Source organism: Amycolatopsis sp. DSM 110486 (assembly GCF_019468465.1).
In the GTDB taxonomy this organism is placed as follows: domain Bacteria; phylum Actinomycetota; class Actinomycetes; order Mycobacteriales; family Pseudonocardiaceae; genus Amycolatopsis.
Map to the genome: position 1 here is coordinate 112459 of NZ_CP080519.1, position 112688 is coordinate 225146.

A 112688-nucleotide genomic window follows, 5' to 3' on the forward strand; every position below is an offset into this window, starting at 1 on the left:
GTCCGGCGTCTGGTGGATGAGGTAATCGTCCAACGGGGACAGGGGGAACTGCTCGGCGAAGTGCTCGTCGCCGACGGTCAGGTCGCTCATCGCCACCTCCTCAGCTCGGGTCGGCTTCGATCCGACGGACCAGGTACTCGGTGATCTCCCGCCGGGCGGCGGTTCCGTCCGCGGTGTCGGGCAGGTTCGTGATCACGCGGGACAGCAGCGCTCGCAGCTCGGCGTTGCGCTGGGCGGCTTGAGCGACGTCGTAGCCGGCGGGTTCAGCCGCCGCGGGGATCCCGATGTCCTGCGCGTGGCGGGTCAGCAGCTGCGCCATGGTGGCGTTGTCGTTGACGTAGAAGGGAAGCAGCTCGGACCACGAACGGCCGATCTGCTTCAGCAGCCGCCGCACGTTGGCCAGGTTCTCGCGGGAGTCCCGGCTCAGCTCGGCGTCGCCTGCGACGTCGTCCAGCAGGCGCTGCGCACCGTGCAGCTGGTCCTCGATGGTCGGGCGCACGTCAGCTCCTTTCGGCGATCGCGGTCAGCAGGGTCCGCAGCACGCGTCGGGTCGGGCGGTACGGTTCGTCGCTGCGCTCGTCGAGGAAGGCCCGGAGCCCGCTGACCTGCATGACCACGGTTTTGAAGGTCGAGAAAACCACCCACCACTCCAGCGCCGTCTCGTCGACGTCGAGGCCGGTGGTCTCGCGATAGTGGCGGACGAGATCGTCGCGTTCCCACACGCCCTCGATGAGGTGCTCGCGGCGACGCAGGGGCTGCACGACCCAGCCGAGGTCTTCCAGCGGGTCGCCGAGGTGCGCGAGCTCCCAGTCGAGCAGCGCGGAAATGTGGTTGCCTTGCAGCAGGATGTTGCCGGGCTTGAAATCCGCGTGCACGAGCACGGTGCGCGGCGACGCGGGAGCGTGCTCGCGCAGCCACGCAACAGCAAGGTCCACTTCGGGCAGTGCTTCGAGCTGGTCCTGGCGCAACACGGTCTCCCAGCGGTTCAGCTCGGCCAGCGCCGCCTGTTCCCCCGGATCTTCGAGCACGGCGCCGAGGCCGGTCGAGCGCCAGTCGACGGAGTGGACTTGGGCCAGCAGTTCGCAGAACCGCCGGGCCAGGTCGGCGCGTTCGGCCGGCGGGCGGTCGCCGTTGACCACGCGGTAGTCGCAGTCGCCGGGTTCGCGGCGCATGATCAGCGACGGTTTGCCGAGCCACCGGCCGTCCGAGTCGAGCCAGCGGGCCTGCGGCGCCGGGAGCCCGCTCGGTTCCAGGGCGCGCAGGACGGCGAACTCCGTGCCGCGGTCGGTGTCGACCAGGCCGCCTTCGGGGTCGCGGCGCAGGATCAGCGGCTCGCGTTCGTCCGTGGCGGGATCGACGAGGTCGAACACCCAGTTCTCCCGCGAGCGGCCGACGCCGACGCGGGTCAGGTCGACGATCTTCGGGACCGAGCCGAGCTGCGCCGAGAGGAACTCGTGCAGCTGCTCGTCGAGCGTGCTGGTCATGGCGTCTCCCGCAGTGAGGAACGGTGGCCGGGGGCCGCGATGGCGATGAGGGCGTCGGCACGCTCGGTGAGGCTTTTGCCGCGCAGGTCGGCGATCCCGTGTTCGGTGACGACGACGTCCACATGGGACCGTGGTGTGGTGACGGCACCGGCGTGCAAGCCGCGCACGATGCGGGACCGGGTGCCCTCGCCCGTCGTGGCGGGGAGCATCACGACCGAACAGCCGTCCCGCGACTGCTGGGCCGCGCGCAGGTAGTCGGGCTGGCCGCCGATCCCGCCGACGTAGCCGGAGCCGAGCTCCTCCGCGTTGACCTGACCGGTGAGATCCACCTGCAGCGCGGAGTTCATCGCCACGAAGTGGTCGACGTCGGCGAACGCGCCCGGCCGCGACAGGTCCGAGACGGGCCGCACGAGCACCCCGGATTCGACCACCCAGTCGTAGAGCTCCGGGGAGCCGGCGGCCTCGCAGATCGTCACGGCGCCCGGCTCGTCGCTCAGCGCGCCGGAGCGGGCGAGGTCGAGCAGCCAGGAGCCGGCGAGCGTCGAGTGCACGCGCAGGTCGCGTCGGGACTCCAACGCCCGGCCGATCGCCGACGGCAGCGTGCCGACGCCGAGCTGGATCGTCGCACCGTCGGGCACCAGGCCGGCGACGTGCCGCGCGATCGTTTCGTGCACCGGCCCGGTCGTGCCGGCCGTGATCGTCGGCATCGGCCGGGAGCTGAGCACGGTCGCCGTCAGCTGCGAGGAGTGCACGCGGGGCGCGCTCGTGTGCGGCAGGCGGTCGTTGACCTCGGCGACGACGGCGCGGGCACGGCCGAGCAGGTCGTAGGTGTAGTCGACGGACAGACCGAGGCTGTGGTGACCGGTCTCGTCGGCGCTCGACACCTGCAGCGCCACCACGATCTGCTCGGGGTTGCGGCTCGCGAGCGCGCGCGGGACGTCGCGGAAGTGACACGGGATCACGGAGACGGTGCCGTTCGCGGCGAGCCGGCCGAGCGGGCCCAGCGCGCCGAACGACACCAGCGGCAGCTCACGGGCGGCCGGGCCGGTGAGCGCGGTGCTGTGGCTGAGCCCGACGAACACCTCGACGTCGGGCGGGGCCGCCCGCACCAGCTGTTCGAGCAGGGGCGTCGGCTCGCCGGTGCCCTGCGCGACCACGACGAGGTCGCCGGGTTTCAGGACGCCGGTGAGCCAGCCCTCGTCCGCGGTCACAGGACGACCACCGGCGTGACCGGAGTGGCCGTCGAGCCGACGAGCGGGATCGGGGCGAAGACGAACAGGAACGTCGACCGCGATTCGGCCGCCAGCGCGTCACCGAGCCCGGCCAGCTCGAGGTTCTCCAGCAGCGGCACGCCGTGCTGGTGCAGGAGCAGCAGGTGCGCGGGGAACCCGCTGGTCGCCGACTGCTGCTCCACGGCGTAGTTGTCGGCGCCGACGAGCGCGACGTCGCGGTCGGCCAGCCAGCGCGCGGCTTCCTCCGTGATCCCGGGCTCGTCCGCGAAGTAGTCACCGCCGCGGCCTTGCGTTTCCAGCCAGCCGGTGCGGATCAGCACGGCGTCGCCGATTTCGGGCGTGACACCGGTTTCCGCGATGCCGCGGCGCAGCTCGTCGACCCCGACGGGGGCGCTCGGCTCCAGCGGGCCGCCGGTCGCGGCCACCAGGTCCACGAGCACCCCGCGCGTCACGACCGGGAGCAGCTTTTCGGCACCGCAGCGCTGGGCGCCGCGCGTGGTGCGCGTCGAGGCCTGCGAGTGTCCATTGTAGATCTCCTCGCCCGTCCACGCGTGGGACAGCGAGTCGACGTGGGTGCCGCTGTGCGTCGGGAACTGCACGGTGTCCTCGGCGAACCGGAAGCCGCCCGGCGAACGCGCACCCAGGGCGTAGTCGCCGGCGTCGCGGTTCATGAACCGCATCGGCCCCGGCCGGTGGCGCGGCGACGCGGTGGCCGGGCCGAGCGGCTGGGCGAGGCTGAGCGTCCGGCCCGACCGCACGAGCCCGGCCGCGCGGCGCGTGACGTCGGGGGTGACGAGGTTGAGGGCGCCGGCCTCGTCGCCGGTGCCCCAGCGGCCCCAGTTGCCCGTCATGGCGTGCCTGCTTTCAGCTTGTCCTGCACGAGTTTCTCCGCCTCGTCGCGCAACGTCCGGCGGACGAGCTTGCCGGTGCCGGTCTTCGGCAGCTGTTCGACGATCGCCACCGCCCACGGCACCTTGTACCCCGCGATGCGCTCCTTGCAGTGGGCGATCACGTCCTGCGCGGTGAGCTTTCCGCCGCGCGCCACGACGAACGCCACCACGACCTCGTCGCGGCTCGGGTGCGGCGCGCCGAGCACCACAGCCTCGGCCACCTCCGGATGGCCCGACAGGAAGCTCTCGACCTCGGCCGGGGAGACGTTGATGCCGGAGGTCTTGATCATGTCGGTGATCCGGCCGACGAACGAGACGGTGCCGTCGGCGTTGACCATTCCACGGTCGCCGGTGCGGAACCAGCCGTCGCCGGTGAAGGCGTCCGCGTTGGCTTCGTCGTCGTTGAGGTAGCCCGGCGTCAGGCGGCCGCGCACCTGCAGCTCCCCCGGCTCGCCCGCGGGCAGCAGCGCGCCGGTTTCCTGGTCGGCCACCCGGATCTCGACGCCGGTCAGCGGCTCGCCCTGCGTGCTCAGGCGCGTTCCGAGCGGCATGCGATGGTCGGTCACGCAGCAGTTGCCGTAGGTCTCGGTCGAGCCGTAGACGTTGCACATCTCGCTGATGCCCAGCTGCGTGATCGCGCGCTCGACTTCTTCGGGGCGGCCGATGGTCAGCCCGGTGCGCAACGAGTCCACCGCCCGCACGCGCTCCGCCGGTCCGTTGACGAGCGCGTCGACCATGGCGGGCAACAGGTACGCGGCCGTCACGCGCTCCGCCGCCATCAGCTCGGCCGCGATTCGGGGTTCGAACTGCTCCTGCAGCACGAAGCACGCCTGGTGCGTCATCGTGGTCATGAGCGCGTTGGCGCAGCCGAAACTCCAGAACAGCGGGGAGCCGAACCACACGCGGTCGTCGGCGGACAGGCCCATGCGCTCGCCGATGTGGAAGCCGTTGAGGATCAGGTCGCGATGGCACAGCGGGACGGCCTTGGGGTTCTTCGTGGAGCCCGAGGTGTAGAGCACGAAGGCGGGTTCGCCGGGATCGGCTTTCGCCGGGGTGGCCGGCGGCTTCGGCAGATCGGCCCACGCCAGCGCCCCGTCCGGCACGGCGTCGCCGAGCACGACGACGTGCCTCAGCTCCGGGAACACCTCCCCCGGTTTCCCCAGGTCCGGCACCAGCTTCCGCAGCTCGCCGACGAGGTCGTTGCCCCGTACCCGGTCCACCATCACCAGCACCGACGCTTTCGAGCTGGTCAGCAGGTACTCGATGTCGTAGGCCTTGACCCACGTGTTGAACGCGTCGACCCGCGCCCCGGCCGCCATCGCCCCGAACGCCACCGGCACCCACGCGGCATCGTTCGGCGCCAGCAGCGCGACGACGTCCCCTTCACCGACGCCGATCCCCTGCAACGCCCTGCGCGCGTCGTCCATCCGCTCGTTCAGCTGCGCGTACGTCAGCCGCACGCCGCCGACCACGAAGGCCTCCCGTTCCGGATCGGCCGCGGCACCCGCGCGCAGCAGGTCGGGCAGGGTCTCGGCAGCAGGCGTCGTGGTCATCGCGACATCATCGTCACTTTCGTAATCTCGAATCGAAATTCGTATATCCGTAAGCTACCGGCCGCGCGCCGAGGGAGTCAAGACGATCGGCAGCTGCGGCGAGAGCCGGCCGCGGGCACGACAACGCCGGCCCCGGAACCACCGCTGGTACCAACGGGTTCCGCAGGGCCACGACGAAGTCCGGCGACAGCCGGTATCTCACGCCCGGGGCGGGCCTGCGATTCCGCGGGCGATGACGTCGTCGGCGTCCACACCGGACTCCGCGAGCAGGGCGCGCGTGTGCTGGCCCAGCGCGGGGACGTCGCCCATGCGGGCTTCGACGTCGGCGAAGGTCGCGGGCGGCAGCAGGGCGTCGATCTCGGCGAACTCGGTGCCGACCTTGCGCCAGCGGTCACGGGCGCGCAGCTGGGGGTGGTCGACGACCTGGCCGACTTCCTTGAGCTGAGCGGCGGGAACGCCGGCCGCGGCGAGGCGCTCGTCGAGCTCGGCGTTGGTCCAGCGGACGGTGTGGCCGGCGACCGCGGCGTCGCAGGCGGCGCGGTGGGCGACGCGGTCGACGTTGGTGGTGAACCGCGGGTCGTCGGCGAGTTCGGGGGCCTCGAGCACGGCGGTGACCAGGGTGCGCCAGCCGCTGTCGTTCTGGACGCCGATCAGCATCTGGCCATCGCGGGCCGGGAAGGCGTCGTACGGGGCGATCGAGCTGTGGCTCAGCCCCATGCGGGCGGGCTGGGTGCCGGCGTACATCTGCGTGTAGAGCGCGTAGCCCATCCACTCGACGGTGGCCTCCAGCATCGAGACCTCGATGGTGGCGCCCTCGCCGGTGCGCCAGCGGCGCAGCAGCGCGGCCAGCACGGCCTGCGAGCAGTACATGCCCGACGCGATGTCGGCGGTCGGGATGCCGGTCTTCGCCGGCGTCTCGGGCGTGCCAGTGATGGCGATGAGCCCGGCCTCGGCCTGGATGAGCATGTCGTAGGCCTTGCGCTGCTCCATCGGCCCGCCGGCGCCGAAGCCGGACACGTTCACCACGACCAGTTCCGGGTGCTCGGCGCGCAGATCACCGAACCCGAGGCGGTCGGCGGCACCGGGGGCGAGGTTCTGCACGAACACGTCCGCGCCGGCGACGAGCCGGCGCGCGATGTCGCGGCCCTCCGGCACTTTCAGGTCGAGCGCGATCGACTCCTTGCCCCGGTTGAGCCACACGAAATGCGCCCCGGTGCCGTGGACGACGTGGTCGTAGCCGCGCGCGAAGTCGCCACCGTCGATGCGCTCGATCTTGATCACGCGGGCACCGAGGTCGGCGAGGTTGCGGGTGGCCAGAGGAGCGGCGACGGCCTGCTCGACCGCGACGACGGTGACCCCTTCGAGCGGGCGCGTCACGACTGCTTCCGCTTCTCGGCGCGCACGAGCCCGCCGCCGACGATGAGCCGCTGGATTTCGCTGGTCCCTTCGTAGAGCCGCATGAGCCGCACGTCGCGGTAGATACGCTCGACCGGGACCTCGCGCAGGTAGCCGCTGCCGCCGTGGATCTGCACCGCCAGGTCGGCGGTCTTGCCGGCCATCTCGGTGCAGAACAGCTTCGCCGCCGACGGCGCGATCCGGCGGTCCTCCCCCGTCACGTACAGCCGCGCGGCCTCGCGGGCCAGCGCCCGGCCGGCGAGCACGCCCGTCTGCTGGTCGGCGATCATCGCCTGCACCAGCTGGAAGTCCCCGATCACCGTGCCGCCCTGGGTCGCGGTCGCGGCGTAGGAGACCGACTCGTCGAGCGCCCGTTGCGCGGCACCGACGGCCAGCCCGGCCATGTGGACGCGGCCGCGGGCCAGCGACGTCATCGCGGCCCTGTACCCGACCTCACCGTCTCCGCCGACCAGGGCCTCGGGGCCGACGCGGACCCCGGTGAAGGTGACTTCCGCGGTGCGCGAGCCCTCCTGCCCCATCTTGGCGTCCTTCGGGCCGACCGTGATTCCCGGCGCGTCGGCCGGCACGAGGAACACCGCGATGCCCGTGCCGGAATCCGACGCCGGCCGCGTGCGGGCGAACACGACGAACAGGCCGGCCTCGGTGGCGTTGGTGATGAACTGCTTGCCGCCGTCGATGACCCAGCCGTCGCCGTCCGGTTTGGCGGTGGTGCGCAGGCCTGCCGGGTTCGACCCGGCGCCGGGTTCGGTGAGCGCGAACGAGGCGACGATCTCGCCCGAGGCGATGCCCGGCAACCACCGCGCGCGCTGCTCCTCGGTGCCGAACCCGACCAGGACCTGGCCCGCGATGCCGTTGTTCGTGCCGAACATCGAGCGCAGGGACAGCGACGTGTACCCCAGCGCCATGGCGACCTCGACGTCCTGCACGAGATCGAGGCCGAGACCGCCCCACTCCTGCGGGATCGCGTAGCCGAACAACCCCATCTCGGCGGCTTGGGCCCGAAGATCGGCGGGAATGGCGTCCGTGGTCATGATCTCGACCTCGCGAGGCATCACGCGGGTGCGCACGAAGTCGTTGATCTGACCGAGGACGGCCGCGAACACGTCGTCGGGGACGTCGGGGTTGCCCAGGTACATGGCGATCAGTATCCGCCGAGCGGCCGCACCTCGCCCAGCCCCGCTCAGCCGCACGATTCCGTTTCGCCGCTGGTCCAGATGCCGAGAACGGCGTCCCGATCACTGAGAAGCTGAGCTAGGCTCACGATGTGACGTCCTACACCCATGGTCACCAGGAATCCGTGCTCCGCTCACATCGCTGGCGGACCGCCGAAAACTCGTGCGCGTACCTCCTGCCCCGGCTCGCGCCCGGGCAGGCGCTGCTCGACATCGGCAGCGGGCCCGGGACGATCACCGCCGACCTCGCCGCGCTGGTGGCTCCGGGCCGGGTCACCGGCGTCGAGATCACCGACGCGGCCCGCCGGCTCGGCGAAGCAGAGGCCGCCCGGCGCGGCTTGGGCAACGTCGAGTTCGTTGTCGGCGACGTCCACGCGCTCGACTTCCCCGACGACACCTTCGACGTCGTCCACGCCCACCAAGTGCTGCAGCACGTCGCCGACCCGGTGCTGGCCCTGCGCGAAATGCGACGCGTGTGCCGCCCCGGCGGTCTCGTCGCCGCGCGCGACGCCGACTACCAGGCCTTCACCTGGCACCCCGCGGACCCGGCGCTCGACCGCTGGCTCGAGCTCTACCGCCAGGCCTTCCGCGCCAACGGCAGCGAGCCCGACGCCGGCCGGCGGCTGCTCACCTGGGCCCACGCCGCGGGCTTCACCGACGTCGTCCCGTCGTCCGCCACGTGGTGCTTCGCCACACCCGAAGACCGCGCCTACTGGGGCAGCATGTGGGCCGAGCGCGTCCTGAACTCCGACACCACCACCCAGATCCTCCGCGACGGCCTCGCGCAGCCGGCCGAGCTCGAGGAGATCTCCACCGCGTGGCGCCGCTGGGTCGACGACCCCGACGGCTGGTTTTCCGTCCTGCACGGCGAAATCGTGGCCGTCGCGTAAAGCCAGCGCGAGAAATCAGATTTCGTCGACCTGATACGCGACCACACTCGCGGGCACGAGCAGCGCACCGTTGCATTCCGCGGTCGCCGGGCCGAATCCGTACGGGACGAAATCACCCGCCGCGAACCAGAACGCGTTTCCGCTCGCACAGTGGGCGATCACGCGGTAGCCGTGACCTTCGCCGGGCAGGCACGAAACACTGATGCCCTGTCCGAAAAAGATGCTGTAGCGCTCCCCGAAACAGCCCGCCGCGGCGAACTGGTCACCACTCGCCGCGGCGGGAACAGCGGACAGACCCAGCAAAGAAAACAACACCGCGGCAAGAACAAGCAGATTCCGACGCACAATTCCTCCCAGGCACGAGGATCTCGACCTTTTCCAGCGTAGAAGCGCGGGAGAATTACCGGCAATTCATCGGGCGAGTGAGTGAAAGCCAGCGGAACGTCACAGCGCTGCTCCATTGGAGCCGGCCCGGGCACCCACCGGACACGTCCGCGCGACGGCCCGGCACACCCCGCAGAACTCGGGACCGTTTCACTGCCGGCGCCCGGGGAGGCTCAGGACATGGCCTTGCTCCCGGCGTTCGCTGCCTTGACGTTGACGACCGCGTCGAGGTAATCGGCGATCGCGTCCCGGTTGCGGGTCAGGAACTCGATGCGTTCGGTCAGCCGGTCTTGCTCGCGGTGCAGGGTGGTGATCATCTCGAGGGTCACGTCGGGCACGTAGATGGTCTGCGGCTTGTCCAGGCACGGCAGGAGCTGCTCGATGATGCGGGTCGGCAGCCCCGCGTCGAGCAGTCCCTTGATCTGCCGGACGACGTCCACGTGCGACTCGGTGTACTCCCGGTACCCGTTGCCGCCGCGGCTCGGCGCGAGCAGGCCCTGTTCCTCGTAGTAGCGCAGCAGCCGGGTGGAGACGCCCGTGCGCTCCGCGAGCTCACCGATTCTCATGTGTCCGAGACTACGTTGACCTTCACACCAATGTGAATGTTCAGACTCGGTCCGGTCAGGACAATCACGACTCGCTCGGAGAACTGTCATGAAGCTCGGACTCCGCCTGCCCCAACGACTGGGTGTGGACCTGCGGCACGACGTGGTCGAAGCGGCCCGCACGGCGGAAGCGGCCGGTTACGCCGGCTTGTGGACCTACGAACGGCTGCTCTTCCCGGAGAAGCCCCTCGAACCGTACGGGGTGCCGAACGCGCCGTGGCCCGCCGCGCAGCGGCAGGCCGCCGATCCCCTGGCCGTGCTCACCGCCGCCGCGGTGGTGACCAGCACCGTGCGCCTCGGCACGTCCGTCCTGGTCGCCCCGCTCCACCTGCCCATCCAGCTGGCGAAGGAGCTGGCCACGGTCGACCAGCTCAGCGGCGGCCGTGTGATCGCGGGCCTGAGCACCGGCTGGTCGACCGACGAGCTCCAGGCCGCCGGCACCACGCGCGCCGACCGCGGCCGCATCCTCGACGAGACCCTCGACGTGTTCGACGCCGCGTGGGGCCCGGACCCGGTGACCTTCCGCGGCACCCGCACGGTCATCGACAACGCGGCGGTCCTGCCCAAGCCCGTGTCGAAGATCCCCGTCATGCTGGGCGGCGGTGGCGACTCCCGCGCCCTGCGGCGCATCGCCGAGCGCGCCGACGGCTGGCTGCCGCTGCTCACCACCCCCGGCCCGGCCGGCACCGCCGAACTGCGCACCGGCTGGGACCGCATCCGGGAGCTGGCCACCGACTACGGCCGCGACGCGAGCCGGATGGAGATGGTCGTAGTCGGCAACGTCACCTTCACCGACCGCCCGGCCGGCCCCGATCGCACCGCGTTCGTCGGCACCCTCGACCAGATCCTGGAAGACGTCCACACGGCCGCCGAGGCGGGCGCGGACGAGCTCATCGTGGACCTGAACCTGCAAGACTGGTTCACCAGCACCCGGCAGATGCTCGAGACCGCCGTGGAAATCCGCGACCGGGCCGACGTCTGACCGGCGACGCCACCGGCGACGCAACCGGTTCCGGGGCCACCGCCTGACCAGCGCCGGAGCGCTCAGCTCCCGTTGTACAGCCGCGCGAGCGTCGCCATGTCCTCCTGTCCGAGACCGGCCGACTGGGCCCGGTGCACGACGTCGACGGCGGTCCGCACCGTCGGGCTCTGCCGCGCCGGGTCGGGAACCGCGTCGAGGAACAGTTCGAGGTCCTTGCGCACCAGGTCCACCGCGAAGGCCACCGGAGGGTTGGTCTCGGACAGGAAGGCGTCGCGCTTGTAGCGCACGAACGGGGCGGCGATGGCGGACTCGCCGATCGTGTCGTAGGCCGTGCGCAGGTCGATGCCCGCGCGCGTCGCGGTGCCGAGGACCTCGCCGAGGGTGGCGTTGAAGGTGTGCAGCAGGGCATTGACGCACAGCTTCAGCGTCGAGGCCGTGCCGACCGGTCCGATGTGGATGGTCCGCCCGCCCAGGAACCGCAGCACCGGGTCCGCCGCGGACAGGTCCTCGGCCGCACCGCCGAACATGATCGTCAACGACCCGGAGCGGGCCGCGCCGACCGACCCGGACACCGGGGCCTCGGCGAACCGGATCCCGTGCCCGGCCAGGGTTTCCGCCACTTCGCGCGCGACCGTCGGCCCGGAGGTGCCCATGTCGAGCACCAGCGTGGTCCCGGCGAGCGCGTCGACGACCCCGGTCAGCACGGCCCGCAAGGCCGGCCCGTCGGCGAGCATGGCGATCACCACGTCGGCCCCGGTCACGGCGTCGGCCGCCGAGGCCGCGACCCGGTCCGGCGGAATTCCGGCTCGGCGCGCCCGTTCGGGATCGCGGTTCCAGCCGACGACGTCGACGCCGCTGTCGACCAGCCGCAGGAGCAGCTGCGAGCCCATCGCGCCCAGGCCCAGCACCGCGACCTTCACGAGCGCCTCCCCGGGTCGATGAGGACCTTGCCGTCCACTCCCCCGGCAGCCAGCCGCGCGAGGCCGCGGTCGGTGAGCTCGTCGAGCCCGATCACCGAGTCGAGCAGCTCGGCACCGAGCACACCGGCGGAAAGGATCTCCAACGCCGGCACCAGATCCGCCCCGCACACGTGCGCCACCGTCGACTCGACGGTGATCTCGCGCAGCACCAGGCCGAACAGGTCCACCGCGGGCGCCTGCTTGGGCAGGCCGACGGCGAGGATCCGTCCGCCGTCGGTGACCATCCGCAGCGCGTTCTCGAACTGCCCCGGCGCACCGCTGGCCTCGATGACCACGTCGGCGCCACGCCCACCGGTCAGCTCCCGCACCGCCTCGACGACGTCGCCCGCCGCGTCCACGGTCCGGGTGGCGCCGAGCCGGGCGGCCCGGTCCAGCTTGTCGCCGGCGAAGTCGACCACGGTGACGTCGGCGTCGTCCAGGTGCCGCAGCCCGGCCAGGACGAAGGAGCCGATGGCACCGGCGCCGATGACCACCACGGTGTCACCAGGCCGGACGCCCGCCCGCCGCGCGGCGTGCAGGCCGACGGCCAGCGGCTGCGCCAGCCCGGCGTGGTCGAGGGGAACCCCCGCCGGGATCGGGCGGAGCATGCCGGCGGGTGCGGCGACGTATTCCGCGAGCCCGCCGGGGGCGTTGAGCCCGAGCGTGTAGTACCGGCGGCACAGGTTGGTGCGGCCCTCACCGCAGCGATCGCACTGTCCACAGGAGACACCGGCGCCGGCGGCGACCAGATCGCCCGCGGCGAACCCCTCGCCGGCGTCCACGACCTCGCCGACGAACTCGTGGCCGATGATCATCGGGCCAAGGTGCCCGCTGCCGGGGTGGCGCCGGGTGAGCGGCACCATCTTCGGGCCGGCCGCCCACTCCGTGGCGTCAGAGCCGCAGATCCCGCTGCGCCGCACGGCGACGAGCACCTCGCCGTCGCGAAGCCGGGGCACCGGCACCTCTTCGATCCGGACGTCCTGGCGGCCGTGGTAGACGGCCGCCCTCATGGTCGGGGTCACCGCGCGGCCTCGAACTCGAGGTGCACCTTGATGTTCTTCGCCGTGTCGCGCGAGGCGGTGATCGCCTCCGCGGCCCGCTCCACGGGGAACCGGCCGGTCACCAGGTCGGACAGGTCGAGTCCGGCGCGGGCGAGGAACCGCAGCGTCTCCGGCCACACCCCCGGTGAACCGATGATGCCGCGGATGCTCAGCTCCTTCGACTGGATGAGACCCAGCGCGGCAGGCGCGCTGCCGCCCACGTCGATGCCGACGTACACGACCCGCGCGCCGTGCGCGGCGACCTCCAGCACGTCGGCCATCACCGACGGCCGCCCCGTCGCCTCGATCACCACGGTGCCACCGACGCCGCCGGTCGCCTCGGCCACCTGCTCCGCGATCGGCCCGGCCGTCGGGTCGAGCACCACCTCGGCGCCGAGCTTGCGCGCCGCTTCCGCGCGCCCGGCCGCCGGCTCGACGGTGATGGTGCGCGCGCCCAGCGCCGCGGCACCGGCGGTGACACCGAGACCGATCGGACCGGCGCCGAACACCACCACCGTGTCGCTGGCGTTGACGTTGCCCGCCTTCATCAGCGCGTGGTATCCGCAGCTGAACGGCTCGACGAGCGCGCCGTCGGTGAACGACAGCGAATCGGGCAGCCGGTGCAGCCACGCGGGTTTGGCGACGAAGAACTCCGCCGCCGCACCGCTGACCGAGAAGCCGAAGTGGTCGTCGCCGATCACGCACTCGCCCACCACGCGGTCGCCGGGCGCGAACTCCGTGACGTCGGCACCGGTCTCGACGATCTGGCCCGCCCACTCGTGCCCCGGGATGATCGGATAGGAGAACGGGATGATGTAACGGCCTTCGAGCAGGTCGATGTCGGAGTGGCAGATGCCGACCGAGCGGGCCGCGACGAGCACCTCGTCGGCGGCGATCCGCGGCACCTCCAGCTCGTCGACGGACACCGTGTCCGCCGCGGTGAACCTCAGGGCTTTCATCGTCTTGCTCCTTCTCAGGCGGTGGCTTCGCCGCGGCCGGCCGGCGTGTTGAGGTGCGACTGGGACTCACGCGCGGTGGAGAGCGCGCCGCTCACGGCGATGTAGCGGGGACCGGCGACCAGCAGGTCCTCGGCCGGGAACTTGGTGATCACCTCGCAGCCCTCGGGGGTCACCACGAGCTCCTCCTCGATCCGGGCCGCGCCGATGCCGTCGGCCGAGGGCCAGTACGTCTCGAGCGCGAACACGTTCCCGACCTCCAGCACCTCGGGGTGCTCCAGCGAGACCAGGCGCGAGAAGATCGGCTTCTCCCAGATGGACAGCCCGACGCCGTGCCCGTACTGCAGGGCGAACGCGGCTTCCTCGTCGGCGAACCCGAACTCCTGCGCGGTGGGCCACACCGACACGATGTCCGCCGTCGTGGCGCCCGGGCGCACCAGCGCGATGGCGTGGTCCATGTACTCACGGGCCCGCACGTAGGCGTCACGCTGCGCGCGGCTGGCCGAACCGACCGCGAACGTGCGGTAGTAGCAGGTGCGGTAGCCCTGGTGGCTGTGCAGGATGTCGAAGAACGCGGGGTCACCGGGCCGGATCAGCCGGTCGGAGAACACGTGCGGGTGCGGCGAGCAGCGCTCGCCGGAGATCGCGTTGACGCCCTCCACGTACTCCGAACCGAGGTCGTAGAGCGACTTCGAGACCAGCCCCACGCACTCGTTCTCCCGCACGCCCGGGCGCAGGAACCGGTAGAGGTCGTCGTAGGCCGCGTCGACCATCGAGGCCGCCTGGGTCAGCAGCGAGATCTCGTCGGCGGTCTTCACGCGCCGGGCCTCCATGAAGACCTGCTGCCCATCGGTGACCGTGATGCCCGCGCGCTGCAGGGCGGCGAGGATCGGCAGCTCGATCACGTCGACGCCGAGCGGTTCGCCGAGCAGCCCGAACTTCTCCAGCTCGCGCTTGATCTTCGCGGCGACCTCGTCGGCGATGCCCGCGTCCGGGTGGAACGCGCCGCGCAGCGTGGAGATCCCGGCGCGGGCCCCGGACTCGGCGCGCGGCCGGACCGCGCCGTGGTGCGGCGCGTGCGGGTCGGCGTCGGCCTCGGCGGTCGTGGTGGCGAGCCACGGGTTGTAGAGCTCGTGGTGCTTGGCCGCGGACCCGAAGTCCCACACGATCGGGTCGGTGGCGCGGGTCAGCAGGGAGAACCGGATGAGCTTGTCCATGGCCCACGTGCCGATGTGGGTGGCGGACATGTAGCGGATGTTGGCGAAGTCGAACGCGAGGACGGCGCCGAGGCTCGACTTGTCCAGCTGCTCGCGCAGTCGCTGCAGGCGTTGCGTGCGCAGGCGTTCGTGGTCGATCCTGGTCTCCCAGTCGACGGCGTTGGGCCCGAACGTGGCGATCGGCATGAGTTTTCCTTTCCCCCGCGGCGGTGGACCGCCGGGAACGTGTGACGAGCGGGACGGCCTCAGACGAGGACCATCCCGCCCTCGATCGGGATCACCTGCCCGGTGATGTAGTCGGAGTCGGGGCCGGCGAGGAACACGGCCGTGGGCACGAGGTCCTCGGGTTCGGCCGGGCGGCCGAGGATGATGTCGCCGGCCATCGCGGCGAACCCGGCGTCGCCCTCCCCCATGCGCTCGAGGTCGCGGTCGAGCTTGTCCCACAACGGGGTCCGCACCACGCCGGGCGCGAAGGCGTTGACGGTGATGCCGTGGCCGGCAAGCGCGCGGGCGCCGGACTGCGTCAGCGAGATCACCGCGGCCTTGCTCGCGCAGTAGGGCGCGAAGTTCGGGAAGCCCTGGCGGCCGGCGATCGAGGCCGTGTTCACGATCTTGCCGCCACCGCCCTGCCGGATGAACTGGCGGGCGGCCTCCTGGCTGCCGAGCACGACCCCGAACGCGTTGACGCGGAAGATCCGCTCCCACACGGCTTCGGTGATGTCGAGAAACTTCTCCGGCTCGTTGAACCCCGCGTTGTTGAAGTACGCGTCGACCCGGCCGAACTCGCTCACGGCGAGGTCGATCGCCGCGCGGACGTCTTCGCGGTCGACGACGTCGACACGCCGGTGCACCGCCCGCCCGCCACTGTCGCGAATGGACTGCGCCACCGCGGCGGCTTCGGGTTCGTCGCGGTCGGTGACGACCAGCGCCGCGCCCTCGGCCGCCATCCCGCGGGCGAGAGCGGCTCCGATCCCCCGGCCCGCGCCGGTCACCACCACGGTCCTGTCGGTCAGCCGAGCCGGCATGGCCACGCTCCTCTCGTCGAGACGCTCGGCGTTCGCTCCCGCTGAACGAAACGCCGCCGATCCGGGATGTTGCGCAGGTCGCACCCGCGCGTGTGTACAGCCACAACGCACGAACGTATGATCGAGTGAACAGTCGGCGATGGCGCCGCGAACGGAACGGGAGCGGCACCGTGGACGACCGGATCGGCCCTGCCCTGCGCGAAGCGCGGATCAGGCAGAAGCGCACCCTGCGCGGCGTGGCGCTGGCCACGGGGCTCTCGGCGAGCCTGCTGTCGCAGGTCGAGACCGGCAAGTCGCAACCGTCCGTGAGCACGCTCTACACGCTGGTCAGCCACCTGGGCCTGTCGCTGGACGAAGTGCTCGGCCTCGAGGTCACCGGCCGCCGCACGAAGGCCGAGCCCGGTAGCCGCCCGGTCGTCCTCGAGCCCGACGAGGCTGCCACCACCATCCAGCGCGCGGCCGACAACCCGGTGCTGGACATGGACAACGGCGTGCGCTGGGAACGCCTCGCGATCGACGGCTCGCGGTCGGTGGAACCGCTGCTGGTGGCCTACGAGCCCGGCGCGAGCAGCTCCGTCGACGGCGGGCTGATGCGCCACCCGGGCAGGGAGCACGCCTACCTCCTCGACGGCGAGCTCACGCTGCGATTCGAGTCCGACGAGCACGTGCTGCGCGCCGGCGACTCGTTCTCCTTCCACTCCGAGCGCCCGCACCTCTACGTCAACCACACCGACGCGCCCGCGCGGGGGCTGTGGTTCGTCGTCGGCCGCACCGGCTCCGGCCGGCCGCGCGACTGGCTCGCCGAGCCGCCGGCCGAACTGATCGAGCTGCTCGGCCACCCGCTCCCCGCGACGAGCGACGAGCGCTGACCGAGCGCCCGAAGCGCGTGTCCTGCGCATTGCGTCCACTGTGGTCATTCCGCTGTGCTTGCTTCGGTCGTGGCGGGCGGGATGATCCGCTCCGCGCGCAAGGTCTCGAAGAGCCGGGCGAAGGAGTCCAGCGTGCTGGTGTAGCCCGTGAACCCGGCCTTGCGGCTCTTGCTCATGTCGGTGAGGCACTCGATGGGCCGGCCGAGGTCGCTGTCGGTGTGCCACCACGAGGCGACGCGGGTGAGGTCCGCTTCGCGCAGCCCGTGGCGCTCGGCGATCCGGCGCCAGACTCCGGCGGCGTCGGCCATCTGCTCCTCCAGCGGCGCGGGTTTGCCGTCGAACCCGGCCGGGGTGACGCCGAGCAGCTTCGCGAGGCGCGGCCACATCCAGCGCCAGCGGAACACGTCGCCGTTGGCGATGTTGAACGCCTCGTCGCGCCCGTTCTCGTCGGTGGCCGCCCACACCATCTGGTCGGCCAGCAGCCCGGCGTCGGTCATGTCGGTGACGCCGTTCCACTGGACCTCCGAGCCGGGGAAGCGGAACGCCCGCCCGGTCTCGCGGCAGACGGCCGCGTAGACCGCCAGCGTCATCCCCATGTTCATGGCGTTGCCGACGGCGTGGCCGATGACGGTGTGCGCCCGGTGCACGCTCCAGGTGAAGCCGTGGCGCTCGGCGGCCGCGAAGAGCTCGTCCTCTTGCGCGTAGTAGAAGTTCGGCACGTCGAGCCGCGCCTCGTCCTCGTGGAACGGCGTGTCGGGAGTGACCCCGGCGGCGTAGGCCTCGAACGGCCCGAGGTAGTGCTTCAGCCCGGTCATCAGGGCGACGTGGCGCACGGCGCCGCCCGCGGTGGCCGCCGCGAGCACGTTGCGCACGATGCCGGCGTTGACGTCGATGTTCTCCGCTTCGGTCGGCTGGCGCGACCACGCGGTGAGGAAGACGTGCGTCGGTTTCGTGTCCGCGAGCGCGGCGCTCAGCGCGGCCGCGTCCTCCAGGTCGGCGCGGACAGAGCGGACTCCGGCGATGCCGCATTCGCTGCGGCGGGACACCCCGGTCACCGCCCAGCCGCGTTCGACCAGCCGGGTGGCCACCGCGGCCCCGGCGATGCCGGTGACCCCGACGACGAGTGCTGTTTCGGTCACTGTCTCCTCTTTCTGCTGGGATCTGGGCCCGGGTTCGGCAAAGCTCAGACCAGGGCCGGGGTCCGGCGGCGCACCCGGGTGTAGATCGCCGCCGCGACGAGGATCAGGATCCCCTGGAAGAAGTACTGCCAGCTCTGGCTCAGGTTCAGGAAGGTCGTCGCGTTGAGCACTTCCTGGATCAGCGCGGCGCCCAGCAGGGTCCCGATGAACGACCCGCGCCCGCCGGCGAGGCTCGCGCCGCCCAGCACGACCGCGGTGATGCTGGAGAGCGTGTAGCTCACGCCCTGGGTCGGGTCGCCGACGCCGATCTGGGCCATCAGCAGCAGCGCGCCGAAGAAGGTCAGGACGGCGCAGCCGAGGTAGGCCAGCACGTGGACCCGGTTCACCTTCACGCCCAGGCGCCGCGCGGACCCCTCGTTCGACCCGGCCGCACGCAGGCCGCGGCCCCACGCGGTGAACCGCAGTGCGAACTCCAGCCCGACGGCGACCACCACCGCCACGAGGAACGCGATCGGCACGAACCCGACCGTCGCGGTGATCGCGTCGGTGACCGACGTGCTGATGAACCCGCCCTGGAACGGCCGCAGCAGCAGAGAGACGCCCTGCAGTCCGATGTAGAGGGTAAGGGTCGCGGCCACCGCCGTGAACCCGCCGAAGCGGATCAGCACCCCGTTGAGCACCCCGGACCCGACGGCCACCACGAGCATGATTACGAACGCGAGCGCCACGAGCAGCGGCGAGCGGCCGTCGGTGACGAAGAATGACGCGATCACCACCAGGAGTCCCGCGAGTGGACCGACCGACAGGTCGATCCCGCCGGTCATGATCACGATCGTCTGGCCAAGGCTGATGAACGCGAGCGCCGTGAGCAGCGTCAGCAGGGAGGTGAGGTTGAACGGCGCGAGGAACCGCACATTGTGGGCGAAGGTGTAGCCGCCGAGCGCGAGGATGACCAGCGCGAGCACCAGGCTCGGCGCGTAGTCGCCCTTGGCCAGGTCGCGCAGGCGCTCGGCCAGCGGGGGGCGCCCGGTCGAGGGAACCGGCTTGGCCGGCACGGCCTTCTTCGCCGACGGCGCGTCGCCGCGCAGCGTGGTGGCGTTGACGACCGAGCCGGTGATCTTCTCCTCGGTGACGTCCTCGCCGGTGAGCTCGGCGACGACGTGGCCACGCGAGAACACCACGACCCGGTCGCAGAGTCCTTCCAGCTCCTTGGCGTCGGACGACACCACGACCACCGGCACCCCGGACGCGGCCACGTCGCGCATGATCGTGTAGATCTCCGACCGGGCGCCGACGTCGACGCCCTGGGTCGGCTCGTCGGCCAGCAGCAGCCGCGGCGCGGCGAGCAGGGCGCGCGCCATCACCACCTTCTGCTGGTTGCCGCCGGAGAGCGCCATCACGTTCGTCTCGCGCGAAGCGGTCTTGACCGAGAGCTTGGCCAGCTCGGCGTCCACAGTGGATCGTTCACGTTCGCCGGAGACCACTCCCCCGCCTGCGAACGAGGGCAACGCGCTGACCGCGGCGTTCTCCCGCACCGACATCGCCGGCAGCAGGCTTTCCCGGTGGCGGTCGGCCGGCATGTACGCGGTCGAACGGACGAGGGCCCGGCCCCGCAGCGGCACACCGTCGAGCACGATCCGTCCGGTCGACGGACGAAGTCCCGCCAGTGCGCGCAGGAACTCGCTCTGGCCGTTGCCGACAATGCCGGCCAGCCCGACGATCTCCCCGTGGTGCGCGACGAGCCGCGCGTCGTGGAAGCCCTCGCCGGACAGGCCTTCGACCTCCAGCGCGACCTTCGCGCCGGCCGGGTCCGAGTACTTCTCCGGGAACGCCGACGCGAGCTCACGCCCGACGATCAACCGCAGCATCTCGTCGTCGGTGAGGTCGGCGACGGCCGAGTGCCCGCGCGCCCGGCCGTCGCGCAGCACCGTGACCTCGTCGGCGATCTCGCGCACCTCGGCGAGGCGATGCGTGATGTAGACGACCGCCGTGCCGCGGGCCGTGGCCTGGCGCACCTGGTCGAACAGGATCTCGGTCTGCTGGGCACCCAGCGGCGCGGTCGGCTCGTCGAGGATCAGCACCTTCGGCTCCAGCGCGATGGCCTTCGCCAGCTCCAGCAGCTGCTTCTGCGCGACGCCGAGGTCGGCCACCCGGTCCTGCAGCCGCAGGTCCGAACCGACCCGGCGCAGCAGTTCCACCATCCACACGCGCGGGGTGCCGGCCGGCATCCGCTCGGCGGGCACGGCGAGGCGGATGTTCTCCGCGACCGTCATGTCCGCCAGCACGGCGGGATGCTGGTGCACGATCGCGATGCCGAGCCGGCTCGCCCGGTCGGTGGTCAGGGCCGCGATCGGCTCGCCGGCCACCGTGATCGTGCCCTCGTCGGGCCGGGTGGAGCCCGACGCGACGCCCATCAGCGTGGACTTGCCCGCGCCGTTCTCACCCAGCAGCGCGTGCACCCGGCCGCCGAAGACATCGAGCGATACCTCCGACAGCGCCCGCACGGGCCCGTAGCTCTTCGACACCCCGGAGAGGCTCAGAGCCGCAACTTCGGTCATGGTCGGTCTCCTACTTCAGGGCAGCGGTCTGGTCCGCTTTGGACAGCGAGCTGGACACGAACGCGTCGCTCGGCAGCTCCTTGTCGCACGTGACGGGGTGCGGCTGCCCGGAGATCGAGTCCTCGAACGCGGTCTGCGGGTACACCTGGTCCTTCGGCACCACACCGCCGGTCGCCTTGGCCACCGCGACGTCGATCGCCAGGCGGGACATCGCGTTCTGCGAGGAGACGGTGAACAGCTGGAACGGGCTGCCGGCGTCCTTCTGCTGCTGCCAGTTGCAGGCGAGCTGGTTGGCGTCCTCGGTCGCGATCGCCGGGATCTTGCGCCCGGCCGAGGTGAACGCGGAGAACGAACTCGCCAGCGCGGCACCGAAGTCCGTGGTGATCGCGTCGATCTCCGGGTTCTTGGCCAGCGCCGCGGTGATCACGCGCTGGGTCTGCGCGGCGTCCCAGTTGGTCACCTCGTACGGCGTGGTACCGACGAACTGGATCCCCGGGTGGTCCTTGAGCACGCTCTGCATGCCCTTGTACTCGTCGAGGCTCTGCGAGTTCGCGGCCGGACCGCCGAGGTTGAGCACCTTGCCCTTGCCGTTGAGCGCCTTCACGAGCCACTGGCCCCACAGCACCCCGGCCTGCTCGAAGTTCGTGCTCACGAACGCGTCGTAGTCCTGGCCGGGCGTTCCGCCCGGGTTGACCCGGTACGGCACGGTGACCACGCCCGCCTTGAACGCGCTGCGCAGGGCGGGCAGCACCGCTTGGCCCGCGTCCGGGAAGACCACGATCGCCTGCGTGCCCTTGGCGACGAGGCCCTGGATGTCCGAAATGGCCTTCTGGGTGTTGCCTTGCCCGTCGGTGTAGGTGAACGACGTGACGCTGGGGCACTTCGCTACCTCGGCCTTGGCTTCGGCCGTGGTGACCTTGCGCCAGTTGTTGTCGCCAAAGCCGTCGGCCAGGCCGAGGGTGACCTGCTTCGAACCGCACCAGGCCGGCGCGTTCGCGTTGGCGGGTTTGCCGCCCTCGGCGCTGGTCGAGCCGCCGTCGTCCACCGTGCAGGCGGTGGTGACGAGGGCGAGGGAAGCCAAGCCGGCGAGCAACGACCGGCGAAGGGGCTGGACAGACATGGGAAACCCTTCCTACTGCTGGGTCCGGGGAGCGGGGACACGGCGGAACCAGCCGCGCACGGCGGCCCAGTTCACGGTGTAGACGGCGACACCCGCGGCGAGCGCGAGCGCCTGGACGATGTTGTTCGTCGCCGCGCTGACGCCGAGCGTCAGCACGAACTGGTCGAGCTGGGACAGGAACAAGGCGGCTATGGCGCTGGCGACCGGGCTGCCCTTGCCGCCGAGCAGGGACGTGCCGCCCAGCACGACAGCCGCGACCGACGGCAGCAGCAGCGTGTCGCCCTGGAACGCGCCCGGCGTGGTGACGATGCCGGCCAGGAGGATGCCCGCGGTGCCGTAGAGCAGGGACGCCCAGACGTAGGCGGCGAGCTGGTGGCGTCGCACGCGCAGGCCGGCCAGCCCCGCTGCCTCCGGGTTGTCGCCCACGGCCTCGAACCGGCGGCCCGGCACGGTGCGCTTCATCGCGAAGCCGGTCACCGCGACGAGGACGACGGCGATGTAGACCGCGTAGGGCAGGCCGAGGAAGCGGCCGGTGACGAGCGAGTGCAGCGTGTCCGTGGTCGTCACCGGCGAGCCGCCCGAGACCCCGAGCACCACCGCGTACAGCAACGCGTTGGTGCCCAGGGACGTGACGATCGCCGACATCCCCAGCCGGCTCACGACGAGGCCGTTGAGCAGCCCCGCCGCCAGCGCCGCGACGTAGGCGAGCAGCACCGCGGGGAGCAGCTTCCCGTTGTCACCGGCGGGGTAGTGCGTCACGATGATCACGCTCAGGGACACGGTGCCGGGCACCGACAGGTCGATTCCCGCCTGCTGCACGACCAGCGTCTGCCCGAGCGCGACCACGGCGAGCACCGCGGCGAAGGGCAGCATCCCCTGCAGCGAGCTGCGACCCAGGCTCTCGGGCTGCAGCAGCAGGCTCACGAGGAACAGCAGCGCGGTCGCGACGAGGATCGTCACGAGTCCGCGCGAGGCACGCTGCGCCGTCGTCTGCCGCCAGAGGCTCGGGCGGCCGCGCGGGCGGTCGGTCCCCGAAGCCGGGGCGGGCGACGGGGCCGACTGTGTGACGACCACGGAACCCCTTCTCGTGTCGCTCATCGGATCGCTCCTCGGGTGCAGCGCACCGGGTCGCAGGGCAGGACGAATTATGTCCACAAAGGTCTTGCGGACAGCGGGAAATGGTTGTGGTGTAAAGGCGGTTCGGGTCAGCCGACCTGGACGAGCAGCTTCTGCGCGTCGCCTTCGGGGTCGAGCAGCCGGTCGAACCCGCCGGTGACGACGTCGTCGACCGCGATCACCTCGGTGAGCACGCGCTCCACCGGGAAGCGGCCGGTCGCGACGAGCGAGATGATGCGCGGGAAGTCGAACACGGGGTAGCACCACGTGCCGACCAGGCTCAGATCGCGCTGCGACAGGGCCATCGGGTCGATCGTGGCGGGCCGGACGTGCAGGCCCACCTGCGTCGCGGTGCCGTGGGAGCGCAGGCTGCCCAGCGCCGTGGCGAGGCCGGCCTCCGAGCCGGAGCACTCCGCGGCGACGTCGGCCCCGATCCCGCCGGTGAGCGCGCGGACCGCCTCCGGCACGTCCTCGGCCACCGGGTCGAGCACGGTCGCGACCCCGAGCGCTTCGAGCAGGGCCCGGCGGCGCGCGTTCGGCTCGCTCACGAAGATCTGTGCCGCGCCGGACGCGTGGGCGTACAGCGCGGCGAGCGCGCCGATCGGCCCGGCGCCGGTGATCAGGACGCTGTCGCCGGAAGTGAAGCCGGTGCGGTCGACGCCGTACGCGGCGACCGCGGCCGGCTCGACGAGCGCGCCCTGCACGTCCGACACCGATTCCGGCAGCACCGAGATCTGGTGCTCCGGAACCACCACCTGTTCGCTGATCCCGCCGCCGTCCCAGCTCAGTCCCGTACAGGCCATCCGCTGGCACAGGTGGTTGAGCCCGCGGCGGCAGTAGTAGCAGTGTCCACAGTAGATCAACGGCATCACCGAAACCCGGTCGCCGACGCGGACACCGGTGACGTCGGCACCGATTTCCAGCACTTGCCCGGAGAACTCGTGCCCGAGCACCTGCGGCGCCGCCGCGTGCGAGAGGGGGTGCGGGCTGGTCGGGATGACGATCGGCCCGGACGCGTACTCGTGCAGGTCGGTGCCGCAGATTCCGCACAGGTACGGACGGACGCGCACTTGCCGCGCACCGACCGCGGCCGGCTCCGGGATGTTCTCGACCCGGATGTCGTGCTTGTCGTGGAAGACCGCGGCGCGCATGCTCAACTCCTCGTAGTCTCTCCGGAAACCCGCGCAGCCGGGATCCGGGCGTGGACACGGCGTCGGTACTCGCCGGGTTCACTCCCGTTCGACGACGCTGTACAGCGGTAGTGAACAATGAACCAGCCAGTGAGTCAAGAGTCAGCGAACAAATTTGACAGATACGCAGGTCAAACGCAGCAATCCTTGACAGCACTGGGTTTCGGACTGTTCACTTCGAGCAAACGTCTGCTGCAGCGCGTCACCGCAGCACTTCCGGCAGCCCCTCTGCCACCTTCCCCGGAGGAACCTCATGGACCTCGGCACGCGTCTGGGCCACCTGTCCTACTCGACCCTCGTGCACCCGGGTGACACCTGGGACGAGATGAACGCCAGCCTCGAGACCTACGTCCCCGAAGTGAAGCGCCGCGTCTCCCCCGACGCGCCGTTCGGGGTGTCGCTGCGGCTCTCGGGCGCGTCCGCCGACCGGCTCGCCGGCGACGCCCCCGAGCGGGACCGGCTGAAGAAGTACCTGGCGGACAACGATCTCTACGTCTATACCGTCAACGCGTTCCCGCACGGACCGTTCAAGGGCCGTTCGGTGATGGAGAACGTGTACGAACCGGACTGGAGCACCGAAGAGCGCGTCGCGTACACCACGCGCGTGGCCGACGTGCTCGCCGACATCGCCGCGGACGGGGTCGAGCCGACCATCCAGACCGTGCCGCTCGCCTACCGGCCCAAGGTCACCGGCGAGGCGTACGTGGACCTGTTCACCCACAACGTGCTGCGGGCCGTCGCCCACCTCGTCGCCCTCGAACGCCGCACCGGCCGGCGGGTGAAGCTCGCGATCGAGCCGGAACCGTTCTGCTACCTGGAAACCATCGAGGAGACCGTCCGCTACTTCACCTCACGGCTGTACTCCCGGGCCGCGGCCGAAACTCTTTCCGGCCTCGCCGACCTGCCGCTCGCGGAAGCCTTCGGCGCCCTGCGCCGTCACGTCGGGATCGTGTTCGACATCGGGCACCAAGCCGTGGAGTTCGACGACATCCCCGCCTCGCTCGACCTGCTCGCCGGCGCCGGCGTGCCCGTGTTCAAGCTGCAGCAGGCGGCCGCGCTGTGGGTGCCCGAGGTGACCGACGAGGTGGTGCGCGAGCTGGAGCGGTTCACCCGCACCATCTACCTGAGCCAGACCTCCGAGCTGCGCGAGGGCACCGTCACCCGCCACCTCAACCTCTCCGACGCGATCGCCGCCTGGCGGCACGATCCCGGCGGCGCGCGCGAATGGCGCACGCACTTCCACGTGCCGGTCTTCCTCGACGACCTCGGCCCGTTCCGCACCACGCGGTTCGCCTTGGAACAGGCCCTGGACCGCCATCGCGCGCAGCCTCAGTCGTCGCACCTGGAGATCGAGACCTACACCTGGGACGTGCTGCCCGAGCACCTCAAGAGCGGCGACATCACCGACTACGTCGTGCGGGAGCTGGAGTTCGTGCGCGACCGGCTCACCGCTTGAGCCGCCCTCGAGGCGAGGGCGTCAAGCTATAGTGAACACTGACCGAACGACAGCGCGAGGAGCGAGACGTGGCAGCGAAGCACGAGCCGGCGGCGGAGCACTCCGAGGCCGCGAACCTCGGCGAGCAGCTGCGGGCGCGCCGGCAGGCGTCCGGGCTGTCGCTGCGCCAGTTCGCGCGCGATCTCGGGTACTCGGCCGCGTTCGTGTCGCAGATCGAGAACAACAAGTCCCAGCCCTCGGTCGCGACCTTGTACGCGATCTGCAGCGCCCTCAACGTCTCCATCGACGAGTTGTTCAGCAGCGCCGCCGGTGCGGGCGCGGAGGAACCGCCCGCGCCCGCACCGGCGGCGGGCGTCGAGAAGCACAGCTTCCACGGCGCGCTGGCGAAGCTCAACGAAAGTCCGGAGGAGCAGCAGAGCCCCCTGCTCCGCCCCGGCGAACGGCGCCAGCTCGTCCTCGACTCCGGCGTCACGTGGGAGCAGCTGTCGTCCATCCACGACAGCACGGTGGACTTCCTGCACGTCCGCTACGAAGTCGCCGGCAGCTCCGTCCCCGACGACAAGCTCACCCGCCACTCGGGCATCGAATACGGCTACATCATCAGCGGCACCCTGGAAGTCGCCTTGGCCTTCGACACCTACCAGCTCCACGCCGGCGACTCCATCGCCTTCGACTCGACGACCCCCCACCGCCTCACCAACCGCGGCGACGGCCCGGCCGAGGCGATCTGGTTCGTCCACGGCCGGAATCCGGCTCGCTGAACCCCATAGGCCATCGCGCCGGACCCGGCAGCGTCACGAAGCTCCGCCGCGGTCGTCGCTGCGGACGACACCCGGGGTCGCCGAGCCGTCGAGCCAGCCCCGGCCCTCGGCGTAGAGCACCTCGACCACCGGTCCGCGCAGCCCGGGGAGGTCACGCATGACCTGGTGGCCGTTGTCCTCCTGCAGGTAGCCGAGATGGCGGTAGCCGACCGGGAAACTCGCCAGCACGGCCGCGTCGAGTTCGAGGGTCGTGGCCGGGTCGACGACGTCCATCCGGTCGGATTCGTAGATCGGCTGGCGGCGGACGATTCCCCACCGCCCGTCACGGCGTTCGAGGAAGTCGAAGAACCGCCCGGTGCACGTCACATCGACGAGCGTCTCGTGGACGCGCGCCCGCTGCTCGATCTTCATCTTCGTCTGGGCGATCGCCCGATCACCGGCGACCTCGCACGTGAATCCGCCGAGGAAGTGCAGGATCTGCCCGCCCCGGTCGAAGGCCGCTCGGCTCACCTTGATGAACTCGGTGAACGGGCCCTGGAACCACGTCGCGGTCATCCAGCCGTCGGCGTGCCAAACCGTCGCGAACTTCTCCCACTGCGCGGAATCGCGGTACAGGGCCCAGTCCTCGACGACCTTCCGGATCTGCTCGTTCGCCGAACCGTCGGTGTCGTGCTCGTTGTGCAGAGGCATGCGCCCCACCATTTCCTGCCCTGCGCGGAATGTCGACGGCCGGCTTCCACCGACCGGAAACCGTGACGAAATCATCCCGCGGTGGGCACGGAATCGAGAACGACGCCGAAGTGCTCGCGATAGGCCGCGAGCACTTCGGCGTCGTGTTCGAGCACGCGCTCGGTGCGCGTCTCCCTCTCGGTCTCGATCAGCCGGGCGCCCGCGATCGTCACCCGGCCACCGGGCCTCACGAGCGAACACGTCGGCCCGTGCGCGAAGGGCGAAGCCGGCGAGTTCGCGTGCCACCAGGCCATCGCCTGGAAGTCTTCGAGCTCCCGCGGCCTCGCTTCGAGGCGGTAGACCACGTTTCCGTCGCACAGCACGTCGACATCTCCGTGCGGCGCGGGCAGCACGGTGAACCCGCCCGCCGGATCCGGCTGCTCCTCGGTGGTCGCGAGCCGCAGCGGCCGGATGCTGAACCGGCCGAACCCGACGTCGACCAGCCACGGCTCGTCCAGGTCCACCCGCAGCGCCAGGTGGTCGAGCGGCGGGCCGAACCCACCGTCCCGCCGCATCACGCGGCCGGCCAGTAGCCGCACATCGAACCCGACACCGCGCAGCAGCAGGCCGAACGCCCCGTTGAGCTCGTAGCAAAGCCCGCCACGACGCCGCCGCACCACCTTGTCGAGCAACGCCTTCTCGTCGAGGTCGACCTGCTCGCCCAGGTAGCGGCCGAGGTTCTCGAACGGCACCCGCTCCAAGTGCCGCCGTTGCAGCTCGCACAGTGCTTCGAGGCCGGGTACTCCGGGATGAACCGCTTCGAGTCTGCGGAGGTAGTCCTCGACGTCCACGATCACGTTCCTCCAGTGGCGACTGGTTACGTTACAGATATAGTGTGTAACTTCGAGGTTAACAGAGGATCCGTACCGTGGATCGACTTTCCCGGCGAGGTGGAACCGTGGCGCGAGCACGCCGAGCGACGGCGGTCGTACCCGCCGGCACCGAAGACGGTCCGCGTCCGGTCGGCCGGCCCCGTGATGCCGCGCTCGATGAGGCGATCATCCTCGCCACCCGGCGACGCCTCGTCCTGGACGGCTACTCCCGCATGACGATCCGCGACATCGCCGCCGACGCCGAGGTCGGCCGTCCGACGTTGTACCGGCGCTGGGGAACCAAGTTCGAGCTCGTCGTCGACGCCCTCGACTACGGCTTCCGCAAGCAGCACTCCATGTTCGAGATGGACCTCGACGAACTCGCCCCGAGGGAAGCGCTCGTGGAGGTCGTCCGGCGCCTCGACCCCACGTACTTCAACCCGGACGCGATGGTCCTGATGGGCACGTTCGCCGGGGAGGCGGTCCACACCCCCGAACTGCTCGGAATCCTCCGTGAGCACGCGGTCGAACCCCGCGTGCGCCTGGTCGAAAGCGTGCTGACCCGGCTGCAGGACCGCGGGGCCGCGCGCGACGACATCGACAAGCACACGATCGCGACGATGTGCTTCGGCAGTTATCTGGCCGCCTTCTTCCGCGGCGAGTCCGACCTGGACATCGCCGAGGCGGTCGTCTCCGTGCTGTGGCCCGCCATCGGGAAAAAGCCCGCCCGACGGCGCACCACAGTGGACCGTCAGCGCTGAACGGCGATCCCCGGCCACAGGACGGCGACGACCTGCTCGGCGAGCCCCTTGCGGTCGGGTTCCGCACGAAGGAATGCGGCGAAGTAGCTGCCGAAGCACAAGGTGGCGATCGTGTGCCGATCGATGTCCGGCCGCACCTCGCCGCGCTCCTGCAGTTCGGCCAGCACGCCTTCGAGCTGCCGCAACCGGGGCTCGACGGCGTGCTCCAGGACGATCGCGAGCAGCTCCGGCGTCCGCATCGTCTCGCTCATGAAGTTGCCCATGAGCACCATCGCGTCCGGGTTGAAGTAACACGGATCCAGCCGCCGGACGGCCTCGGTCAGCGCCTCGAGCGCGGGGAGTTCCTCCAGGCTCAGATCGGGATAGGTGTCTCGTTGCGCCCGGAGCCCGTAGTCGATCGCCTCGATGGTGAGCTCGAGCTTGCCCGGCCAGCGCCGGTAGATCGTCGGCCGGGACACACCGGCGTCGGAGGCGATGTCCCCGATAGTCATCTTCGAATAGCCGTCGAGAACCAGCCTGCGGCGCGCGGCCGTGATGATCGCTTCGTCGCGCCCGGGATCCAGTGGCCGGCCACCGCGTGACACGGCCACCGCTTCGCCCGCAACCGAATCCGCCTTGCGTGAGTCCGTCATGGCCTGATTATCGGGCACGCCGCGGGCGGTCTTCACCGACCTCGAACGTTACAGCTATTGACTGTAACGTTCGGAGTGTCTTACCTTCGTCGTGCGCGGGGCACCCCGCTCCGGCAACGACGCCAGGAGAAGACAGCGCATGAGCGCGACACCCGAAGATCTGATCGAGCGCAGCATCCCGTTCATCAACGAGATCAAGAACCGCACAGCCGGAGTCGAGCTGGAAACCTGGCTCAACGAGAGCCGGGGACCGGGCTCCGAACTGTGGGACGACCTCGCCCGGATGATCAAGGAAGGCGTGGCCGAGGGCTGGGCCGCCAACATCGAGGTGGACGGCCCCAACTACCGCCGCAGCAGGATCATCGAGCCGTCCGAGCGGCTGAGCTGGTTCAGCATCACCGCGGTCTACCTCAACAGCGTCCCGCTGTTCTGCGGTGAATACCACCAGCACCCCTACGGCGAGATCAACATGGTCATCCCCCTGGATCCCGGCGCCCTGCTGCGTGGGCCGCGCGGCTGGCAGGGACCGGGATGGACCTCGCCCGAGCCGGGCAGCCACCACTACCCCGAGGTCGTGGGCGGCGGCCTGATCGCCTTGTTCTACCTGCCCGCGGGGCGCATCTCCTACGACATCACGGTGCCCGACGACTACGAGGTCACCGTGCCCGAGGGCTATGAGATCGCCGCGTCCGACGGGCGCTGACCCGAGGCCGACCAGCTGATGAACGACACCACCACCACGAAATTCGCCGCGTCGACCGGCCCGGCGAAGGGCGCGGCGACCGTCGTCGAGGCGCTGCTGACCCGGCGCAGCGTGCGCGCGTTTCTGCCCACCCCCGTCCCGAGAGCCGAGGTGGAGCGCCTGCTGGCGCTCGCCTCCCGCTCGGCCAGCAATTCCAACGGTCAGCCGTGGCACGTCCACGTCCTGACCGGCGAGCCGAAGAGACGCCTGACCGAGGCGCTCTGGCAGGCGCTGGACGGCGACGGTCGCGTCACCGAACAGGAGTACCCGTACCAGCCGGCCGCGCAGGATTGGGAAGAACCGTTCCGGAGCCGGCGACAGAGGTTCGGCGAAGGTCTCTACCGGGACACCCTCGGCATCGAGGCGCACGACGCCGAGGGACGACTGGCCCATCACCGTCGCAACTACGACTTCTTCGGCGCCCCGGTCGGCCTGGTCCTCACGGTCAGCCGGAGTCCGCTCGCCGGCGCGCTCATCGACGCCGGACTGTTCCTGCAAGCGTTGATGCTGCTGGCCCGGCAAGCGGGGCTCGACACCTGCCCGCAAGCCTCGTTCATCGACTTCTACCCGGTTCTGAGGCAGCAGCTGAAGATTCCGGACGACCAGATCATCGTGTGCGGGCTCGCGCTCGGCCACGCCGATCCCGACCACCGCCTCAGCGGGCACCGGACAGCGCGAGAACCGGTCGGCACCTTCACGACCTTCCACAACGGCGAAACCGTCTGATCTCCGACGGCGAATTCGCTGCCGCTCGATGACTTTCCCCGATCCCCGGGCTTTCTCCCTCCCCTTGTCTCGACACCGAATCTTCGGTGGATCGTGCCCCCACCCGAAAGGCGATATCGCCGTGCCTTCTCGAATATCGGAACCAGGCCGCACCGTGCGCCTGGACGACCTGATCGACGGCCGACCAGTAGGCAGATTCCACGTCCTGGTCCTGGCTTTGACCGGCCTGGTCATGTTCCTCGACGGTCTCGACACGCAAGCGATCAGCTTCGTCGCCCCGGCGGTCGCCCGGGAATGGTCCCTGCCCGTCGCCGCGCTCGGCCCGATCTTCTCGGCTTCGATCGTCGGGCTGATGATCGGTTACCTGGCGCTCTCGCCGTTGGCCCACCGGATCGGGCACCGCAAGCTCGTCATCGCCGCCACGGCGTTGTTCGGGGTGTTCACCGTGCTGTGCGCGGTGGCCGGGAACGAGACGCAGCTGATCGCGCTGCGGCTGTTGACCGGGGCGGGCCTCGGCGCGGCCATCCCAAGCGCCGTCGCGCTGGCCAGCGAGTTCGCGCCGGCCCGGCGCCGCTCGACGTTCGTCATGTTGATCTACTGCTGGCTGGCCCTCGGCTTCGTCGCGGCGAGCTTGATCTCCGGCGCGGTCATCCCGGCCTGGGGATGGCGACCCCTGTTCGTGCTCGGCGGCATCCTGCCGTTGCTCCTCGCGCTGGTTCTGCTGAGGTTGCTGCCCGATTCCCCGAGCTACCTCCTGCCCCGCGACGCCGCTCGAGCTCGCGCGACCCTGCGGCGTCTCGACCCTGACCTGGATCCGACGACGCGCGTGTTGCCCGCCGAGCGCGCCCCCGGAGCCGCCGGGGCATCGGCGCGAACCCGTTCTCCGCTGATCGAGCTGTTCCGGCGGCACTGGCTGGTCAGCACCGCGTTGCTGTGGATCGCGTTCATGCTCAACCTCGGTGTGTTCTACGCCGTTCAAAGCTGGCTGCCCACGATCCTGGGCCGGCTCGGACACGCGCCCTCGACGGCGGTCCTCGCGACGGCGCTCACGACGATCGGCGGGATCGTCGCGGCGCTCGTGATCGGACCCTCGATGGACCGGCGCGGGCCGTTCGGCACGCTCGGTGTGGTCTACCTCCTCGGCGCGGTGTTCGTGTCGATGCTCGCGTTCGCGGTCACCGGGGAGAGCTGGCTGGTGCTCGGCGCGGCGTTCCTCGCCGGCACCTGCGTGACCGGTGGGCAGATGAGCGTCGTCGCGCTGGCCACGGTGCTCTACCCGCCTCGGATCCGGCCGACCGGCGTCGGCTGGGCCCTGGGCATCGGCCGGATCGGCGGCATCCTGGGGCCGCTGCTCGTCGGGTTCGCCCTGGGCGGCGGGACGGCTCCCCGAACCGTGTTCGTGGTGATGGGCGTGGTCCTCCTGGTGGCCAGCGGCGCGGTCATGGCCCTGGCCAGGGTTTCGCGCACCGTCCGGACCGACGCCCGGCGGGCTGACTCCGCCGGCTCGTCCGCGGCCGGCTCGGATGCGGCACGAACAGTGGCCGTCACCGGCGACTGACGACCCGACGACCGACCGGGAACCGAGCGGGCCGCACCACGGCCCGTTCGGTTCCCTGCGGCCGGCTTCAGGGCACGTCCGTCGCATGTGGACGGTTGCCGGCCGGTCAGGAGGGCCGGCCCACTGGCGCATCAGGCTCGACGCGGCGGGAGATCTCCCTCGCCACGTCACGGATCGCCGCCGCGTAGCGCGACACGTCGACGTGGGAATGCGCGACGATGCCCACGGCCGCCCGCACGTCTCCCCTGCCGTCGGTCACCGCCGCCGCGACCGAGGACGTACCGAGCGTCATCTCCTGGTGCACGGTACCGATTCCGGTGTCGCGCGTCGCGGAGATCGCGGCGGCGAGCCGACCGGGTTCAGTCAGCGTGTAGCGGGTGCAGCGTGCGAGACCGCGCTGCTGCACCTGGGAAACGACGTGAGCGGGAGCCGACGCCAGCAGCACCTTTCCGACGCCGGTCGCGTGCAACGGCAGCCGCCCGCCGACCTCCGTGACGGTGCGGACGGCCCGCGGTCCGGTGAGCCGCTCGATAACGAGCGCGTCGTGGCCGGCGCGGAGGGCGAGCTGCACGTTCTCGTGCGTGGACTCGTAGAGGTTCTGCATGAGCGGCAGGGCCGTCTCGCGCAGTCCCGACGGGATCGTCGCGCGGGTCCCGAGCTCCCAGAGCCGCAAGCCCACGCGATACCGGCCGCTGGGTGCGCGTTCGATCCCGCCCCACCGCTCGAGTGCGCCCAGCATGCGATGGGTCGTGGACAGCGGCAGGCCGGATCGCCCGGCGATCTCGACGAGGGTCAGCTCGGCCCCGTCGAAGACGTCGAGCAGGGTCAGCAGCCGATCGATCGTGGACCGACCGGGCTCACGCGCGTTACCGGACACGACACGTACTCCTTCCCGCCGCGGCCGCGGCAGCGCTCGACGGCACCCGCCGGAAACCGATCAGCCGCAGGTTTTGACGCCGGTGGCGATCCGGGCGACACGCTCTCCCTGGTGCCGGGCCGCCGCCCGGGCGGTCTCGTCGACGGGCGCCTCGCCTCGCCGCCCGACATGGCTGCTGCCGTAGGGGTTTCCGTCGGCGAACTTGACGGGATCGGTGTACCCCGGCGCGACGACGATGCCGCCGAAGTGGTGGAACGTGGTGTACAGAGCGAGCAACGTCGATTCCTGGCCGCCGTGGTCGGTGTCGGTCGTCGTGAACCCGGAGTACACCTTGTCCGCGAGCTGCCCCTGCGCCCACTGGGGACCCAGCGTGTCGAGGAACTGCTTGAGCTGGCTGGCGATGTTGCCGAAGCGAGTGGGTGACCCCATCACGATGCCGTCCGCCCACAGCAGGTCGTCGGGAGTGGCGACCGGCAGGTCGCGGGTCGCGGCGACGTGCTCGGCCCACGCCGGCCGCGACGCGATCGCCGCCTCGGGCGCGAGCTCGGCGACCTTGCGCAGGCGAACCTCGGCGCCGGCCTTCTCGGCCCCGATCACGATCTCCCGGGCGAGTTCGTGCGTGGTGCCGGTGGACGAGTAGTAGACGACGGTCACCCTGGTCGGCTCGGGCATGGAGATCCTCTCGGTTCGAACGTTACAGTGAGGATCTGTAACTTATCAGGCCCAGGCCTGCTCGCGGTCCCGATGTGGCGGACGAGACGCACTGCTCCCCGGGCGGCCCGGACGCCGGCTCCCGGCGAGGGCAGGCTCGGGACAGGCGGCACAGGGCGCTCATCCCCAGGACAGTTTCGGGAATTCACCGGAGCCGCGATGTGAATACCCGATGAGAACACGGCAGTAATAGCCGTGATCGGGTCACTTCTTATCGAGATCGGCTCATCCCGCCCGAGCGGCCAGGTTGCGCGGAAACGCCGCACCCGCATTCGGCTAGGGTGACCCGCGTTCAAGCTGTGGGGTTTCGAGAAAGGCTGACCCGAGAGTGACCGAACCACTTGTGCCACTGGATGAATCGTGGTCGACGGCGCTGGCGTTCGCCGCGCACCCGGACGACCTCGAATACGGCACGGCCTCGGCCGTCGCCCGCTGGACCTCGCAGGGCAAGCGAGTCGTCTACTGCCTGGCGACGAGCGGTGAAGCCGGCATCGACGCCATCGACCCCGCGGTCGCCGGACCCCTGCGAGAAGCCGAAGAACGCGCCGGCGCGGCCGCCGTCGGCGTCGACCTGGTGGAGTTCCTCGGTCACCCGGACGGCGTCCTCGAATACGGGCTCCCGCTGCGCCGGGACATCGCCCGGGCCATCCGCCGGCACCGCCCCGACGTCGTCGTGACGGGCAACTACCACGACCGCTGGGGCCCGGGTGCCCCCAACCAGGCCGACCACATCGCACTGGGTCGCGCCGTCCTGGACGGCGCCCGGGACGCGGGCAACCGCTGGGTCTTCCGGGAGCTGCTCGACGAAGGCCTCGACCCGTGGCAGGTGCGGCGGATCGTCGTCACCCACAGCCCCGAATCCACCCACGGCGTCGACACGACGGACTTCCTCGATCAGGGCGTCGCCTCCCTCGAAGCCCACGCCGAATACCTGCGCGGGATCGGCCCCGGCGACATGGCCTCGCCCCGGGAGTTCCTGGAATCCTCCGGGGCCGAGACGGGTCTGCGGCTGGGCGTGCGGTTCGCCGTCCCCGCCGAGGTCATCGTGCTCTGACCCGGCCGCGCGCGAACAATTCCCGATGGCCGAAAGGCCGCCGGGCGGTGCCCCTTTAGTCATTGATATTGACCAGCCGTCGGTCGAAAAGCGCCGAGTGCGAAACGATCGGACCGATCGGCGACCTTTTCCTGATCGGCCAGGAAATTGCACCACGCGATGGCGCAGCCGCACACCAGCGGCTCGGAATTGTCCTGATCGGACGGTCGGTCGGTCAGAGGGCCGGTACGTCGGGTTCGGCCCGCTGTGTCGTCACGTCGGCGGCCGGCCGTCGCGACGTCATCCGGGTCGGGTGGCCGTACCCGATCCGCAGCAGCGCGTGCACCTGGCCCAGCCCGCGGAACAGCTCCAGGAACGGTCCCCGGGTGCCGTGGACCTCCAGTGGCTGAGAGAGGAACGAGGTGGCCAGGCCCTCCGCCGTGGCGGTCAGGAGGACGCGCTGCATCGCCATGCCGGCCCGGACGTCGGCGGCCGCGCCGTGATCGCGCGTCAGCACGACCGCCAGCAGCGGATCCTGCTCGAACGCCCGCGAGGGAACGGCCGGGTTCGTGTGCGAGGCGCGGTGGCACACGACACCGGGGATCTCGTGCGGCGGCCCGAAAGCGGCCGTCGGCACCCCGTCCGGGCTCTCCGCCGCCCGCCCGGTCCAGAACTCCGACTCCGCCCGGAACGCCGGATCCTCGGACTGCAGCGACTCCGCTCGCCGGACGAGCGCGGCGACCTTCGGGTAGCGCCCCGAGGCGTCCAGGAACTCGAGCTGCCCGCCTTCGCTCAGCGCCGCCGACTTCAGCCGGGCGCGGGCGACCGTCGGCACGGCGCGGTCGGCGAACGGGCGGCGGTTCGTGTGCCTGCGGTGCACCGCCTCGGCGAGCCTGCGGTCCTGTTCCGTCGAACGCCGGGTGCCGTCGAGACCGATCACGGCGAGCAGGTCCGGCGACGCGGGGTCCGGCAGGATCCGCACCCGCGCGCCGAGCCCGTTGAGCCGCAGGGTGATCACGAGGTTCAACACGGCGGCGCCACAGGACAACCTCGCCTCGCGCGCCGCGGGATCCGCGACCGTGAGGACCCGCTCGCGGTCGAGCCACACCTCGACCGCGGCCCCGTCCACCACGAACCGCCACGGCTGGGTGTTGTGCGGAGACGGCGCTCGCACCGCCGCCGCGAGGGCCTGGTCGAACGCGGTGGGGAGCTGGTCGTTCATCGTGGTCTCCGGGGGACGACACCTTGGGTCACCGTCGAGCCTGGTCCGCGCGGCCGGCCCGGTGTACGGGCGGCGGTCACGAGGTCGAGGGACCTAAGACCCCCGGTGCCACCGGCTCAAGGCAGGGGCACCGTCCACTCGACCCGCGTGCCGCCGCCCGGGCGCGACTCGATGGTGAAGGTCCCGCCCGCCGATTCGGCCCGGTCGCGCAGGTTGCCCAGCCCGCTCGGCGAGACCTCGGCGGGCAGCCCCGCGCCGTCGTCCGCGACCGACACCCGGAGCACTTCGTCCTTGACCGACACCGCAATGGTCACCGACGTGGCGTCGGCGTGCCGGACGGCGTTGCTGACGGCCTCGCGGACCACGGCCTCCACGTGTTCGCCCAGCTGCGCGGGCACCGCGTCGACGGTTCCGGATATGCTCACCGTGGGATGCACGGGCGCGTCGTCGGTGAGCTCGGCAATCGCGTCGTAGAGCCGGTGCCGCAGAGTCAGCCCGGTCGCCCCCGCCGCGCCACCGTGCAGGTCGAAGATCGCGGTGCGGATCTCGTGGACGATCTCGTGCATCTGGTCGACGCTGTCCTGAAGCCGCCGTTTCAGCTCCGGTTCCTTCAGCCGGCGGCGCGTGCCCTGCATCGCCAGCCCGACCGCGAAGAGCCGCTGGATCACGTGGTCGTGCAGGTCGCGGGCGATCCGGTCGCGGTCGGACAGCACGTCCAGCTCGCGGGCGGCGCGTTGCTGGGCCGCCAGCTGCAGGGCGAGCGCGGCCTGGTCGGCGAACGACGCGAGGACCGGCAGCTGCGTCGCCTCGAACGCGGCGGCGCCCGGCTCGCGGACCGCGATCAGGACCCCTGACGTGCGGTCTCCCGTGCGCAGGGGCACCACGAGCGTCGGGCCGAACCGCCTGCCCCCGCCGAGATTCAGGGCCGGGATGCTGCGCGGGGTCCGGTCCCGATAGACCGCTCCCGGAACGGTCGAGGCGGTGTCGATCCGCAGGCCGGTGAGCTCGACCGCGCTCACGCTCGCGCATACGGTGATCGTCAGGTCGGTGGCCTCGTCGTCCCAGTCCTCGTCGACGTCCAGCCGACCGGAGTTGGGCAGCGCGAGCATCGTCACGTCCGAGCCGGTCAGCTCCAGGGCCCGTTCGGCGATCAGGTTCAGCGCGTCGGCCGGGTCAGTGCCGCCGAGCAGCTCGGTCGTGACCTCACTCGTCGCACCGAGCCACCGCTGCCGTAGCTGCGCCTGCTCGTACAGGTGCGAGTTCTCGATCGCGATCCCCGCCGCGGCGGCGAGCGCTTGCACCATCACCTCGTCGTCGTCGGTGAAAGCGCCACCACCCTGCTTCTCGGTGAGGTAGAGGTTGCCGAAGACTTCTTCGCGCACCCGGACGGGAACGCCGAGGAAGGAGTGCATGGGCGGGTGGTGGTTCGGAAACCCGACGGACGCGGGATGCTCCGAGATCTTTTCCAGCCGCAGTGGCTTCGCCTCGTCGATGACCAGGCCCAGCAGCCCGTGGCCCTCGGGCAGGTGACCGATGCGCTCCCGCGTCGCCGAATCGATGCCGAGGTACACGAACTCCGCGAGCGAACCGTCGGCGGCGAGCACCCCGAGCGCCCCGTACCGCGCCTCGCCGAGGTCGATCGCGGCTTGGACGATGCGGCGCAGCGTCGTGTCCAGCTCCAGTCCCGACGCCACCGCGAGCACCGCGTCGAGCAGGCCGTCCATCTTGTCGCGCGTGCCGATCAGCTGCTCGACGCGCTCTTGGAGCTCTCGCAGCGTCTCCCGCAGGCGCAGCTGTCCCAGGGTGCCCGAAAGCCTGCGGGCGCTCTCCCCAGACCCGGTTGCCGGCATCGGTCCGCTCGCCTCCCTCATCCCACGGCGTCGCCCGTGATGACTTTCTCCTCTGTCCGCGGCCGCGGCGGTCGACCAACCTGGCAGGGCAAGGCTCGACTCCGACCAGCACTCGCTTTCCACGGCCAGGAGACCGATGACCCTACAAGTGGCTGCGACCGGGCGGCTCACCTCCGAACAGGTGAGATCGGCTCTGCGCGCCGCGACGCTCGCGCCGTCGACGCACAACACCCAGCCCTGGCTGTTCGCCAGCGGACCGGGCGGAATCGAGGTCCGCGCGGACCCCGACCGGATCCTGCCCGTCGCAGACCCGGACCGGCGCGAGCTCCTGCTGTCCTGCGGCGCGGCGCTGTTCAACCTCCGCGCCGCGATCCACGCCAGCGGCGTGCACCCGGTCGTGTCCCTGTTCCCGCGCCGCCCGGAGCCGGACCTGCTGGCCGTGGTGCGGCCGGTAGGCGCCGCCTCGATCGACGACCGCCTCGCCCGGCTCGCGCGGGAGATCCCCCGCCGCCACACGAACCGATCGCCGTTCAGCGCCCAGGTCGTGCCCCCGTCGGTCGTCGGCCTGCTGCGCCACGCCGCGGAGCTCGAACAGGCCTGGCTGCCCCGCCTCGATCACGGCCAGGTGGCGGAGCTGAAGAAGCTGGTGCGGTCGAGCCACCGGACCCAGATGACCGATCCCGCGTTCCTCGCCGAGTGGCAGCGCTGGACCGCGTGCGAGGGGTCCAGCCGCGACGGCGTGCCGATGTCCGCCGGGGGGATCCTGCCGGCCGACGATGCCTGGGTCCTCCGTGATTTCGGAACCAGGGCCGCCGGCGCGCTCCGCCTGGGTACGGCGCCCGAACCCCTGGTCGTGGTGATCGGCTCGTTCGGCGACGACCCGGTCGACCGGCTGAGGACCGGCCAGGCCATGCAACGCGTGCTGCTGACCGCGACGGCGCTGGGGCTCGACGCGTCCTTCATCTCGCAACCGGTCGAAGTCGCGCACGTCCGCGAACGGCTCCGCGTGCTGCTCGGCGGTGGGGTCTGGCCCCAGATCATCCTGCGCCTGGGCCACGGTTCGCCGGCCTCGCCCACGCCGAGACGGGAGCTGGAGGACGTCGTGGTGGCTCCGACCCTGCTCACCGCCTGACGACCGCGCCGGCTCCCGTCCCTAGCCCGTCGGCACCGTCCAGTGCACGGAGCCGGCCTCGGCACCGTGGCCGACCCCGCAGGTCCCTCCGCGCAGCCGCGCGGCTTCCGCCAGCTCCGCGAGGTCCGCGGCGGCCGATTCTTCGAGGTCGCCCGTGCCGTCGTGCCGGATCACCGCGGTGAGCCGGCCCGGCTCGGACCGGATCTCCACCTGGACCCAGGCCGCGGCCGCGTGGTGCGCGACCAGCCGCAGGCCCCGCTCGAGGAAGGGCACCAGATCGGCGGCCACCAGCGTGTCCAGCTTGCCGGAGAACTGGGTCGAGACGGCGAACCCGAGCACGGGGGTGGCCTCGGAGAGCACCCGCAGGATCTCGTCGCGCTCAGGTGACGGGCCGGCGTCGGCCGGGTCGTCGACCGAGAACACGGTGGCCTGGATCTGGTCGATGACGTCGTCGAGGTCGGCGATCGTCTCGCGGACCCGGCGCGCGACGATCGCCGACCGGGCGAGACCGGCCGTCGTCTGCAACGCCAGGCCGGCGGAGTACAGCCGCCGGACCACCTGGCTGTGGAGATCGGCGGCGATCCGCTCACGTTCGTCGTACAGGGCGTTGCGCTGCTGTTCGGCCCGCGCCTCGGCCAGCTCGATCGCCACGGACGCCTGGTTGGCGAACCCCGCCGCCATCTCCAGATCGTCCACGGTGAACGGCGGGCGGCCCGAGGCGCGCGCCGCGGTGAGCACGCCGTTGACCTGCCCGCTGCCGATGAGGGGCACGACGAGAACGGCGTCCACGTCCATCTCGATCGCCGGCCGGACCGGCAGCCGCTCCCGCTGTTCGAGCCACGAGCCCATCATCGGCTCGCCGGTGAGGAAGACCGAACCGGAGACCGACGAGCCGACGGGCAGCATGAGGCCCTCCAGCTTTTCCGCGCCGGCCCCGACCGCCAGGTCCACGCGCAGGGTGCCCTCGGTGCCGGCCGGCCTGACGACCGTCACCAGTTCGGCGTCGGCGAGCTCCCGGGTGTGACGTGCGATGAGCGCGAGCGGGTTCTCCGACTCCGACGAGAGGAGCTCGCGGGTGATCGCGGCGGACGCCCGCAGCCACTCCTGCTGGACCCTCGCCGTCTGGTACAGGCGCGCGTTGTCGATCGCGCTGCCCGCGGCGGCGGCGAGGGCGAGCGCGAGCTCTTCGTCCTCGGCGCTGAACCGGCCGGTGACGCTGTCGGTGAGGTAGAGGTTGCCGAACACCGCGTCACGCACCCGGATCGGGACGCCCAGGAAGTTCGCCATCGGCGGATGGCCCGCCGGGAAACCGGTGGACCGCGGGTCGTCTTGCAGGCGGGCGAGCCGGATGGGCCGGGGATCCTCGACCAGGGCGCCCAGCAGCCCCTTGCCCTCAGGCAGGTGGCCGAGTTTCGCCACCGTCTCGGCGGCCATGCCCACGTGCACGAACTCGGCGAGCTGTCCGTCCGGGCCGATCACGCCCAGCGCCGCGTAGTGCGCCCCCACCAGCTCGCGAGCCGCCTCGACGATGCGCGTGAGCAGCGCGGGCAAGGCGAGGTCACTCGTGATCATCGTGGTCGCGCGCAGCAGGCCGCGCAGCCGGCCTTGGGTTCCCATGACCTCCTGGGCGCGTTCGACCAGCTGCGCGAGCAACTGGTCGAGCTCCAGCCTCGGCAGGTCGGGGAAGGTCAGCCTGCCTGGGTCGGGCTGGTCGTCCTGGGCTCCGCTCACAGCCGTTCCTGTCTTCGCCGCGGTCCTCGCACACCGCGCAGGTCGCCGCTCCGGACACCCAGTCTCCCATCCTCGTGAGCACCGTCAAGCCGGTGAAAACCCGACCGGCAGTCCGGGGCTGCACGGTGTTCACCCACGTTTCCACTGTGGACAAAAGGTCAACCGGCCCAGCGCAAGATCAGGACACCGGCGGAAGAGTTGTCGAGGCGGTACCGCAGCAACCGGGCGACCAGCTCACCCCGCTCACCACCGACCTCGGGCGGGACCGGTGCCGGGACCGCGTCGGCGGACCGGACGCCGGCCACGAAGCGGCGCACGGCAACCGGATCGGGCACGACCTCGTCGCCGAAGTAGGCGAGCACCAGCAAATCCTCACCGGAATGCGTTTCCATGGCGAACGACCAGCCGTACCGCTCATCCCACACCAGGGCTGTGTCCCGCCCCGGTCGCCGGCGCAAGCGCACGTCCAGCGCCACGTACGCCGAGACGGGGTCGTCGAGGTCCACGGTGCACGATTCCACCCCCACGCCCACCGCGGCACTCACCGCGGACAGGTAGCCGGTCAGGCCGCACCGCAGGCCGTGGTCGTCGTCGATGGCGGTCTGCAGTGGAATCACCCTCCAACGTGGTCGGCACCCACCGGCCGCTCGCGGCCGTGGCCTCTCCCGCCGCGACGTTACGACGGCGCGGCGGCGGCCCGATGGCGGCGTTCGGCCCCTGCCGCAAGGACTTTCGTCCCCGGCTCACGCCGGGTGGCCGCCGCGCGACCCGCAGCTCGGCGACGACGAGGAACCACAGTCCATTGAGGACGATCGCTCGAAGTGCTGCGACCCCGGAAACCCTTCCGGCATCACTACGACGCAGCGGCGCGCGGCCACGCGCCGGTTCAGTGTTCCTGGTTGCGCAGCTCCGTGGCCAGGACAGCGGCTTGAGTCCGGCGCGCCAGGCCCAGCTTGGCCAGCAGCCGCGAGACGTAGTTCTTGACGGTCTTCTCGGCCAGGAACATCCGTTCCGCGATCTGCCGGTTGGTCAGGCCTTCGCCGATCAGCTCCAGCAGCTTGCGTTCCTGGTCCGACAGTTCGGACAACGGGCCTTTCTTGGCCTGGCTCTCGCGCAGCCTGGCCATCAAGGCCGCCGCCGCGTGCGCGTCGAGCAGGGACTTGCCCGCACCGACCTCCCGGACGGCCGAAACCAGGTCCATGCCCTTGATGTCCTTGATCACGAACCCGGCGGCGCCGGCCATCACCGCGTCGAGCATCGCCTGCTCGTCGGTGTAGGAGGTGAGCATCAGGCACTTGAGCTCAGGCAGCTTCGACCGTAGCTCGCGTGCCAGCTCGATGCCGTTGCCGTCGGGCATCCGCACGTCCAGCACGGCGACATCGGGCCGGAGCGCGGGGATCCGGGCCAGCGCCTGCGACACGTTGCCGGCCTGCCCGACGACGGTGATCTCCTCGTCCTCGTCCAGCAGGTCGGCCACGCCACGGCGCACGACCTCGTGGTCGTCCACGAGAAAAACGCGGAGCATCGGCGGCCTCCCCGGCCCAGAAGGGATGACGCGGATCAGCCTACGACCGCCCGGCCCCGGGACCGCGATGACCAAAGTCCCGGGTCTCGAGCCGGAGGTCACGTCCGGCCGAGCCGGCGAGACCGAAAACCCGGCCGATCACGGTCAGACGTTCGTCGTCGGCCACCGGGAGCGCGGTGAACCCGGTTCTCCTCCTTGTCTTCCGCGGCCTCAACCCCGCATCGGCTCCAGTCCCCGCCGCAGGGTCTCCCACGCCGCGGGCAAGGCGGCGAGGCACTGCTGCGCGGCGAGCGCCTCGGTCGTGATCAGCAGTTCGTAGGTCGCCGCCGGATCGCCGGCCTCCGTCGCCGCCGACGCGAGTGCGCGCAGCTGCCCGCAGGCGACCGTCGCGTCCCGGTACTCCCCCAGCAAGTCCTGCACCGCACGGCAGTCCGCCAGCACGCGGTCCGCGACGAAGGGCAGGGAGTCCGCCGCCGCTTCGAGCGCGTACCGGAGCCGCTTCGCGCTTTTGCGCACCGCGTGGACGGCGCTCGGAGCCGAATCGGCGAACGCCGCTTCCAGCCGCGCGTCGGTCTCGGTCACGACCGTCCACACGAGACCCGGCAGGACGGCGCCTGCCGGTTTGAGTGCCGCCTTGCGCTGGTCGGACCGAGCCTGCTCCCGCAGCACGACCCCGAGCACTTCGAACGCGTTGAGCAGCTGGAGGTAGCGGTGCGAATCGAGCGCCTCGGCGCATTCGGCGGCGGATTCCTCGGCCGCCACGCCGAAGTGCCGCTGGACGTCGGCCCGGACCGGCCCCAGGATCGCCTCGTCCGACAGCTCGTCGAGGCGGCGCAGGAACCTGCGCCGCTGCACGTCGGTGTCCCACGCGGGCCCGACGCTCGCGGCGAGCCGGAGCAGCGCTGCGCACAGGCCGCGCACCATCCGCCGGCCACCGAGGACGGGGGCGAACGTCCACAACGCAGCCCTCAGGCGACGCGCCGCCGCTCTCAGGTCGTGCACCCCCTCGGGTTCGCCCAGCCGCACGGCCAGATCGGCGCGGGCGAGCGCCTCGATCTGCGTCTCCAGGTAGCCGAGCACCGCGGCCCGGGCGGTGCCCCCCGGTAACGCGTCCCGGGTCAGGCGTCCGCAGCACGGGCCGGTCACCGGGGTGAGCTCGAGGTCTCGGCTGTAAGCGCGGACGAGCCGGCGCAGCTCGTGCGGCACCTGGTCCGACTCGGGCGCCTCCACCCGGCACCCTCTGCCGTCGCCGCGGTCCAGCTGCCAGCTCGTGCCGACCCGGCTGAGCGTCAGGCCGTGCCGCCGCAGCCGCAGGCCGGCGGTGTCGTAGTAGTGGATGCCGTAGTGCAGGAGCGTGTACTCGGGTGCGGGACGCGGGCTCGTCGCCGGTGTCGTCACGGTCATGGCCGGCTCCCCGGGCGGACCACCGCGACGGGGCACGGGGAGTGGACCAGCAGCGCGTGGCTCGTGGAGCCGAGCAGCATGCCGGTGAACCCGCCCCGGCCGCGGGTGCCGACCACCACGAGCTGGGCGCCGGCACCGAGTTCCAGCAGGGTCCGGGCCGGCCGGCCGTGGGCGACGACCACCTCGACCGGCAGGTCGGGGAACTTCTCCCGCCAGGGCGCGAGCTGCTCGTCCACCAGCCGCCGTTCCCCGACGGCCATGTCCTCGGGACGGCAGTCCGCTTTCCGCGGCGAGCTCCCCGACGTGATCTCGTTCCAGGTGCGCACCGCCACGAGCCCGGTACTGCGAGCAGTGGCTTCTTCACACGCGTAGCCGAGCGCGTCGTTGCTGTCCGGCGATCCGTCGAGCCCGACGAGGACCGGTCCGGTGGTGGGCGGCGCGTCGTCCGGCTTTCGCCCGCGCACGACCACGACCGGGCAGGGCGCGCGGCCGGCGAGCGCGGCCGCGGTCGAACCGAGCAGGAGCCCGGTGAACCCCCCGAGCCCGCGGGAGCCCAGCGCCACCACCTCGGCACCGGCGCTCTCCCGCAGGAGCACGCCCACGACACTGCCCTCGACGGCGCTGCGCTCGACCGGCAGCGACGGCCACCGCGCGAGCACCGTCCCCTCGGCGTCGGCGAGCCCCGTCTCGGCCACGGCCCGGAACCCCTCCCGGACGGCGGCGACCGCCATGCCGGACACGCCTGGCCCAGGAACCGTGTACGCCTGCACCAGCTTCAGCACCGCGCCCCGGCGTGCCGCCACCGCCGCGGCCCAGACCGCGGCGTGGCCGGCGGAAGGCGACCCGTCGACTCCCGCGAGCACCACGCGGTTGTCACCTTCTGCCACTGCGCACACCCCCTCCGTTCCACCGAAGGGGATGCGTCCGTCGCCGCGTCGCGCGACCCTGCTCGTCGCGGACGGTGATCTCCGTTTCGGTGCCGACGACGGCATCCGGCCCGGGAAACACCGCGGCCCCGCGGTCGGCGGGGGGCCGGCGGCCTCCGGGTTGTGCGTGCATCGGTTCTCCTCGTTGTCGACGTCGCCGGTACGTCCCACCGTCGCGCAGCCGCGCCCAGGCGGGTCAGGGGACGAAGTCCCTTTTCCCGGGGACGAAAGCGCAGGTTGGATTCCCGGGCAGGACATTTCGGGACTCAGGTCCGCTGCTCCCCGCCGACCACCATCACGGGGCAGTCCGCGCGGTGGAGCAAGGCGTGGGTCGTGGAACCGAGGACCATGCCCGTGAACCCGCCGCGGCCCCGGCTGCCCACGACCACGAGCGCCGCCTCGGTGCTGCGTTCGAGCAGGCTGTCGCGGGGAAGATCGCGCTCGACAACCGGTTCGACGTCGACGTCCGGGTATCGCTCGCGCCGGCCGGCCAGGCGCTCCGCGAGCAGCCGCCGCTCGACGTCGCCGATGTCGATCAGCGGGCTTCCGCGGATGTGCGCGAACGGCCCGCCGCCCTCGCTGTCGTGCCACGCGTGCACCGCGACCAGCCTCGTGCCCCGGCGCGACGCCTCCTCGAACGCCCACGCCACGGCGGCCTCGCTCATCGGGCTGCCGTCGACGCCGACGACGACCGGACCACCCGCGCGCGTCGCACCGGTCCCGCGCACGATCACCACCGGGCAGCCCGCTCTCGCGATGAGGTCGGCATCCGGGGATCCGGCCAGCAGCCCGGAAAGTGTCCCGGTCGGCGGGCCGAGCACGAGCACGAGCGCGCCGGCCGAGGCCTGCCGCAAGGCGGCTTCGGCGCCGGCCGCACTGGTCTTGGTCATCACCGGCACACCCGGCTCGGCTGCCGCGAGTTCGTCACGCGTCGCCCGCGCCACCTCCTGCGCGAGCACGGCCTTGGTTTCGAGCCACGCCGACGCCATGGCGCTCGAAGCCGGGTCCTCCACCGCGCTCGCCGTGAGCACGGTCAGCGAGGTGTGCCACCGCGCCGCTTCGCGCACCGCCCACCGTGCGGCCGACGCCGCCTGCGCGCTCCCGTCCACACCCACGACGACCGGCCCGGCCATCCCTTTCACGACTCGCTCCAGAATGCCCCGACCAGGACTTCGCCCACCCCGCGACGCAGGCTCGCGGGCGCGTTCCCGGCCGGCCGGCCGAGCCGCATCAACGCTTGCGGAAACCCCGCGAGACCCCGGTCCTCGCACAGTGCCGAGCGCACTTCCGGCACGTGCAGTGGCTGCGTCAGCACCGCGGCCGACAGCCCCAGCGTGACCGCTTCGAGCCAGCCGCGTTCGAGCGCGTAGCCCGCGCGGACGTGGTCGGCGCGGCTGTCGTCGGCGGTCAGGAACAGCAGGAACGTCTCGGCCGCCAGCCGCGACCGCAGCACCCGCGGCTCGGGCACCTCGGTGGCGCGCCGGACCAGCCCGGCCCACGGCAGCTGACCCGGCGGCGCCACGGTGCGCCCCAGCCCCACGCCGTGGCGGTGCCCGACCTCGTCGCGGATCGTCCAGAGGGCGAGCTCGCGCTGGTAGGCACCGTCGTCCCCGATCGCGCGGGCGGCGTGGCCGAACAGCTCCGCGAGCTCGCCGGCATCGGTCAACGGCACAGCTTCGGCTCCGGTCGTCACCGCGGCCCGCGCCACCCGCTCGACCTGCCGCCGGGCGACCGGTAGCCCGCCGAAGCGGCCGCGATGGCTGCGCCGCGCCGCGATCGCCGCGAACCGCGCCAGGTCCTCCGCCGACGGCCCGCACCGCGTTGCCGCATCGACGCGCGCCACCACGTCCGGGCGGGCCGGATCGGGCAGGATCTCCACGTCGGCCCGCCGACCGAGCACCCGCACCGCCAGCTCGAGGTTCGCCAGTGCCGTCCCGCACGACATGGCGAGATCACGCCGCCCGGGATCGTGCTGCGGCAAGGCCACATCGGTCCGCTCCCGCAGCAGCACCGCACCGTCCTTCGGCTCCACGGCCCACGGCTGGGTGTTGTGCACCGACGGGGCCCTCAGCACCGCGCGTGCCAGAACCTCCACCTCGGCGCTCGTCCACGCACCGGCCCCAGGTGCCGGGGCGGGAACAGCTTCGTGGGACACGGCATCTCCTGGTGGCCTCGTCGGATCGGACCGGCTCAGCCAACCCCGAACGGCCGAGACCACGCGCCGGCCACAAGACACCGCCGCGAAGGACCAACGTCACCGGGTCCGGGTCGGTGTCCACAACGGACCCGGACCTGCCACTGCTTGCCTTTCCCGCCGTGGCAACGGATCTCGGCCCGCAGGCCCGGCACACAGTGCCGTGGCGACCTGGCTTCCCGCAGCCGCCGCGAGGAGGGCGGTCGCACCTGTCTCATTTCAGGTGCCGGGCGAAGAACCGGTTCCCGTCGTCCCCTTCGAACTGCGGGACGCCGGTGTGCCCGCCCATGTTGGCGTGCAGCGTCTTCTCCTTCGAGCCGAAGGCGTCGAACAGGTCCAAGGCCAGCTGCCGGTCGTTTCCCTCGTCGTCCCACTGCAGCAGGACGTGCAGCGGGATGGTGACCTGTCGGGCCTCCTCGAACATGCCGCGGGGCACGAAACTCCCGGCGAACAGCAGGGCGGCCGCAATGCGCGGTTCGACCACCGCCAGCCGGACGCCGAGGGCGATCACCCCTCCCGCGAGCCCGACCGGCCCGCCTATCTCGGGCAGCGCAAGAAGGGCGTCCAGGGCGGCCTGCCATTCCGGGACCGCCTTCTCGACCAGCGGCGGGATGAGCCGCTCGACGATCTCCTCGACCGGCTCGCCGGACTGCAACGCCCGGCGCAGGTCGGCGCGGGCCTGCTCGGCGGCGGCGGAGCGAGGCCGGTCACCGCTTCCGGGGAGCTCGATCGTGACCGCGGCGTAGCCTTCCGCCGCGGAGTGCCGGGCCCGGGCCGCCAGCCGGGGGTACATCTTGCGCAGTCCGCCGGGGTGACCGAGCAGGATCAGCGGGGCCGGCTCGGATGCCGGTCCGGGGGTCCACAGGATGCCGGGGATCTCGCCGAGGGTGAACTCGCGCTCGAGGACGCCGTCGTCGAGGCGCTGTTCGGCGGTGAATCGCATGGTCTTGCCTTTCGGGAGTGCTCGTGAACGGCGCTCCCGGGCGACCTACCGCCCGACCGTGACCCCTGAGGAGAGCACCCATGTCGTTGCGTTCACGGGTACCACCTCCTCGGTCTCTCGCACGGCCTCCGGCAAACTAGCAGCGGTCGCCTCGGTCCGCCACCGCGTTTTCGCGGGCCTCGCTCAGAGTTTTCCCTCCGCGGGCCTGGTGGCCCGTTCGACGAGCTCCAGGACGTGTTCGTAGCGTTGCCCGGTCGCCCTGGTCATGCCGAGTTCGCACGTGCGGTTGCAGGAGACGTGGGCGTCGAAGGGACCGGCGGCGGAGAGCTCCCGGGCCTGGCGCGCGGTGGCCGACGCCGTCAGCTCGGGGTGCAGCAGACCGCGGTCGCCGGCGAAGCCGCAGCACCCCCACTCGTCGGGCACGGTCACGCTGCCGGCCACGGCTGCGGTGACCTCGCGCAGCGCGCCTGAGAGCCCCATCCGCGTGGCCGAGCACGTCGGATGCAGGGCCACGGCAGCTACCGGGGCGCTGATCGTGAGGCGGCCGAGCACCTCGTCGCGCACGAACTCGACGGCGTCGAGAACCCGGATCTCCCGGAACCGCTCCGGCCCGTGCTCGATCATGTGCCGCAGGCCCTCGGTGCACGAGGACGCGTCGCCGATCACCGGGATCCGGCCGCTCCCCGTGGCGGCCCACAACGCGGGGAGCACGCGCCGCGACATCTCGTCGTATCCCCGGTCCATGCCCTTGGACTTCCACGGGGTGCCGCAGCACAACGAAGCCGGCCCGTCCGGGGTCGTGAGGCGGATCCCGGCGCGCTCGCACAGGGTCCGCAGCGCCTCCGCGGCTCCGGGCTCCGCGCCGCCGAACATGGTGCCCGTGCACGAGGCGAACAGCACCGCGTCGGCGTTCCCGGTCACGGACTCGGTGCGGCGCCGGCCGCCACTCGGGAGCTCGGGCGACCACAGCGGGACCGAGTCGGTGCCCCCGGCCTTGCGGGCCAGCTCGTTCGCGCCGAGAACCAGGCGCTCCGGCAGCCTGGCGGCGGTGGTGAGCGCGGTCGCGGCCGCCCGCGTCGCGCCGTCCCAATGCCGCGCGGCGCCGGCCCAGATCGCCGACGTGGCCCGTCCGGCCTCTTCGGCCCGGAGCCGTTTCATCAGGTCCCCGGTGTTGATCGTCACCGGGCAGGCGGTCTGGCACATCCCGTCGGCGGCGCAGGTCTGCACGGCGTCGTACTCGTACTCGGCCCGCAGCTGCGCGAGCGCGGCCGTGTCCCCGGCTTCGCGGGCGCGCTCGATTTCCCGGCGCAGCACGATGCGCTGGCGCGGCGTGGTGGTCAGGTCGCGGCTCGGGCAGACGGGTTCGCAGAAGCCGCATTCCACGCAGCGGTCGACTTCTTCCTCGACCTGCGGCGAAGCCTTGAGGTTACGCAGGTGCCCGGCCGGGTCCTCGGCGATGAGCACACCCGGGTTGAGCAGGCCCCGGGGGTCGCACAGGCGCTTGATCTCGCGCATGACCTCGTAGAGCTCGTCGCCGTACTGGCGGCGCACGAACGGGGCCATCATCCGGCCGGTGCCGTGCTCGGCCTTGAGCGAGCCGCCGTGGCCCAGCACGAGGTCGACCATGTCGTCGGTGAAGGCCGCGAACCGATCGAGCGGCCGGCCGTCGCCGAGCCGCTCGGTGAGCATGAAGTGGATGTTGCCGTCCTTGGCGTGGCCGAAGATCACGCTGTCGCGGTAGCCGTGGCGGTCGAACAGGCCCGTGAGCGACTCGCACGTCGGCAGCAGTTCGGGCACCGGCACGACGATGTCCTCCAGCAGCGCCGTGGTGCCGGCCGGCCGGGCCCCGGCGATCATGGCGTACAGGCCCTTGCGGACGTGCCAGTGGCCGGCCCTGGTCGCCGGGTCCGCGGACAGCACCACCGGCGCGGTGGTCGGCAGCGCCGACAGGACCGCACCGGCTTCGGCGGCCAGCTCGTCCACCTCGTCGGCGGTGCCGGCCTGGTACTCGACGAGCAACGCCGCATGCCGGTCGACCGCGAGGTCGCGCAGCACCGCGGTCGCCTGGGCGTCGCGCTGGCCCACGCGGATCGAGGTCGCGTCGAGGAGCTCGATCGTCGCCGGCCCGGTGGCGACCAGCGCCGGCAACGCTCCGGTGGCCCCGGCGAGGTCGTCGAAGACGAGCAGGCCGGTGCGCGCGTGCCCGTGCAACGGCACCGTGCGCAGCACCACCGAGGCGATGAACGCCAGCGTCCCCTCGCTGCCGACCGCCAAGTGGGCCAGGATGTCCGCCGGCTCGGTGTGGTCGAGCAGCGAATTGAGGCCGTAACCCATGGTGTTCTTCATCGAGAACTGCTGCTCGACCCGCTTGCGCAGCGTCGCGTCACCTCGCACCCGGTCCCGCAGCCGGCACAGGCCGGCGTGCAGCTCGGGCTCGGCGGCGCGCAGGCGGCGGTCCGCATCGGCTTCGCCGGTGTCGACGACCGTGCCGGACGGCAGGACGAGCACGATCGACTCGAGCGTCGCGTAGCTGTTGGCCCAGGTGCCGCACGCCATGCCGCTGGAGTTGTTCGCGACCACGCCCCCGACGGTGCACGCGACCTCGCTCGCCGGGTCGGGCCCGAGCTTGCGGCCCGACCGCGCGAGGCGCGCGTTCACCTGCCGGATCGTGGCCCCGGGCCCGACTCGCACGCGAGCCCCGTCGTCGAGCACCTCGATGTCGCGAAAGTGGCGCCGGGTGTCGACGAGCACGCCGTCCGTGCCGCCCTGCCCGGACAGGCTCGTCCCCCCGGACCGGAACCCCAGCGGCACCCCGGCCGACCCCGCGGCGGCGAACAATCTCCCGACCTCGGCCGCGCTGCTCGCACTCACCACCGCCCGCGGCGTCAACATGAAGTGCGACGCGTCGTGCGCGTGGGCCAGCCGGTCGGTCAGCCGCTGCCCCACCCTCCCCGGGTCCCCGGTCGCGGCGGCCAGCAGGTCGAGCAGGTCGGCTTCGCCGCCGGTGGTGGCGGCGTGCTCGGTGACGGTCATCGGCTGATCCTCGTCGATCGTGGGGCGTTGTCGCGCGTTCAGCGTGCCCGAGATCGCTCGGCCCGCTGCTCCAGGTTCACGGCCGGCGCCGGCCGGGGCAAGGGTCAGCGGCGGAGATGTCCAGCACCACCTGGGCTTCCGTGCCGACGCAACGTGCCGATCCGGGACCCGTAAGTACCCAGGACAAGCGATGAGCACCGAGTCGAGGTGCCGGCCCATTGATCGTTCTCGTCTCAGGGCACCGCCGCGCTGCTGACGACCTGCACGCACGTCGTCGCCGGTCGGTTGGTGCCGAGTGATGAGCAGCGGTTGCTCGGCGCACTGCTCACGGACGAATGGGCCGGTATACGGAACCGGCCCAGCCGGGCACCGACGCGATGGGTTCGGTGCCCGGCCCGGCAAACGCGGTCCGCGCACTCAGGTCGACTCAGCGGCGGAGAGAATTTCCCGCGCGACCGCGTCCGGTGCCGTTTCCGGGACCCAGTGCGTGATCCCCTCGAGTTCGACGAACCGGTAGGGCCCGGCGACGTGCCGGCGGCAGCGTTCGGCGCCGGCGCGGCCCAGGGCCGTGTCGGCGGTGCTCCACAGGTACGTGGTCGGGACCGTCGACGGGCCCAGCGCCCGGAAGCTGCCCATCGCCCGGTACCAGTTGAGGGCGGGGGTGGCGGCGCCGCCGGACATGAGTGCCTGGTGCGGGGCGAACTGTTCGTCGGACAGCGGTGGCACCATGAGCGCGCGCAGCCTGCCGCCGGCCGCGATCACCTGGTCGATCTCGCCCTCACGCCTGAATTCGGCGAGGTAGCGCGAGCTGTGCTGCTGATCGGGATCGTTTTCCCGGGCCCACTCCCATGCGGCCGGGTGCGGCATCGACACGGCCACGAGTGATCGGGTGCGCTCGGGGTGCTGCACGGCGAGGTGCCAAGCCAGGACCCCGCCCCAGTCGTGTCCTGCGATGTGCGCTTGCGCCACACCGAGGGAATCGAGGATACCGAGCGCGTCGGCCACCAAGGCCGGGACCCCGTAGTCGGACACCGACAGCGGACGCGCGCCCGCCGAGTAACCACGCTGGTTCGGTGCGATCGTGCGGTATCCCTGCGAGTTGAGCCGCTGGGCGACCCCGTCCCAGCAGCGGTAGCTCTGGGGGAAGCCGTGCAGCAGCAAAACGGCCGGGGCTTCTTCGGGTCCGGTGTCGGAGACGTCGAACGAGAGCGCGCCGAGGGTGACTTTTCTGAGTGCCATAGCCGAATTCCGTCCTTCCGCAGGCGTTCAGCGCGCCAAGTCAGCGGGCGAGAACCGCGGTGAGCGCCTCGTCGAGCTCGTGTTCCGGATCGCCGGCGGCCGTCTTGCTGCGCCACGCGATGACCCCGTCGGGCCGGACGAGCACCGCGCCGCCGGGGTTGATCCCGTACCGCGAGTGCCACGCGTCCTCGGTGTCGACCAGCTCGGCGCCGATCGTGTGCGAGGCGATGTCGAGGCCGAGGCTCTCCGACACCTTGTCCGCGGCGCCGAGCCAGCTGGTGCCCTCCGGATCCGTGAGCAGCGCGAACCCCGGTCCGAACAGTTCCTGCGTGGACAGCTCGGTCCGGTCCCGCCGCAGCCGGACGTGGGGCGCGCGGGTACCCGGGAACCCGGACGGGTTCATGGGATCTTCCTGCAGGCTGAGATCGTCCTCCCGTTCCGTGCGGACGGTGCTCGAGTGGTACCGGAAGCCGAGCATCTCCTTCGCCGTGGGAATCGGTTGCGACGGGTCGCTCGTCGCGAGCACCCGACCCTCGGCGATCTTCAGCAGCTCGACCTCGCGTTCGAGAGTGATGTTGACGATCGGCCGGCGTTCGACCTCCCAGGCGTCCAGCAGCCCAGGCCCGGCCTGGCCGCCGGTCACCAGGGCCAGCCGCCACGCGAGCTCGTACCCGTCCTGCAGCGCGAGACTCCCGCCCTGGCCTCCGACCGGCGGACACGAGTGCGCGGCATCGCCCGCGAGGATGACCCGGCCGACCTTGAACTGCCGGGCGAGGTGGTGGTTGAGCGCGAAGGAACGCCGGTTGACGATCCGGCAGTCCAGATCGGGAACGCCCACCGCCCGGCGCACCCGCTCGACGCACCGGTCTTCCGTGAAGTCGGCGTCGCTCTCACCCTTTTCCGGGAAGTAGTCGACCCACAGCGTCAGAACGTTGCCGTCGAAGATGATGCTCATGCCCTGACCGCGCACCGTCACGACGAACGGCTGCTTGTCCTTTGTGTACTGCGGCAGATCGGCTTCGAAGGTGACCACGTAGATGTGGCCGACTTGCCCGCCCCCGTCGAGGGGGACACCGAGCTGCTCGCGGATCGGGCTGGCGTGACCGTCCGCGGCGACGAGATATTCGGCGTGCACAGTGCCTTCCTGCGCTGAAGCCACGTCGCGAAGGGTGGCGGTGACGCCGTCCTCGTCCTGCGTCCACGAGACCAACTCGGTTCCGTACCGCAGATCGGCACCGAGCCGCTCCGCCTGCTCTCGCAGCGTTTTTTCGATGGTGGACTGCGGAAGCACTTGGGGCGACGTCGACGTCACGCGGCGCCGCAGGGCGAGGATCTGCTCGGTGTCCGACTCCACCACCTCCGACGCGACGAGGCTCGCCCCGGCCCTGTGCTGGACCAGCTTGCCGGTGATCTCCGCGGCAGTGAGCGAAGCGTCGACCCCCGGGACGTTCCTCAGCAGCTCCGTCGTCCGCATGTTGAGACCCCACGCTTTCGGCAGCGTGGCGGTCGTGGGCCGGCGCTCGACCAGCAGCGATCGCACGCCGCGCCACGCCAGTCCCAGCGCGGTGCTGAGTCCGGTGTACGCGCCGCCGACGATGAGAACCGGGACCTTGTCGCCCGACACAGTGTTCATTTCGGTCATCTCCAACCCCTCAGGCCGTTGCGTTGACCCGCCTTGTGGCAGTCAGTGCCACATGGCTCATTGTGCCGTTCGGCCACCACTGCCAAAAGGAGAACGGGGTGTGACTTGAACCTCACCGTGCGTCGAGCCAGTCGGCACTGACTGCCAAGTGGCAGGATGACGTCCGACGGTCTGCCGAGGAGGAGCCATGTCGCTGCGCGACATCAAGATGGAGCGAACCCGCGAGTCGATCGCCGACGTCGCCTTCACCCTGTTCGAGGCAAAAGGCTTCACCGCAACGACAGTGGGTGAAATCGCCGCCGAGGCCGAGGTGGGCAGCCGCACCGTGTACCGCTACTTCCCCACGAAAGAGGAACTGGTCCTCAGCGGTTTCAAGAAGGTCTTCGACACCGCCTTGGCCGACCTCCGCGAGTGCCCGGCGGAAACGCCGATCCCGGACGTCCTGAGCGTCGTCCTCGAAAGCGTCGTGCAGTCCAACCTCGAACTGCCGAAGCAGCTCCGAGGCGCATACGAGATCATCACCACCACGCCGTCCGTCCGGGCGCATTTCGCCCAGTCCATCCGGGCCTGGGAAGCGGATCTCCGTCGCGAGGTCGCCGATCGCCTCGGCGGCCAGTCGGCCGACGTCATCGCCGGACTCGCCGTCGCGCAGACCGCCGCCGTGTTCATCCTGGCGTTCGAGGACTGGTACGCGAGCGGCGGCCGGGCCGATCTGCGCAAGCTCACCCGCACGGCGCTGGAGCTCTTGCGCGCGGAGAAGGTGCCCGTCCCCGCGCGCATGGAGTGAACGTCAGGAATCGCGCGGCGCGTCTGTGAACGTCTTTTCGCCCACCGAAGGCCGACGTTGCCGTGGAGTGGTTACGTCACATTCGGTTCGCGCAGGCGATGCAGATCCGCGTCGCCGGCAGGGCGGCGAGCCGGCCTTCGGAGATCGGGCCGCCGCAGCGTTCACAGACCTCGTAGACGCCGGCGAGCACCCGCTCGGCGGCTTGTCCGAGCTCCGCGAGCTCGTCTTGGGCTTGCCGCAGCAGTGCCTGGACCTGCGCCCGCTCGAAGGCGATGGTGGCGCCTTCCGGGTCGTGTTCGTCATCGCCACTGGTGAACTCCGAAGCCGCCACGATCTCGTCCCACCGCCGCGCCAGCGCCGAGGCCCGTCGCGAGGTCTCGGCGTGCGCCCTCTCGATCAGCTTCATCGCGGCGCGCTCATCCATGACGCAGGACCATCCTCCCCGTCACCAGCCGCCGCCTCACCACATCGATGGGTCACCGGCGAACCTCGGGAACGATCCGTACAGGTACGTCCGGGACGATACCGCCCCTCGCCCGGCTACGCGCGGCCCGTGAAGCTCGACGCCCGCGGGTGACAACACTGCCACCTGTGCCCGCTGTACCACGACGTCCTGCAGCGACCGACGTTCGAACGAGAGTGGCGGCGCCGGACGCGCGGTCGACCCGCCCGAAGGACAATCGGGTTCTAGCCTCGGTGTGGGGATTGAGCATCGGGCACGGACTCCAGCGGCGCAACGGACTCCAGCGACGCACCGGTGGTCTCGGGTCCGAACACCGCGACGATTGCGCCGGCGCCGACCCAGCACACTGCGACCGCGACAAACACTGCGGTGTAGCCCCAGGCGGTGTAGATGGCGGGGATGAGCATCGGCCCGACCACGTTGGCGAGCCGGCCGGCGCCGTAGGACACCCCGCAGCCGAAGGCGCGCGCGTGCATCGGGAACACCTCGGGGGTGTAGGTGTAGATCAACGCCACGAAGGTCTGGCTGAGCAAGGACACCAGCAGGCCGAACACGACGATCCCGGCCGGGCCCGAGCTGAATCCGTACGCGATTCCGAACGCCGCGATCACGGTCGAGGTGGCCGCCATCGTCCATTTGCGAGAGAACCGGTCGGACACCGCTCGGGCCAGCAGGGCGCCGGGGACCGCGCCGATGGTGGTGATCGCCGAGAACGTCAACGAGGTGGTCAGCGACAAGCCGTGCTCGGCCAGCAGTGCCGGAACCCACGCTGCGAAGGCATAAAACCCCAGCATCGCCAAGATCCAGGTCGCGAGCATCACCGCTGTGCGGCGACGCAGCCCCCGCCCCGCCAGCGCGGCGAGCGCCTCGAGACTCGTGTCGCGACGCCTTGCGGTGTCCTCGGCCAGGGTGAGGTGCGGATCGCCCAGCTTCGTCATGACCTCACGTGCTTCGGCGTTGCGACCGGTGTACAGCAGCCAGCGCGGCGATTCGGGCAGCCGTGCCAGCGCCGGCACCGCCAGCAGACCCAAACCGCCGACGACGAACACGATGCGCCAGCCGTCGGCACCGAGCGGAACCACGCCACGGGCCAGGAAAGCGATGGCCGGAATGCCGGCCAGGCCGACGGCCAGCGTCGTGGACTGGGCCCGGCCCCGATGGGCCGCGGGCATCGTCTCGCTGAGGAAGTTGATCGCGCACACCGTCATCGCCGACAGCCCCACCCCCGTGCAGAAGCGCAGTCCGGCCATGACCCACACGCCCGTCGCCGCGGCGGTCAGGAGGGAGAACACCGAGAACAGCGCGGTGGCCCAGGTGAGCGTGCGGCGGCGGCCGATCCGGTCACTCACCCGGCCGGCGAGGACCGCACCGCAGAACATTCCGAGAAACCCCGCCGAGGTCACCATGGCGACATCGTCCAGGCTGTACCCGGCGAATCTCTTCAACGCGGGAGCAGCGTAAGAGAACGTATTCAGGTCCGCGAACTCGAAGAACAAGACGGCGGCGACCGTCCAGACAATTCTTTTGTGCACGCGGGTCATGGCGGGACGGGCGGCCACCGGCGATTCCGTTGGCGACTGCGGCAAAGGATCACGCATGAATTTCTCCGACGTCGTTGTCTTCGATGGGGAGGGTGGTTCGAGTCACACTGCCGGAATGGAGCATCGGAAACAAGTCCTGCACGGAAATCCACAAAGGAATACGCCGATGCAATTCCGTATCTCGCCGAGCGGCCGCTCCCCGCGGATGTGTTCTGCTCGTCGGAAAGCGTACGGCTGAACCGTGCCAGGCTACCGGGGAAGGAATTGCCCGGTAGCGGGACGCAGCAGCGCCGCCAGTTCGCCGTCGATCGACACTCCCGGCGCGAGTTCTCGCACGGCGAAGTGATCGCCCCGGACGTCGAGAACGCCGATGTCCGCGATGACCGTCGTGACGCAGCCGCGTGCGGTCAGCGGGAGGCCGCAGCGGCGGACGAGTTTCAAGTTGCCGTCGCGGGTGCGGTGGGTCATCACCGCGAGCACCTTCTCGGCTCCACTGGCGAGATCCATCGCGCCGCCGATGCCCTTGACGACCGAGCCGCCGTCGGTCCAGTTCGCCAGGTCGCCCGCCACCGAGACTTGCATGGCCCCGAGCACCGCGACGTCGATGTGCCCGCCGCGGATCATGGCGAAGGAAGTGGCCGAGTCGAAGAACGAGGCACCGTTCACCGTGGTCACGGTCTCCTTCCCGGCGTTGATCAGATCCGGGTCTTCTCGCCCCGGGGCCGGGTGGCCGCCCAGGCCCAGGATTCCGTTCTCGGAGTGCAGCACGATGGGCCGGTCCCGGACGTGGTCGGCGATCAGCGTCGGGATGCCGATGCCGAGGTTGACGTGCTGGCCGTCGCGCAGCTCGGCAGCGGCGCGGGCGGCGATCTGCTCACGGGACCACGTCATGACGCACGTTTCCCTTCCTCGGCGACTCGCGGATGCGCGACCCGCAGCCGTTCGATCGGTTTGTGCATCCGCGCGCCGACGGGCAGCACCCGCGAAACGAACACGCCGGGCAGATGAACGTCGTCGGCGCCGATAGTGCCCGCGTCCACCACCCGCACCACCTCGACGACTGCGACCCGGGCCGCCATCGCGCACAGCGGATTGAAGTTGCGCGCCGAAGCGCGGAAGCGAAGATTGCCCTGAGTGTCCGCGACCTCGGCCCGGATCAGGGCGAGATCGGCGGTGAGACTGTGCTCGAGCAGGCATTCCCGGCCACCGACCCGCTCGACCCGGCGGGCCGTGGAGTATTCGGCCACCACTCCGGCAGTGCCGTAGCGCAGCGGAATGCCGCCTTCGGCCACGGCCGTGCCGACTCCGGTCGGCGTGTAGAACGCCGGGATCCCCGCACCGCCGGCGCGCAGCTTCTCGGCCAGCGTTCCTTGCGGGACGAGGTCCACGCTGAGCGATCCCCGCAGGTATTGGCTCAGGAACACCGTGTTGTCGCCGATGTAGGAGGCCGTGATGTGGGAAACCCGCCTCGCCCGGAGCAGCTCGGTGACCGCTGAAGTGTCCGGGCCGCAGTTGTTCGTGATGAGGTGCAGGTCGGTGGCTCCCGAGTCCAGCAGCGCCTCGAGCAGAGCCGCGGGCGTTCCGCACAGCCCGAACCCGCCGAGGGCGATCGTCTGCCCGTCGGCGACCGCGGCGAGTGCGTCCGCGGTGGTGTCAACGACTTTGTTCATCGTGTTCTCCCCGGGTGGTGAGGTCCTGCCAGGCACTGGTGCCGGTCGATTCGTCGAGCGCGGTGGAGAACTCGTCGACGGCGAAACTCCGGAACCGCTGCGCCGGTTCGGTCAGCTCGACATCGACCCGCCACGCCAGCCCGACCTCGCGGTAGGCGCCGGCGTCGGTGAGCGGGACCTCGACCAGGCCCGGGACCGGTGCCGGGGCAGCCGGCACGATGGCCACCCCCAGTCCGGCTGCGACCAGACCCCGCAGGGTGCTGATGCCGGCCGCCTCGAACGCGATCCGCGGTTCGAACCCGGCCGCCCGGCACAGGTCTGCCGCCATCTGCCGCATGTAGTTGCCCACGCCCAGGGTCACGAAATCATCGCTGGCCGCAGCGGCCAACGGCACTTCGGACTCCCCGGCGAGCACATGCGTTGCCGGTACCGCCAGGACCAGCCGCTGCTGACCCAGCCGGGCGACCTCGATGTCAGGCAGGGCCGGCAGCGGGGAGGTCAAGCACAATTCGACCTGGTCTTCGCGCAAGAGTCTCAGCAGCTGATCGGCGCTGTCCTGCACGAGGGAGAACTTGATCTGCGGTGCCCCTTCGGCGAACCGGCGCAGCAACAGCGGCACCGCCTGCTCGCCCAGCGTGTGCAAGAACCCCAGCCGAAGTCGCTCGTGGGCCGTGCGGACCTGCAGATCGTCGATGGCGGTGGTCAGCACCGCGAGGGCCTGCTGCACAGGCTTCACGAACTGCTCCCCGTCGGCCGTCAGCGTCATGCCACCCTGAGCACGGGTGTACAGCCGGACCCCGAGGACATTCTCGAGCCGCGCCAAGTGGCGGGTGACCGTGGGCTGCGGCACGCCCAGCGCCGCGGCGGCCTTGGTGACCTGTCCCTCTCGCGCCACCGCGGCAAATTGCACGAACATCGGGCACAGGGTATTCAACACTGCATCCGGATTCGAATCAGGCAGCTCATTCATTTGTGAATTCCAGTTATGCAAAAATGACTTCCGGATGGTTCTGGAATCATCGTTGACCCTCGTTTCTGGCTGCTGTTAGCATCCCACTCTAGGATAACGGGACGCCGTAAGGCAATAGCCGATAACTGGCATCGAATCCGCACAGGGGCCTCCTTCCCTTGCCTGGTCCCGATTTCGAGCCGATCAAATCATTGCGACCGGGCGCGGTCTGCCGCCCGAGAAAGGAAGACAATGACGACGGAAATGCTGGGCCGGGAAGCCGACCCGATGGATCTGTTCGAGATGCACGTCGCCGCCGGTTGGACCGACGGCCTGCCGGTCATCCCGCCGACCGCCCGCCGGGTGGCCGAGTTCGTCGAGCGCAGCGGGCGCGGGGCCGACGAGGTGATCGCCGAGATCGCCCCGCTGGGCGGGGCCGCGACGACCGAAAAGATCGCCGCCAACGCCGTGATGGCCGGCTGCGCGCCGGCGCACATGCCGGTGCTGATCGCGGCGATCGAGGCCGCGACCGCACCGTCGATGAACATCGGCGGCGTCCAGTGCTCGACGCACATGGCCTCGCCGCTGCTGGTGGTGCACGGGCCGATCCGGAACGAGCTGGGCATCAACTCGGGCGCCAACGTGTTCGGCCAGGGGGTGCGGGCGAACGCGACCCTGGGCCGCGCCCTGAAACTCGCGCTGGTGAACATCGGCGGCTCGCGTCCTGGTGAGGCGGACAAGGCCACGCTGGGGCAGCCCGGGAAGTTCACGTTCTGCATCGGGGAGAACGAAGAGGAGTCCCCGTGGGCCGGCCTGCACGTCGACCGCGGGTTGCGCGCCACGGACAGCGCGGTCACGCTCTACGGCGCGGAAGGCCCGCAGAACATCAACAACCAGGCCGCGGACAATCCGTTCGACATCCTGACCACGGTCGCGAGCATGATGACCAACCTCGGGTCGAACCACATCTTCATCCAGGGCGAGAGCTTCGTGGTGCTCTGCCCCGAACACGCCCGCATCATCGCCTCGGCCGGCTGGACCAAGGCCGACGTCCAGCATTTCCTGTTCCAGAACGCCACTCGCAGTCATCGCGAGATCAAGGCCGGCGGAATCCACGGCCGCAAAACGCAGAACTACACGACCTGGCCGCGCTGGGTCGATCGCGACGACCCCGATGCCCGCATTCCGGTCACCCGCCGCGTGAATGACATCACCGTCCTCGTCGCCGGTGGTCCGGGAAGGCATTCGGCGTATCTGCCCGGCTGGGGAACCCGGTCGGTCACTCGCAAGATCGAAGGATGAAAGGTCACCACATGTCTGCTGTCATCGCCGACATCGGAAACGACGAGAAGGCCGGCGCGGCCCGGTACCTGGTCGGAACGCTCGGCCTGGTCGATCCGACCGCTACCCCCCGCACCGTCGAGACCGCCGGTGCCGCCGCGCAGCGCCTGGCTTCGCTCGCCGGCGCCCACGGTGTGCTGCTGGACAACACGAAGGGCAACGCCGGACCGCTGCTGCGCCACGTCGGCAACCTGCTCGAGAAGAAGTACGGGGTGCAGCCGATGGACATGGCTCGCAAGCTCGTCTACTCGCGCCCGGCCGATCCATCGCTGCTCGACGAGCTCTCCCAGGACTACGACTTCGTGGTCACCGGGGTCGGTGCGTGCGGGTCGTGCACGTCCGGTTGCGTGCGGGACACAGTCGAACTCGAAGCCCGCGGGATTCCCACCGCCACCATCCACACCCAGGTCTTCATGAACTCCGCGGTCGCGCACAGCGCCGCGTTCGGGCGTCCGGACCTGCGGTTCGTGGAGGTCGAGCACCCGATCGCCGCCGTCAGCGACGACGAGTTGCAGCGCCGCGCCCTCGCCCTGGTGGACTCGGTCGCCGCGGTCCTGATCGGAGACGCGGCATGAGCATCCGCGAAGACGTCGAAAAGGCCCTGGACGGGCTGCGGCAAGGGTTTCAGGCCGACGGTGCGGATCTGACCGTGGAGAACGCGACGCCGGATCAGGTCACGCTCCGGCTGGTGGGCGGGGAAGAGACGTGCTGGGAATGCATCGTTCCCCCGCAGCAGCTGCGTGACGTGGTCGGCTCCGTGTTGCGCGACAGCATCGCCGCGCAGCCGGCGGTCGAGGTGATCGACCCACGCAGCGAGTGAGGCACGGCGGCCAGGGCACCTGCGTCACGCGATCCGCGTGCGCAGGCCCCGGCCGCCGCCCGTACGTCCACCCAACCCAGCCCAGCCCCGACCGGAGAAACGATTCCTGTGACCACACTCTCGGGCTCCCGTGCCGATACCCGGCAGCGGGCGCAGCCGGACCCCCACGACTTCCTCGATCTCGACGCGTCGTTGTCCGACGACGAACGCCTCATCCGGGACACCGTCCGGCAACTCGTGCGCCGTGACCTGCTCGACCGGATCCCCGCCGCTTACTCGGCCGGCCACCTGCCCGAGGGCTTTCCCGCCGCGGCCGGTGAGCTGGGTCTGCTCGGAATGCACCTGTCCGGGTACGGCTGCGCCGAAACCACCGCGGTGGCCTACGGCTTGGCCTGCCTCGAACTGGAAGCCGGTGATTCGGGGCTGCGCAGCTTCGTCTCGGTGCAGGGATCGCTGGCCATGTTCGCGATCCGGACCTACGGCAGCGAAGCACAGAAGCAGCGCTGGCTGCCCGAGATGGCGCGCGGAACCGCGATCGGCTGTTTCGGGCTGACCGAGCCGGACTCCGGCAGCGACCCGAGCTCGATGATCACCACCGCACGGTTCGAGCACGGCGAGTGGATCCTGAACGGCGCCAAGATGTGGATCACCAACGGCAGCATCGCCGACGTCGCCGTGGTGTGGGCGAAGACGCCGACCGGCGTCCGCGGGTTCGTGGTGCCCCGTGGCACCCCCGGCTTCTCAGCCCGAGACGTCGCGAACAAGATGTCGCTGCGGGCCTCGACCACTTCCGAGTTGCTCTTCCAGGACTGCCACCTGCCGGCCGAAGCCGTGCTGCCCGAGTCCGCCGGGCTACGCGCGCCGCTGTCTTGCCTGAACGAGGCGCGGTTCGGCATCGTCTGGGGCGCGGCCGGCGCCGCGCGGGCGTGTTTAGAGGCGGCCCTGGACTACGCGGGCGTGCGCACCCAGTTCGGCCGGCCGATCGCCGGGTTCCAGCTCACCCAGCAGAAGCTCGTCGTGATGGCCACCCAGGTCAACAATTCGCTGCTGCTCGCGCTGCACCTTGGCCGGCTCAAGGACGCCGGCCGGCTGCACCCGCACCAGGTCAGCTTCGGCAAGCGGCACAACGTCGCCGCCGCGCTGGAGGTCGCCCGCGAGGCCCGCACGATCCTGGGCGCCAACGGCATCACCGGCGAGTACCCCGTGATGCGGCACATGGCCAACCTCGAATCGGTCCTCACCTACGAAGGGACCGGGGAAATCCACACCCTCGTCGTCGGCCAGGCACTCACCGGCCTGAGCGCCTTCCACTGAACCCGGAGAACGATCATGGACTCGGTCCGCAACGTCATCATCGTCGGCGGCGGCCCCGCCGGCTACACCGCGGCGATCTACACCGCTCGGGCGAACCTCGCGCCGGTGGTGTTCGAAGGCAGTCAGTACGGCGGCGCGCTCATGCAGACCACCGAGGTCGAGAATTTCCCCGGTTTCGCCGACGGGATCCAGGGCCCCGAACTCATGGACACCATGCGCAAGCAAGCGGGCCGGTACGGCGCCGAACTCTTGGCCCAGGACGTGTCCGAGGTCGATCTGACGGGTGAGATCAAGACGGTCACCGCCGGCGGGCGGCAGTGGCGGGCCCGCACGGTCATCCTCGCGATGGGGTCGGCCTACCGCCGGCTGGGCCTGCCCGGCGAAGACCGGCTCGCCGGGCACGGCGTTTCCTGGTGCGCGACCTGCGACGGGTTCTTCTTCCGGGACCAGGACATCGCGGTCGTCGGCGGTGGTGACTCGGCGCTGGAGGAGGCGATGTTCCTGACCCGGTTCGCCGAGACCGTGACCGTCGTGCACCGCCGAGACACACTCAAGGCGTCCAAGATCATGCAACAGCGTGCTTTCGCCGAGAGCAAGATCCGGTTCCTCTGGAACGCCGTGGTCGAGGACGTCGCCGGCACCGAACAGGTCACTGGTCTCGCGGTGCGCGACACGGTCACCGGGTCCGCCTCGACCCTGCGCGTGAGCGGCGTGTTCGTCGCGATCGGACACGAGCCCCGCAGCGACCTGGTCCGCGGCCAGGTTTCCCTCGACGAGGCCGGGTACGTGGTGACGCAGGGCCGATCGACGCGGACCGACCTGCCCGGCGTCTTCGCCTGCGGCGACCTCGTCGATCACACCTACCGGCAAGCGATCACCGCGGCCGGCAGCGGCTGCAGCGCCGCCCTCGACGTCGAACGCCACCTCGCCGGCATCGAATGACCGTGCAGTCAACCGACTCTCATCAGGAAGCGAAGATGACCGAGAACACCACCGTAGTCACCGTCACCGACGACTCGTTCGCCGAGCTCGTCCTGAACCGCCCCGGGCCCGTCCTGGTGGATTTCTGGGCACCCTGGTGCGGGCCGTGCAAGAAGCTCGGCCCGGTGCTCGACGAAATCGCCGGGGACCACGGCGACAGGATCACCGTGGCCAAGCTCGACGTCGACGCGAATCCGCGGTCCGCCAAGGACTTCCACGTCCTGTCGTTGCCGACCATGCTCGTGTTCCGCGACGGTGACATCGTGCACCGCATCGTGGGCGCCAAGGCGAAAACCGAGCTGCTGGATGAGCTCGACGCCGTCCTGATCTCGGGTGATGAATGAGGCCGGCAGCGGGGGAAATGGTCGGTGTGGTCGGGTGCGGCCTGATGGGCGCCGGGATCGCGGAGGTCTGCGCGCGAGCCGGGCTGGACGTGGTGGTCGCCGAATCCGGTTCCGCCGCGGTGGATGCCGGACGGCGGCGGTTGGAGGCGTCGCTCGACCGGGCCGAGCGCAAGCGGAAGATTCCCAGCGCCGCCGACGTGCTGGAGCGGATCCGGGTGGTCGACGGCCTGGACGAGCTCGCCGACCGCACGCTCGTGATCGAAGCGATCCTGGAGAACGAAGCGGCCAAGGCGCAGGTGTTCCGGCAGCTGGACAAGATCGTCGAGGCACCGGACGCGGTCCTCGCCTCCAACACGTCGTCGATCCCGATCATGAAGCTGGGCACCGCGACAACCCGGCCCGCCCACGTCATCGGGATCCACTTCTTCAACCCCGTGCCGGTGCTGCCCTTGGTGGAGCTCGTGCCGAGCCTGCTGACCGGCGAGGAGACCACGCGAGCCGCACGGGCGTTCGTCGAGGACATGCTCGGAAAGCATTCGATCCTGGCCCAGGACAGGGCCGGGTTCGTGGTCAACGCCTTGCTGATCCCCTTCATTCTCGCGGCCATCCGGATGCTCGAGTCCGGGTTCGCCACGCGGGAGGACATCGACGAAGGGCTGGTCCGCGGTGCCGCGCACCCGCAGGGCCCGCTCGCCCTGGCGGACCTGATCGGGCTCGACACCACCCAAGCCGTGGCCGAATCGCTGTACGAGGAGTTCAAGGAACCGCTGTACGCCCCGCCGCCGCTGCTCGCCCGCATGGTGGATGCCGGCCTGCTCGGCCGCAAGAGCGGCCGCGGTTTCTACGCCTACGCCTGAACGGCCTCGCACGCCCGTGATCGAGAACAGGCTCACGTGGCGACTCGGTCAGGGTGCCACGACGTCGTAGGTGTTCAAGACGTGGTCGCGAAACGCGCCCACAGCCGGGATGACGCTGTCCCCCACTCGCCACATCAACGCGATCTCCCGATCGACACTGGGGATCAACGGTATCTCTGTCGCTCCGTCGGGCACAGTGTCCTCGTCGGCAGGCAGCAGCGTCACGCCCAGCCCCACGGCGACGAGCCTGCGTACGGTGTCGACCTCTTCGCCCGCGAACGCCTGCTGGGGAGTGAAGCCGGCGGCGCGGCAGAGCTCATCGGTGAACTTCCGGAAGCCGAAGCCCTCTTTGAGCCCCACGAACTGTTCGTCGGCGAGGTCGCCGACCCGGATACCCGCGCGCCGCGCCAGTGGATGGCTCGCGGGTACCGTGGCGACGACCGGCTGCTTGCCGAGGACGACCTGTGCGAGATGCGTCTCGTCGTGCCGGCGGGTCATCAATGCCAGGTCGCACTGCCCGCTCTCCAGCTGCGCGAGCACCTCGTCCCCCGATCCTTGGGACAGGACGAACCGCACGTGCGGGTGCTGGAGGCGGAACGCGCGCAACAGGTCAGGAATCCGCCGTTGTCCCATCGTGGTCAGAAAGGCGAAGTTCACCTGGCCGCGCTCGGGATCGCCTTCATTTATGACCTGGCGGCATCCACTGCGCAGGTCTGCGACGGCGGACACGGCGCTGCGCACGAGATGTTCTCCCGCACGGGTGAGTCGTACCCCGCGGCCGTGCTTCACGACGACGGGCGCACCCAGGTCGACGCCCATCTGTGCAAGCCACCTGCTGGCAGTCGGCTGCGGGATCCCCAGCCGGTCCGCTGCCTCGGTGATGTTGCACTCCGAGTGGAGCAGCGCGAGCAGCAGCAGCCGGGGCGCCAGTGCCGCCGCCATTCTGTCCACTTCGGACCTGGTGTTGGGGTGCACGTCGCGACAGTGGCGTCAGGGCTCGATGTGAACCGGACCGGGCCTGGCCGCGTGATCGCCGGCGGGTCGCTCCTCGGACACGCCGTGGCGGCGGTTGCGCGGCAGGCTGATCGTGGTGATCAGGGTGATCACCGAAAGCGCGGCGATGTACCAGCCGAACCAGTTCTCGGCGCCGGCGCTCGCCAGCGCGGTCCCGATCGTCGAGACGGTGCCGCCGAAGATCGCGATCGAGAGCGAGTAGGGGAAGCCCATTCCGGCGACGCGGAAGCGTTGCGGGAACATCTGCACGAGAACCGCGGCCATGATCGAAGTGCCGAGAGAAGTGAACAGGAGTCCGATGATCTGCGCGGCGAGGACGCCGACGAATCCCGCGGACATCAGGTGCAGGAGCGGCACGGTGCCGACCGCGGTGGAGATCGCGAACGCGTACATGATCGGGCGCGTGCCGATCCTGTCGGCGAGCAGGCCCACCAAGGGCGCGGCGACGGTGTAGACGGCCAGTCCGATCAGGCTCGCGACCATCGCCGCCGAGGCGCCGAGGTCGGTCATCACGCTCGCGTACGTGGGGAAGTAGGTCGTCCACAAGTACACGCTGCCGCCGATGCCCGCGACGAGCCCCACCACCTGCACCGTTTGCACGGGGTGCCGGCGCATCGCCTCGAACAGCCCTGGTTTCTCCGCCCGAGTGTCCTTTCCGGACGAGGTTTCGGCCTGCTCCAGGGTTTCTTGGGACCGGTGCCGGATCCACCAGGCGACAACCGCGATGACGGCACCGAGCGCGAACGGAATGCGCCACCCGTAGCTGCGCATCGCGTCATCGCCCAGCACCCCGGCCAGCAAGGCCACCACGCCGAGCGCGACCATCTTGCCGATGCTCGAACTGACGAACATGAAACTGGAGAACAGTCCCCGCCGGTTCGCCGGCGCGGATTCGACGAGGAAGGCGGCGGCCGCGGTGTACTCGCCACCGGTGGACAGGCCTTGGAGAATGCGCGCCACGACCAGCACGATCGGTGCGCCGATGCCGATTTGCGCGTAGGTGGGGGTGATCGCGATGAGCAAGCTCGCCGCGCCCATCATCCACACACTCATGGTCATCGCCGCGCGACGGCCGTAGCGGTCCGCGAAGACACCGATCACCAGGCCGGCGATCGGCCGGACGAGGAAGCCGGCGGCGAAGACGCCGAATGCACTCAGGAGGGGCACCAGCTGAGAGCCGGACGACGAGGGGAAGAACTGACCGGCGAAGTAGATCGCCAGGTACGAGTAGATGAGGAAATCGAAGAATTCGACGAAATGGCCGACCGCGCCCGCGAGGAGTTGCCGGGCCGGGCGTCGGGCGGTGGTGGCTGAGCTTGCCATGTGTGGTCCTCCTGGCGAAGGACACTCGGTTGCGCTACGCGCTCCCCGGTGTCGACGCTGACGTGGGTGGGCTGTGCAGGCTGGTATGGCGTGAGAAGTGGCGGTGGAGCGGGCCGGCCTAGCCGGGCAGCGGCGGTGGTACCCGGCGATAGGTGGCCGGGGTGTGCGACAGCTGGATCGGGCAGGCGACCTGGGGGTAGGGCGTGCCGGTGTCGGGGCACGTGATCGAGACGACGGCGTCGAGATCCAGTGAGGTGGCCAGCTCGAAGGCCTGGTTCAGGTCGTTGATCGGACTGCAGGGAACTCCGGCCCCGCGCAGGAGGTCGAACCACTGGTCCGCCGGTGCCCGGCTCAGTGTCTGCTCGAGCTCCTTGACGAGCTGCTGCCGGTTGAGCACCCGCTGGGGGTTGGTGGCGAACCGCTCGTCGCTGATCAGGTCCGCCCGGTCGATCGACCGCGCCAGTGCCGCGAACAGCTTGTCGTTCGCGGCGGCAATGGCCAGCGGCCGGTCCGCTGTTTTCATCGTCTCGTAGGGCGCGATGCTGGGATGCCGGTTGCCCAGCGGCTTGGGGACGTGCCCGGTCGCGACGTAGGCGGAGGCCTGGTTGGCGAGCGCCGAAAGCAACGAGGAGAACAGGTTGACCTCGATGTGCTGGCCGGCACCGGTTTCGTCGCGGTGCCGGAGCGCGGCGAGGATTCCGGTGACGGCGTGCAAGCCGCAGATCACGTCGACGAGCGCGACGCCGGTCTTGATCGGCGTCGCGTCGTCGGGGCCCGTGATGCTCATGAGCCCGCCGGCCGCCTGGACGATCAGGTCGTAGCCGGGCAGGTCCGCGCCGCCCGCTGCCCCGAATCCGCTGATCGAGCAGTACACGAGCTCAGGCCGCTCGGCGGCGAGTTGGGCGTAGCCGAGGCCGAAGCGTTCCATCGTGCCCGGACGGAAGTTCTGCACGACCACATCGGACTGTTCGATGAGCGCTCGTGCCCGGGCGCGGCCCGGCTCGGTGCCGAGGTCGACGCCTTCGACCGACTTGTTGCGGTTCGCGCCGAGGTAGTAGGTGGCCTGGCCCTCGTACCACGGCGGTCCCCACGACCGGGTTTCGTCGCCGACGCCCGGGCGTTCGATCTTGATCACTTCGGCGCCGAGGTCGCCGAGCAGCATCGTGGCGTAGGGACCGGACAGGACGCGGGTGAAGTCGGCGATGCGCAAGCCGCCGAGTGCACCGGTGCCGCTCACGTGAACGCCCCGATGCCGGTCAGCGCCTGGCCGACGGTGAGCTGGTGGATCTCGGAGGTGCCCTCGTAAGTCAGGACGGACTCGAGGTTGTTGGCGTGCCGGATCACCGGGTACTCGAGGGTGATGCCGTTCGCGGCGAGAATGGTTCGGCACTGGCGGGCGATGGCGAGCGATTCGCGCACGTTGTTCAGCTTGCCGACGCTGATCTGGTGCGGCCTGATCCGGCCTGCGTCTTTGAGCCGGCCCAGCCGCAGTGCGAGCAGCATGGCCTTGTCCAGCTCGACCGCCATGTCGGCGAGCTTGGCCTGGGTCAGCTGGAAACCGGCCAGCGGGCGGTCGAAAACCGGGCGGTTGATCGCGTAGTCGATCGCGGTTTCCAGGCATTCCCGAGCCGCTCCGGGTGCGCCGAACACGATCCCGAACCGCGCCTCGTTCAGGCAGGTCAGTGGCCCCGACAACCCGGCTGCCTCCGGCAGGACGGCGTCGGCGGGAAGCCGCACGTCCTCCAGCACAAGCTCGGACGTGACCGATGCGCGCAGCGACATCTTCCGCGTGATCTCGGGTGCGCTGAATCCCGGGGCGTCGGTGGGCACGACGAAGCCCCGGATCCGTTCGTCGGTCTGCGCCCACACCACCGCGACGTCGGCGACAGACCCGTTGGTGATCCACATCTTGGTGCCGTTGAGGATCCAGTCGTCGCCGTCTCGTTTGGCGTTGGTGCGCATGCCCGCGGGGTTGGAGCCGTAGTCGGGCTCGGTCAGGCCGAAGCACCCGATGGCCCGGCCGGCGGCCAGCTCGGGGAGCCACCGGCCCTTCTGCTCCTCGGAGCCGAAGCGGTGGATGGCGAACATGGCCAAGGATCCTTGGACCGAGACCAGGCTGCGGATCCCCGAGTCGGCCGCCTCCAGTTCGTGGCACGCCAATCCGTAGGCAGTGGCGCTCGTGCCCGCGCAGCCATACCCCTGCAGGTGCATGCCCAGCACGCCGAGCTCGCCCAGTTCCCGGGCGAGGTCGCGAATCGGCAGGTGCGCCTGCTCGAACCAGGTCGCCATGTGCGGCCGCACCCGGTCGTCGCAGAAGCGCCGCACGGCGTCGCGGATGTCCTTTTCCTCGTCACCGATTTCCTCGTCGAGTGCCAGGAGATCCAGTGGTCGGACGGGGCTGGGGGCAGTCATCACACGCTCCCTGAGGTCGATGCCGCCGGTTCGGCGAGCTCGGAGGCCGGCACGAGGTCATGGGCGAGCTCCTCGAGCCACCGCTCGGCGTCGAGCGCGGCCATGCACCCACTGCCGGCCGAGGTGATCGCCTGGCGGTACACCGGGTCCTGCACGTCGCCGCAGGCGAACACGCCCGGCACGGTGGTGGCCGAGCCGCGACGGGTGACGAGGTAACCGAGGTCGTCCAGCTCCAGCTGCCCGTCGAAGACCGCGGTGTTGGGCAGGTGGCCGATGGCCAGGAACAGGCCGGTGACCGGAAGAACGTCGTGGCTGCCGGTCGTGGTGTCACGCAGCCGCACGCCCTCGAGACGATCGTTTCCGACGAACTCGTCGAGGACGCTGTTCCACCGCACCGTGATCTTGGGCTCTCGCTCAGCCCTCGCCTGCAGGATCTTCGAAGCCCGGAGCTCGTCGCGGCGGTGGATGATCGTGACCGAGCGCGCGAATCTCGACAGGAACAGTGCCTCCTCCAGCGCGGAGTCTCCCCCGCCGACGACGGCGATGTCGTGGCCGCGGAAGAAGAATCCGTCGCACGTGGCGCAGGTCGACACGCCGCGCCCGATGAGGTCCTGCTCGCGGGGAAGCCCGAGCATCCTGGTTCGCGAACCGGTCGCGACGATCACCGAGCGCGCGCTGAACGCTCCGGCGTCGCCGCTGACCTCGACGTGGAACGGGGATCGGTCCAGTTTGACCCGGGCGGCTTTGCCCGGAACGAGACGAGCACCGAACTTGGTGGCCTGCTCGCGCAGATCCGTGATCAGTTGCGGGCCGGTCACCCCGTTCGGGAATCCCGGGTAGTTCTCCACGTCGGTGGTCAGCATCAGCTGGCCGCCGGGCTGGTCCGAAGTGGAGGACGGCTCGCCCTCCAGAACCACCACCGTCAAGGCGGCCCGTGCGGTGTAGATCGCGGCGGTGAGGCCGGCCGGCCCGCCACCCACGATCAGAACGTCGGTTTGGTCTGTCATCTCGACTCCGATCCGAGGTCAGGCGCCGGCGGCCGGACGCGCGCCGGTGACCCAGATCGACAGGGCCTGCGGGGCCACTTCGCGGGCCCGGCCGCTCAACAGGTCCGGAGCGAGCGACGAGATGGGGTGGGTGATCACGACCGGCTCCAGATCGTCCATCCCGTGCGCACGCTTCTGCAGAGTCGCTTCGCGCTCGAACTCGGTGGTCACGATGACCGCGGCGGGAAGACCACGCAGCTCCATCTGGATGCCGTCGTTGACGCAGGAGGACGTGCACGAGCCGCAGTCACCGATCGCGGTGAGCACGATGTCGTTCTCGGCCGCGATCCGGTCGAGCAGGGCCGGCTCGGCGTCGGAGGAGAAGTGGTGCTTGTCGTAGAAGTTCACGCTGTCGAATTTCGCGCCGAGCTCTTCCATCTGGGCCACGGACTGGCGCAGCAGCTTGGAGGCGTTCCACTTCGTGTTGTTGAGGACGGCCAGCCGGCTGCCCTTGATCTCCGGTACGCGGGGGGCGCATTCCTGCGCTGCGGCCTCAACGCTGCCGGTCGGATCGAAGGTGATGAAAGAATCCATGTCGGTCGTTCTCCGTTCGGGTGCGGTGGATGGCGTGGCGGTCGGCGTCAGAGGCGGCAGGTGCCGTCGGAACAGTCCGGCCCGTCGGCCAGCTTCGGGAGTTCGCCCTGGACGTTCTCGATCGGCTGCAGCACCGGCACCGTGGCCCGGCTCCACCCGGGCAGGACCGCCGAGAAGCGGCCGGCGAGGCCACCCGCGACGAAGAGGTGCAGGTCGTCAGGCGTCTCCACGATCGGGGCCGGCGAATCGAGATCGCGGCGGTACCACTTGGGCAGATTGCGGTTGTAGACCTTGCCGTGGCGGTGGTTGTGCGCGATCTCGCCGAACCTGTTCGCGCTGTTCATCCACAGGTAGCTGCGCACGTCGTGCCGCGTCCAACCGTGCTTGTTGATCGTTTCCGCGTGCTCCGGGCCGATGACGATCGTGCAGCTGCCGCCGAGCACGCTGTTGTTGTGCGCGATGGTGCGCATGCCGGAGGCGATGCTGTCGAGGATGCCCTCGGGGTCGTCCGACACGTGGTTGGTCACACTGTGCGGAGCCTCGGCCGCGATCGCGAACACCGTGCTGTCTTCCGGGGCGAAGCCGTGCTCGACGTGGTACGGAGCCCACGGGCTCGCTTCCTCGTTTTCGGCGATGCAGAACGTGTACTTGCCCGGGTGCCCCAGCGTGCTCTTGTCGAGGTCACCGGGGACTCCCCCGCCGACCGCGAGCATGACGAGCCGGATCGCGCGGCCGATCGTCGCGTTGGCCCGGTTGCCGGACCCGAAGACGTTGCCTCCGGAGTTCATGCCGATCGCGGTGCGGATCGGTCCGTTGACCACCAAGAGTGGTGAGGTGACGTGCGTAGTCGCCTGCAGGCCGTTGAGGTTGAAGCGCGGTTCGCAGACGGCGTGCACCGCGGCCTTCACCACCGGCGCGTACTCGGGCTTGCATCCGGCCAGAACCATGTTCACCGCGAGCACCTGGCGGGTCAGGGTTCCCCACCGGGGCGGAACCCGCCCCTCGACCACCGAACCGTCACCGCCCAGCGCCTCGACCATCTGCTCGACCAGTTCGGGAGTCGGCGGGACAACCGGAAGCCCGTCGCTCCACGGCTGCTCGAAGTAGTGCTCCACGAGCCCGGCGGCGCTTCGCTCTTCCTGGGCCAGCGTCATGACTGCCTGCCTTCACACGTCGTTGTTGTGGGTCTGTCTCGAACGCTAGAAGCGGCCTATCATTGCGTCTAGTGAAAGATTTTCTTCAAATCAGTTCCCTGTAGGAATGAGTCCTCAATGGAGCTTCGAGACCTGGAGGTCTTCCTCGCGTGCGCCCGCTCCGAGCACTTCGGACGGGCGGCCGACGCCCGGCACATGTCACAGTCGGCGGTCAGCAAGGCCGTGGGCCGAGTCGAAGAGGAGCTGGGAATCCCGTTGTTCGACCGGCAAGGGAGAGTCGTGCGGCTCAACCGCTACGGCGAACTGTTCCGCGCACACGTGGAAGACGCGATGCGGTCACTGGAGGCAGGTCGTGCTGCCGTCACGGACGCGACAGACCCCGAGCGTGGAGAAGTAGCCCTGGCCTTCGTGCCCAGCCTCGGACCGATCTTGATCCCAGGATTGGTCCAGAAGTTTCGCACCACCTTTCCCGCGGTCAGGTTCCTGCTGTCCCAAGGCGGTGCGGAACACGTTGTCGCGATGCTCGAGAGCGGGCAGGTCGATCTCGGTCTCACCTCACCCGATCCGGCTCGCCCGGGCGTCGAGTGGACTCCACTGTGGACCGAGCGACTGGTGCTGGTGACCCCTCCGGGCGAACCCACGGGCGGAGGCGAGGGACCGGTTCGGCTGCGCGACGTGGCGGACCGCCCCTTCGTCGCGCTCAAAACCGGTTACGGTCTGCGCCAGATCACCGACGCCCTCTGCGCCGAGGCCGACGTCCGGCCGAGGATCGTGTTCGAAGGAGCCGACGTACCGACTGTGCGCGGGCTGGTGGGCGCCGGCCTCGGCATCGCAGTCCTGCCACCGGCCGTCGGGCCGGAGAGACGCTGGAGTCCGCCCGAGACCGAGCTGGCCGACTCCGGTGCCCAGCGCACGATCGGGATCGCCCGAGTCCGCGGCCGTTACCTCCCCGTCGCGGCTCACCGGCTTCGAGAGCTGCTGATCGAGGAACATTTCCATCTGCTGAGGACACAGTTCAGCGACGGAGCAATAGATGAACCGTGACGGCAGGTTCCATCGGCACGGCGGGTCCGTCGCGGCCGTTGGCCTCAGGGACGCGACGCGAGCGCCAGATCGACCGCGGCTTCGGCGTGCGCGAGCGTCGTGTCGATGACGGGCACGGCACTGTCCTGAGGTTCGACGAGCAATCCGAACTCGGTGCAGCCGAGGATGATCACCTCGGCGCCGCGACCCACCAGGTCGGCGATCGCCGCAGTGAACTTGCGTCGGGTCCCGGGCAGGAAGATGCCCTTGGCCAGCTCCTCGTACAGGGCATTGTGCACGTTCTCCGCGTGGTCGCCCTCGGCAACCAACACCTCGCGACCGTACTTTTGCCGCAGTCGGTCAGTGAAATAGCTGCCGGCCATGGTGTAGCGGCTTCCGAGCAACCCGACGGTGCGAAATCCTCCTTCGAGCACCTTGCGAGCCGCCGGGTCCACGATGTGGACGAACGGCAACCCGACGGCCGCCTCCACCTGATCGGCGGCCGTGTGCACGGTGTTGCACGCAATCAGAAAAAAATCCGCCCCCGCGGCTTTCAGCACCTTGCCCTGGATGGCCAGCAGATCGCCGACCCGATCCCAGCGACCGAGCCGCTGATGGTGCTCCATCTCCTCGAAGTCGGTCTGGGCCAGCACGACGTTCGCACTGTGCAGCCCACCGTCGCCAAGACGCCGGCTGACCAACTCGTTGATGACACGGTAGTACACGATCGAACTCGGCCAGGCGAGGCCGCCGACGATCCCGATCTTTTTCATTCCGACACTCCTGTGTGGACGGCTTCCCGGCCGCCGAGTCGCGTTCAGCGAAGATCTCCGAGATGACCTGCTCGTCACGAAGCGATGTCGACCGTGGGATCCAGTCGAACGTCGATCACCAAGGGGCCACCGAGGTTCTCGGTCAGACTCTCGACCTCGTCCAGCTCTTCCAGCTTTCTGATGGAAACCGCTCGCGCGCCCAGTCCCTGCGCCACACCGCGGATATCGGGCCAGGACATGAAGGAATGCGCGGGGTCGATGCCGTATGCCGTCAGTTTGTGGTACTCGGCCCCGTACGCGCCGTCGTTGAACACCAAGACGATGAGCGGGAGGTTTTCGCGTACCGCGGTGGCCAGTTCCGCTGGATTCATCATGAAACCGCCGTCGCCGATGGCACAGACAGTCGGCTCGTCGGGACGAGCGAACGCCATACCCACGGCGCCGGCCAAGCCCAGACCGACGGCCCCGAAGCCGCCCATCGCGGTGAAACCACGAGGATCGGGAACGTGGATGTACGGCCACGCCGCATGCACGAACCGGCCGCTGTCACTCACCATGTTCCGCCGAGCCGGCAGCAGGCCGTCCAGGCGGATGGCCGCGGTTCGGATGTCGACGGTGTCATGGCCCGAAGTGTCGGCGAAGTCCACACCGGGCTCGAATTCGGACAGTCCTGTTCGGATCTTCTCCAGCCACGCCCGGTTCGGCGCATGACCGCTCTCGCCCAATGCGGCAGCCATCGCCGAGGCCACTTCGCGGGCGTCGCCGACGACGGTCTCCGCAACCGCCGTGTACCAGCCGAACCGGTTCGGATCGTGATCGATCTGGACGATTTTCTTCCCGGCGAAGAGCTCGCCCCGAGAGGAGGTGTACACGTTGAGGCTCGCGCCGAAGGCGATGATGCAATCGGATTCGGCGAGTGCCGTGACGGCGGGGCCGTGTGCGAGGCTGCCGCAGATTCCCAGATTTGCCGGATGCCCGACGAACAAGTCCTTCGCCAGCACCGATGTCGCGAGTGGGGCCGCGAGAACGTCGGAGAGCGCCGTCAGCGATTCGCGCGCGCCCGACACGACCGCGCCCCGGCCGGCGAGCACGACCGGCCGGTTCGACGCCGCGACAAGCCCGAGCGCCGAGTCGAGTTGCTCCGCGCCGGGAGTGGCCGTGGCGTGCCGGACAGGCGGTTGAACGGCCTGGAGATCCTCGATGTCCGACTGCAGCATGCGGTGCGGAATGTTGAGCACGACCGGCCGCCGGTCGGCCAGAGTTCGCCGCAGCGCCCGTTCGAGGTCGCGGATCAGCGTCTCCGGCCGATAGACGCGCTCATAGCCGGCGTCCGCCGTCGCGGCGAAGGCCGACAGGTCAAGCCGCTGGAAATGTGTCGGCTCCGGGGGCGTGTCGCCGGTGAGGACCAGTACGGAGCTACGGCTTCGCGCCGCCTCCACGAGCGAGGTCATCGTATTGGTCAATCCGGGCCCATGCGTCACCGTCGCGATCCCGACCCGGCCGGTGGCCCGTGACCAGCTGTCGGCCATGGCGACCGCGCCGCTCTCGTGCGCAGCGGCGACGAACTTTCCACCGCGCTCCCGGAACTCCGCCACGTAGGCCATGTTCGCGTCGCCCATCACACCGAACATCGGACGGATCTCCAGATCGACCAATGCCGCGGCAAGGGCCCGGTAGAGCTGCATGTCACTTCCCTCGTGGGCTGCGGAGATTCGCGGGTCAGCCGAGGCTCCGTGTCCCCCGCCGGCTACCCCGACGCTAACCGCCGCAAAGTTATCCGTCCAAGACAGATGCGGTCTTCTCTCATATCCTGTGGATATGACCATGGCCGATCCCGAGATGCGCCTCCTTCGGTACTTCGTCGCGGTCGCGGAGGAACGTCACTTCGGCCGAGCGGCCGAGCGCTTGCACATCGCGCAGCCGCCGCTGAGCCAGCAGATCCGCAAGCTGGAACACCAGCTCGGCGTCGAACTCATCGATCGCTCGCGCCGGCCCATCGAACTCACCGACGCCGGCGAGGCGCTTTTCCAGGAAGCACGCCTTGCCCTCGTGCACAGTGAGCGGGCGTTCGCAGCAGCCCGCAGGGCGGCGACCGGACACCTCGGCCACGTTCGGATCGGCGCCTTGCAGGCGGCGGTCAACAGCATGCTGTCCTACGTCATCCGCGAGCATCGCCGCGAGTATCCCGACGTCACGCTCGACCTGGCCGAGCTGGGCACCCGTGAGCAGACGGCTCAGCTCCTCGAACACAAACTCGACATCGGCTTCCTCCGCGGCCCCGTCGACGAACCCACTCTCACCGTCGAGACCCTCATCGAGGACCCGTTGGCCGCGGTTGTACCGGACGAACACCCGCTCGGCAGCGCGGGCCTGATCGATCCCGCGCTCCTCGCCGACGAGCCACTGGTCCTCTGGACCCGAACCCCGGCCACCACAATGTTCGCCGATGTCGTCGAGCTGTTCCGCCGGCACGACATCCAGCCCCGTGTCGCCGTGGAATCCTCACGAATCCAGACCATTCTCGCCCTGGTGGCAGCAGGCACCGGCATCGCGGTCCTACCGACTTCCTTCGTCAACCTCGGCCGCCACGGAGTCCGCTTCATCCCGCTGCGGGAACCGCTCCCGTACCGGCCGCTCGCCCTCGCCTGGCGCACCGACGACCAATCCCCGAGTCTCACCGGCTTCGTCACCGTCGCCCGGAAGGCGACATCCGACTATCTGGTGGACCTGATCCGGCGACACCCCCAGCTCCGAACAGCGCGGACTTCGCACCCGGACCACGGGGGCAAGACCTGACCATCAGGACGAGGGAAGACGCACTTGCTGCCGTTGACGTAGGTGGCGCTGTCGTATCGGCTGATCGTGGTCGGCGAGGCACTCAAGTCGGGGCGCTGCAGGGGTGCTTCGAGCGCGAAGCAGAGGCCCGTTTCGAAGAATCCGCGCAGACGGCCGGGCGGGGTCACCGCTCGGCCGTCCAGCCCGGACGACCTGTGCCTACTCCCCCGATTCCGCCGCCGGCTTGATCGTGCGGCCCAGGGTCGCCGCTGCGAGCAGGGCTGCGACGACGGCCGCGATACCGCTGATGAGGTAGCCGAGCGAGTAGCCGTGTCCGAGCGCGTCCACGGCGAGTGGAACGGCTCCGGCGTGGGGCGCCGTCGGCGGGGCCGAGTTCACCGCCAGCGGACCGCCCGCCTTCGCCACGGCCGCGGCGGCTGCTTTGGCGTGGGCCGGCAGCGCACTGGCCGCGAGCGAGGTGGTGAAGTCCCCCGCTGCCCGGCTCAGCGCCACCGCGCTGATCACGGCCGGGCCCAGGGTGAATCCGAAGTCCCGCAGCAGGCTGGTCGCCCCGCTCGCCATGCCCGCGAGCCGCACCGGCACGGTGTTGACCGCGACCGCGCTGATCGACGTCACCGTCAGCGCGAACCCCAGTCCCACCGCCAGCAGGGGCCCCACCAGCGAGCCCAGGCTTCGGTCCGTGATGGAGACCGTCGACGCCCAGAGATCGCCGGCGCCGGTGAGCAGCAAACCGCCGCTGAGGATCCAGCGCGGGCTGACGTGCTCGATCAGCCGGGAGGTCAGCGGGGCGACGACGAGCGTCACCCCGTTGAGGACCACGAACGCGGCCGCGGCGAGCAGCGGGCTCTGGTGCTGGACCGGGCCGAGCCGGATGCTGGTGCTGTAGGCCGTGGCCACGAAGCTGAACATGCCGACCACGGTCACGAAAGCCGACACCGTGAACGCCCGGTTGCGGAACACGTCGAGCCGGAGCAAGGGGGCCGGCGAACGCAGTTCGACCACCACGAACAGCGCGAGGAACACCGCGGCGATCACGAACGCCGCCACCACGGCCGTGCTGCCCCAGCCGTCCGTCCCGCCTTGGATGACCGCGTACATCAGCGCGAACAACCCGATCGCGATCGTGATCTGGCCCGGCCAGTCGAGCGACCGGCCTTCGGGAGCACGCGAGTCCGCCGCGAACAGGCTCACGACGCCGCTCAGCGCGGACAGCACGATCACGACGACGAACGCCCATTTCCAGGATCCGTTGTCGGCGGAGATCCCCGAGATCACCGGGGCCAGCGCGGCGCCGGCGGCCAGCGATGCGGCCCACAGCGTGACACCGCGCGCGCGTTCGTGGCCTGTGCGGGTCCCGATGGCGACCACGGCCAGCGAGGTGGGGAACAGCGCGGCCGCACCGAGTCCCGCGATCGCCCTGCCGGTCCACAGCTGGGCCGTTCCGGCGGCGGTGGCCGTCACGAGGTGCCCGGCGATGAGCGCCACGGCACCCAGCACCAGGAGCCGTTTGCGGCCGAACTTGTCGCCCAGCACACCGAACGTGAGGGCGAGCGCGGTGACCGGGAGCAGGGAGGCGTCGGTGATCCAGGCGATCTCGCTGCCGTCGGCGTGCAGCCGGCTCTGGAAGAGTCCGTTGAGGACGGTCGGCATCGCGATGGTGATCTCGGCAACGCACACCGCCAGGCAGGCCGCGAACAACGTCGCGAAGCCCAGTTTCTTCTCAGGTCTTGACTTCGGAACGGCGACCACGCTGGCGCCGTCCTGTTCGTAGGTCGAGGAACTCATCTCCGCTGTCCTTTCAGCGTCGGTCCCAGGATCAGGAAGTGGGCAGCCGGTCGAGCAGCTCGGCGAACTTGGCCGCGACCCGGTCGCGCAGCTCGGGTGAGGCTTCCGCGACAGCGGGGAAATCGCGGCCGAACGGGCGGACCGCGGTGATCAGCGCGCGCGAGTTCGTGGTGGTCGCGCGATCGAGGCGCGGGTCGAGCGGGCCGCTCCACGTCCCGCGGATCAGGTCGATGTCCTGGGCCGGATCGCAGCGCGTGGACATGGCCCACAGCACGTCGAAGGTGTTGGTGGGGTCGATGTCGTCATCGACGACGACCACGAAACGGCCCAGGTACGAGCTGGACTGACACGACGCGGCGAGCAGCGCGGCTTGCTTCGCGTGCCCCGCGTAGGCCTGCTTGATCGAGACGACGGTGAACATCCGGGCCGCGCCGGCCTCGTGACACCACACGCCTTGCACCCCGGACAGGCCCGCACGCTCGATCTCGTCCCACACCATGCCGGCCTTCATCACGCACTTGCTGTAGGAGAAGTTCGACGGCGGACGAATCGGCGACGCGACGGTGAGGATCGGGTTGTCCCGGTGGTAGACGCGGCGAACGCGGACCACCGGTTGCTCGCTGCGGCCACCGGCGTAGTAGCCGGTGAACTCGCCGAACGGCCCTTCGGGCGCCGTCTCGCCGGGATGCAGCTCACCTTCGATCACGAACTCCGCGGCGGCGGGCATCGGCAGTCCGTACAGTTCGGAACGGACCACCTCGATCGGGGCGCCGCGGTGCCCGCCCGCGTAGTCGTATTCGGACAGTCCCCAGCGCAGCTCGTTGCCGGAAGCGAGGAACAGCAACGGGTCGTGGCCGCAGGAGATCAGCACCGGGCAGGGCTTGCCCTGGGCGAAGTACTTCTCTCGGATCTGCCGGCCCTGCTTGCCCGGCGAGATCCACAGCCCGGTCCGATCCGGGCCCTGGACCATCGCCCGGTACGTGCCGATGTTGACCCAGCCGTCGTCGGGATCCTGCATGATGACCAGGTCGTCGGTGCCCAGGTAGCGCCCGCCGTCGAGCTCGTGCAGCCGTGGCGCCGGGATCGCGGTCAGATCGATCTCGCCCTCGCGCAGGATGTTCTCCAGCACCGGACCGTTGTCCACTTCGGACGGCGGAATCGGCTTGTGGGTCTGCATCCGTTCGCGGTAGGAATTCACCGCTTCCAACGGGTGGTCCGGCCGCGGGAAGCCCATGGTCAACGCCAGGCGCTGGGCGGAGTTGGTCGCTCCGGAGAGCACGCGGAAACCTTTGCCGTCGCCGGTGAGCTTCTCGAACAGCAGCGCGGGAGCGCCCTCGCCGCCGCGGTGGGCGACCAGCTCGATCAACGTGCCCAGCTCCAGGTCCGGATCAGCCTCGGGGACCCGGACGAGCTGGCCGAGCTTGTCGATCCGGTCGACCAGTTCTCGCAAGTCCTCGTGGGGTTTGGGATAGTCGTTGTACACGCCTCACTCCTTTTGGCACGACGGTAGGCTGAACCCGTCCGGTCCCGGAATCTTGCCGTCCCACAATTCTTCTGTGCGGGACGGCACGATTCACTTCGGAGGCAGGCCGCCTCGAAGCGGAAAAATTCCCACGAAGTCCACAGTAGACCGGCACAGAATCCGCGCCGGAGTCTTCTCTCGTTCCACGCAGAGGGTCAGAACCAGCGCGGAAGCTCTGGCAACTCGCCACTTTCCGCGACCAAGCCGGCGGTTCCGCGGCCGGTCACCCAGCGCACGAGATCGGGCAGACCACTCGAAACGGTCGTACCACCCTCACCCAGGACGATCGGCGCCCGGCCCGTCGGGGCGAGCACCACGTGCACCGGCTCCTGCCGCCGTCGCCACCCCCGCAGCACATCGGCGAGCAGCTCGTCGAGCAGATCGCCGGGGAACTCCCGGGTGGTCGCGCCGTTGTTCAGGTCGAGGGCGTGCACCCACACTTCGCGGGTACGCATCCACGCCGTCTCCCGAACGGGCACCGATCGGCCCAGCGCGGTGCGGACCTCCGCGTCCCAGGAAGTGTCCGGCAGGTCGCGCCACTCGGTGTCGAGGTGTGCGGCGGCGTGAGCGACCAGGCTCCGCAGCGCGCGGGCCGGCAGGGTGGCCCCCGTGCGGATCTCCGACAGCCGTTGCTCCGCCGAGGCGTACATCGGGGTCTCGGCACCGGTCCGCGCCCAGGTGAGCAACCGGGTCAGCGCCCGGGCGTTGTAGCCGACGTGGGCGAGCACGTGCCGCCGGGACCAGCCCGGCAGCAGGCTGGGTTCGTCGAGCTCGGCGTCGGACAGTTCGCCGAGCTTGCGGGCGAAGTAGGCCGTGCCCCGCCGGGCCCAGAGCAGTTCGCGGGCGGGCGCGTGGGGCGAGTCGTAGCGGGCTCCGGGCCCCTGCCGTTCCCGCAGGGCCGCGCGCGCCGCGTCCTCGGAGGTGACGCTCATGCGCCGGCCGCGGCTCGTTCCGGCCCGCCGCTCACCTTTTCCGCCACCGCGACGTTGACCAGCTCTCCGATTCCGTCGATGCGCGTGGTCAGCGTCTGCCCTGGTGCGAGGTAGCGCGGGGGCTTGCGCGCGTGCCCCACACCACCGGGGGTTCCGGTGGCGATGACATCACCCGGCTGCAAGGTGACGATCGTGGAGATGTAGCGCACCAGTTCCACGGCGTCGAACACGAGGTCGTCGAGCGGGGTCCGCTGCAGTTCCTCGCCGTCGACCGACGTGACCAGCTGGGCGCCGGGGGCCAGCTCGTCCGGTGTCACGAGCACCGGCCCGAGTGGCGTGCTGTTCTCCCACGTCTTGCCCTGGAACCACTGGGCCGTGCGGTACTGGTAGTCGCGCATGGTGACGTCGTTGAGCACCGAGTACCCGGCGATGGCCGACACCGCTTCTTCGGCCGAGGCCCGGCGCACGCTCGTGCCGATGACGACCGCGAGCTCACCTTCCCAGTCGACCCGGTCGGATTCCGGCGGCAGCAGGATCTCGTCACGCGGCCCGATCAGCGCTTCGGGGTACTTGGCGAACAACGTGGGGAACTCCGGGAGCTCGCGACCCATCTCGAGAATGTGATTGCGGTAGTTCAGCCCCACGCACACGATCTTGCCGGGCCGCGGCACGACCGGCGCGAGATCCGCGGTGGCGTAGTCGTGCCGCGCACCGTCCGCGGCTGCGGCCACGTCCAGGCCACCCGCCCGCAGGAGGGCGCCGACGTCGGTAAATCCCGTCTCGATCGCCGTGGTGCCGGTTATCCGCACGGCGGCGGTCGTCCCGCCGACCCGGATCGTCGCCAGTCTCATCGGTCTTCTCCTTCGACATGGGTGCGGTGGAAGTGCAGGCGCTCCATGATCGGAGCGTCCGAGAAGCGGAAGAGGTCGAACGCGCTCTCGGCGCGCAGGGACCAAGGCACCCAGGAGGGCACGACGAACAGGTCGCCCTTTTCCAGCCGGTGTTCGACGCCGTCCAGGACCACCTCACCTCGACCCTCGAAAACCTGCAACACGCTGGAGCCGACCTCGCGCCGCGCCCGCGTCTCGACGCCCGCTCGCAACCGGTGGAACTCGGCCCGGATCGTCGGCATCACGTCGCCGCCGGTGGTCGGGTTGACGTAGCGCACCGCGGCGTGGCCCGGCCCGACGGTCGCCGGCTGGCCCTCGTCCTCGAGCAGGAGCTGTTCGGTCAGCGCCGCGTCGGTGTGTACCCAGCGGTAGGCGGCGATCGGTGAGGACACCGTGTCCTGCAGCCCGGAGAGGGGACGCAGACCCGGGTGTCCCCACAACCGCTCGCTGCGGGAGAAGTTCGGCGTCGCGTCGTCGGTGACCCGATCCGCGCCGAACTCGAAGAAGCCGACGTCGGCGTAGTGCGTGAACGGGATGTCCAGACCGTCGATCCAGGCCATCGGCTGGTCGGTTTCGTTGTGGTGGCCGTGAAAACGCCAGCCGGGGGTGAGCAGGAAATCGCCGCGGGACATGCGCACCGGATCACCGTCCACGACCGTCCACACGCCTTCACCCTCCACGACGAAGCGGAAGGCGTTCTGGGAATGCCGGTGCTCGGGCGCCACTTCCTTCGGGCCGAGGTACTGGATCGCCGCCCACAGGGTCGGGCTCGCGTAGGCGAGACCGGGGAGGCCGGGGTTGGCCAGCGCGATGGCGCGGCGCTCACCGCCACGCCCGACAGGCACCAGCTCACCGGCACGCTGCGCCAGGGGGTAGAGCGTCGACCACCGCCACACGTGCGGCAGCGCCTTCGGTTTCGGGTGCATCGGCATGAGGTCGTCGATCTGCGTCCACAGTGGAATGAGGTGCTCGGACTCGAAGTCCCGGTACAGCTCGGCCAGCTCCGGACTTTCCCCACTGGTCATCTCGTTCGCGGCCGGGCCACGGCCGATCACCTGCTCCGTCTCCGGGGACATGCGCGCTCCTCTGGTGTTCGGCGGTCTTCCCGGAGCGTAGGCAGAGTCTTCCGGACAACGCAAAGGCGACGTATGGTTTTTCTGTGGAGCAGAATTCCGGGCACCGAATCGAAGCGGTCGACCGCGCGCTCACGCTGCTGACCCTGCTGTCCGAACGCGGCCACGTCACCGTGACCGAGGCGAGCCGGGAACTGGGTGTGGCGCCCTCGAGTGCGCATCGGCTGTTGTCGACACTGTGCCACCGCGGGTTCGCGGTGCGCGGGGACAAGCGGCAGTACCGGCCCGGACCGGAACTGCTCGCGCTGGCCACCCCCGGCTGGGCGCCGCCGCTGGCCGACCGGGTTCGGCCGTACCTCGAGCGCCTTCACGCGGACGTCGGCGAGACCGTGCACCTGATGGTCCGCGCCGCGGCCGACATCCGGTTCGTCGACGGCATCGAGAGTCACCATCCGCTGAGGGTGGGCCTGCGGACCGGCGCACGAATGCCGGCGTACTGCACGTCCGGTGGCAAAGCGATGCTGGCCGACCTCGACCCGGTGGAGGTCACCGCGCTGCACGCCGCCGGGCTACCCCCTTGGCCCGGCGACAGGATTCATGACGTCGCGGCGCTGCACAAGGAGCTCGCTGCGGTGCGCCGCAACCACTTCGGTCTCAACCACGACGAAAGCGAACCCGGCGTCACGGCGATCGGCGCGTCCATCGGTGTCATCGACGGCCAGCCGATCGCACTGGCGATCGCCGTGCCCACGGCGCGGTTCGCCTCGGCCGATCCGGAGGCGATGGCCGCGCACCTGCTCCGGACCTGCGGCGACGTCCGGGAGGCGATGACCGCACGAGCCCGGTGACTCGTCATAGATCGGCCGAGGCCCGTCGGCAGTGTTCCTCGATGGCCTTGGCCAGTTCCGGGATCCGGGACCGCGGGCACCGTGGGCTCGGCAACGCGACGGCGAACGCCGCCAGGGCCCGCCCAGTGCCGTCGCGCACGCAGGCACCGATCGCGACGATGCCGCGATCGCTCTCGCCGTAGTTGGTCGCGTACCCCCGGCGGCGGATCCCGGTCAGCTGCTGCAACAGGGCCGCCCGGTTCACGGTGCCGCTGCCCGGCAGGGCGGGCAGATCCCGCGGGTACAACGCGGTGAACTGCTCCTTCGACAGCTCGGCCAGCAACGCCTTGCCGCCCGAGGTGACGTGTGCCGGCAGCAGCATCCCGGTCCGCGCCCCGACCCTCAGTATCTGCGTGCTCTCCACGCAGTCGAGGAATCGGGCGCCGTTGCCCTCCAGCACCATCAGGTGACACGTCTCCCCCAGTCCCTGGCTCAGCTCCGCCAGGTGGATATGCAGCGCCGCGCGCAGATCCAGCGGCGAGGGACCGGGCCGCACCATCCGCTCGAACGCAGGCCCCGGCCGGTACACCTTGTGCGAGTCCTGCACCGCGAACCCGCGGTGCCGCAACGTGATCAGCAACCGGTGCGCTGTGGATCGGGCGACACCCAGCTCGTCCGAAGCCTCGCTCACCCGAAGCCGCCCTCGTTGGGCCAGCAGTTCCAGCAGCCGAAGCACGTTGTCGGCCGACTCAACCAGGTACCCCGACTCGTCCCGCATAGCAGAATTCTACAACCCAAGGATTCCGATGGGTGGTCGCGCGAACTTAAGGTCCAGGCACAGCCCTCAAGGAGGAGGTCGCTTTGTCCGCTGACACCATCGACATCCGCACGGAACTGCGGACCGCTCCACTCCGGCCCTTCCACTGGTTGCTGGTTCTGCTCGTCGCCCTGGCGACCCTGTTCGACGGTTACGACACCTTCATCCCGTCGTACATGATCCACTTCGTGGTGAAGCCCTGGCATCTGTCCGGCGGGGCAACCGGTTTCCTGGTGTCGTCCGCGTTGATCGGGTTCGCCGTCGGCTCGCTGGTCCACGGCGTCGTCGCCGACCGGATCGGCCGCCGTCCCACCCTGATCGCCGGCCTGCTGATCGCCGGGGTGTTCAGCGTGCTGACCGGCATCTTCGGCACCACGTTCCCGACCTTCGTCACGCTGCGCGCGGTGACCGGGCTGGGCCTGGGTGTGCTGCTGCCGCTGGGCACGGCGTACGTGAACGAATACCTGCCCGATCGGGTGCACAACCGGCTCACGGTGCTCGGCGGCACCGGCTTCGCTCTCGGCGGGGTGCTGGCGGCGGTCCTCGGTGTCGCGCTCACCGAAGGCGGCGACTGGGAGTCGCTGTTCTACGTGGGCGGTGCCGCCGCGGTGCTGGGCGTGATCTACCTCGCCGTGTTCCCCGAGTCGGTGGAATTCCTGGTGGCCAGCGGAAAACAGGAGCAGACGGTGCGCCTGCTGTCCCGGCTGCGGCCAGACCGCGCCCAGTCCTACCGCCAACACGGGCTGTCCGTCGACCGGCAACCCCGGGATTGGCGGCTCGTGCTCGCGCCCCGGTTCCGGGCGCGAACCGTGGCGCTGTGGGTGTCGTCGTTCTTGCTGCTCTTCGGCGTCTACGGGTTGTCCACCTGGACACCGCAACTGATGATCGCGCGCGGCGAGACCTTCGCGACCGGCTACACCTTCGGCGCCGTGCTGCAAGGGATGTCCATCGTCGGTGCCCTGCTCGGCGGCCTCGTCGCCGACCGCTACCTCGGCGCCCGGCGCAGCTTGATGCTCTGGTGCGGCCTGGGCGCGGTGGCCACGCTCGTCGTCGCCGTCGGCGGTTCGACGGCGGTGAACATCGTCGCGGTCGGGTTCGCGGGGTTGTTCATCATCGGTGGCCAGTTCCTGCTCAACAACATCTGCGCGGCCACCTACCCGGTTCAGGCCCGTGCGACCGGCGCAGGCGCGATGCTCGGCGTCGGCCGGGTCGGCGGCATCCTCGGCCCCTCGATCGGCGGCGCGTTGCTGAGCGCGTTCGGTGGCAGCGCCGTGCTGTTCGTCGCGGTCGCTGTGGCCGCCGTGCTCGCCGTGGTCAGTACGTCCTTTGTGCTCGTTCGCGATCACGCACCTCGCCGGGTCTCCCCGGCGGCACCCAGAGAAGAAATGGAGCACTGATGTCGGAAGTCGTCATCATCGGTGGAGGCATCGGCGGCCTGACCCTGGCCCTCGAACTGCACGCCGCCGGCGTCGACTGCACGGTCCACGAAGCGGTCGACGAGCTCTCGGCCGTCGGTGTCGGGATCAACCTGCTGCCGCACGCCACCCGGGAACTGACCCGGCTCGGCCTGGCGGACGAACTGTCCGCGGTCGCGATCGAAACCGAGAGCTCGCTCTACTTCAACAGGTTCGGCCAGCGCATCTACACCGAGCCGACCGGCCGGACCGCGGGATACCCCTGGCCCCAGTTCTCCATCCACCGCGGCGACCTGCACGACATCCTGGTGCGCGCGGTCCGCGACCGGCTCGGTCCCGACCGGCTGGTCACCGGCCGCCGCTGCGTGGCGGTCTCCCAGGACGCCACCGGGGCCACGGCCGAGTTCGAGCAGGGCAGCGTGCGCGCCGCCGTCGTCGTGGGCTGCGACGGCGTGAACTCTGTCGTCCGCCGGCAACTGCACCCGGACCAGAGCGGACCGGTGTACTCGGGCTACAACATGTGGCGCGGGGTCACCCCGTGGCCCGCCATCCTCGGCGGCGCCAGCATGATCCGCGCCGGCTGGCTCGCCACCGGCAAGCTCGTCGTCTACCCCATCCGCAACCACGTCGACGACGAGGGCCGCCAGCTCGTCAACTGGGTGGTGGAAATCGAGACGCCCCAGCACGCCGACCGCGACTGGAACCGCACCGGACGGCTCGAGGATTTCCTGCCCGCCTTCGCCGACTGGCACTTCGACTGGCTGGACGTCCCGGCGCTGCTGTCCTCGTCCACGACGATCCTGGAATACCCGATGGTCGACCAGGAACCACTGCCCTCGTGGGGCACCGGCCGCATCACCCTCCTCGGCGACGCCGCACACCCCATGGTGCCGCGTGGTTCCAACGGCGCCGGACAGTCCATTTTGGATGCCCGCGCGCTGGCCACCCAACTCACCGCGACGTCCGACGTGGTCGCCGCCCTGTCCGCCTACGAGGCCGAACGCCTCCCCGCCACCGCCGCCGTCGTCCGCGCCAACCGCACCACCCCACCCGACACGATCCTGCGCGAGGTCTACGAACGCACCGGCGACCGCCCCTTCGACCGGCTCGAGAATGTCGTCGACCCCCGGGAACTGGAGGCGATTCTGACCAGTTACAAGGAGATCGCCGGGTACTCACTGACAGAGCTGTCAGCCCGGCGCTGAAGGGGCCCGGCGCGGCGCTCCGGTCGCGGGTCTCGCTCTGGATCCGGGACACACGCTGTCGCCTACCTGGCCGCCGCAACAGAATCAACCTCGTTCCGCAGCAGTTGGCGGCGAGGAGGGGAACGTCGGGCGGCTCGTCTCGCCCGGCGTTCGCGGTCGTAGCCAACGGGGCACGACCCGCTCCAGGTCTCGGCCGGACAGAACTCGAGTCGTACGAGGGTGCCGCTGCCCGGGCCTGTCACGATGGCGAGCTTCCCCCCGAGTCGCTCAGCGCGCTCGCTCATCGAGATCAGTGTGCTGCGGCAGCCTGTCGGACACGCGTGCGGGCTCAGGCGTCGTGGCCATCGGTCTGCCGTCGCCAGACGAGCACGGTGACGGTGCCGGCGAGGATCGCCGCGGTGAGGGCGAAGGGGATCGGGATGAGGGGGTCGACGAGGACGAGGAGTCCGGCCAGAGGCAGGGCGGTGTTGACGACGCGGTCGGCGTGGGGCCTGATCGCGAGGGCCCAGATGCCGATGACGAAGACTGCGAGCGGGATTGTGTAGGCGAAGGACGCGTAGGGCTGGTGCAGCGCGGTGTGCCCGGTGAGGACGTCGATCTCGACTTCGATGCCGGCGGAGAACGCGCCTGCGGCGGCGAAGATGAAGAAGTGCCCGTAGACGTAGGCCAGGGAGCTGGCGACGTCTTTGATGGCGTGGTGGTGCGGGGGCCAGAAGTAGATCCACCACAGGGCCGCCGTGGCGATGAGCGTGAGCGCGGCGATACCGATGAGCCGGCCGGGCGACTCGGCGTCCTGCAGGGCCTCGATGATCGCGTTGGCGGAGGCGAGCAGGCTCTCGCCGAGGAGGATGAGGGTGAACAGGCCGTAGCGCTCGGTGATATGGTGCGGGTGCCAGGGCGTGGTCCCGGTGCGCTCGGCGAGGATCGGCACGACGATTTCCGCGGCGACTAGCACGATCAGCGCGACGGTGAACATCCCGGTGGGAAGTAGCAGGGAGGCGAGCCACAGGGCCTGGACCAGTGAGATGCCGACCGCGTACCTGAGCGTGGCCCGGCGGGTGGGGCCCGACGACCGGGACGCGCGGAGCCACTGGGCGACGAGTGCCGCGCGCATGACGACGTAGGCGATGATGAGCACCGAGTAGTCGTGTTCCTCGAAGGCGGGCCCGATGCCGGAGGCGAAGACGAGCACGCCACCCATCTGCACGATGGTGGTCACCCGGTACAGCCAGTCGTCGGTGTCGAAGGACGTGGCGAACCAGGTGAAGTTCATCCAGGCCCACCAGATCCCGAAGAACACGAAGCAGTAGTTGAAGATCCCGTCGAGTACGTGCCCCTCGGTGAGTCCGTGGTGCAGTTGCGCGGCGGCGATGCTCACGGCGACGACGAAGACGAGGTCGAAGAACAGCTCCAGCGTGGACGCGGCCCGTCCGGCCTCGTTCGGGTCGCGCGGCCTCATCGCGACGAGCCGGAATCGGGAATCGGGTGTCATGACGTGGCTCTCTCCGCGTGCGAGCGTCCCACACGCCTGGCGGAGCGTCCGCGACGTGTGGTCGGCAGTGCGATCAGTTCTCGGAGAGAGTGGGACACGACGATCGACGGGTAGGTCTTGAACTCGTCGAAGTGCTCTTCCCCATGATTCTCCCTCGGCACGGCTCGGTGCGTGGCGCGTCTGTCGACATCGGACGGAACCGGCTGGTCCGAACAATTCCATACTGGATCGATGGCGGCCACTTCGGCCGTTCCGTCGAGGCTTCCCTCCTATCGCCGCGGGCGGCGGCCAAGCGCGCGACGCCGACGTCTGCAGAACGATTCCGGAATTAACGCTGATGGACAGACCTACCATTAATTCATCAGGTTCGTCTTCGCGTGGAACGGAGTGGGATAGAACCCGACCCGACGTCGAGGGATCTGTCGATGACGGTTCACTTCATGTCATGGCTGTTCGATCCGCGGAATCTGGTGACCCTCGCGGCCGTCGTGCGGCTCGGCTCGTTCGCCGCCGCCGAGCTGGGATACACCCAGTCCGCGGTCTCGCAGCAGGTCGCAGAACTGGAACGTCCTCTTGCGCCGGACGGATTCGGTCACCAGGAACACCGAGACGAACGACACGGCAGCCATCAGGGCCAGGTACAGAGCGATCGCGTCGGCCGTGTGGAACTCGGCGAACAGCGAGGTGGCGATGATCGGCGCGAGCGCACCACCGGCGACGGCGCCGATCTGGTACCCCACGGATACGCCCGAATACCGCACGCCGGCGCCGAACATCTCGGAGAACAACGCCGGGCACGGGCCGTAGGTGAGGCTGAAGACGACCTGCGCCACCACGAGTGCCAGCGTGATCAGCACGGGCGAACCCGTGTTCACGAGCCAGAACATCGGGAAGCCCCACACCGCGAGCAGCACCGCGCCGGTGAGGAACACGCGCCGCCGGCCGATGCGGTCGGACAGCGCGGCGGCCGCGGGGATCGTGAGTCCCGACGCGACGGCCGACACGAGCACCGCCACGAGGATCGTGCCGCGCGGTAGTGAAAGTGCTTGCGTGGCATAGGACAGGATGTACACGGTCAGCAGGTAGTAGGCACCGCCGTTGATCACGGTCGCGCCGGCGGCCAGCAGGATCTGCTTCGGGTGCGAACGCAGGAGTTCCAGCAGCGGCGCGCGCCGCTGCGCCGATTCCTCCGAAGGCGCCGCGTGGGTTTCCGACGCCCGCGACTGGGCGTAGAGCCCGACCGCGATCAGCACGATGCTGAGCAGGAATGGGATCCGCCAGCCCCAGGCAAGGAAGGCGGCCGGCGACACGGTGGCCGAGAGCACGAGGAACATCACGTTGGAGAAGATCAGCGCGATCGGTACGCCGAGCTGCGCGAAGCTGCCGTAGAAGCCGCGTTTGCCCTCCGGCGCGCACTCCGTGACGAGCAGTACCGCACCGCCCCATTGACCGCCCAGTGCGAGGCCTTGGATCAGCCGCAGCACCACGAGCAGGATCGGGGCGGCCACGCCGAGCGTGGCATACGGCGGCAGCAAGCCGATCGCGGTGGTCGCCGCGCCCATGATCATCATGGCGGTCACCAGCGCCGGCTTGCGGCCGAACTTGTCACCGAAGTGCCCGAACACGGCGGCCCCCACCGGTCGGATCAGGAAACCGACGGCGAACGTGCTGAACGCGAGCAGAGTGCCCGCGACCGAATCGACCGAGGGGAAGAAAAGCTTGTTCAGCACCAGCGCCGAAGCCGACGCGTAGATGAAGAAGTCGTACCACTCGATGGCCGAACCGGCGACGCTGACGAGGATGTTCTTTCTCATCTGCCGCGCCGTGCGGGCCGGTGGGGACAGCCGGCTCATGGGGTGAACTCCGTTGTTCGGTGGGGACTTGCGGAACTACGCGATCAGCGGGCGACCGAGGCGGCCGCGCAGCGGTGTTCGACCGTGGTCCACGCGCGTACCACGTCGGGGTGTGGCTCTTGCTGCGTCGAAGGGTCACGGTGCAGTACTTCGTCCGAAACGGACAGACCGCGGCGCCCCGGCAGCGCCACCACGTCGGTCACGGCGCGGAGACCCCGTCAGAACCCGCCCTCACTCCCCGCGGGATGTTTTCACCCAGCTCGAAATAGTTCGAATGGTGAAAGATCAAACGAGCTGGCCGTCATCCCGTGCACGCCGTCGCCGTCGGGGATCGTGATCACACTGACACCCGTCGGGAAATGCCGCAACGCGTGCCGGAAAGCCAAGGCATCACGCCCGTCGGGAACGAAGGTGCTGCTGGGGACGGTCACTGCCGATCACTCCTCCTCGCGAGGCCGTCAGTCCGGCCGCCGGTAGGTCTGGCGAGCAGCATCCATCAGCGATCGCAGACCGCGCCAATGCGCGTTCTGCCGTCGGACATACCAGGAGTGGCATACCGCTACGACCCGACAAGCTCCCGGAGAATGCCGATCATCGCGCTCGCCGCGGGCGTGACTTCTCGGCCGGCGGCCAACGTGATGCCGACGCTGTGACTGGCCAGCTCGAACTCCGGCCCCAAACTCACCACACCCGCCAGTCCTTCATGGATGGAGACGGACAGCGCCGCGATCGAGTCCGTGGCGAGGAGTAAATGCCTCACCGCGAGGTACGCCGTGGTCTCGACCCGGTTGACCGGCAGCGGAATGCCACGAGCGCTGAAAAACTGGTCCAGCTCGCCGCGCAAACGAGCGTCGGCATCGGGAAAGATCCACGGATAACCGGAAAGCTCCGACGCATCGATTCCTTCGCGGCCGGCCAGCGGATGCTCCGCGCGGACCACGAGCGACACGGCCTCCTCGTGCAGTGGGAGCCGGATGAAGTGTTCGTCCGTCGGCTGCGTCAGCCGGCCCACCACAAGGTCGAGGCGTCCCGACCCCAGTTCAGACAGCATCCTGCGGGGCAACGCCTCGGTCAGCTCGACGGTCAAGGGCGGGTGCCGGGCCTTCAAGACCTCCACCGCCCGCGGGACAAGAGCATTCGACCCCGTGAGGTGGATACCGATCGCGACCGTCCCGCGGTCGGCGTCCCGTAGCTGCGCCACGTGCTTCCCAGCCTGGCGAATCTGGGACACGACAGCCCGAGCATGCGCCGCGAACGCCTCACTGAACGGCGTCGGCAACAGCCCCCTCGGGTTCCGGTCGTACAACGCCACCCCGAGGATTTCCTCGAGTTCGCGCAGCGTGCGCGTCGCGGCGGGCTGGGTGATGTTCAAATCATCGGCGGCCGCCACCAAGGTGCCACGACGCGCGATCGCATCGACCAGCAGCAGATGCCGGATCTTCAACCGTCCGTCGAGAAGATTGGGCGTCATCATGGTGCTCGACATACCGATACACACAGAGCTTCAGCCCACATTGGCATCGTGGAAACATACCGCAATCCGGCTCCGACGGGGCGCGTACGAGGTAGGAGCGCACGTTACGCGCGAGCCGCCTTCCCAGGCGGTCGCCACGACCGTCGGTAAGAACCGCCGGCCGCGCGCCACGAACGTCCTGTAGCCCGATCCGGGAATCACCCGGTGTCCGGATTTCGCGTGAAGGAGTAAACGGTCATGAGCGAGAGTTTCGAGGGCCAGAAGGTCGTCGTGGTCGGCGGCAGCAGCGGTATGGGGCTGGCCACGGCCCACCAGGTGGTCGCCGCGGGTGGCACCGCCGTGATCACGGGCCGGAATCCCGAGCGAGTCCAGGCGGCAGTCGACGCTTTGTCGCAGAAGGGAAAGGCCTGGGGTCTCACGACGGAACTGACCGACCGTGACCAGGTACCCGAGGTCCGTAAGCAGCTCGCTGCCGAACACGCCGATGCCAACCTGCTCGTCAACGCGGCGGGATTCTTCATCCCGAGGGCGTTCAGCGAATACGACGAAGCCTTCTACGACTCGTACAACGAACTGAACCGAGCGCTGTTCTTCATCACGCAGACGGTCGTCGCGGGCATGGTCGCGGGCGGCAAGGGCGGCGCCATCGTGAACGTCGGCTCGATGTGGGCGCACCAGGGCATCGCGGCGACACCGCACACCGGTTACTCCGTGCAGAAGGGCGGTATCCACTCGTTCACCAAGGCACTCGCGATCGAGCTCGCCCCGCACGGGATCCGGGTCAACGCGGTCGCTCCCGCGGTCGTCAAAACGCCCCTGTACTTGGGCTTCGTGCCGGAGGACAAGCTCGACGAAACGGTCGACAGCTTCGCCGGCGTTCACCCGCTGGGGCGGGTGGGCACACCGGAGGACATCGCGAACGCCGTGTCGTTCCTGCTGTCGGACAAGTCGAGCTGGATGACCGGCGCCATCGTCGACGTCGACGGCGGCGTGATGGCCGGCCGCAACTGACCCGGGATCGGCAAAGCCCGGACAACGACGCCCGTCGGCGCTGAGCGCTGCCCAGCCCCGACGGGCGTCCGGAACCGGTCACGGACCCACGGTTCCGGAATTCGTTGCGCCTCAGTGACCACGGCGGGTGGGCGCCGCCGCCGGCACCCGCCCGCCGGTCCGTCAGGAGGCGACGATCCCCTCACCGCCGGCGGCATCCGGCGCTGCGATCGTGCCGACTGCCGTGAGGCTGCCGTCGCGCCCGATGCGGAAGGCGTCGACTTCGCCGGCCTTTCCGGCCTGGGCGTAGAGGAACTTGCCGTCGCCGGACGCGGTGAGGTCGATCGTGCCGGCCGAAGCAGGCGTCTGGCCGATCAGCTCGAGCCGGCCGTGGCCAACGGAGTAGGTCGTGATGGTCCCGCTGCCGGCGTTGGCGACGTAGGCGTAGTCGCCCGCGACCGTGATCCAGCAGCTCGCCGCCTGGCCGGTGGCCACGGTCTCCGCGACGGTCGCGCGTCCGGCCTTGTCGATGTGGACCGAGGCGACCGCGTTCGGGCCCGCTTCCGTGAGCAGGACCCGGCCGCCGCGGTCGAAGGCGAAGCCGAAAGGAACCGAGCCGGCGCCGGTCGACGTGACCGTCGGCTTGGCGGACAGTCCGAGCAGAGTGTTGACCGAGTAGACCATCAGGCTGTCGCCGACGGCCTTGGTCGCCACCACGAGGTGCGATCCGTCGGGCGTGAACTCGACCTGGGCGGGGGTGTGCGTGAACTGCGGTGCGGCGTTGGGGTCGAGCCCCAGCGCCCGGTGCTGGCCGGGCAGCGGGATCAGGTGACCACCGAGGTTCCAGTAGCCCTGGAGCGACCCGCCGTCCAGAGCGTTGAGGACGTAGACCCGGTCACCGTGGACTGCGACACTCACGGGGAATCGGCCGCCGGAGGCCAGAGTCTGGATGCGAACCAGCTGACCGCCACGGACGGCGAACACGGTCACGGTGTTGCTGCCGGCGTTCGTCGCGATCAGCACTTGGTGGCGCTCGTCGTAGGCGAGCGAGCCCTGTGAAGCCTGGTGGTCGACGACCGACCCGTCCAACACGCCGCCGAGGCCACCGGTCTGGTAGACAGCCGTTTGCTTCAGCGTCCCGTCGGAGGACCGGCGGTAGGCGACGACAGCGTTGCCCTTCGGGCTGTCGGTCTGCACGAACACCGCACCACTGTGGTCCTGTGCGGACGCCGAGGCCTCCGGAGCCGCGATCGTGATGGTCGCCAGAACAGCGGCAGCCCCGAGCGCGGCGCGGGTGATGATGTGTCTTGCCATTCTTTTGTCGGTTCCTTTTCTGTGGTCTTGCCGTTCGTTGTGTTTGCCTCGATCCGGGGAACCGACGCCGACCCGAACCAGGCCGGCACACCTGGACCGAACGGCATGCCACGCGACCCGCCGAGCGACAAGACGTGACCATCGTTTCCTCGTACGTGTGACTAGGTGTCGCTCCATCGCGCCGTCTTACCGACGGCGCCGCGATCATTCCTCGACGCAGGATCCTGGGGTACGAACGGGCAAATACGTGCGATCTCGCTCGACGACGGGCCGGCCTCGACGGTCTACCGGCACCTGGGCAAGACCCGCGACGCCACCGTCGGCCGCGTGATCCACCGGGCGACGACAGACGACCCGACCGGCGCCGGCGCGCTGTGGTGCGCTCCGGCGCCGGTACCGATGCAACGGGAGAGAACGGGCTCAGTTTCCGGTACGCTCCGGCGCGATTCGAAGGACGACCGGACCACCCTTGGCGCCGGAAACAGCGCGCTCAAGGGCCGTCGCCGCCTCGGCCAGTGGCAGTGTGGCGCCCACCGACAAGGTCAGCCGGCCATCACCCAGGAGCAGACAAAGCTCCTCGAGCTGGGCCGAATCCGGGCGTACGTAAACGTCGGCAACGCTGATGCCACGCTCGGCCGCCGGCGGGTCGCCGGTGATGGTCGCCATCCGACCGCCCGCTCGCAAAGCCAGGACGGTGTCGGCGCTGCCTCCGGAAACAGCGTTGACGGCGGCGTCGACTCCGACGCCGCCGGTCAATTCACGGACACGATCCGGCCAGCTGCTGTCGTGGTAGTCGACGACCTCGGTCGCCCCGGCCCGTACCACTCGAGCGGTGCTCGACGGTCCGGAAGTGGCGATCACCCGGACCCCACGCAGTGCGGCGAGCTGCACAGCCAACCCGCCGGTTGTCCCACCGGCGCCGTGGACGAGCAGCGTCTCGTTCTCGGCGACTTTGAGCGATTCGGAGAGCACCTGTTCCGCTGTCAGCGCAGGCACCGGGAACGCCGCCGCCGTGTCCCATGGCACGCCGAGAGGCTTCAGCACGAGCAGATCGGCGTCTACGACCAAGCGCTCGGCCCAGCAACCCTGGTGACGCAGCGGAACCGGATGGCCGAGAATTTCGTCGCCCGGCCGAAGGTTCGTGACCTTCGAACCGACCGCGACAACCGTGCCGGCGACTTCCACGCCGAGGGCCATCGGCGGTGTCAACCCGACGTTCCAGGCCCCGTCTCGGACAATGCCGTCCCAGTTGCCGACGCCGGCCGCCGCAACCTCGACCAACACTTCCTCGGGACCGGGGCCATCAGGCTCGGGGAGGTCGAGTAACTCGACTCGGCCACCGATCTCACGCACTCCAGCGGCACGCATCAATTCTCCTTTTATTTTGATCGATCTGGTATTTTTTGACCACTCGACGATGGGGCCGACTTCATCCGCGCCGGCCAAAGGTGCACGTGGGCGGCGCAATCGGTCGGCCGCGATCGACATGCGTCGAGACAGCCTCATGTGCGGGATGACCCGGCAACAAACGTGCCCCGATATCGGATGCTTTTCGCCACCGAGGTCACGGCGGCTCCCGCCAGGTCGGCAGTGTCGGATCGCAGACGCGCCAACAGAGCTGCAACCTGATCGTCGGCTTCCGGGTGTTCGGGCTCACGGATCGCCAGCGCCGGGGTATCCGCGCGCCGTGGTTCCTCCCACGCAACCACACTAGTCACCCTTTGGACCCGTGATAGAGTCCAAATCCTCGAAAGAAATGGGTACCACATCCGGGATGGAACTCTTACTGCCGATCGAACCGCTGACCCCCGGACAACCACGCCGGGTTCAGCTCGAAAGCGCCCTGCGCGAGGCGGTGCGGAGTGGCCGGCTGGCGGCCGGCGAGCGGTTGCCCGCCAGCCGCGTATTGGCCGAAGACCTGGGAATCTCTCGGCGCCTTGTGGTCGAGGTCTACACGCAGCTGACCGCCGAGGGCTATCTGGTCAGCCGACCGGGCTCTGGCACCTGCGTCTCCGAGCTGTCCCTCCCGCCGGCGACCGAGGTGCCTGACGCTCTCCGGTCAGGAGAGGGCCTGCCTCGATGGGACATGCGTCCTGGCGTTCCGACGCTGTCGGCGTTCCCTCGCCGCCTCTGGCGGCGTGCGTGGACGGCCGCGCTGGCTGCCGCGGCGGATTCCGATCTGGGCTACCCCGACCCCGCCGGACATCCCCGGCTGCGCCGAGTGCTGGCCGCTTACCTCGGCCGGGTCCGCGGCGTGGACGCCGACCCCCAGCGGCTGTTGATCTGCGCGGGCTTTACTCAAGGTCTCCACTTGCTCGCACAAACGCTGCGTACCCGAGGTGCCACGACCGTCGCGCTCGAGGACCCCGGATTGCCACACCGGGCGTCCATCCTGCGCCAGGCCGGTCTGACCGTCCTGCCCGTCCCGGTCGATGCCGACGGCATCCTTGTGGATCGACTACCCGAGCGGGGCGTCGACGCGGTACTGACCACGCCGGCCCATCAGTTCCCCACCGGTGCGATCATGGCGCCCGCCCGCCGGGAGGCGGTGCTGGCCTGGGCCGGGAGATGTGGCGCCATCGTCGTCGAGGACGACTACGATGGCGAGTTCCGCTTCGATCGACGTGCCGTCGGCTGTCTGCAAGGCCGTGCACCCGACCGTGTCGTCTACGTCGGATCCACCAGCAAGACGCTCGCCCCGGCGATCCGGTTGGGCTGGCTGGTCAGCCCGGCCGAGCTGCACGCCGAGCTATTGCCGAACAAGTTCCTCGCCGATCACGGCAGCCCGACTCTCGATCAGCTCGCTCTGGCCCATCTCGTCGAAGCCGGCGATTACGACCGGCACATCCGCGCCGCCCGGACCCGCTACCGAACAGCCCGGCGAGCACTCGAACTGGCCATCACCCGCCATCGTGTGCCCCTGCAGCTCGTCGGGACGGCCGCCGGTGTCCAGACCCTCGCCACCCGACTCGACGACACCCACCCTGATCACTTGACCGCGCGCGCACGGGCGCTCGGGATCGTTTTCGACTCCATCACCCGCTACCAGCTCAACCCTGACCCGAACCCTGACGGTGTGGTGATCGGCTACGGCAACATCGCGTCACACGCCATCGACGAGGCCATCGCCCTGCTCGCCACCACCATCGGGCGGCAACGCGGATCAGTCTGCTGAGGAAGCACGCCGACCAGACCGCTTCGTCGGAGGAGAGTTGGTCCACCAAGTCCGGTCCGTGGCCCCGGACGATCGGAGCCGAAGTCAGGCCTTGAACGCCCTGATGCAGTCAATCGCCATGTCCAGCGCGACTTTCATGGGCGCGACGTCCTGTTTGGTCTGCGCGAGCAGGTACCCGCCTTGAAGGGCCCCGATCAGCCCGATCGCGAGCCGCTGAGGGTCGGCGTCCGGCCGCAGCTTGCCGGCGACTCGCATCCGCTCCAGGCCCTCCGCGATCAGGCCTTCCCACCGCTCGAAATGCGCGGCGAGCTCTGAACGTGCTCGCTCGTTCCGGTCGGACAGCTCACTCGCCAGCGAGCCGAGGGGGCAACCGTACGCACCGTTGCGCAGGGCGTTGTTCTGGACGACCGCGTCTCGCCACCGCTCCAGACCCCGCATGGAGTTCAGCCGCCTCAGCTGCTCCTCGTGCCAAGTGAGCACGAATTGCGCCCGGCGGCCGATGACTTCCTGGACCAAGGCGTCCTTGTCATCGAAGTGGTGATAAAGCTGCGACTTGCTCGTGCCGCTGGCCGCGCGCACATCGTCGAGCGTGGTCGCGGCCACGCCCTTCACAGACATCAAATCGACTGCCGCTTGCAGGATTCGGGCGCGCGTCGCCTCACCCCGCGCCGTCAGCCGGGTAGCCCTCACCGTGCGCTCCGGTTCTGCCACGGTGACAGGTTACCGCACGCGCACCTGCAACGACGGACGCGACAGCCATCGAGGGGTCTGTCATCCGCCGAGGTCAGCGAGGACCAACTGGGCCAGAACGGCGGCCCGGCCGATCGTCATGTCCTTGCTCGGGGCCTCGCGCGGCCAGGACGTGGCGGAGCATGATGTCAAATGGCTCCAGCACGTCATCCGATGTGCCCACCTTCCGGAACCGGCCCATCGCACCGACGAGCGCCCCCATGACCGCGGTCGCCAACTCGGCCGGCCTCGACCCGATCGCGAGTTCGCCGCGATCGCGCAGCCGCAGGAAGGCGCCTTCGAGCGCGGACTGCCACGGCCCGAGACTCATCGCCAGGGCCTGACCGGCCCGACCGTCGCGCCCAGTCAACTCGTGGACGACGATGCCCAGCGGGTATCCGGCCGAGATCCACGTGGCGCGATAACGGGCTACCACATCGTCACGCCACTGGTAGAGGTCGTCGGGGCTGACGGCCGCCATCAGCCGGCGGCCGGGACTCTCGAAGACGTCGCGAACCTGGATCCGCACCAGCTCCACGACGAGTGCCTCGACGTCCGCGAAGTAGCCGCGCAGCCACGATCCGCTCACGCCCGCCATGTCGGCCACCACGCCGAGTTCCGCGGCCCGAAGCCCGCGCTGACACAACAGGTCCACCACCGCGGCCAGTACCCGTTGCCTCGCAGCACCATCGGCCACGGACTCGAAGGTCGCCCCCTCTCCGGCGGAATCACCGGTCATGACCCGACCCCCGGCACGAAAGAGCGACAACACTTGCGCAGACCTTATTAACTGGACTAATAGGTCCCTTATTTCGTTCTTCGACGACGTTTGACGTTCGGCCATCGCCTCCACTCGCGGCGACCTCAGTGGCGGAACTTTCCCAGTGGAGAGCGTCGTTATTCGCAGAAATTCGGGTACGGCGTCGAACCGGCGTCACCTCAAGGTCCAGCATGATGCCACCGTATACTGGACCTTGAGGTCCAAGCAAAGCGTGGACCACCACCGCGTGCCTCGTCACAGCGCGACCTGACGCTCCCATGAGAGTCGCGTTGCCGACCTGCTGCCTCGCCCCACCGGTGCGGCGCGATCAGCAACGCCTCGCGCTCGCCGCACGCCCGCGATTCCGGTGGCGCGATTCGCGGCGGACTGAAACCGAAAGGAATCGGTAAGGTCGGCTCAGCGGCTGCAGCAGATCTCGGGCCTCGGCCTCAACCAATGCCGGACGGGACGGCGTGCCGCCACGAACGATCCACCCCGGGTTCGTCGCGCGCTCCTGTCGACCGAACGCACGGCGCCAATGCGGCTACCAGGGAGGATACCGTTGCTCGCGCAGGTACGCCGCCTTCCGCCGTGGAGCCGATCACCGGCTTCGTCCCGCACGCGACGCGCGAAGAGCCCTCGGCAGTGCGCACCCAGCCTGCTCCCGACGGGGCCGAGTGCTGACTCCATGCGGACCGTGCGGTCCAGCTGGTCGTAGGTCGCCGGTCACACAGTGCGGTAACCTGACGGCCGTGGACGAACCGGAGGGCACGACGCAGACAACCCGGCTGACCGCCCGCGGCGCGGCGACCCGGTCCCGCATCGTGCAGGCGGCAGTCGACTTGATCCAGGTCAAAGGAGTGGCCGCGACCACGCTCGACGACGTCCGGGCAGCCAGCAGCACGAGCAAGTCGCAGCTCTACCACCACTTCCCCGACAAGAAAGCCCTCGTGCGCGAGGTCGTGGCAGCCCAGGGCGCGCAGCTCATCGCCCGCCAGGAGGACCAGCTCAGGCGGTTGAACTCGATCCGCGGCCTCGAACGTTGGCGCGACGCGCTCCTCCAGCGTGCCTCCCTCCGCGACGGAGCCTACGGCTGTGCGATCGGCTCGCTGGCCTCCGAGCTGGCCGATCGGGACCATGAAGCCCGCTCGATGCTCGCGAAGTACTTCGAGATCTGGGAGGAGCTGCTGGCGGAGGGGCTGACACGGATGCGCGCCTCCGGCATCCTCCGGCGGGACGCGGATCCCGAAAAGCTCGCGACCTTTCTGGTCGCCGCGTTGCAGGGTGGTTACCTGCTCGCGCAGACGGCCCACTCCACCGAGCCCATGAAGCTGACGCTCGACATGGCGATCGATCACGTTCGTACCTTCCTGGCCGCGTAGCCGCCCGCACCGGAATCGAACAGTGGACCCGACCGTCCAGAACGCTTCCGGGCCGAGGTGTACTCCGCACCGCACGTCCGCTAGTGTTCGAGGCATGTCGGGTGACCAGACCGGGATGCACGCCGAGGACGCCCCGGAGCCGCACCGGCTGGTTGTGACAGCGGCGATCAACCTGCTGCGCGAGCGCCAGCTCGGGGAGATCACCTTCGCCGACGTCACGGCGGCCAGCGGTGTCCCCGCGGCACAACTCCAGCAGGCGTTCGAGAACGAAGACGCGCTTTTCGAGGCGGTCGTCCACGCCCAGGTAGCAGGCGTGCTGGCCGCCCAGAAGCCCCTGCTGGAGGGAGTGCGCTCGCTCTCCGATCTCCAAGCCTGGCGGGACAAGCTCGTCGAGGACAACCGCATCAGCGGCGGCGCCGGCGGCTGCCCGATCGGGTCGCTCATCGGCGAGCTCGCCGGACGGTACGACCGTGGTCACCGCGCCCTGGTCGATGGGTTCGCGGCATGGGAAAGCCTTCTCGCGGCGGCGTTCCGGCGCATCCGGGAAAACGGTGAGCTCGACTCCGGCGCCGACCCGGACACGATCGCCACCGCCATCATGGGTGCGCTGCAGGGCGGATTCCTGCTCGCCCGGACCACACGTGACCCCGACCAGCTGGCCACGGTCCTCGACGTGTCGCTCGATCACCTGAGGATGCATTCCTCTCGGTACCGTTCTGGACGGGGCAGGCCTCTCATGCCGCCGTCATCGAGCGAAGTCCGCAGCTGACCTGACCTCTCACAGACGGGGCATAGCCGGCGCCGCAGGACCGGATGGGATGCTGGTCAGAGCGGGTCGTCGCCGCCGAATTCGTGCAGCGCGCGCAACAGGGCCTCGTGATCTCCCGAGCAGGCGCAGCACGACTGCAAATGTGTCGCCAACCCTGGGTAATGCTCTTCGGGGTTGTCGCCGGCCGCCGCCATCTCCGTATAGGTGTGGAGCGCGTCGAGAGCGAGGTCGCAACCGACGTCCCGCGGATCGGTCCGGAGGAACTCGTCCAGTGCGTCACAGGTGCTCATGCCTTGCCTCGAGACTTGTCATTTCGTGGATGCCCGCCACGAACCTTGGGTGCCTGGCTCCGGCTTGTCCATTGCAATCCTGGACCGTTAGCACCCGCTCTTCGGTGGTTCTTACGAGTAAGAACCACCGACTCCGAGACACTGTCAGGCATCGATGGGGACAAGTACACGGATCTCGACATCCACATGCGGATCTCCGTCCGGTCTTCCACCTTGGACACTCCCCACCCATAATGGCGAAGTGATCGAGATCAGTCCGCTGCAGGCGGAAGACCGCGACCGCTGGGAAGAATTGGCGCGCGGTTAGAAGGAGTTCTACCGGACCAAGGTGTCGGATGAGGATTACGAACGGACCTGGCAGCGGCTTCTGCGGGCCGAGGATGTGTTCGGCTGCGCCGCCCGGCTCGACGGCGAGCAGGTAGTCGGCATCGCCCATTACCTGTTCCACGCCAACCCGTGGTCGTCAGGTTCGTGCTACCTGCAGGACTTGTTCGTGGACAAGGCCGCGCGCGGCCACGGCGCAGGGCGTTTGCTGATCGAGCACGTCGCCCAGGCGGCCCGGGACCGCGGTGCGGCCCGGCTTTACTGGCACACCAAGCAAGACAACGAGCGTGCGCGGCTGCTCTACGACAAAATCGCCAACTTTCACGGTTTCATCAGCTATGTCCACCCGCTGGATTGAGCACCGGCACCTTTTCGACGTCCCTGAGGCGTTCTTCAGGTCGCTTCAGGGCTCATCCAGCCCGTTCTCCCCACGCTCACGGCAGCATCAGAGGAAGTGCGCCTGGTCCTGCCGCGGCAGGCCTCCACTCCGGTGGACAGCGTGTCGCTGCTGCGGCCGGACGACCAGGTCTGCCCTACGTGTTCTGTCGCCGTGAATCACGAACCTCCGCGGGCCGAATCGAAAACTTGCCACGGGTTGACAAGGCCGTAGCGTCGAACCACCTCATCCAGCCAAGCGGGGTCGCCGAAGGTCAGCCCGTACCTGGCGGCCAGTTCCGCGATCGCGGCAGGCTCTCGCCGGTCATCCCCCAGGAGTTCAGCGAGATCGTGGAAGTCCTGCTCGAAGCCGCCGGGCGTGATGATCACGATGATCCTGGCCGGATCACCGTTCAGGCCGTGTCACAGTTGCCGGCCCGGCAGTGGGGTGGTCTCAGTCTTGGTCTTCGAGTCGTTACGGGCGAACGCGGATGATCGTCTTGCCCTTTTTCCGCTGGGTCGGGTTGAACGCGGCCACGGCGTCGTCGAGGCTCGCCACGGTGCCGATGTTGGTCCGCACCCGGCCGTCCCGCACGCGCTGCACGATTTCACCCAGCTGAGTGCGATCGGCCTCGACCACGAAGTCGATCGCCAGGCCGTCGGCGGGCCGGACCTCCGGCGGGCCGGCGATCGTCACCAGCATCCCCCCGGCCCGAACCAGCCCCGCGGACCGCGACCCGATGTCACCACCGAACACATCGAACACCAGATCCACACTCCCGACCTCTTCCAGCGCGTCGTTCTCCAAGTCGACGAACTCGTTCGCACCGAAATCCCGCGCCGCCTCACGGTCGGCCTTGCGCCCGGTACCCACAACGTAAGCACCCGCCTCGCGCGCGAGTTGCGTCACCATCGACCCGACTCCCCCGGCCGCGCCGTGGACGAGGACACTCTGCCCGACCTCCAGCCGGCCGTGCACGAACAACCCCTGCCACGCGGTCAAACCCGAGATCGGGAGGCTCGCACCCACGGTGAAGTCCACATCACCGGGCAGCGGCGCGAGGTTGCGCGCCTCGACGACCGCGTACTCCGCCAGCGTGCCGTCGCGAGTCCAGTCCGTCAGACCGAACACCCGCTGGCCCACCGACAATCCCGCGGTGCCATAGCCCAGGCTCGCGACCACCCCGGCCACCTCGTGCCCGGGGATCGATGGCGTCCGATCGCGGTCCAGGCGATCCGTCCAGGTCGAGGGCCACGACAGTTCGCCGGGGGTGAACCCCGACGCGTGAACCTCGACGAGGACATCGTTGCCCGCCGCGGCCGGCTCGGACCGTTCCACGAGCTTCATCCCGGCCGTTCCCGCGGCCTCGTCCGTCACCACGATCGCCTTCATCGGGCACCTCTCTCTGCATCCGGTCTTCGCCTGAACAGTACTTTCAGTTCACCGGTATTGGCGGCGTGAAATCTTGACGTCTTACGACACTGATCAACAGGGAGCATCGGCGCACTCCGGCACGCTTACCGCACGACCATACCGTGAAAAATTTTCAGGACAGTTTGACGCAGGTCGAGTCGGATGTCGGCCCCGAAAGATCTCGTGCCGAACACACCGATCCGGTCAGTCGCCGTTCTCCTCCATTATTCTGTTGGCAATGGTGAATGCGGTGTTGGCCGCGGGTACCCCGCAGTAGATGGCCGATTGCAGCAGGACTTCCTGGATTTCGGCGCGAGTGATTCCGTCCCGCAGCGCGGCCCGGATGTGCATGGCGAATTCCTCCTGGTGGCCGTTGGCGATCATCGCGGTGAGGGTCATGCACCGGCGGGTCGCCCGGGAGAGGCCGGGACGAGTCCAGATCTCGCCCCAGGCGTAGCGGGTGATGAAGTCCTGGAACACGGAGGTGAACTCGGTGGTCCTGGCGATCGCCCGATCCACGTGGGCGTCGCCCAAGACGGCCCTGCGTACGGCGAGGCCGGCGGCATAGCGGGAGCCGTCGTCATCGGGGACTGTCGTGTCCCGTGTCTCGCCGCGGCCGTCGAGATGGCAGCGCAGCGCGGCCAGCACGGGAGCGGGACGTTCGACCGTGACGAGGTGCGCCGCGTGCGCGGCCTCGGTGAGGCTCGCTCCCGGAATTCGATCTGCCATGAGGCGGGCGTGGTCTACCGGTGTCACCCGGTCCTCACGACCGGCGATCACCAGCGTGGGCGCGGTGATCCGGGACAGCTCGGCACGGAGGTCGAACGACGCCAGTGCTTCGCAGCTCCTGGCGTAGGCCGTGGCGTCGGTGGCCCGCAGGCCGGCGACCAGCGCCTGGGCGGCGGGATCGGCCACGAAGGCCGGGGTGAACCACCGGCCGGCGGCGGTATCTGCGACGGGAGCAATGCCCTCGGTTCGGACGAGGCGCGCGCGTCCGTGCCAGCGGTCAGGCTCGCCGAAGCGAGCCGACGTGGAGACGAGCATGAGCGAGGCGACGCGGTCGGGGTGGTGGACGGCGAGCCACGTGCCGACGGCTCCGCCCAACGAGGTCCCCGCATAGGCGAAGCGGGCGATGCCGAGGTGGTCCGCGAGCGCGAGAACCAGGCCGGCGATGTCGCCGACGGTGGCCTCGACGGGCAGCAGCTCAGCCGCAGAGCCGCCGTGCCCCGGCAGGTCGTATCGGATTACCTGACGGCCACGAGCCAGGGCCGACGCCTGCGGCTCCCACAAGGACAGCGTGGTACCGAGTGACGGTCCGAGTATCAAGGGGTGCGCGCTGCCCGCACCGTCGACGCGATGGTGCAGGACGGTCATGGGATGTCTTTCGTGCTGGTGGTCATCACGATGGGTGACGTGTCGGACGCTTCCAGGTCATCGAGGATCGTTACTGGACCTGCCCATGTGCCGACCGGCGGTCGTCGACACATCGACCGGCATCGGATACCGGCGGCTGGTGACAGACCCGGCGTCGACGAGACCGAGACCCGCCTTGGCGCGGTTCTGGCTCTCGTCGACGCCCGCCGTCGGCGATTCCTCGCCGAGTTCTGTGTACCGCGGTCGCCGCGATGACGGGGATGCTCAGATGAAGGTGAACAGCCGGTCTGCCTCGAAACGCGAAATCGGGCCCTTGTACGCCTTGGCCCGGTCGGGGTAGCCGAGAGCCAGCAGCACGGTCGTGGTGTGACCGGTTTCGCGGATCTTGAACGCCTTGTCGACGCTGGTCGGGTCGAACCCTTCGAGCGGTGTGGCGTCGACGCCGAGCTCGACGGCCGCCATCATGGTCATCCCCAGCACCATGTAGGTCTGCTTTTCCATCCAGTGGTTCAGATCCTTGTAGGCGTAGTTGCGCAGGTTCAGGAAGTCCCGCGTCATGTACTGCCACATCGCGTTCTTGTCCGGGTCGGGAAACCGGCCGTCGGCAGTCTCCTTGGCGAACACCTCGTCGAGGTGGCTGTCGGGCACATCCGCCCGCGTGGTGAGAATGATGGTGTGCGACGCGTTCAGGATCTTCGAGCCGTTGTCCTGGAATCGTTCGCCCAAGTTGTCCGCGAGCTGCTTCTTGGCTTCGGCCGAGGCGAGGACGTAGAAGTGGTTCGGCTGGATGTTCGTCGAGGTCGGTGCGGACCGCAGGAATCGCAGCAGTTGGTGAAGGGTTTCGTCCGGGATGGTCTTGCTGCCGTCGAAAGCCCTGGTGAGGTGCTGGCTCATGAGCTTTTCGAGATCCATGTCAATCTGCTTTCTTGTGGCAACCGATAGGTGAACAGCGGTGGATCGGGGAGTTCGGGCTAGTTCTTGCCGTGGGCGATCAGTTCGCCGATCCGATCGAAGCCCAGACCCGTGGTGGCGGCCGCGAGGTCCCCCGCGACGAGGGCCTTGGTGGCCTGTTCGAGCGCCGCCATCGCGTTGGCGTAGAGGAACGGCCCCAAACTGATGCGCTTGACGCCGGCCTTCTGCAGCTCAGCGACCGTCAGCACCTTGTCCGAAGGGGACACGAGGACGTTGACCGGCGTGGGCGCGACCGCGGTGACGATCGCCTCGAGTGCGTCGAGGTCGGGCGGGAACGGTGCGTAGACCACATCCGCGCCGACCTCGGCGAAAGCCGTGAGGCGCCGGATCGTGTCGTCGAGATCGGGTCGCCCCTGGATGAAGTTGTCGGTGCGCCCGGTCACGGCGATGCGTCCCTTGGCCGCGTCGACGGCGCCGCGCACGCGATGGACCGCCTCGTCGAAGTCGCGGATCGGCTGGTCGGGATCACCCGAGGTGTCCTCGACGCCGATACCGGCCAGGCCGAACTCGACCGCGGCCCCGACGGTCGCCGCGACGTCTTCAGGCGTGTCGCCGTAACCGTCCTCGAAGTCCCCGTTCACGGGAAGTCCGGTGAGCCGGGCGAGCAGCCCCGCATGCTCGAGGTGCTCGCTGCGGGTGACTTCGTGGCGGCCATCGGACCGGCCGAGCATGGCCGCGAGCGCTGCCGACGACGTCGCGATCGCCTCGAAACCGGCATCGGCCAGCATCAGCGCCGAGAGGCCGTCCCAGGCGTTGGGCATGACGAAGCCACCGTCGCGAGTGTGCAGCGCCATGAATTTCTCATAGAGCTCGGAGCCCGGCATAGCGCACCTTTCGTGGATGATCATGGGGCCGTGAGGGGGTTACCGGGTTGTGTGCGCCGCCTTGACGGCGGCTGTGGCGATCAGCCGGGCGTGCCGGCGGCGTCGACCGCGGGGATGTCGATATCGGTCTGGTTGACGTTGTTGATGAAGTTCGTGAGCAGCGCTTGCACCGCGACGGTGACAATCGCCAAGATCTGTGCATCGGTGTACCCGGCGTCTCGCACACCCGCGAGGTCCTCGTCACTGACCTGTCCGCGGCTGTCGACCACCCGCCGAGCGAAGTTGGCGGCCGCGGCGCGCTTGGGGTCGACCGAGCTCCCGGCGCGGCCCAGAGCGATGTCGTCGCTCGACATACCGCCGAACTCGGACGACACGTACGTGTGCATTGCCAGGCAGTAGTCGCAGCCGTTGGCTTCCGACACGGTCAGCGCGATGCTGTGCCGGGTCCTCGCGTCCAGAACCCGGCTCAAGGTGCTTTGCAGTGTCGTGACGACTCCGAGAACAGTCGGGTTCGCCGCGATGACCTTGAACATGTCCGGGACGAAGCCGAGCTGCGCGCCAATCCCCTCGAGTATCTGCCGCGAGTCGGCGGGGACGTCTTCTGGAGCAGGCGCGTTCAGTCGTGACACAGCGAATCAACCTCCGGTAGGTGTGTGAGTGGTCAGCGTCACGCTCAAGTCGGCTCTTACTGCTCCCGAGTTCCGCCGCAGCGGTAAGCCCGCGCTGCCTGTGGCTTGACTGGTGGCGGCGGTTGCGTTGGACCTGGTGACGTGCGTTGCGAGGGGCGATTCCGTCGGCGCCGAGTTCCGGATCTCGTCGCGACGAAGAACCCCGGACTGGACTATACAGACCAGACACTCGCGCACGAACGCTCCCTGTCGAGTCGGTCTTACCGGCTCCACCGCTCACTGGTTGACAGTCAATGGACTTTTGAGTCCACTAGTGAGGGCACCGCACGCCATCTGAGGCCCTGCTCCCGCGCACCCGAGGGAGGGGACCATCGACCTGCCGCCGGACTGTTCTCTGCACTGGCAGCCCGCCTTCCCCGTGGACGCGAAGCTGACACTCAAGAGCCTGAGGCGCGGCCGCCACGATCCGACCCACCGCGAGGAAGCCGACGGGACCCTGTGGCGGACAGCCCTGACCCCGTCCGGGCCGGTCACCTACCGGATCCGGCAACAGCGCCTGGACGACCTGGACATCGACGCGTGGGGGCCCGGTGCCGCGGAACTCGTCGAGAACATCCGTACCGAGCTCGGCGAACACGACCGTCCAGAGGACTTCCGACCGGCACATCCCGTTCTGGAGCGGGCCTGGAGCAGGCTGCCCGGCCTCCGCGTTCCGCGCACGGGACGACTGTTCGAAGCCCTCGTCCCGGCAATTCTCGAACAGCGGGTGGTCGGTTTGGACGCTCAAGCCGCCTGGACGCGCCTCGTCGGCGCACACGGCGGCCCGGCACCGGGTCCGGCGCCCGACCCGATGCGGGTCATGCCTTCGCCCGACGTGTGGGCGAACCTTCCGATCTGGGAATGGCGGCGTGCCGGCGTCGACCTGCACCGCTCGAAGACCGTCATCTTCGCCGCACGGCACGCGGCCAAGCTCAACCGTGCCGCCGGTGACCCCGCTCGCGCGTATCAACTGATGTCAGCGATGCCGGGCATCGGAGTGTGGACTGCAGCGCAGGTCGGGCACCGCGCGCTCGGCGACGCCGACGCGCTGCCGCTCGGCGACTTCCACCTCGGCCGGATGACCGGCACGGCCCTGCTCGGCCGTCCACTGGCGCAGCACGAGATCGAGGCGTTCTACCTGCCGTGGCGGCCGCACCGCTATCGGGTGGTTCGCCTCCTCGAGCTCACTCCGCGCGCTGCGCCGCGGCGCAGCCACCGCGCACCACGCGCCCGGCCGTTCCGCTGACGATTGGCAATGAACAGCCTACGTCAAATGACGTAGGCACTGCAGTGAATGACTGAGTGACACCTGGGAAAAACGAACGATTGCCGGGTTCTCCCGCCCGTCCTACGTTCGATCCAGTGGTTGACGGAAGGAACTCAATGACATCGATCGTCCATTTACTGGATGGTGCCTGCGTCGCGATCCTCAATGGGTACCGGGACGGCCGGACGAAGCCGGCGGAGTTGCGCGTCAGTCCCTCCGGGTACGAATCCGTTGCGCTCGTCAAACGGGCCGAACTGTCCCGAGGAAACCCACTGGTACTGCTCGACCTCGATGTCGTCGTCGATCATTCACTCGAAGGCGACAAGACAGCCATCACCTGGGCGGGAACGCCGGAACAGGAGCCACAATGCTGAGCGCCGAGGAAAATGCCTATCTCTGCCGCGTCGGGCCAGGCACGCCGATGGGTGCGCTGCTGCGCCGGTACTGGCTCCCGATCTGCCTCTCGAGCGACGTCGCGGAGCCCGACGGACCTCCCCGGAAGTTCCGCCTCGTCGGCGAGGATTTCGTGGTCTTCCGTGATTCCGCCGGAACCGTCGGCGTGCTGGATGAGAAATGCATGCACCGCGGCGCGTCCCTGGCGATCGGCCGCGTGGAGGACTGCGGCATCCGCTGCCTGTACCACGGGTGGAAATTCGGGGCGGACGGGACGATCCAGGAGACACCCAATCTCCCCGACTCGCGGTTCCGAAACCGTCTGCGGGCGCCGGCACACCCCGTGCACGAGGCCGGTCAGATCGTCTGGGTGTACCTGGGCCCGGCGGACAAGCAGCCCCCGCCGCCGAGCTACGTCTGGATGAACGTGCCGCCTGGCCACCTCGCGACGACGAAGGCCGTTCAGAGGGGCAACTTCATCCAGGGGGTCGAGGGAGAGATCGACTCATCCCATGTCGGCCTGCTCCACCAAACCGAGATCGCCCTCGCCAGGACAGGCGAATACGACCCGGACGGTATCGGCCGGGACCGCTTCCCGACGACCGACGACGCTCCCCTGCTCGAGGTCGAGGACACGAAGTTCGGCTTCCACTACGCGGCGATCCGGAAACTCAAGGGTGAGCACGAAGGCCAGTCCTACGTGCGCGTCACACCGTTCATCATGCCGTTCCAGGCGCTGATCCCCCCGATGAACCTGGGCTTTCTCTACGTCCCGATCGACGACACGCACACCTGCACGTACGTGGTGACGGGCGATCCGGCGAAGCCGATCGACAAGGCGGAATGGCTGAAGTGGCGGAGCCTCCAGGATGTCCAAGCGCCGGACTACGTCCTGAGTCCAGTGCAGGATCGCGAGGCGATGGTGGCGGGCACCTCGTTCTCGGGAGTGGCCGGCCTCATTCCTCAGGACGCACTGGTGACCGATTCGATGGAACCCATCGTCGACCGGTCGAAAGAGCATCTCGTCGCGGCGGACATCGCCGTGGTGCGCATGCGGCGCCTGCTGATCGACGCGGCGCGCAGTGTCGAGGCGGGCGGCGATCCCGTGGGGCTCGACGGCTCCGTCGACTGGGCCAAGTTCACCGCCGGGTCGGGAGTCATCCCCCAGGGGGTTCCGTGGCAGACGCTGGTCCCGACGAACGTCACTGATTGATCAAACCGCCCATCTCTCCGGGAGGCCGGCCGCCGGCCGGCCTGCACGAAGCGACGACGAAGTGGAGTCGAACGGTGACCCAGACGGACATGACACGGCGAGAGGTCGAACTCGACCTCGTGGTGGTGCGACGAACCGTGATCGCCCAGGAGGTCGTCGAGCTGGTCCTCGCGAGCCGGTCGGGAGAGGGCCTTCCCGCGTGGGAAGCCGGCAGCCACGTGGATCTTCTCCTCGACGACGGGCTCGTGCGGCAGTACTCACTCTGCGGTCGGCCGGCGCGCGCCGAGTGGCGCGTCGCGGTGTTGCGCGAACACGATGGCCGCGGAGGGTCGGCCCACGTCCACGATCGGCTGACCGAAGGCGCCGCTGTGCGCGTTCGGGGGCCGAGGAACAACTTCCCGCTGCTGCCGTCGCCGCGCTACCTGTTCGTCGCCGGCGGGATCGGCATCACCCCGATCCTGCCCATGGTCGCCGCGGCCGAGGCGGCCGGCGCCCGGTGGCAGCTCTTGTACGGAGGGCGCACCCGTGGGTCGATGGCCTACAGTGCGGAGCTCGCGTCGAGATACGGGAACCGGGTCGTCCTCTGCCCGGAAGACGAGAACGGCCGGCTCGACCTGGACGAATGGCTCGGAACTCCGGCCGACGATGTCCTCGTCTACTGCTGTGGACCGGAGTCCTTGCTGCTCGCGGTCGAGGAACGGTGTGCGAGGTGGAAGGCCGGCTCGTTGCGGCTGGAGCGCTTCGTCCCGAAGGCAGTACCCGATTCGCCGGGCCGCTCGTCGTTCGAGGTCGAGCTGGCTCGTACCGGCGGCTCGCTGACGGTAGCACCCGACGAAACCATTCTCAGAGCAGTGGAACGCGCCGGGGTCCGGCCTCCCTATTCGTGCGAGCAGGGTACGTGCGGGACCTGTGAGACGAAGGTTCTTTCCGGAACGCCGGACCATCGTGACTCCCTGCTCACCGACGAGGAACGGGAAGAAGGCAAGACCATGATGATCTGCGTGTCCCGGGCCGGGTGCTCGAAACTCGTACTCGATTTATGATGTCGTGGAGCCCGGCCGGCACCGGATCCGATATCCCCGCCGGGTCACCATCAGGCGTGCTGTCCTCGGCGGCACGATCAGCCTCACCACGTCGGTCCACCGGGAGCAGTAATGGCCACTGATCACGGCCTTCAGGCGATGTCGCGGGTCGCGGCGACCTTGGCCGGATCGGGTTCCCTGTCCGACACTCTCACCGCCCTGGCAGGCGAGGTCCGGCGGTCGGCCGGACTCGCGGCCGTCCACATTCAACTCAGCGAGGCAGGCTGGCGCACGCTGCCCATCGGAGCGTTGTCAGGTCTGCCCGGAACCGCGGACGAATTGCGCGACCGGCTCATCCAGTGCCAGGCGCTCGGCGCCGAACTGGTGTCCCTCAACGCGATTGCCCAACGCAGGCCCGTTGTCGTATCCCACCGCTGGGAGACCTTTCGCACCAATCCCGCCTGGGCGCCGATCCTGTCGATACATCAGGCGATTTCCTGGGAGAGCTTCGTGGCAGCGCCGTTGATCTTGCCCGACGGTGTGCTCGGTTACCTGAGTGCCTTCTACCCACCCGGACAAGAACCGGATCCCGACGAGATCTACTTCCTGTCGGCCGTCGCGGACCAGGCCGCGGTGACGATCGACCACGCCGGGATGATCGTCGACAGCCGAGCCCGCGCGGTTATGGAGGAGCGTCGCAAGTTCGCCGCCGACCTGCATGACTCCATCGTGCAGGAGATGTTCTCGTTGTCGATGCACGCGAGGGCGATCGAACTGACCAACGAGACGTCCGGGGCCGGTGCGGTCGCCAAAATTCGCGCTGACGCCGCTCGGGTGGTGGATCTGTCGCAGTCGGTGGTGAAGTCGTTCCGTTCGATGATCGCGGAACTGCGGGCACCGCAGCCTCCGGAAAGGTCCGTGGTGATGTCGATCCGCGAGTGGGTCGCCGAGGCGAGTCTCGGCACCGATCTCACGGTGAAGGTCGTCGACGAGGTCGGCGACATGGACCTGCTTCCCGAGCATCGAGAGGAAGTGTGGTACCTCGTTCGTGAAGCGTTCCACAACGTCGTCAAGCACGCCCAGGCGAAGCACGCGGTCATCCGATTCGCGCAACGACACGAGGAGTCCCGAACCCTCCTGGTCATCGAGACGTCCGACGACGGAGTGGGGTTCCAACAGCGAAGCTCGCGTCCCGGCCACGTCGGTTTGCTTTCGATGAGCGAACGCGCCGAGCGCCTTGGGGGGAAGCTCACCATCGTGACCCGGCCCGGCAGCGGCACTCTCGTGCGCCTCGAGTTCTGCCCCGCCGAGCCGGGAAGCAGGTCGGTCCCTGCCGACGGCGCCGTCCCGATCGAATGGCAGGAACCGTCCGACGTGGCGAGCGAGAAGCAGTGAACGCGCCGGCAGCCGAGCAGATCCGACTGATGCTCGTGGACGACCACGCGGTGGTCAGGGCTGGGCTGCGTTCGTATGCTGACGCGGTTCCCGGTCTTTCGGTGGTGGGCGAGGCCGTTGACGGGGCCGACGCGCTGGGGCGCCTCGCGGAACTGGCCCAGGAGGGCCGGCTACC

General features: G+C 69.7%; 108 protein-coding genes and 3 pseudogenes (2 of these 111 only partly in view). 36 read left to right on the plus strand and 75 right to left on the minus strand.

The window, feature by feature from the left end:
• The 8 genes from K1T34_RS00565 to K1T34_RS00600 all read right to left on the minus strand — a co-directional run.
• Positions 1 to 90: the 5' portion of a hypothetical protein gene (locus tag K1T34_RS00565; RefSeq protein ID WP_220242350.1), read on the minus strand. The gene continues 1041 nt to the left of window position 1, outside the view; the window shows 90 of its 1131 coding nt (coding positions 1-90); it begins with the start codon at positions 88 to 90; its stop codon lies beyond the left edge, outside the window.
• A gap of 10 nt (positions 91 to 100) precedes the next feature.
• Positions 101 to 499, minus strand: coding sequence for a hypothetical protein (locus tag K1T34_RS00570; protein ID WP_220242351.1), 399 nt, complete (start codon positions 497 to 499; stop codon positions 101 to 103).
• A gap of 1 nt (position 500) precedes the next feature.
• The gene (locus K1T34_RS00575) at positions 501 to 1484 is read right to left on the minus strand and encodes a phosphotransferase family protein (protein ID WP_220242352.1); all 984 of its coding nucleotides are present in this window, start codon (positions 1482 to 1484) and stop codon (positions 501 to 503) included.
• Positions 1481 to 2695 (minus strand): acetyl-CoA hydrolase/transferase family protein, encoded by a 1215-nt coding sequence (locus K1T34_RS00580; protein ID WP_220242353.1) that lies wholly within the window; start codon positions 2693 to 2695, stop codon positions 1481 to 1483. The genes K1T34_RS00575 and K1T34_RS00580 overlap by 4 nt, the downstream gene beginning before the upstream one ends.
• Positions 2692 to 3567: a cyclase family protein gene (locus tag K1T34_RS00585; protein WP_220242354.1), complete on the minus strand. Its 876-nt coding sequence runs from the start codon at positions 3565 to 3567 to the stop codon at positions 2692 to 2694. The genes K1T34_RS00580 and K1T34_RS00585 overlap by 4 nt, the downstream gene beginning before the upstream one ends.
• Entirely contained in the window at positions 3564 to 5159 is a 1596-nt protein-coding gene (locus K1T34_RS00590) for a class I adenylate-forming enzyme family protein (RefSeq protein WP_220242355.1), read from the minus strand. The genes K1T34_RS00585 and K1T34_RS00590 overlap by 4 nt, the downstream gene beginning before the upstream one ends.
• A gap of 198 nt (positions 5160 to 5357) precedes the next feature.
• Positions 5358 to 6536: a CaiB/BaiF CoA-transferase family protein gene (locus K1T34_RS00595; protein ID WP_220242356.1), complete on the minus strand. Its 1179-nt coding sequence runs from the start codon at positions 6534 to 6536 to the stop codon at positions 5358 to 5360.
• Positions 6533 to 7711 (minus strand): acyl-CoA dehydrogenase family protein, encoded by a 1179-nt coding sequence (locus K1T34_RS00600; protein WP_220242357.1) that lies wholly within the window; start codon positions 7709 to 7711, stop codon positions 6533 to 6535. Before K1T34_RS00600 ends, K1T34_RS00595 begins: the two co-directional genes overlap by 4 nt.
• A 128-nt stretch (positions 7712 to 7839) precedes the next feature.
• Here K1T34_RS00600 and K1T34_RS00605 point away from each other — a divergent pair, with 128 nt between their 5' ends.
• Positions 7840 to 8637 (plus strand): methyltransferase domain-containing protein, encoded by a 798-nt coding sequence (locus K1T34_RS00605; protein WP_220242358.1) that lies wholly within the window; start codon positions 7840 to 7842, stop codon positions 8635 to 8637.
• 15 nt (positions 8638 to 8652) lie between these two features.
• Here the strand turns inward: K1T34_RS00605 and K1T34_RS00610 are convergent, their stop codons facing one another.
• Entirely contained in the window at positions 8653 to 8952 is a 300-nt protein-coding gene (locus tag K1T34_RS00610) for a hypothetical protein (RefSeq protein ID WP_360586530.1), read from the minus strand.
• A gap of 242 nt (positions 8953 to 9194) precedes the next feature.
• Positions 9195 to 9587, minus strand: a complete 393-nt coding sequence (locus K1T34_RS00615) for a MerR family transcriptional regulator (RefSeq protein ID WP_220242359.1) — start codon at positions 9585 to 9587, stop codon at positions 9195 to 9197.
• 88 nt (positions 9588 to 9675) lie between these two features.
• Between K1T34_RS00615 and K1T34_RS00620 the strand changes: the two genes are divergently transcribed.
• Positions 9676 to 10608, plus strand: a complete 933-nt coding sequence (locus K1T34_RS00620) for an LLM class F420-dependent oxidoreductase (RefSeq protein ID WP_220242360.1) — start codon at positions 9676 to 9678, stop codon at positions 10606 to 10608.
• A gap of 62 nt (positions 10609 to 10670) precedes the next feature.
• Here the strand turns inward: K1T34_RS00620 and K1T34_RS00625 are convergent, their stop codons facing one another.
• The 5 genes from K1T34_RS00625 to K1T34_RS00645 are packed head-to-tail and all read right to left on the minus strand — an operon-like array spanning position 10671 to position 15805.
• Complete coding sequence (locus K1T34_RS00625) at positions 10671 to 11528, minus strand: NAD(P)-dependent oxidoreductase (protein WP_220242361.1); 858 nt, start codon at positions 11526 to 11528, stop codon at positions 10671 to 10673.
• Positions 11525 to 12589: a zinc-binding dehydrogenase gene (locus K1T34_RS00630; RefSeq protein ID WP_255638207.1), complete on the minus strand. Its 1065-nt coding sequence runs from the start codon at positions 12587 to 12589 to the stop codon at positions 11525 to 11527. The genes K1T34_RS00625 and K1T34_RS00630 overlap by 4 nt, the downstream gene beginning before the upstream one ends.
• A complete protein-coding gene (locus K1T34_RS00635) occupies positions 12586 to 13566 on the minus strand; it encodes a zinc-binding dehydrogenase (RefSeq protein WP_220242362.1) in 981 nt (326 codons plus the stop codon). The genes K1T34_RS00630 and K1T34_RS00635 overlap by 4 nt, the downstream gene beginning before the upstream one ends.
• Before the next feature lie 14 nt (positions 13567 to 13580).
• Positions 13581 to 14966 (minus strand): Xaa-Pro peptidase family protein, encoded by a 1386-nt coding sequence (locus K1T34_RS00640; RefSeq protein ID WP_220242363.1) that lies wholly within the window; start codon positions 14964 to 14966, stop codon positions 13581 to 13583.
• 59 nt (positions 14967 to 15025) lie between these two features.
• The gene (locus K1T34_RS00645) at positions 15026 to 15805 is read right to left on the minus strand and encodes an SDR family NAD(P)-dependent oxidoreductase (protein WP_220242364.1); all 780 of its coding nucleotides are present in this window, start codon (positions 15803 to 15805) and stop codon (positions 15026 to 15028) included.
• A 170-nt stretch (positions 15806 to 15975) separates the two neighbouring features.
• On the opposite strand from K1T34_RS00645, the gene K1T34_RS00650 reads away from it, so the two are divergent.
• Complete coding sequence (locus K1T34_RS00650) at positions 15976 to 16674, plus strand: cupin domain-containing protein (protein ID WP_220242365.1); 699 nt, start codon at positions 15976 to 15978, stop codon at positions 16672 to 16674.
• Positions 16675 to 16718: 44 nt separating this feature from the next.
• Here the strand turns inward: K1T34_RS00650 and K1T34_RS00655 are convergent, their stop codons facing one another.
• The 5 genes from K1T34_RS00655 to K1T34_RS00675 form a co-directional block, all read right to left on the minus strand.
• A complete protein-coding gene (locus tag K1T34_RS00655) occupies positions 16719 to 17813 on the minus strand; it encodes an SDR family oxidoreductase (RefSeq protein ID WP_220242366.1) in 1095 nt (364 codons plus the stop codon).
• A 44-nt stretch (positions 17814 to 17857) separates the two neighbouring features.
• Positions 17858 to 20371 (minus strand): ATP-binding cassette domain-containing protein, encoded by a 2514-nt coding sequence (locus tag K1T34_RS00660; RefSeq protein WP_220242367.1) that lies wholly within the window; start codon positions 20369 to 20371, stop codon positions 17858 to 17860.
• A gap of 10 nt (positions 20372 to 20381) precedes the next feature.
• On the minus strand, positions 20382 to 21491 hold the full coding sequence (locus K1T34_RS00665) for a substrate-binding domain-containing protein (RefSeq protein WP_220242368.1): 1110 nt from the start codon (positions 21489 to 21491) through the stop codon (positions 20382 to 20384).
• Between the two features lie 12 nt (positions 21492 to 21503).
• Complete coding sequence (locus tag K1T34_RS00670) at positions 21504 to 22589, minus strand: ABC transporter permease (RefSeq protein WP_220242370.1); 1086 nt, start codon at positions 22587 to 22589, stop codon at positions 21504 to 21506.
• A 107-nt stretch (positions 22590 to 22696) separates the two neighbouring features.
• On the minus strand, positions 22697 to 23758 hold the full coding sequence (locus tag K1T34_RS00675) for a 2,3-butanediol dehydrogenase (RefSeq protein ID WP_220242371.1): 1062 nt from the start codon (positions 23756 to 23758) through the stop codon (positions 22697 to 22699).
• Positions 23759 to 24050: 292 nt separating this feature from the next.
• Here K1T34_RS00675 and eboE point away from each other — a divergent pair, with 292 nt between their 5' ends.
• Both eboE and K1T34_RS00685 read left to right on the plus strand, forming a co-directional pair.
• Positions 24051 to 25253 carry a metabolite traffic protein EboE gene (eboE, locus tag K1T34_RS00680; protein WP_220242372.1) on the plus strand — a complete coding sequence of 401 codons (1203 nt, stop codon included), beginning with the start codon at positions 24051 to 24053 and terminating at the stop codon, positions 25251 to 25253.
• A 68-nt stretch (positions 25254 to 25321) separates the two neighbouring features.
• Entirely contained in the window at positions 25322 to 26014 is a 693-nt protein-coding gene (locus tag K1T34_RS00685; RefSeq protein ID WP_220242373.1) for a helix-turn-helix domain-containing protein, read from the plus strand.
• A gap of 33 nt (positions 26015 to 26047) precedes the next feature.
• On the opposite strand, the gene K1T34_RS00690 is transcribed toward K1T34_RS00685, so the two are convergent.
• Together K1T34_RS00690 and K1T34_RS00695 are read right to left on the minus strand one after the other, a co-directional pair.
• Positions 26048 to 26704 (minus strand): nuclear transport factor 2 family protein, encoded by a 657-nt coding sequence (locus K1T34_RS00690; RefSeq protein ID WP_220242374.1) that lies wholly within the window; start codon positions 26702 to 26704, stop codon positions 26048 to 26050.
• Positions 26705 to 26775: 71 nt separating this feature from the next.
• Positions 26776 to 27534: an arylamine N-acetyltransferase gene (locus K1T34_RS00695; RefSeq protein WP_220242375.1), complete on the minus strand. Its 759-nt coding sequence runs from the start codon at positions 27532 to 27534 to the stop codon at positions 26776 to 26778.
• Positions 27535 to 27641: 107 nt separating this feature from the next.
• On the opposite strand from K1T34_RS00695, the gene K1T34_RS00700 reads away from it, so the two are divergent.
• Positions 27642 to 28316, plus strand: a complete 675-nt coding sequence (locus tag K1T34_RS00700) for a TetR/AcrR family transcriptional regulator (protein ID WP_220242376.1) — start codon at positions 27642 to 27644, stop codon at positions 28314 to 28316.
• Here the strand turns inward: K1T34_RS00700 and K1T34_RS00705 are convergent.
• Positions 28307 to 28984: a TetR/AcrR family transcriptional regulator gene (locus tag K1T34_RS00705; protein ID WP_255638208.1), complete on the minus strand. Its 678-nt coding sequence runs from the start codon at positions 28982 to 28984 to the stop codon at positions 28307 to 28309. The genes K1T34_RS00700 and K1T34_RS00705 overlap by 10 nt on opposite strands.
• A 103-nt stretch (positions 28985 to 29087) precedes the next feature.
• On the opposite strand from K1T34_RS00705, the gene K1T34_RS00710 reads away from it, so the two are divergent.
• The 3 genes from K1T34_RS00710 (at position 29088) to K1T34_RS00720 (ending at position 31974) form a co-directional block, all read left to right on the plus strand.
• A complete protein-coding gene (locus K1T34_RS00710; protein ID WP_220242377.1) occupies positions 29088 to 29651 on the plus strand; it encodes a DUF4863 family protein in 564 nt (187 codons plus the stop codon).
• A gap of 18 nt (positions 29652 to 29669) precedes the next feature.
• Positions 29670 to 30416, plus strand: a complete 747-nt coding sequence (locus tag K1T34_RS00715; RefSeq protein ID WP_220242378.1) for a nitroreductase — start codon at positions 29670 to 29672, stop codon at positions 30414 to 30416.
• Between the two features lie 154 nt (positions 30417 to 30570).
• The gene (locus K1T34_RS00720; RefSeq protein ID WP_255638209.1) at positions 30571 to 31974 is read left to right on the plus strand and encodes an MFS transporter; all 1404 of its coding nucleotides are present in this window, start codon (positions 30571 to 30573) and stop codon (positions 31972 to 31974) included.
• A gap of 106 nt (positions 31975 to 32080) precedes the next feature.
• Here the strand turns inward: K1T34_RS00720 and K1T34_RS00725 are convergent, their stop codons facing one another.
• Together K1T34_RS00725 and wrbA are read right to left on the minus strand one after the other, a co-directional pair.
• Positions 32081 to 32851 carry an IclR family transcriptional regulator gene (locus tag K1T34_RS00725; protein WP_255638210.1) on the minus strand — a complete coding sequence of 257 codons (771 nt, stop codon included), beginning with the start codon at positions 32849 to 32851 and terminating at the stop codon, positions 32081 to 32083.
• Positions 32852 to 32911: 60 nt separating this feature from the next.
• On the minus strand, positions 32912 to 33523 hold the full coding sequence (gene wrbA / locus K1T34_RS00730; RefSeq protein WP_220242379.1) for an NAD(P)H:quinone oxidoreductase: 612 nt from the start codon (positions 33521 to 33523) through the stop codon (positions 32912 to 32914).
• 367 nt (positions 33524 to 33890) lie between these two features.
• On the opposite strand from wrbA, the gene K1T34_RS00735 reads away from it, so the two are divergent.
• Positions 33891 to 34616, plus strand: coding sequence for a PIG-L deacetylase family protein (locus K1T34_RS00735; protein WP_220242380.1), 726 nt, complete (start codon positions 33891 to 33893; stop codon positions 34614 to 34616).
• A 214-nt stretch (positions 34617 to 34830) separates the two neighbouring features.
• Here K1T34_RS00735 and K1T34_RS00740 read toward each other — a convergent pair whose 3' ends face one another.
• Together K1T34_RS00740 and K1T34_RS00745 are read right to left on the minus strand one after the other, a co-directional pair.
• On the minus strand, positions 34831 to 35817 hold the full coding sequence (locus K1T34_RS00740; protein ID WP_220242381.1) for a hypothetical protein: 987 nt from the start codon (positions 35815 to 35817) through the stop codon (positions 34831 to 34833).
• Positions 35818 to 35933: 116 nt separating this feature from the next.
• Entirely contained in the window at positions 35934 to 37667 is a 1734-nt protein-coding gene (locus K1T34_RS00745; protein ID WP_220242382.1) for a GAF domain-containing sensor histidine kinase, read from the minus strand.
• 136 nt (positions 37668 to 37803) lie between these two features.
• On the opposite strand from K1T34_RS00745, the gene K1T34_RS00750 reads away from it, so the two are divergent.
• Entirely contained in the window at positions 37804 to 38799 is a 996-nt protein-coding gene (locus K1T34_RS00750; RefSeq protein WP_220242383.1) for a nitroreductase family protein, read from the plus strand.
• Between the two features lie 21 nt (positions 38800 to 38820).
• Here the strand turns inward: K1T34_RS00750 and K1T34_RS00755 are convergent, their stop codons facing one another.
• From K1T34_RS00755 to K1T34_RS00805, 11 genes are all read right to left on the minus strand, one after another.
• Complete coding sequence (locus K1T34_RS00755; RefSeq protein WP_220242384.1) at positions 38821 to 40530, minus strand: GAF domain-containing protein; 1710 nt, start codon at positions 40528 to 40530, stop codon at positions 38821 to 38823.
• A 158-nt stretch (positions 40531 to 40688) separates the two neighbouring features.
• Positions 40689 to 41147 carry a DUF6292 family protein gene (locus K1T34_RS00760; protein ID WP_220242385.1) on the minus strand — a complete coding sequence of 153 codons (459 nt, stop codon included), beginning with the start codon at positions 41145 to 41147 and terminating at the stop codon, positions 40689 to 40691.
• A gap of 269 nt (positions 41148 to 41416) precedes the next feature.
• The gene (locus K1T34_RS00765; protein ID WP_220242386.1) at positions 41417 to 42055 is read right to left on the minus strand and encodes a response regulator transcription factor; all 639 of its coding nucleotides are present in this window, start codon (positions 42053 to 42055) and stop codon (positions 41417 to 41419) included.
• A gap of 210 nt (positions 42056 to 42265) precedes the next feature.
• Positions 42266 to 43459 (minus strand): CHAD domain-containing protein, encoded by a 1194-nt coding sequence (locus K1T34_RS00770; protein WP_220242387.1) that lies wholly within the window; start codon positions 43457 to 43459, stop codon positions 42266 to 42268.
• Positions 43456 to 44355, minus strand: a complete 900-nt coding sequence (locus tag K1T34_RS00775) for a universal stress protein (protein ID WP_255638211.1) — start codon at positions 44353 to 44355, stop codon at positions 43456 to 43458. The genes K1T34_RS00770 and K1T34_RS00775 overlap by 4 nt, the downstream gene beginning before the upstream one ends.
• Before the next feature lie 296 nt (positions 44356 to 44651).
• Positions 44652 to 45518 (minus strand): universal stress protein, encoded by an 867-nt coding sequence (locus tag K1T34_RS00780; RefSeq protein WP_220246920.1) that lies wholly within the window; start codon positions 45516 to 45518, stop codon positions 44652 to 44654.
• A gap of 5 nt (positions 45519 to 45523) precedes the next feature.
• Entirely contained in the window at positions 45524 to 46540 is a 1017-nt protein-coding gene (locus K1T34_RS00785) for a nitroreductase (protein ID WP_220242388.1), read from the minus strand.
• Between the two features lie 253 nt (positions 46541 to 46793).
• Positions 46794 to 47522, minus strand: a complete 729-nt coding sequence (locus K1T34_RS00790; RefSeq protein WP_220242389.1) for an alpha/beta hydrolase — start codon at positions 47520 to 47522, stop codon at positions 46794 to 46796.
• A gap of 183 nt (positions 47523 to 47705) precedes the next feature.
• The gene (locus K1T34_RS00795) at positions 47706 to 50555 is read right to left on the minus strand and encodes an FAD-binding and (Fe-S)-binding domain-containing protein (RefSeq protein ID WP_220242390.1); all 2850 of its coding nucleotides are present in this window, start codon (positions 50553 to 50555) and stop codon (positions 47706 to 47708) included.
• 417 nt (positions 50556 to 50972) lie between these two features.
• Complete coding sequence (locus tag K1T34_RS00800) at positions 50973 to 51794, minus strand: alpha/beta fold hydrolase (RefSeq protein WP_220242391.1); 822 nt, start codon at positions 51792 to 51794, stop codon at positions 50973 to 50975.
• Between the two features lie 40 nt (positions 51795 to 51834).
• Positions 51835 to 53436: an FAD-dependent monooxygenase gene (locus tag K1T34_RS00805; RefSeq protein ID WP_220242392.1), complete on the minus strand. Its 1602-nt coding sequence runs from the start codon at positions 53434 to 53436 to the stop codon at positions 51835 to 51837.
• 187 nt (positions 53437 to 53623) lie between these two features.
• Between K1T34_RS00805 and K1T34_RS00810 the strand changes: the two genes are divergently transcribed.
• Positions 53624 to 54223: a TetR/AcrR family transcriptional regulator gene (locus tag K1T34_RS00810; RefSeq protein ID WP_220242393.1), complete on the plus strand. Its 600-nt coding sequence runs from the start codon at positions 53624 to 53626 to the stop codon at positions 54221 to 54223.
• A 76-nt stretch (positions 54224 to 54299) separates the two neighbouring features.
• Here K1T34_RS00810 and K1T34_RS00815 read toward each other — a convergent pair whose 3' ends face one another.
• From K1T34_RS00815 to K1T34_RS00835, 5 genes are all read right to left on the minus strand, one after another.
• Positions 54300 to 54647, minus strand: coding sequence for a TraR/DksA C4-type zinc finger protein (locus tag K1T34_RS00815; protein WP_255638212.1), 348 nt, complete (start codon positions 54645 to 54647; stop codon positions 54300 to 54302).
• A gap of 263 nt (positions 54648 to 54910) precedes the next feature.
• Positions 54911 to 56245: an MFS transporter gene (locus K1T34_RS00820; protein WP_220242394.1), complete on the minus strand. Its 1335-nt coding sequence runs from the start codon at positions 56243 to 56245 to the stop codon at positions 54911 to 54913.
• A 231-nt stretch (positions 56246 to 56476) separates the two neighbouring features.
• On the minus strand, positions 56477 to 57118 hold the full coding sequence (locus tag K1T34_RS00825) for a 3-oxoacid CoA-transferase subunit B (RefSeq protein ID WP_220242395.1): 642 nt from the start codon (positions 57116 to 57118) through the stop codon (positions 56477 to 56479).
• Positions 57115 to 57897, minus strand: a complete 783-nt coding sequence (locus K1T34_RS00830; RefSeq protein WP_220242396.1) for a CoA transferase subunit A — start codon at positions 57895 to 57897, stop codon at positions 57115 to 57117. The genes K1T34_RS00825 and K1T34_RS00830 overlap by 4 nt, the downstream gene beginning before the upstream one ends.
• Positions 57881 to 58867, minus strand: a complete 987-nt coding sequence (locus K1T34_RS00835) for a LysR family transcriptional regulator (protein ID WP_220242397.1) — start codon at positions 58865 to 58867, stop codon at positions 57881 to 57883. Before K1T34_RS00835 ends, K1T34_RS00830 begins: the two co-directional genes overlap by 17 nt.
• A gap of 231 nt (positions 58868 to 59098) precedes the next feature.
• Between K1T34_RS00835 and K1T34_RS00840 the strand changes: the two genes are divergently transcribed.
• From K1T34_RS00840 to K1T34_RS00870, 7 genes are all read left to right on the plus strand, one after another.
• Positions 59099 to 60148, plus strand: a complete 1050-nt coding sequence (locus K1T34_RS00840) for a hypothetical protein (protein WP_220242398.1) — start codon at positions 59099 to 59101, stop codon at positions 60146 to 60148.
• Between the two features lie 11 nt (positions 60149 to 60159).
• Positions 60160 to 60762 carry a UGSC family (seleno)protein gene (locus K1T34_RS00845; protein WP_220242399.1) on the plus strand — a complete coding sequence of 201 codons (603 nt, stop codon included), beginning with the start codon at positions 60160 to 60162 and terminating at the stop codon, positions 60760 to 60762.
• Positions 60759 to 61007 carry a NifU family protein gene (locus tag K1T34_RS00850; protein WP_220242400.1) on the plus strand — a complete coding sequence of 83 codons (249 nt, stop codon included), beginning with the start codon at positions 60759 to 60761 and terminating at the stop codon, positions 61005 to 61007. The genes K1T34_RS00845 and K1T34_RS00850 overlap by 4 nt, the downstream gene beginning before the upstream one ends.
• A gap of 108 nt (positions 61008 to 61115) precedes the next feature.
• Positions 61116 to 62321: an acyl-CoA dehydrogenase family protein gene (locus K1T34_RS00855; RefSeq protein WP_220242401.1), complete on the plus strand. Its 1206-nt coding sequence runs from the start codon at positions 61116 to 61118 to the stop codon at positions 62319 to 62321.
• 15 nt (positions 62322 to 62336) lie between these two features.
• Entirely contained in the window at positions 62337 to 63263 is a 927-nt protein-coding gene (gene trxB, locus K1T34_RS00860) for a thioredoxin-disulfide reductase (protein ID WP_220242402.1), read from the plus strand.
• 35 nt (positions 63264 to 63298) lie between these two features.
• The gene (gene trxA, locus K1T34_RS00865) at positions 63299 to 63646 is read left to right on the plus strand and encodes a thioredoxin (RefSeq protein ID WP_220242403.1); all 348 of its coding nucleotides are present in this window, start codon (positions 63299 to 63301) and stop codon (positions 63644 to 63646) included.
• Complete coding sequence (locus K1T34_RS00870; RefSeq protein ID WP_220242404.1) at positions 63643 to 64503, plus strand: 3-hydroxybutyryl-CoA dehydrogenase; 861 nt, start codon at positions 63643 to 63645, stop codon at positions 64501 to 64503. The genes trxA and K1T34_RS00870 overlap by 4 nt, the downstream gene beginning before the upstream one ends.
• A 48-nt stretch (positions 64504 to 64551) precedes the next feature.
• Here the strand turns inward: K1T34_RS00870 and K1T34_RS00875 are convergent, their stop codons facing one another.
• From K1T34_RS00875 to K1T34_RS00905, 7 genes are all read right to left on the minus strand, one after another.
• Positions 64552 to 65445: a LysR family transcriptional regulator gene (locus K1T34_RS00875; protein ID WP_220242405.1), complete on the minus strand. Its 894-nt coding sequence runs from the start codon at positions 65443 to 65445 to the stop codon at positions 64552 to 64554.
• Positions 65446 to 65493: 48 nt separating this feature from the next.
• Positions 65494 to 66840 carry an MFS transporter gene (locus K1T34_RS00880; protein WP_220242406.1) on the minus strand — a complete coding sequence of 449 codons (1347 nt, stop codon included), beginning with the start codon at positions 66838 to 66840 and terminating at the stop codon, positions 65494 to 65496.
• Between the two features lie 118 nt (positions 66841 to 66958).
• Positions 66959 to 68077, minus strand: a complete 1119-nt coding sequence (locus tag K1T34_RS00885; protein WP_220242407.1) for a CaiB/BaiF CoA-transferase family protein — start codon at positions 68075 to 68077, stop codon at positions 66959 to 66961.
• On the minus strand, positions 68074 to 69252 hold the full coding sequence (locus K1T34_RS00890; RefSeq protein ID WP_220242408.1) for an acyl-CoA dehydrogenase family protein: 1179 nt from the start codon (positions 69250 to 69252) through the stop codon (positions 68074 to 68076). Before K1T34_RS00890 ends, K1T34_RS00885 begins: the two co-directional genes overlap by 4 nt.
• Complete coding sequence (gene trxB / locus K1T34_RS00895) at positions 69252 to 70259, minus strand: thioredoxin-disulfide reductase (protein ID WP_220242409.1); 1008 nt, start codon at positions 70257 to 70259, stop codon at positions 69252 to 69254. Before trxB (K1T34_RS00895) ends, K1T34_RS00890 begins: the two co-directional genes overlap by 1 nt.
• 18 nt (positions 70260 to 70277) lie before the next feature.
• Positions 70278 to 70832 carry a UGSC family (seleno)protein gene (locus tag K1T34_RS00900; protein ID WP_220242410.1) on the minus strand — a complete coding sequence of 185 codons (555 nt, stop codon included), beginning with the start codon at positions 70830 to 70832 and terminating at the stop codon, positions 70278 to 70280.
• 47 nt (positions 70833 to 70879) lie between these two features.
• Positions 70880 to 71986 carry a hypothetical protein gene (locus K1T34_RS00905; protein ID WP_220242411.1) on the minus strand — a complete coding sequence of 369 codons (1107 nt, stop codon included), beginning with the start codon at positions 71984 to 71986 and terminating at the stop codon, positions 70880 to 70882.
• 117 nt (positions 71987 to 72103) lie between these two features.
• On the opposite strand from K1T34_RS00905, the gene K1T34_RS00910 reads away from it, so the two are divergent.
• Positions 72104 to 73030 carry a LysR family transcriptional regulator gene (locus tag K1T34_RS00910; RefSeq protein ID WP_220242412.1) on the plus strand — a complete coding sequence of 309 codons (927 nt, stop codon included), beginning with the start codon at positions 72104 to 72106 and terminating at the stop codon, positions 73028 to 73030.
• A 44-nt stretch (positions 73031 to 73074) separates the two neighbouring features.
• Here K1T34_RS00910 and K1T34_RS00915 read toward each other — a convergent pair whose 3' ends face one another.
• Both K1T34_RS00915 and K1T34_RS00920 read right to left on the minus strand, forming a co-directional pair.
• A complete protein-coding gene (locus K1T34_RS00915) occupies positions 73075 to 73782 on the minus strand; it encodes an aspartate/glutamate racemase family protein (RefSeq protein ID WP_220242413.1) in 708 nt (235 codons plus the stop codon).
• A 74-nt stretch (positions 73783 to 73856) separates the two neighbouring features.
• Positions 73857 to 75467 (minus strand): thiamine pyrophosphate-binding protein, encoded by a 1611-nt coding sequence (locus tag K1T34_RS00920; protein ID WP_220242414.1) that lies wholly within the window; start codon positions 75465 to 75467, stop codon positions 73857 to 73859.
• A 133-nt stretch (positions 75468 to 75600) separates the two neighbouring features.
• Between K1T34_RS00920 and K1T34_RS00925 the strand changes: the two genes are divergently transcribed.
• Positions 75601 to 76578, plus strand: a complete 978-nt coding sequence (locus K1T34_RS00925) for a LysR family transcriptional regulator (RefSeq protein ID WP_220242415.1) — start codon at positions 75601 to 75603, stop codon at positions 76576 to 76578.
• A 198-nt stretch (positions 76579 to 76776) separates the two neighbouring features.
• Here K1T34_RS00925 and K1T34_RS00930 read toward each other — a convergent pair whose 3' ends face one another.
• From K1T34_RS00930 to K1T34_RS00950, 5 genes are all read right to left on the minus strand, one after another.
• Complete coding sequence (locus K1T34_RS00930) at positions 76777 to 78363, minus strand: MFS transporter (RefSeq protein WP_220242416.1); 1587 nt, start codon at positions 78361 to 78363, stop codon at positions 76777 to 76779.
• 31 nt (positions 78364 to 78394) lie between these two features.
• Positions 78395 to 79846 (minus strand): UbiD family decarboxylase, encoded by a 1452-nt coding sequence (locus K1T34_RS00935; protein ID WP_220242417.1) that lies wholly within the window; start codon positions 79844 to 79846, stop codon positions 78395 to 78397.
• Positions 79847 to 80040: 194 nt separating this feature from the next.
• Positions 80041 to 80817, minus strand: a complete 777-nt coding sequence (locus K1T34_RS00940; protein WP_220242418.1) for a maleylpyruvate isomerase family mycothiol-dependent enzyme — start codon at positions 80815 to 80817, stop codon at positions 80041 to 80043.
• Positions 80814 to 81668 carry a fumarylacetoacetate hydrolase family protein gene (locus K1T34_RS00945; RefSeq protein WP_220242419.1) on the minus strand — a complete coding sequence of 285 codons (855 nt, stop codon included), beginning with the start codon at positions 81666 to 81668 and terminating at the stop codon, positions 80814 to 80816. Before K1T34_RS00945 ends, K1T34_RS00940 begins: the two co-directional genes overlap by 4 nt.
• Positions 81665 to 82732: a cupin domain-containing protein gene (locus K1T34_RS00950; RefSeq protein WP_220246922.1), complete on the minus strand. Its 1068-nt coding sequence runs from the start codon at positions 82730 to 82732 to the stop codon at positions 81665 to 81667. The genes K1T34_RS00945 and K1T34_RS00950 overlap by 4 nt, the downstream gene beginning before the upstream one ends.
• Before the next feature lie 134 nt (positions 82733 to 82866).
• Between K1T34_RS00950 and K1T34_RS00955 the strand changes: the two genes are divergently transcribed.
• Complete coding sequence (locus K1T34_RS00955; protein ID WP_255638213.1) at positions 82867 to 83628, plus strand: IclR family transcriptional regulator; 762 nt, start codon at positions 82867 to 82869, stop codon at positions 83626 to 83628.
• A 4-nt stretch (positions 83629 to 83632) separates the two neighbouring features.
• Here K1T34_RS00955 and K1T34_RS00960 read toward each other — a convergent pair whose 3' ends face one another.
• On the minus strand, positions 83633 to 84385 hold the full coding sequence (locus K1T34_RS00960) for an IclR family transcriptional regulator (RefSeq protein ID WP_220242420.1): 753 nt from the start codon (positions 84383 to 84385) through the stop codon (positions 83633 to 83635).
• A gap of 83 nt (positions 84386 to 84468) precedes the next feature.
• Here K1T34_RS00960 and K1T34_RS00965 point away from each other — a divergent pair, with 83 nt between their 5' ends.
• On the plus strand, positions 84469 to 85821 hold the full coding sequence (locus K1T34_RS00965; protein WP_220242421.1) for an MFS transporter: 1353 nt from the start codon (positions 84469 to 84471) through the stop codon (positions 85819 to 85821).
• Entirely contained in the window at positions 85821 to 87044 is a 1224-nt protein-coding gene (locus K1T34_RS00970) for a flavin-dependent oxidoreductase (protein ID WP_220242422.1), read from the plus strand. The genes K1T34_RS00965 and K1T34_RS00970 overlap by 1 nt, the downstream gene beginning before the upstream one ends.
• A 328-nt stretch (positions 87045 to 87372) precedes the next feature.
• On the opposite strand, the gene K1T34_RS00975 is transcribed toward K1T34_RS00970, so the two are convergent.
• A complete protein-coding gene (locus K1T34_RS00975; protein ID WP_220242423.1) occupies positions 87373 to 88536 on the minus strand; it encodes a low temperature requirement protein A in 1164 nt (387 codons plus the stop codon).
• 440 nt (positions 88537 to 88976) lie between these two features.
• On the opposite strand from K1T34_RS00975, the pseudogene K1T34_RS52990 reads away from it, so the two are divergent.
• Positions 88977 to 89057: pseudogene (locus K1T34_RS52990) on the plus strand (hypothetical protein); the annotation flags it as partial.
• Positions 89058 to 89123: 66 nt separating this feature from the next.
• On the opposite strand, the pseudogene K1T34_RS00980 reads toward K1T34_RS52990, so the two are convergent.
• From K1T34_RS00980 to K1T34_RS00995, 4 genes and pseudogenes are all read right to left on the minus strand, one after another.
• Positions 89124 to 90389: pseudogene (locus K1T34_RS00980) on the minus strand (MFS transporter); the annotation flags it as partial.
• Between the two features lie 44 nt (positions 90390 to 90433).
• Positions 90434 to 90592, minus strand: coding sequence for a hypothetical protein (locus tag K1T34_RS00985; RefSeq protein WP_220242425.1), 159 nt, complete (start codon positions 90590 to 90592; stop codon positions 90434 to 90436).
• Positions 90593 to 90640: 48 nt separating this feature from the next.
• On the minus strand, positions 90641 to 90820 hold the full coding sequence (locus K1T34_RS00990) for a hypothetical protein (protein WP_220242426.1): 180 nt from the start codon (positions 90818 to 90820) through the stop codon (positions 90641 to 90643).
• A gap of 128 nt (positions 90821 to 90948) precedes the next feature.
• Positions 90949 to 91875, minus strand: a complete 927-nt coding sequence (locus K1T34_RS00995) for a LysR substrate-binding domain-containing protein (protein ID WP_255638214.1) — start codon at positions 91873 to 91875, stop codon at positions 90949 to 90951.
• 225 nt (positions 91876 to 92100) lie between these two features.
• Between K1T34_RS00995 and K1T34_RS01000 the strand changes: the two genes are divergently transcribed.
• A complete protein-coding gene (locus K1T34_RS01000) occupies positions 92101 to 92874 on the plus strand; it encodes an SDR family NAD(P)-dependent oxidoreductase (protein ID WP_220242427.1) in 774 nt (257 codons plus the stop codon).
• Between the two features lie 162 nt (positions 92875 to 93036).
• Here K1T34_RS01000 and K1T34_RS01005 read toward each other — a convergent pair whose 3' ends face one another.
• A complete protein-coding gene (locus K1T34_RS01005) occupies positions 93037 to 94167 on the minus strand; it encodes a beta-propeller fold lactonase family protein (RefSeq protein WP_220242428.1) in 1131 nt (376 codons plus the stop codon).
• Positions 94168 to 94587: 420 nt separating this feature from the next.
• A complete protein-coding gene (locus tag K1T34_RS01010; RefSeq protein WP_220242429.1) occupies positions 94588 to 95655 on the minus strand; it encodes an NADP-dependent oxidoreductase in 1068 nt (355 codons plus the stop codon).
• Between the two features lie 286 nt (positions 95656 to 95941).
• Between K1T34_RS01010 and K1T34_RS01015 the strand changes: the two genes are divergently transcribed.
• Positions 95942 to 97342: a PLP-dependent aminotransferase family protein gene (locus K1T34_RS01015; protein WP_220242430.1), complete on the plus strand. Its 1401-nt coding sequence runs from the start codon at positions 95942 to 95944 to the stop codon at positions 97340 to 97342.
• 84 nt (positions 97343 to 97426) lie between these two features.
• Here the strand turns inward: K1T34_RS01015 and K1T34_RS01020 are convergent, their stop codons facing one another.
• Together K1T34_RS01020 and K1T34_RS01025 are read right to left on the minus strand one after the other, a co-directional pair.
• A complete protein-coding gene (locus tag K1T34_RS01020; protein WP_255638215.1) occupies positions 97427 to 98053 on the minus strand; it encodes a TetR/AcrR family transcriptional regulator in 627 nt (208 codons plus the stop codon).
• A gap of 73 nt (positions 98054 to 98126) precedes the next feature.
• Positions 98127 to 98810 (minus strand): TetR/AcrR family transcriptional regulator, encoded by a 684-nt coding sequence (locus K1T34_RS01025; RefSeq protein ID WP_220242431.1) that lies wholly within the window; start codon positions 98808 to 98810, stop codon positions 98127 to 98129.
• Between the two features lie 773 nt (positions 98811 to 99583).
• Between K1T34_RS01025 and K1T34_RS01030 the strand changes: the two genes are divergently transcribed.
• Both K1T34_RS01030 and K1T34_RS01035 read left to right on the plus strand, forming a co-directional pair.
• Positions 99584 to 100213 (plus strand): TetR/AcrR family transcriptional regulator, encoded by a 630-nt coding sequence (locus K1T34_RS01030; protein WP_255638216.1) that lies wholly within the window; start codon positions 99584 to 99586, stop codon positions 100211 to 100213.
• A 94-nt stretch (positions 100214 to 100307) separates the two neighbouring features.
• Positions 100308 to 100982, plus strand: coding sequence for a TetR/AcrR family transcriptional regulator (locus tag K1T34_RS01035; protein ID WP_220242432.1), 675 nt, complete (start codon positions 100308 to 100310; stop codon positions 100980 to 100982).
• A 56-nt stretch (positions 100983 to 101038) separates the two neighbouring features.
• On the opposite strand, the gene K1T34_RS01040 is transcribed toward K1T34_RS01035, so the two are convergent.
• Positions 101039 to 101272 (minus strand): hypothetical protein, encoded by a 234-nt coding sequence (locus K1T34_RS01040; protein WP_220242433.1) that lies wholly within the window; start codon positions 101270 to 101272, stop codon positions 101039 to 101041.
• Between the two features lie 328 nt (positions 101273 to 101600).
• Between K1T34_RS01040 and K1T34_RS01045 the strand changes: the two genes are divergently transcribed.
• Positions 101601 to 101954, plus strand: a complete 354-nt coding sequence (locus K1T34_RS01045; RefSeq protein ID WP_255638217.1) for an N-acetyltransferase — start codon at positions 101601 to 101603, stop codon at positions 101952 to 101954.
• A gap of 197 nt (positions 101955 to 102151) precedes the next feature.
• On the opposite strand, the gene K1T34_RS01050 is transcribed toward K1T34_RS01045, so the two are convergent.
• The 7 genes and pseudogenes from K1T34_RS01050 to K1T34_RS01075 all read right to left on the minus strand — a co-directional run bounded on the left by K1T34_RS01050 (position 102152) and on the right by K1T34_RS01075 (position 107184).
• Entirely contained in the window at positions 102152 to 102361 is a 210-nt protein-coding gene (locus K1T34_RS01050; protein ID WP_220242434.1) for a hypothetical protein, read from the minus strand.
• 85 nt (positions 102362 to 102446) lie between these two features.
• Positions 102447 to 103364: an NADP-dependent oxidoreductase gene (locus tag K1T34_RS01055; protein WP_220242435.1), complete on the minus strand. Its 918-nt coding sequence runs from the start codon at positions 103362 to 103364 to the stop codon at positions 102447 to 102449.
• Positions 103365 to 103589: 225 nt separating this feature from the next.
• Positions 103590 to 104021 (minus strand): 4-carboxymuconolactone decarboxylase, encoded by a 432-nt coding sequence (pcaC, locus tag K1T34_RS52995; protein WP_255638871.1) that lies wholly within the window; start codon positions 104019 to 104021, stop codon positions 103590 to 103592.
• Positions 104019 to 104759: pseudogene (gene pcaD, locus K1T34_RS53000) on the minus strand (3-oxoadipate enol-lactonase); the annotation flags it as partial. The gene pcaC and the pseudogene pcaD, both read right to left, overlap by 3 nt.
• 264 nt (positions 104760 to 105023) lie before the next feature.
• Entirely contained in the window at positions 105024 to 105671 is a 648-nt protein-coding gene (locus K1T34_RS01065) for a nitroreductase family protein (protein WP_220242437.1), read from the minus strand.
• A 59-nt stretch (positions 105672 to 105730) separates the two neighbouring features.
• Positions 105731 to 106525, minus strand: coding sequence for an isocitrate lyase/phosphoenolpyruvate mutase family protein (locus tag K1T34_RS01070; RefSeq protein WP_255638218.1), 795 nt, complete (start codon positions 106523 to 106525; stop codon positions 105731 to 105733).
• Between the two features lie 110 nt (positions 106526 to 106635).
• The gene (locus K1T34_RS01075) at positions 106636 to 107184 is read right to left on the minus strand and encodes a carboxymuconolactone decarboxylase family protein (RefSeq protein ID WP_220242439.1); all 549 of its coding nucleotides are present in this window, start codon (positions 107182 to 107184) and stop codon (positions 106636 to 106638) included.
• A gap of 418 nt (positions 107185 to 107602) precedes the next feature.
• On the opposite strand from K1T34_RS01075, the gene K1T34_RS01080 reads away from it, so the two are divergent.
• The 6 genes from K1T34_RS01080 to K1T34_RS01105 all read left to right on the plus strand — a co-directional run.
• Positions 107603 to 108469 (plus strand): DNA-3-methyladenine glycosylase, encoded by an 867-nt coding sequence (locus tag K1T34_RS01080; protein ID WP_220242440.1) that lies wholly within the window; start codon positions 107603 to 107605, stop codon positions 108467 to 108469.
• A 137-nt stretch (positions 108470 to 108606) separates the two neighbouring features.
• A complete protein-coding gene (locus K1T34_RS01085) occupies positions 108607 to 108864 on the plus strand; it encodes a hypothetical protein (protein WP_220242441.1) in 258 nt (85 codons plus the stop codon).
• The gene (locus K1T34_RS01090) at positions 108858 to 110096 is read left to right on the plus strand and encodes a Rieske 2Fe-2S domain-containing protein (protein WP_220242442.1); all 1239 of its coding nucleotides are present in this window, start codon (positions 108858 to 108860) and stop codon (positions 110094 to 110096) included. The genes K1T34_RS01085 and K1T34_RS01090 overlap by 7 nt, the downstream gene beginning before the upstream one ends.
• An 89-nt stretch (positions 110097 to 110185) precedes the next feature.
• Positions 110186 to 111139, plus strand: coding sequence for a PDR/VanB family oxidoreductase (locus K1T34_RS01095; protein ID WP_220246927.1), 954 nt, complete (start codon positions 110186 to 110188; stop codon positions 111137 to 111139).
• Between the two features lie 111 nt (positions 111140 to 111250).
• The gene (locus K1T34_RS01100) at positions 111251 to 112513 is read left to right on the plus strand and encodes a GAF domain-containing sensor histidine kinase (protein ID WP_220242443.1); all 1263 of its coding nucleotides are present in this window, start codon (positions 111251 to 111253) and stop codon (positions 112511 to 112513) included.
• Positions 112510 to 112688 carry the beginning of a response regulator transcription factor gene (locus K1T34_RS01105; protein WP_255638219.1) on the plus strand. 493 nt of this gene lie beyond the right edge of the window, so the window shows 179 of its 672 coding nt (coding positions 1-179); its start codon is at positions 112510 to 112512; the stop codon falls past the right edge of the window. The genes K1T34_RS01100 and K1T34_RS01105 overlap by 4 nt, the downstream gene beginning before the upstream one ends.

Excerpts from the sequence above, each read along its gene's own strand:
- K1T34_RS00970 (WP_220242422.1), top strand. The coding sequence starts at position 85,821 with ATGTCGGAAGTCGTCATCATCGGTGGAGGCATCGGCGGCCTGACCCTG.
- K1T34_RS00620 (WP_220242360.1), top strand. The coding sequence starts at position 9,676 with ATGAAGCTCGGACTCCGCCTGCCCCAACGACTGGGTGTGGACCTGCGG.
- K1T34_RS01100 (WP_220242443.1), top strand. The coding sequence starts at position 111,251 with ATGGCCACTGATCACGGCCTTCAGGCGATGTCGCGGGTCGCGGCGACC.
- K1T34_RS00740 (WP_220242381.1), bottom strand. The coding sequence starts at position 35,817 with ATGAACGACCAGCTCCCCACCGCGTTCGACCAGGCCCTCGCGGCGGCG.
- K1T34_RS00675 (WP_220242371.1), bottom strand. The coding sequence starts at position 23,758 with ATGCGCGCCGCGGTCTTCCACGACAAGCACGACATCCGGGTCGAGAAC.
- K1T34_RS01065 (WP_220242437.1), bottom strand. The coding sequence starts at position 105,671 with ATGGATCTCGAAAAGCTCATGAGCCAGCACCTCACCAGGGCTTTCGAC.
- eboE (WP_220242372.1), top strand. The coding sequence starts at position 24,051 with ATGGACCTCGGCACGCGTCTGGGCCACCTGTCCTACTCGACCCTCGTG.
- K1T34_RS00600 (WP_220242357.1), bottom strand. The coding sequence starts at position 7,711 with ATGTACCTGGGCAACCCCGACGTCCCCGACGACGTGTTCGCGGCCGTC.
- K1T34_RS00930 (WP_220242416.1), bottom strand. The coding sequence starts at position 78,363 with ATGAGTTCCTCGACCTACGAACAGGACGGCGCCAGCGTGGTCGCCGTT.
- K1T34_RS00900 (WP_220242410.1), bottom strand. The coding sequence starts at position 70,832 with ATGGATTCTTTCATCACCTTCGATCCGACCGGCAGCGTTGAGGCCGCA.
- K1T34_RS00745 (WP_220242382.1), bottom strand. The coding sequence starts at position 37,667 with ATGCCGGCAACCGGGTCTGGGGAGAGCGCCCGCAGGCTTTCGGGCACC.
- K1T34_RS01000 (WP_220242427.1), top strand. The coding sequence starts at position 92,101 with ATGAGCGAGAGTTTCGAGGGCCAGAAGGTCGTCGTGGTCGGCGGCAGC.
- K1T34_RS00635 (WP_220242362.1), bottom strand. The coding sequence starts at position 13,566 with ATGAAAGCCCTGAGGTTCACCGCGGCGGACACGGTGTCCGTCGACGAG.
- K1T34_RS00770 (WP_220242387.1), bottom strand. The coding sequence starts at position 43,459 with ATGACCGTGACGACACCGGCGACGAGCCCGCGTCCCGCACCCGAGTAC.
- wrbA (WP_220242379.1), bottom strand. The coding sequence starts at position 33,523 with ATGCCCGAGCCGACCAGGGTGACCGTCGTCTACTACTCGTCCACCGGC.
- K1T34_RS00825 (WP_220242395.1), bottom strand. The coding sequence starts at position 57,118 with ATGACGTGGTCCCGTGAGCAGATCGCCGCCCGCGCCGCTGCCGAGCTG.
- K1T34_RS01035 (WP_220242432.1), top strand. The coding sequence starts at position 100,308 with ATGTCGGGTGACCAGACCGGGATGCACGCCGAGGACGCCCCGGAGCCG.
- K1T34_RS00975 (WP_220242423.1), bottom strand. The coding sequence starts at position 88,536 with ATGACACCCGATTCCCGATTCCGGCTCGTCGCGATGAGGCCGCGCGAC.
- K1T34_RS00950 (WP_220246922.1), bottom strand. The coding sequence starts at position 82,732 with ATGACCAGTGGGGAAAGTCCGGAGCTGGCCGAGCTGTACCGGGACTTC.
- K1T34_RS00590 (WP_220242355.1), bottom strand. The coding sequence starts at position 5,159 with ATGACCACGACGCCTGCTGCCGAGACCCTGCCCGACCTGCTGCGCGCG.
- K1T34_RS01005 (WP_220242428.1), bottom strand. The coding sequence starts at position 94,167 with ATGGCAAGACACATCATCACCCGCGCCGCGCTCGGGGCTGCCGCTGTT.
- K1T34_RS00925 (WP_220242415.1), top strand. The coding sequence starts at position 75,601 with ATGACCATGGCCGATCCCGAGATGCGCCTCCTTCGGTACTTCGTCGCG.
- K1T34_RS00640 (WP_220242363.1), bottom strand. The coding sequence starts at position 14,966 with ATGCCGATCGCCACGTTCGGGCCCAACGCCGTCGACTGGGAGACCAGG.
- K1T34_RS00765 (WP_220242386.1), bottom strand. The coding sequence starts at position 42,055 with ATGCTCCGCGTTTTTCTCGTGGACGACCACGAGGTCGTGCGCCGTGGC.
- K1T34_RS00850 (WP_220242400.1), top strand. The coding sequence starts at position 60,759 with ATGAGCATCCGCGAAGACGTCGAAAAGGCCCTGGACGGGCTGCGGCAA.
- K1T34_RS01070 (WP_255638218.1), bottom strand. The coding sequence starts at position 106,525 with ATGGCGCTGCACACTCGCGACGGTGGCTTCGTCATGCCCAACGCCTGG.
- trxA (WP_220242403.1), top strand. The coding sequence starts at position 63,299 with ATGACCGAGAACACCACCGTAGTCACCGTCACCGACGACTCGTTCGCC.
- K1T34_RS00905 (WP_220242411.1), bottom strand. The coding sequence starts at position 71,986 with ATGACGCTGGCCCAGGAAGAGCGAAGCGCCGCCGGGCTCGTGGAGCAC.
- K1T34_RS00805 (WP_220242392.1), bottom strand. The coding sequence starts at position 53,436 with ATGACCGAAATGAACACTGTGTCGGGCGACAAGGTCCCGGTTCTCATC.
- K1T34_RS00670 (WP_220242370.1), bottom strand. The coding sequence starts at position 22,589 with ATGAGCGACACGAGAAGGGGTTCCGTGGTCGTCACACAGTCGGCCCCG.
- K1T34_RS00750 (WP_220242383.1), top strand. The coding sequence starts at position 37,804 with ATGACCCTACAAGTGGCTGCGACCGGGCGGCTCACCTCCGAACAGGTG.
- K1T34_RS00665 (WP_220242368.1), bottom strand. The coding sequence starts at position 21,491 with ATGTCTGTCCAGCCCCTTCGCCGGTCGTTGCTCGCCGGCTTGGCTTCC.
- K1T34_RS00710 (WP_220242377.1), top strand. The coding sequence starts at position 29,088 with ATGAGCGCGACACCCGAAGATCTGATCGAGCGCAGCATCCCGTTCATC.
- K1T34_RS01010 (WP_220242429.1), bottom strand. The coding sequence starts at position 95,655 with ATGTCGATCGCGGCCGACCGATTGCGCCGCCCACGTGCACCTTTGGCC.
- K1T34_RS00940 (WP_220242418.1), bottom strand. The coding sequence starts at position 80,817 with ATGAGCGTCACCTCCGAGGACGCGGCGCGCGCGGCCCTGCGGGAACGG.
- K1T34_RS00995 (WP_255638214.1), bottom strand. The coding sequence starts at position 91,875 with ATGTCGAGCACCATGATGACGCCCAATCTTCTCGACGGACGGTTGAAG.
- K1T34_RS01095 (WP_220246927.1), top strand. The coding sequence starts at position 110,186 with ATGACACGGCGAGAGGTCGAACTCGACCTCGTGGTGGTGCGACGAACC.
- K1T34_RS00800 (WP_220242391.1), bottom strand. The coding sequence starts at position 51,794 with ATGGCACTCAGAAAAGTCACCCTCGGCGCGCTCTCGTTCGACGTCTCC.
- K1T34_RS00575 (WP_220242352.1), bottom strand. The coding sequence starts at position 1,484 with ATGACCAGCACGCTCGACGAGCAGCTGCACGAGTTCCTCTCGGCGCAG.
- K1T34_RS00795 (WP_220242390.1), bottom strand. The coding sequence starts at position 50,555 with ATGACCGTCACCGAGCACGCCGCCACCACCGGCGGCGAAGCCGACCTG.
- K1T34_RS00880 (WP_220242406.1), bottom strand. The coding sequence starts at position 66,840 with ATGGCAAGCTCAGCCACCACCGCCCGACGCCCGGCCCGGCAACTCCTC.
- K1T34_RS00645 (WP_220242364.1), bottom strand. The coding sequence starts at position 15,805 with ATGCCGGCTCGGCTGACCGACAGGACCGTGGTGGTGACCGGCGCGGGC.
- K1T34_RS01025 (WP_220242431.1), bottom strand. The coding sequence starts at position 98,810 with ATGACCGGTGATTCCGCCGGAGAGGGGGCGACCTTCGAGTCCGTGGCC.
- K1T34_RS00920 (WP_220242414.1), bottom strand. The coding sequence starts at position 75,467 with ATGCAGCTCTACCGGGCCCTTGCCGCGGCATTGGTCGATCTGGAGATC.
- K1T34_RS00615 (WP_220242359.1), bottom strand. The coding sequence starts at position 9,587 with ATGAGAATCGGTGAGCTCGCGGAGCGCACGGGCGTCTCCACCCGGCTG.
- K1T34_RS00845 (WP_220242399.1), top strand. The coding sequence starts at position 60,160 with ATGTCTGCTGTCATCGCCGACATCGGAAACGACGAGAAGGCCGGCGCG.
- K1T34_RS00690 (WP_220242374.1), bottom strand. The coding sequence starts at position 26,704 with ATGCCTCTGCACAACGAGCACGACACCGACGGTTCGGCGAACGAGCAG.
- K1T34_RS00810 (WP_220242393.1), top strand. The coding sequence starts at position 53,624 with ATGTCGCTGCGCGACATCAAGATGGAGCGAACCCGCGAGTCGATCGCC.
- K1T34_RS00585 (WP_220242354.1), bottom strand. The coding sequence starts at position 3,567 with ATGACGGGCAACTGGGGCCGCTGGGGCACCGGCGACGAGGCCGGCGCC.
- K1T34_RS01040 (WP_220242433.1), bottom strand. The coding sequence starts at position 101,272 with ATGAGCACCTGTGACGCACTGGACGAGTTCCTCCGGACCGATCCGCGG.
- K1T34_RS00840 (WP_220242398.1), top strand. The coding sequence starts at position 59,099 with ATGACGACGGAAATGCTGGGCCGGGAAGCCGACCCGATGGATCTGTTC.
- K1T34_RS01015 (WP_220242430.1), top strand. The coding sequence starts at position 95,942 with ATGGAACTCTTACTGCCGATCGAACCGCTGACCCCCGGACAACCACGC.
- K1T34_RS01055 (WP_220242435.1), bottom strand. The coding sequence starts at position 103,364 with ATGAAGGCGATCGTGGTGACGGACGAGGCCGCGGGAACGGCCGGGATG.
- K1T34_RS00870 (WP_220242404.1), top strand. The coding sequence starts at position 63,643 with ATGAGGCCGGCAGCGGGGGAAATGGTCGGTGTGGTCGGGTGCGGCCTG.
- K1T34_RS00835 (WP_220242397.1), bottom strand. The coding sequence starts at position 58,867 with ATGAATGAGCTGCCTGATTCGAATCCGGATGCAGTGTTGAATACCCTG.
- trxB (WP_220242402.1), top strand. The coding sequence starts at position 62,337 with ATGGACTCGGTCCGCAACGTCATCATCGTCGGCGGCGGCCCCGCCGGC.
- K1T34_RS00875 (WP_220242405.1), bottom strand. The coding sequence starts at position 65,445 with ATGGCGGCGGCACTGGCGCCCCGGCTGCTGCTGCTCGCGCTGCTCCAC.
- K1T34_RS00715 (WP_220242378.1), top strand. The coding sequence starts at position 29,670 with ATGAACGACACCACCACCACGAAATTCGCCGCGTCGACCGGCCCGGCG.
- trxB (WP_220242409.1), bottom strand. The coding sequence starts at position 70,259 with ATGACAGACCAAACCGACGTTCTGATCGTGGGTGGCGGGCCGGCCGGC.
- K1T34_RS00910 (WP_220242412.1), top strand. The coding sequence starts at position 72,104 with ATGGAGCTTCGAGACCTGGAGGTCTTCCTCGCGTGCGCCCGCTCCGAG.
- K1T34_RS01090 (WP_220242442.1), top strand. The coding sequence starts at position 108,858 with ATGCTGAGCGCCGAGGAAAATGCCTATCTCTGCCGCGTCGGGCCAGGC.
- K1T34_RS00780 (WP_220246920.1), bottom strand. The coding sequence starts at position 45,518 with ATGGCCGGGCCGGTCGTCGTGGGTGTGGACGGGAGCGCGCAGGCGGCG.
- K1T34_RS01085 (WP_220242441.1), top strand. The coding sequence starts at position 108,607 with ATGACATCGATCGTCCATTTACTGGATGGTGCCTGCGTCGCGATCCTC.
- K1T34_RS00660 (WP_220242367.1), bottom strand. The coding sequence starts at position 20,371 with ATGACCGAAGTTGCGGCTCTGAGCCTCTCCGGGGTGTCGAAGAGCTAC.
- K1T34_RS00815 (WP_255638212.1), bottom strand. The coding sequence starts at position 54,647 with ATGGATGAGCGCGCCGCGATGAAGCTGATCGAGAGGGCGCACGCCGAG.
- K1T34_RS00915 (WP_220242413.1), bottom strand. The coding sequence starts at position 73,782 with ATGAAAAAGATCGGGATCGTCGGCGGCCTCGCCTGGCCGAGTTCGATC.
- K1T34_RS00790 (WP_220242389.1), bottom strand. The coding sequence starts at position 47,522 with ATGCGATTCACCGCCGAACAGCGCCTCGACGACGGCGTCCTCGAGCGC.
- K1T34_RS00890 (WP_220242408.1), bottom strand. The coding sequence starts at position 69,252 with ATGACTGCCCCCAGCCCCGTCCGACCACTGGATCTCCTGGCACTCGAC.
- K1T34_RS00945 (WP_220242419.1), bottom strand. The coding sequence starts at position 81,668 with ATGAGACTGGCGACGATCCGGGTCGGCGGGACGACCGCCGCCGTGCGG.
- K1T34_RS00830 (WP_220242396.1), bottom strand. The coding sequence starts at position 57,897 with ATGAACAAAGTCGTTGACACCACCGCGGACGCACTCGCCGCGGTCGCC.
- K1T34_RS00960 (WP_220242420.1), bottom strand. The coding sequence starts at position 84,385 with ATGCGGGACGAGTCGGGGTACCTGGTTGAGTCGGCCGACAACGTGCTT.